Source organism: Bradyrhizobium sp. LTSP885, from assembly GCF_000938305.1.
In the GTDB taxonomy this organism is placed as follows: domain Bacteria; phylum Pseudomonadota; class Alphaproteobacteria; order Rhizobiales; family Xanthobacteraceae; genus Bradyrhizobium.
In genome coordinates, this window is the sequence record NZ_JYMT01000040.1 from 1 (window position 1) to 107,512 (window position 107,512).

The following is a 107,512-nucleotide window of genomic DNA, read 5'->3' on the forward strand; positions in this document are numbered from 1 at the left end:
TCGCGTCTTCGACGCGCCCCGGAATGACGAAGTCCTCACGCCGCCCCATCCCGGATCGGCGGCTGAAACGACAGTGCGGTATCCCAGGGAAAGAAGATCCAGGTGTCCTGCGACACCTCGGTGATGTAGGTGTCGACCAGCGGCCGCCCCTGCGGCTTGGCGTAGACGGTGGCGAAATGCGCATCGGGCAGCATCTCGCGAACCAGCTTGCCGGTTTTTCCGGTATCGACGAGGTCGTCGACGATCAGCAGCCCCTTGCCGGTGCCGCCGCCAAGCTTCGCGGTCTGCTCCGAAATGCCCTTGAGCACCTGCAGATCGCCCTGCTTGTCGTGGTCGTAGCTTGCGATGCAGACGGTGTCGATCACGCGCAAGCCGAGCTCGCGCGCCACGATCGCCGCCGGCACCAGCCCGCCGCGGGTGATCGCAATCACCGCATGAAACGGCCCCACTTCATTGAGCCGCCAGGTCAGTGCCCGGCAGTCCCGGTGGAATTGATCCCACGAGACCGGGAAGGGCCTGCCGGCCCGCTCCTGCGCGCTCGATTCCGAACTTTTCTCAACCATGCCGTATCAACCTATCGCCGGCTTGTTCTGCCCGGCATGCAGCTTCGCAAGCATCTCTTTCACCTCCGCCATCGCCGCGGCGAGCTTGTCCGGATCGCGCGACCGCACCACCAGATTGGTGTTCGGCTTCTGGTTCTCGTCCTGGAACGGATAGCTGCCGATGATGGTGTCGGGATGGGCTTCTGCGATCGTGCGCAGCGGGCCGCCGATGTCGCCTTCCCGCGCGTCGGCGCGCACTGTATCGGACAGCATGCGCACGCCGGATTTCAACGTCGGCGCCACGATGTCCATCATCGCCTGCATGATGGTGGGGATGCCGGCCATCACGACGACGTTGCCGAGCTTGAAGCCGGGCGCCAGGATGGTCGCGCTCTGGATCAGCTCGGCGCCATCGGGGACGCGGGCCATCCGCAACCGGGCCTCGTTCAGGTCCTGCTCGGTCCAGCGCTCCCTGAACCGCGCCACCACCTCCGGGTGATGGTGGATTTCGACCCCGAACGCCTTCGCCACGCTGTCGGCGGTGATGTCGTCATGGGTCGGCCCGATGCCGCCGGTGGTGAACACGTAGTTGTACCTATGCCGCAGCGCATCAAGGGCGGCGATGATATCGGCCTCCTCATCGGCGACGACGCGCACTTCCTTCAGGTCGATGCCGATATTGGTCAAATATTCGGCGATGAAGCCGATGTTTTTGTCCTTGGTCCGGCCGGACAGGATTTCGTCGCCGATCACCAAAATCCCCGCCGTGACAATCTCGCTCATGGTCTCATTCCCTAACTGATCCCCTGACATTGCCGACCCAACGCCTTGATGTCACGAGGTTTTGCTGCCGAATTAAGCAGGCCTCCGCCGGTTTTTCAGGCAGCGTCGACGAACATCCCTGGCAAATGCTGCAAGCCAATGCATATCGCGCTGGCCCGCCCCTTGCTACCACCACCTCAAGTCATGCACTGTGTGTCACATGGCTTCGAAGGACAGTCAGGATATATGGCAGTTGCGTTCGATGAAATGAACGGCCTCGGCGGCGACCTCCGCTCGGCCTACCAAGAGCTCTCCCGCTGGCTCAAAGAGACGCCGCCGGACGCGCTGGAATATCGCCGCCAGGAAGCGGAGCTGCTGTTCCGCCGGATCGGCATTACCTTCGCGGTCTATGGCGATTCCGAAGCCCAGGAACGGCTGATCCCCTTCGACGTCATCCCGCGCATCATATCGGCCAAGGAATGGACGCTGCTGGAAAAGGGCCTGAAGCAGCGCGTGCTCGCCCTCAACATGTTCCTCAAGGACATCTACCACGGCCGCGACATCCTGCGCGCCAACATCATCCCGGAAGACCTGATCTTCCAGAACCCGGTGTTCCGTCCGGAGATGAACGGCCAGGACGTGCCGCACGACATCTACGTCCACATCGCCGGCATCGACATCATCCGCACCGATCCGGACAACTTCATCGTGCTGGAGGACAATGCGCGCACGCCGTCCGGCGTGTCCTACATGCTGGAAAACCGCGAGATCATGATGCGGCTGTTTCCGGACCTGTTCGCGCGGCACCGCGTCGCGCCGGTCGAGCGCTATCCGGATGAGCTGTTGTCGGCGCTACGCTCGGTGGCGCCACACAGCGCGGCGGCGGAGCCGACGGTCGCGCTGATGACCCCCGGCATCTACAACTCGGCCTATTACGAGCACTCGTTCCTCGCCGACAAGCTCGGCATCGAGTTGGTCGAGGGCCGTGACCTCATCGTCAAGAACGACGAGGTGTTCATGCGCACCACCGAGGGTCTGAAACGGGTCGACGTGATCTACCGCCGCGTTGACGACGATTTCCTCGATCCCCTCACCTTCCGCCCGGACTCCGCGCTCGGCGTGCCTGGGCTGATGTCGGCCTATGCGGCCGGCAACGTCACGCTCGCCAATGCGGTCGGCACCGGCATCGCCGACGACAAGGCGATCTACTCCTACATGCCCGACATCGTGAAGTTCTACCTCAGCGAGGAGCCGATCCTCAAGAACGTGCAGACCTTCCGCTGCCGCGAGCCGCAGGATCTGTCCTACGTGCTCGACAATCTTGCCGACCTCGTCGTCAAGGAGGTGCACGGCTCCGGCGGCTACGGCATGCTGATCGGCCCGGCCGCCACCAAGGCGACCATCGAGGCATTCCGCGACAAGCTCAAGCGCGAGCCGGAAGGCTTTATTGCCCAGCCGACGCTGGCGCTGTCGACTTGCCCGACCTGCACCGCCAAGGGCCTCGCGCCGCGCCATGTCGACCTGCGGCCGTTCGTGCTGACCGGCAGCACCCACACCACCATCGTGCCGGGCGGGTTGACCCGCGTGGCGCTGAAGGAAGGATCGCTCGTGGTCAATTCGAGCCAGGGCGGCGGAACCAAGGACACCTGGATACTGAGTGAGTAATTGAGAGCATGCTGTCGCGCACCGCAGAAAACCTGTTCTGGCTGGCCCGCTATGTCGAGCGCGCCGAATATCTCGCGCGCACGATCGATGCGACGCTCCGGGTCACCGCACTGCCGGCGGCCTATATCGGCAAGACCAACGAGTGGGACTCCGCGCTCCTCACCGCCGGCGTCGGCGCCGCCTTTTACGAGCATTACGAGGAAGCCAACGAGCGCAACGTCGTCGAGTATCTGTCGTTCTCGGACGCAAATTCCTCCTCGATCAAGAACTGTATCGAGGCGGCCCGGCTCAATTCCCGCTCGGTGCGCACCGCGCTGACATCGGAGATGTGGGACACCATCAATTCGTCCTGGATCGAGCTGCAGGCGGTCTGGACCAAGGGCGGCACCGGAAACCGCGAGGAACTGGCAAAATTCCTGCGCTTCGTGCAGGAGACCTCGCTACGCTTCGACGGCTCAGCCTACCGGACCATGCTGCGTAACGACGCCTACTGGTTCTCGCGGCTCGGCGTGCATCTCGAGCGCGCCGACAACACCGCGCGTATTCTCGACGTGAAATACCACGTGCTGCTGCCCGAGGAGGAGCATGTCGGCGGCCCGCTGGATTACTACCAGTGGACCTCGATCCTGCGCTCGGTCTCGGCGCTGACAGCCTATCACTGGGTCTACCGGGAAACCCTGAAACCCTGGCTGATCGCCGACCTGCTGATCCTGAACGACACGCTGCCGCGGTCGCTGGCAAGCTGCTACAGCAATCTGGTGCGCAATCTGGACCAGATCGGCGTCGCCTATGGCCGCCAGGGCGCCGCCCAGCGCCACGCCCGCGGCATCAGGAACCGGCTTGAGCACAGCCACATGGACGATATCTTCCAGCACGGCGTGCACGAATTCATCCAGGAATTCCTTGCGGATAACTCGCGGCTGGGCGAAATCGTGACCAAGCAATATCTGGTTTGACGGGTTCGATACGGCAAGAAGACGCCCAGAATCTCTTCCGGCCGGGCTTGACCCGGCCATCCACGCCTTGCTTAGAGGGGCGAGAAGGAAGAAAGACGTGGATGCCCGGCATGAGGCTGGGCATGACGATCCCGACCTCCTGGTTCAACCATGCGCCTGCGGATTGCCCATACCACCACCTATCGCTACGAGCCCGCGGCCACGGGTGTGATCCAGATTCTGCGGATGACGCCGGGCAGCCATGACGGGCAGTATGTCGCGGACTGGCAGATCGACGTCTCGACCGATTCCCGGCTCGACACCCATGAGGACGCCTTCGGCAATTTCACCCACGTGCTGACGCATGGCGCGATCGGCGACCTCACCATCCATTGCGAAGGCCTGGTCGAGACCCATGACACCGGCGGCGTGCTGCGCGGCACCGACGAGCGGTTCCCGCCGACCCTGTTCCTGCGGTCCACGCCGCTGACCGACGTCAATCCGGCGATGGCAAGTTTTGTGCGCGAGATGCGTAGCGAGGCCGACGGCGACGTGCTCGGCTTTCTGCATGCGCTGATGGTGCAGATCTACGAGCACATGACCTTCGATGAGGATCCGACAACCAGCGGCACCTCGGCCGCCGAGGCGTTCGCACTGAAGCGCGGCGTCTGCCAGGACTACGCCCACATCTTCATCGCCTGCGCGCGGGCCGGCGGCGTGCCGGCGCGGTTCGTCTCCGGGCACTTCCTGCGCTCCGACGGCATGGTCAACCAGCAGGCCGGCCACGCCTGGGCGGAAGCCCATGTGCCCGGCCTCGGCTGGGTCGGCTTCGACGCCGCCAACGGCATCTGTGTCACCGACGCCCATGCCCGCGTTGCGATCGGCCTCGACTATCTCGGCGCCGCCCCGGTCCGCGGCACCCGCTATGGTGGCGGCACGGAAACGCTGTCGGTCGCGGTCAAGGTCGACCAGGCCGGACGTCCGGGACAGTGGCAGAGCCAGACGCAGTCGTAACGTCGTAGGATGGGTAGAGCGCAGCGAAACCCATCGCCTTCGTGCCATGCGTCGAGATGGTGGGTTTCGCTTCGCTCTACCCACCCTACGCAGCTGTCGCTTCAAACCCGACCCAGCGAGACAAGCCATGGCAACCGTAAAACTGCTTTCAGACGAAGAACTCTCGGCGGAGGCGCGCGCCGTCTTCGACGATATCCGCACGACGCGGAAGTCGGACTTCGTCAACAATTTCTGGCGCGCGCTCGCACATGATCCGAAGACCCTGCGTCGAACCTGGGAGAGCATCAAGGACGTAATGGCACCGGGCGCGCTCGATCCAAAGATCAAGGAAATGCTCTACGTTGCGGTCTCGGTGGCCCATGGCTGCAGCTACTGCATTCACTCGCACACCGCGGGCGCCCGCGCGAAGGGCATGACCGAGGCCGAATATCGGGAAATGCTGGCGATCGTCGGCATGGCGGCCGAGACGAACCGGCTGGTCACCGCGTTGGGCGTCCCCGTGGACGAGGCATTCCTCGTCGATGCACAGGCGGGATCAACGCAGCAATTGTGACCGCCCTGCTCCGAGGCTGCGACACACGCCGTTCGCCGGGGAATTTGGGTTGGATGCGACCTCGAAATTGGCTACTAGTTCTGCGCCGAGAAACTCGGGCCGTTGGGGACTGGAAATGACCTATTGCTGCGGAATTCTGGTGCGCGACGGCCTCGTCATGATCGCCGACACCCGCACCAATGCCGGCCTCGACAATGTCTCGACCTTCCGCAAGCTGCACATCTTCGCAAAGCCCGGCGAACGGATCATGGCGATCGCGAGCGCCGGCAATCTGGCCGTCAGCCAGTCGGTGCTATCGACCCTGACCGAGGGCATGGAGGATCCGCACACCGGCGAGGTCGAGACGCTGATGAACGCGCCGACCATGTTCCAGGCCGCCCAACGGATCGGCCGTGCTATCCGCTCCGTGCACGCCACCGAGGGTGAGGCGCTGAGATCGGAAGATGTGAGCTTCGACGTCTCGTTCCTGTTCGGCGGTCAGATCAAGGGGTCGCGGATGCGGCTGTTCATGGTCTACACCGCCGGCAACTTCATCGAATGCACCACCGATACGCCCTATTTGCAGATCGGCGAGCACAAATACGGCAAGCCGGTGCTCGATCGCGCCATGCATTACGACGTCGAGCTCTACGAGGCGCTCAAGACAGGGCTGATCTCGATGGATTCGACCATGCGCTCCAATCTCGGCGTCGGCCTGCCGATCGACGTGCTGGTGGTGCGCAGCGATGCCTGCGAGGCCGACCTCAACCATCGCATCGAGGCCGGTGAGCCCTATTTCCACGACCTGCGGTCGCGCTGGTCGGCGGCGCTGCGCGCCGCGCACAACAATATTCCGCGACCGCCCTACAAGAACGAAACCGAAGCAAAAGCCAAAAAAGAGGAAACCAGATGACTGCCACCAACAAGATCGCCGTCGTCACCGGTGCCGGCACCGGCGTCGGACGCGCGGCATCGCTCGCTTTGATGAACACAGGCTTCACCGTCGTGCTGGTCGGACGCCGCAAGGAGATGCTGGAAGAGACCAGCAAGCTCGGCCCCGCCGGCAAGAGCCTTTGCGTCTCCGCCGACATGGCCAATCCGGCTTCGATCGCGGCGCTGTTCGACACGGTGAAGTCCACCTACGGCCGGCTCGACGTGCTGTTCAACAACGCCGGCATGGGTGCGCCGCCGCTGAAATTCGAGGATTTGTCGCTCGAGCAGTGGCAGGCCGTGGTGAACACCAACCTCACCGCACCGTTCCTGTGCACCCAGCACGCCTTCCGCATCATGAAGGATCAGACGCCGCGCGGCGGCCGCATCATCAACAACGGCTCGATCTCGGCGCATGCGCCGCGGCCGTTCTCGGCCGCCTATACCTCGACCAAGCACGCTATCACCGGCCTCACCAAGGCCAGCAATCTCGACGGCCGCATGTATGATATTGCGGTCGGCCAGGTCGACATCGGCAACGCCGCGACCCCGATGACCGATCGCATGGTCAACGGCCCCGGCGTGTTGCAGCCCGACGGCACCTCAAAGCAGGAACCGCGCATGGACGCCAAGGCGGTCGGCGACGCGGTCGCCTACATGGCGGGCCTGCCGCTCGACGCCAACGTGCTGTTCATGACCGTCATGGCCAGCAAGATGCCGTTCGTGGGACGGGGCTGATCTTCCCCTTCTCACCGCCCGCGGCGGGGCTATAGCGGGGCACGCTGAAAAATATCGAAAACAACCCCATGCAAAGTAGCGGGGCTGCCGGCGTTTGACACGGCAACTTGACATGTCGGGCAACTCAGCGGTATTCTTCCATTATTCCGAAATCATGCAAGCGCCCCTCGCCCCGGGGCTACCACCGTCATTGCGAGGAGCGCAACGACGAAGCAATCCACCTGTCCCCGAGTTGTGACGTGGATTGCTTCGCTTCGCTCGCAATGACGGGAGTTACTACTCCAGCTTCTCGACATCCCGCAGCGTCGGGAACAGCTTCATCCAGAGCAGCGCGACCGCAATCGTGCCGACGCCGCCGAGCACGGCGGCCGGCATGGCGCCGAACAGCGCTGCGGTGACGCCGCTTTCGAACTGGCCGAGCTGGTTCGACGCGTTGATGAACAGGAAATTCACCGCACCGACGCGGCCGCGCATCGCGTCGGGTGTGGCCAGTTGCACCAGCGAGAAGCGGATCACGACGCTGATCGTATCGGCGGCGCCCAACACCGCGAGCGCCAGCACCGACAGCCACATCCAGTGCGACAGCGCGAACACCACCGTCGCGACACCGAACACGATCACCGCCTGGAACATCCGCATTCCCACGCGGCGGCTGATGGTATGCCGCGCCAGCACCATCGTCATCAGCAGCGCGCCGACCGCGGGCGCGGCACGCAGGATGCCGAGGCCGAGCGGGCCGGTCACCAGAATGTCGCGGGCATAGATCGGCAACAACGCAGTGACGCCGCCGAACAGCACCGCGAACAGATCGAGCGAGATGGTGCCGAGGATCGCCGGATTGCTGCGCACGAAGGTGACACCGGCGTAGAGGTCATCCGACGACGCCGACTCTTTCACCGCCGCCTGCTGCAGCCGGCCGATGCCGCCGGTCAGGATCATGCCGAACAGCCAGAACACGACCATGATGGCGTAGGGCATGCTCGGCGTGAACGCGAACGCAAAGCCGCCGAGCGCAGGGCCAGTGATGGTCGCGATCTGGCCGGCGCCGCTCGCGACCGCGGTCGCCCGCTGCAGCGAGCCCTGCGGCGCGATCAGCGGCAGCAACGCCGCGGTCGCCGGGCTCTCGAACGCGCCGGCGATGCCCAGCACGAAGGTCGCGGCGAAGATCTGCAGCTCCGAGATGGTGCCGGCGAAGGTGCTCACCGCGAGGAACAGCGCGGCCAGTGCTTCCAGAATCTGGCAGGCCTGCACCACGCGCTTGCGATCGAAGCGGTCGGCGGTGTGGCCGGCAACGAACACCAGCAGCGCCGTCGGCAGGAACTGGACCAGCCCGACCATGCCGAGCTCAAAGGCGCTGCCGGTCAAATCGTAGATCTGCCAGCCGATCGCGACCGCGCCGATCTGGCTCGAGAAGCGCGACAGGCTGCGCGACGACAGGAAGAACAGGAACGGTCTGTGGGCGAGGAGATCGCGGGCGCCGACCGGCATGACGGAAGACATCACGGAGCCGTGGCCGACCGCCCGCAACTTGTCAATGGCGCCTCAAGCAACGCGTGACAGCATTGCGCTGCGCGAAGCCCCTGCCCATAATCCCGCGACGGGTTTTCGGGGGCGTGATGCTGCAATTACAATCGGCGTTCGGCGTGGTGGCGCTCCTGGTGATCGCCTGGGCGTTAGGTGAGAATCGCCGCGCGGTGTCGCTGCGGCAGGCCGCGATCGGGCTGGCCGCAACCGTCGTCACCGCGCTGGTGCTGATCAAGGTGCCGCTGGTGAGCACAGCCTTCGGCGCGATCAACGACGCCGTCGGCACCATTGCCGCCGCGACGCGCGCCGGCACCGCCTTCGTGTTCGGCTATGTCGGCGGTGGGCCGCCGCCGTTCGATCCGAAGGCGCCGGGTGCGGATTTCATCCTCGCCTTCCAGGCGCTGCCGATTGTACTCGTCATGAGCGTGCTGACGACGCTGCTATTCTATTGGCGCGTGCTGCCACCGGCGGTGCGCGGGATGGCGTGGCTTTTGGAACGCACGCTCGGCGTCGGCGGCGCGGTCGGGCTCTCGACCGCGGCCAACATCTTCCTCGGCATGGTGGAAGCGCCGCTGTTCATCCGCCCCTATCTGCCGCAGCTCACGCGCAGTGAATTGTTTCTGGTGATGACAGGCGGCATGGCCGGTATCGCCGGCACCGTGCTGGTGCTCTACGCCACGCTTCTTGCACCGCTGATATCAAATGCGGCCGCGCATTTCGTCATCGCCTCGGTGCTCGGCGCGCCGGCCGCGATCCTGATCAGCCTGATCATGGTGCCGGAGACGGCCGAGCGGCGCACCGGCGGATCGCTCGAGGACCCAGACGTTCAGGTGTCCTCGACCATGGATGCGATCGTCAAGGGCACCGCGGCCGGCGTCGAGCTCCTGATCAACATCATCGCGATGCTGCTGGTGCTGGTCGCGCTGGTCTATCTCGTCAACGCTATCATCGGCCTGCTGCCGGAGATCGGCGGCGCAAAAATCTCGCTGCAGCGGCTGCTCGGTTATGTGATGGCGCCGGTGTGCTGGCTGATGGGCCTGCCATGGTCGCAGGCGGTCACGGCGGGAAGCCTGATGGGCACCAAGACCGTGCTGAATGAGCTGATCGCCTATGTCGATCTGTCGAAGCTCGGCACCGATGCGCTCGATCCGCGCTCGCGGTTGATCATGCTCTACGCGATGTGCGGATTTGCCAACTTCGCCAGCCTCGGCATCATGATCGGCGGCCTCGGCATTATGGCGCCCGAGCGGCGCGAGGAGATCAACGCGCTCGGGCTGAAGTCGATCGTCTCAGGCACGCTGACGACGTGCCTGATGGGCGCGATCGTGGGGGTTTTGACTTAGGTCGTCATTGCGAGGGCGATCACCCATCTGATCCTCACCAGCAAGAAGGGCATGAGCGCGCGCCAACTTGGCCGCTATGTGGACTTTGGTTCGGTCAAGACAGCTTGGCTGATGGCTCCCAGCGCCAATATGCCGTCGGCGCAGTGCACACGAATTCGATTGAAGGTTTCTGGAGCATCTTCAAGCGCGGGATCATCGGCAAATTCCACAACGTGAGTAAGAAATACCTGCATCTTTACGTTGCGGAGTTCCAATTCCGGTACAATAATCGCTTCAACGACGACATTTTCGGAACGGCGATTGAGGGGTGCTAGCATCGTCCGTTCCTCCAAATATTGCGCAAAAACGGTCCCGCAATCACAGACAGACCGGCAGCCGAAAATAAAACGATGGCCGCTACAAATTTATCAAAGAGAGTAAGGATGATCTGGGGTCTTTCGCTCCATAGCTGGGAAGACTTGATGCGCGTAGCGCTCCTTATTGTCGGAGTGTCGGGATTAATCGCAGGACTGGCCACATGGTTCGTCGTAAAATTGCAAAGGGCTGAAATTGCGCAATCCACAATCGAATTAGAGGAATACAAAAGCGACGCCTCTATAAAAGTTGAGGAGGCGCGAAAAGAAGGCATTGAAGCTGGGAAAGTCGCGGGCGATGCGCTAGTTCGCGCCGCAGAATTAGAAAAAGAGGCTGCTACAGCGCGACTAGAAACCGAAAAAATTAAATCGGTGGTGCAGTGGCGCACATTTTCCGCATCCCAAAATGCCGACATGGAAGTAGTGCTGTCGGCCAAACCTGGATCAATAAATCTTCGCTGGATGGACGGTGACCCAGAGGCGATGTTTTTGGCCATACAGCTTTCGCAAGTTCTGCAAAGAGCCCGCTGGTCAGTAGCTCCCGGTGCGGTCAAACCGGCCAATGGGATCATATTTGGATTGCTGCTCCCGCCTGAGGCGGGAGACGATGCTGAAACACTACGCAAGGCGCTTATAGCTGCAAAATTATCTTTCTCCGCTGTGCCAGCTCCCGCAGAAGGAGTCAGTTTCAATATTTCAGTTATTGCTGGGGCGCCCTTCCTATACATCGGCTCCCGAATGCCTGTAGTACCGTAGGTGCTCACAATCGGTACAAAAAACGCAAAGATCAGAACGCCGCCCTGTCTCAGCCCCCGTAGGGGCTTTGGCCCACATCCGTCAAGTCCGGGTACATCTTCATTGCGAGGAGCGCAGCGACGAAGCAATCCATAGCGCCGCAAGTGGAGGAATGGATTGCTTCGCTTCGCTCGCAATGACGGCGAAGTGGCCCCAGAATGACGGCGAGACCTACGCCTTCAACTCCACCGTCTTGAACTCCGCCGGCAGGATCACCTCCAGCAATTCGACGTCGTCGGAGTAATCGAGGATCATGTGCCGGATGCGCGGCGGCTGGGTCCAGGCGCTGCCTTGCTTCATCAGCGTCTCACCCTCGCCTTCCATATAGGTCTTCACCCAGCCCTTGAGCACGTAGACCATCTGGAATTCGACGTCGTGAAAATGCAGCTTTGACACCTCTTCCGGATTGCATGGTCCCTGTAGCCGGATCACATGCGCCTGTGCCAGACCGTGCGACGCCGCTGATATGCCGAGGTCGCGGTATTTGGCGTAGGTGCGCAGGCCGTCGGCCTTGAAATCCTCTTCGCGGTGATGGCTGATCGCGATGCGCTGCTTCGGCCGCGCCTTTGATGCGGCCTTAGGTGCCGCTTTCACTGCAGTCTTCTTGGCCGCGGAGACGCGGCCCTTGGACTTGATGGTCTTGCGCGCGGCGGATTTGGCGGTGCTCTTGAGCCCGGTCCATTTCTTCTTCACCGCGGTCTTGGCTGCTGATCTTGATGCCGTCTTTTGCTTGGCCATTATTTGCCTCCCGTTTCTTGACCGGGAAAAGCTATCACAAATCACGCATCGTAGGGTGGGCAAAGGCGCGCTTGCGCCGTGCCCACCATCCAGTGTCGTGCTTGCGATGGTGAGCACGCCTGCGCTTTGCCCACCCTACGAAGCCGATGCGTCAATGCAACCGGAAGACGCCGTCGACGGCGCGCAGCTCAGCGGGCTTGATCAGCTTGGAATGCGCCACCGTCACCGAGAACAGCGGGCCATCCAGTCTGTCCCGCCAGAAGGCAAGGAAGTCCTTGAGCGCCGGAAATTTCGGAAACAGGTCGTAGTTCTGCCAGACATAGGTCTGCAACAACGAGGGATGATCCGGCATCCGATAGAGGATTTGCGCCGTCGTCAGCCCGTACCCGAGCAACTGCTTCTTGAAGTCCTCCGAAGCAACCCCACCAACCCGCGAGACCATGCCAACCTCCTGTGACGGAGCGCATGTGCACGTGGTGGCTGGCCTGCCGGAGCCACCCCGGCGAAAGATGCACTCACATGAGAGAAATGTGACGCACGCGACTGCCCCATCACAAGCCTAAATGTTTAACGAGTTGTTGAAATTTCTCGCGTTAGCAGCAGCTTACCGCATGTGCTAATAGGGGGCGCGCAGCGCCTCGGTGCGCATTAAGCATGACCCTCAATGCTGGCAGCCGCACCATCCGAGTGCCAAATTTTCTGCTAGAAGCCCTTGCCCGCCGCCAAGGCTTGGCCTATCTCCTGCTCAGCCCATCTGGCACTCGCCGGATTGGACTGCCAATACTCCAAAATTCAACAACAGCTGTATATGCTTAGGAGGACTGCATGAAATTCCGTCCGCTTCACGACCGCGTCGTGGTCAAGCGCATCGACGCCGAAGAGAAGACCGCTGGCGGCATCATCATTCCGGACAGTGCCAAGGAAAAGCCCTCGCAGGGCGAAATCATCGCCGTCGGCCCGGGCGGCCGCGACGAAGCTGGCAAGCTGATCCCGATCGACCTCAAGGTCGGCGACCGCGTCCTGTTCGGCAAATGGTCTGGCACCGAGGTCAAGATCGACAATGAAGACCTGTTGATCATGAAGGAAAGCGACATCATGGGCGTGCTCGACGTCCCCGCAGCCGCCAAGAAGAAGGCCGCTTAAGTCAACGCGCACACGCTCACCCTGAGGAGCGCCTGCCGGCGCCTCTCTAGGGGTGAGAAACCAAGATCAACTCAGGGAAAACAAACATGTCATCTAAAGAAGTCAAATTCGGCGTAGATGCGCGCGACAAGATGCTGCGCGGCGTCGATATCCTCGCCAACGCGGTGAAGGTCACCCTCGGCCCCAAGGGCCGCAACGTCGTGCTCGAGAAGTCGTTCGGCGCTCCCCGCATCACCAAGGACGGCGTCACCGTCGCCAAGGAGATCGAGCTCGAGGACAAGTTCGAGAACATGGGCGCGCAGATGGTGCGCGAAGTCGCCTCCAAGTCCGCTGACGCGGCTGGCGACGGCACCACCACCGCCACCGTGCTGGCGGCTGCGATCGTCCGTGAAGGCGCCAAGTCGGTTGCCGCCGGCATGAACCCGATGGACCTGAAGCGCGGTATCGACCTGGCTGTGGAAGCCGTGGTCGCCGACCTCGTCAAGAACTCCAAGAAGGTCACCTCGAACGACGAGATCGCCCAGGTCGGCACCATCTCGGCCAACGGCGACGCCGAAATCGGCAAGTTCCTCTCCGACGCCATGAAGAAGGTCGGCAACGAGGGCGTCATCACGGTCGAGGAAGCCAAGTCGCTCGAGACCGAACTCGACGTCGTCGAGGGCATGCAGTTCGACCGCGGCTACATCTCGCCCTACTTCGTCACCAACGCCGACAAGATGCGCGTCGAGTTCGACGATGCCTACATCCTGATCAACGAGAAGAAGCTCTCCTCGCTGAACGAGCTGCTGCCGCTGCTCGAGGCCGTGGTGCAGACCGGCAAGCCGCTGATCATCGTCGCTGAAGACGTCGAAGGCGAGGCCCTGGCCACGCTGGTCGTCAACCGCCTCCGTGGCGGCCTGAAGGTCGCTGCCGTCAAGGCTCCGGGCTTCGGCGATCGCCGCAAGGCCATGCTGCAGGACATCGCGATCCTGACCGGCGGCCAGGCGATCTCGGAAGATCTCGGCATCAAGCTCGAGAACGTCACGCTCGCCATGCTCGGTCGCGCCAAGAAGGTGATGATCGACAAGGAGAACACCACGATCGTCAACGGTGCCGGCAAGAAGTCCGACATCGACGCCCGTGTCGCCCAGATCAAGGCGCAGATCGAGGAGACCACCTCGGACTACGACCGTGAGAAGCTGCAGGAGCGTCTCGCCAAGCTCGCGGGCGGCGTCGCGGTGATCCGCGTCGGCGGCGCGACCGAAGTCGAGGTGAAGGAGCGCAAGGATCGCGTTGATGACGCGATGCATGCGACCCGCGCGGCTGTCGAGGAAGGCATCGTCCCGGGCGGCGGCGTCGCCCTGCTCCGTGCCTCCGAGCAGCTCAAGGGCCTGCGCACCAAGAACGACGACCAGAAGACCGGCGTCGAGATCGTGCGCAAGGCGCTGTCGGCTCCGGCTCGCCAGATCGCGATCAACGCCGGTGAAGACGGATCGGTCATCGTCGGCAAGATCCTGGAGAACAAGTCGTACAATTACGGCTTCGACTCCCAGACCGGCGAATATGTCGATCTCGTCAAGAAGGGCATCATCGACCCGACCAAGGTCGTGCGCACCGCGATCCAGAACGCAGCCTCCGTGGCGGCGCTGCTGATCACCACCGAGGCGATGGTCGCCGAGCTGCCGAAGAAGAACTCCGGCGGCCCCGCGATGCCTCCGGGCGGCGGCATGGGCGGCATGGACTTCTAAGTCCACGCCACCAGGCAACCTACCAAAATGCAAAACCCCGGCAGCGATGCCGGGGTTTTTGTTTGGGAGGACGTAGTTGATCTCCCCCACGAACCCGCAATAACATCCTTCGTCATTCCGGGGCGGCGCGCAGCGCCGAGCCCGGAATCCATAACCACGACTGCCAGGATGGCCTACTACGTCTATCTCCTTGCGAGCAGGAAACACGGCACACTCTATCTGGGTGTGACAAGTGACATCGTGCGTCGTGTCCATGAGCATCGGACGAAAGCCGCTCCAGGCTTCACGTCACGATACGGCATCGACAAGTTGGTCTGGTTCGAAATCTACGAAATCACTGCTATCGCACGCGAGAAAGAGCTGAAGAAATGGCGGCGCGATTGGAAAATACGGTTGATCGAGGAGCAGAACCCTGGATGGGTTGATCTCTTTCCGGGGATATCCAACTGATGCTCGTGGTTATGGATTCCGGGCTCGCGCTGCGCGCGCCCCGGAATGACAAACAGAGAAATTCTCGCCTCATCAGCCGCGCGAAAGATCCTGGAAGCAGGCGCGTACCCAATCGATGGTGACGCGCGCGGCCGCGTCGCGCTTGAGGTGGTTCTGAACCAGGAGCCAGGCATCGCGCCGCTTCGGCAGCAGCGTGGCGCGCAAGCGGCGATCGGTCAGCAACTCCCCGCAACTATGTTCCGGCAGCACGCCTGCGGCGTGATGCGACTGGATCAGCGTGCGGATGACCCGGACGTTGTCGGTCACGCAACGCGCGCGGATTTTTCTCGCGCGCAGGAACTGCGCTTCGGGAATGGCACCGAGTTCGTCCGGATACGCGCACGTCACCGGCTCGCCCTCTCCCGCTGCGACCGGTTCGAAGAAATAGAGCCTGACGTCGGCAAGTTTCGAGATCGTGAAGTCACCCTTGTCAGGCTTGCGCAGCCGGATCGCGAGGTCAGCCTCCCAGCGCGAGAATTTGACGTTCTCGCTCGAGGTCAGGAATTGCAGCGTGACGCCGGGATGCGCGCGCAGGAAGTCGGCCGCGCGCGGCGCCAACACTTCCTCGGCGACCGCGCTGGTTGAGGCGATGCGCAACCGGCCCACCGGGCCGGGCAGGCTTTCGCCGATGCGATCGATCTCATCGGCATGGACAGCCATCGCCTGGACATGCGCCAGCACCATCTCGCATTGCGTTGTCGGCTTGCGGATGCCGTCGGCGGCCTCGAACAGGCGCAGGCCGAGCGAACGCTCGATGCGCGCCAGCCTGCGGCCGACCGTGGTCTCGTCGATGCGCAGCCGCGCGCTGGCGCCCGCATAGGTGCCCTCGTCCCTGACCGCCGCGATGATGCGAAGATCGTCCCAGTTCATGCGGACAGGTTACAACGCGCTTTGACCGCCTGCAATAACGCAGCCAATGGTTGCGATATCCCTGCATAACGGCAGGCATCGCCGCAGCTATATCTGTCCGACACGCTTCGGGAGAATTGAAGACCATGACAACAGCCAAAACCCTGCTGCAGCTAGCCGGCGCCGACCTCACCCCGCCTCGCCTTGGTGACGCCTGCCTGGTGCTGATCGACATCCAGAACGAATATCTTGCAGGGCCGCTCGCGCTGCCCGGCGCCGAGGCGGCAGTAGCGCGCGCAACCGCGCTGCTTGCCCGCGCCCGCGAGAGTGGCGCCGCGATTTTCCACATTGCGCATCGGGGCAAGCCCGGAAGCCTGTTCGACCGCACCGCCGATCGCGGCGCGATCGTCGCACCACTCACACCGCGGCCGGGCGAGCCGGTGATCGAGAAGGAATTGCCGAACGCATTCGCCGGCACCGATCTGTTGGCGCAGCTTGCCGCGACCGGGCGCAAGGAGCTCGTGCTCGCCGGCTTCATGACGCATATGTGCGTCAGCTCGACCGCGCGCGCCGCGCTCGATCTCGGTTTCCGCACCACCGTCGATGCCGACAGCTGCGCCACCCGCGACCTGCCGGACGGACACGGCGGAACGCTCTCGGCCAAAATCATTCACGACGTCGCCTTGGCCGAACTGTCGGACCGCTTCGCGATCATCGCCCGCGGTGACGCGCTCGCCTGAGGCTCAGGGAAAGCACCGGTCCTCCGCGACGGAACGCAGGGAATGCCGGGGTCGCCTATTGAAACGCGACCTCGGCGAAGCTGCGCAGCTTGCGCGAATGCAGGCGCTCGGATTCCTGCTGCTTGAGCCGTTCGAGCGCCTTCAGACCGATCTCGAGATGCTGGCCGACGCGCTGCCGGTAGAACTCGCTGGCCATGCCCGCAAGCTTGATCTCGCCGTGCAGCGGCTTGTCGGAGACGCACAGCAGGGTGCCGTAGGGCACGCGGAAGCGATAGCCGTTGGCGGCAATCGCCGCCGACTCCATGTCGAGTGCAACGGCGCGCGATTGCGACATGCGCCTGATGACCTGTGGGCCGCTGATCTCCCAATTGCGGTTGTCGACGCTTGCGACCGTCCCGGTGCGCATCAGCCGCTTGAGCTCGAAGCCGGACAGTCCGGTGACCTCGTCGACGGCTTCCTCGAGCGCGACCTGCATCTCGGCCAGCGCCGGGATCGGCACCCACAGCGGCAGCTCGCGATCGAGCACGTGATCCTCGCGGACGTAACCATGGGCCAGCACGTAGTCGCCAAGGCGCTGCGTATTCCTTAAGCCGGCGCAATGCCCGATCATCAGCCAGGCGTGCGGCCGCAGTACCGCGACGTGGTCGGTGATGTTCCGCGCGTTCGACGGACCGATCCCGATGTTGATCAGGGTGATGCCGCGGTAGCCGGGCTCGACGAGATGAAACGCCGGCATCTGCGGCACGCGGATCGGCGCTACGCCGATCGTGCCGCCGCCAAGCCGCGCGTTCTCTGTGATCACGTTGCCGGGCGCCACGAAGGCCTCCGGGCCGATCTCCCCCGATGCGAGTCGCTGCTGGCACATTTGCGCGAAGGCATCGACATAGAACTGGTAGTTTGTGAAGATCACAAAGTTCTGGAAATGCTCGGGATCGGTGCCGGTGTAGTGATAGAGCCGGCGCAGGGAGTAATCGACCCGCGCTGCGCGAAACAAGGCCAGCGGCTCCGGAGCCCCCGGCGCCAGCTCGAACGTACCGTCGGCGATCGCATCGTCCATGGCGGCAAGATTTGGCGTATCGAACACGTCGCGCAGCGACCGCGTGAACGCCGAACTGTCCGCGATGGTCAAGGCTGCCTCGATGTTGATATCGCGCCGGTAGGCGAAATGGATCGGGATCGGCTCGTTCGACTCGCCGATCTCGACCGGCACGCCGTGGTTCTTGATCAACAGCCCGATCTGCTCAGTGAGATAGGTCCGAAACAGGTCCGGCCGGGTGACGCTGGTCTCATGCACGCCCGGCCCCGCGACGAACCCATAGGCAAGACGCGAATCGAGCCGCGCATGCGACGACGTCGTGATGCGCACCAGCGGATAATGCGCCCGCACCCGCGTCGCGATCGCTGCGCCATTGACATAGGCTTCAAAGCGATCGCGGAGGAACTGGGTGTTCCGCTCGTAGATCTCTTCGAGACGACCGACGGCCGCACCAGCATCGACGAACGCTTCCGTTGCGAAGGCTGGCGGAGTTTCAAAAAGCATTGCGGGCCCCATTCGCTTCGCGCCGGATTGACCGGGACTCGTCCCGTCAATTGCGGTCGCAGTATAGCAACCCTGGCCGCGAGTTCCAGACATGCACGGGATCGCACCACCGCGACTGGCGTTCGATCCGTCGCACTGCGATCAGCATCGATCGTGACGCAGCCCTGATTCGCGGCTTATATAGGAAGCGAATCGGACCAGCGGCCATGAGCGCACAAGACGCCATCGACTTCATATCGGACGACATCGCCGAAGTCGGCACCCTGATGCGATCGCTGTCCGGCCGCTACGAGGGCATCTTCGACAATCTGCGCGGCGCCTATGGCGTCGTGCTCGAGCGAGCTGACGGCATCGCTGAGGCGGCCCGCGATGCCACGGCCCTGGCCGACGCCGCGGCGGCCGGATTTCGCCGCGACATTCCGAACCAGCCGGCGATGGCCTGCAGCAGTGGCTGCGCCGCCTGTTGTCATCTGTACGTCCAGGTGCCGCCTGGAACAGCCGCCGTGATGGTCGAGCATATCGCCGCACATTTCACGCCCGCCGATCGCGAGACGTTGCGCGAGAAGTTGAAAGCGGCTGCCGCCGCAGCGCGCGAGGCGCCCGACCCGACCAAGCTGCGCCTGCGCTGCCCGCTGCTCGGCGGCGACGATCGCTGCTCTGTCTATGAGGTGCGCCCGCTGTCCTGCCGCGCCTTCACGTCGCGATCAGTGACACGCTGCCACGAGGTCGTATTCGGCGAAACGCCCGCCGGCACCGGCGTCGAACAGAACGCCGCGCATTTCCGCGTCCATATGGAAGCGACGTTTGCGCTCGAACAGGCGGCGCGACAGCGCGGACTGCCGGATCAGCAGAAGGGGCTGGCACAGGCCCTGCTGGACGAGATGGATGCCTTTGACTTGAAGAAGGCGACGGGGCCGGACGCCGGCTGAGCGCGTGCTTACTGAACCCTCGCCAGCACCGCGAGGCGGCGGATGCCCTTGTTGCGGTAGGCGTTGAGGAACGCGTAATAGTCCTTGAACGAGACGCAGCCGTTGGAGTCGCCGTTCGGACCCAGCATGAAAGTGTGCGCGAGCAGGCCGGAGCGGTTGAAGATCTTGCCCTCGCCGCCGATCGGATTGAGCCGCAGCGCCGGCACGCCGTGGAACAGCGCTTCGCGCGGCTTCAGCTCGTAAATGTGCGGCGGCGTCACGCCGACCATCCTGAGATTCGACGACCGCGGATCGTCGAGCCTGGAGCCGAGACCGGAATGCGCTTCGAGCCTTGTGCCGTCGGGCAGGTACACGGTACTGGCGGAAATGTCATACACCGCGGTCTGGCGATCGTAGGGCGGCGAGCCGCCCAGCATCGGGCTCTGGTCGAGCGTCGAAGAAATGCTGCCGGTGACGTTGGCATCGGCGGAGGCGAACGAGAGCAGCGAGCCGTTGGACTCATGCTTGCCCCACAGCTTCTCGACCATGGTCTGCCGCTCGTTCGATGCGATCGACAATACCGCGGCCTTGGCGCGCGCGGCCATGTCACGCATCGTGACTCCGCCGGATTTTGCGGCCGGCTTCGCCTCGGCGGCCTTGGTCTCGGGAGACTTGGTCTCAGGAGACTTGGTCTCGACCGCCGCGGTCGGCGGCGTATTGAGCGCGACCTGCAGATTGGCCGCGGCTTCCTTCTTGGCGGCCTCGGCCGATTTCGGCGCGGGAAGCGGCTTCGACACTTCGGCAAGCCGCTGTGCGGCTGCGGGCTTCGGTGCTTCAGCGATCTTCGATGTGGTGGCCGGCTTGACCACATCGGTCTGCGGCGCGGCCTCGGCTACGACGCTCGGCGCCACGCCGTCCGGCGCGGCTGCAGCAAACCTTTCGTTAAACATAAGCGAAGGTGCTGTGGCCTCGGACTTCGCGACCTCGGCCTTCCCGGGAGCCGATGGCGGCGGCGTCAGCGACGCGAACACCTCATTGAACGAGGGCGGCGCGGGCCGCGCGGCGACTGCGACAGGCCGCTTGGCCACCGGCGCATCGAACGCCGCGCTGCCGACCGACGGATAGACGCTCGCCGCGAAGATGTTGGCGTAAACGGTCCAGGCGCAGACTAGCACCAGGCCTGCAACCGCGGCGCTGCCGAGGAAATGCTGAGGGAGAATCTTCCGGGAGGAATTCTTGCGGCTCGGGGCCCCAAGAACATACGCACTCGTACTCGTCGTCATACGCCCGCTCGAAACAGTTCCACTTAAGTCCCTCGCTCGACTTCGCACCGAATGACGTTTTCGGCTCAGGGTCTCGCAGGGGCGCGGACGGGCATTAAGGCGGCTTTTAGTTAAATGCGACTTAACCGGATGCGATCCCCTGCAACGCCGGAAGTGCCTGCGGCATTGGGCTTTTTTAAGATCACATTGGAACCTGAAAACGGATTATTTGTCTCATCATGGGACATTCGGGCAGGCCATTAAAGATGGGGCCGGCGCCGATGAAGAGGCGAAGAATTTCATTGCAGATCACCCCGTAATTATCAGGGATTTTTGCAAGAAATTGCCTCCGCCCCTACTCCAGTTCCGGTGGCGGTGAGCGGTCCAACACCTCGCCCTTCGGTCCTTCCAGCACATCGAGCGCGTAGGTCTCGATGATCAAGGGACCGCGCATGCGTTTGGCCTCGCTGACGGTCTCGATGCGCGCGAAGGTGTCGCGCATTGACGTTGGCACGCTTTGCCCGACCTCGTGCACGTACAACAGCTTGCCGGACAACTGCGCTGGGCTCGGCTCCGGCATGTTGATCCAGCGGATGCGCTGCTCCTGCTGCGCGACGCAGGTGCCCTTGGGGAGATAGAACGCGAGCCAGCCGGTGGTGCCGTAATCGGGCGCCAGCACGCAGGTCGCGCCGGTGCGGACGCGCGCCGCTTCGATCTCATCGGCGAGTTCGCGCCAGCCGACGCCGACGCTGCGCACGGTGGCATCGCGCCGGTAGCCCGAGAGCACGCCGGTGTTGGCCTGCACGATCAGCAGCGCGAACAGCACGACGCCAACGGGCGCGGCCCAGCGCCGACAAAAATCGACGGTGCGCTGCTCGCGCGGCGCCCATTGCACCTGGATCGCGGCGACCGCAGCCGCGACGGCAAAGGCCGGATAGACCGGTGCGAACCAGTTGGCCTCGACGCGGGCATGCAGCGCATGCCAGGTGAAATAGGCGACGATGGTCCAGAACAGCGTGTTGACCAGCACCCGCGCGCCCATCGCGCCGGCAAGGCGCCGATAGAGCGCGTAGAGGCCCATCACGCCGAGGATGAAGACCAGCGGCGTCGCGAATGCGAACTGGGTCGGGATCAGTTCAGCGATGAAGGCCGGCCGGAAATCCTCGATCCGGGCGCGGCCCATCTGCTTGATGAAGGAGACCCATTGGTGATCCGCGTTCCAGCGGATGACCGGCGCGAACATCGCGAGCGCGACCACGCCGCCGAGATAGAGCCAGGGCGACAGCAACCAGCGCCGCAGCTTCGGCACCGTTACAAGCCAGATCAGGATCGCGGGGCCGAAGAACAGCGCGGTGTATTTCGACAGCAGCGCCGCGCCCGCGCTGGCGCCGACCGCGAGCCACCAGGCGCCGCGGCCGCTCTCCAGCACCTTGGCGAGCGAGAACAGCAGGAAGCTCGCCGCGACCAGAAGCGGCGCATCCGGCGTCACGATCAGCGTGCCGACTGCCGCCATCAGCGTGACGTTGAGCAGGATCGCAGCACTCGCGGCGACCCGGCGGCCACCGAACAGGATCGCGGCCGACTGGTAGATCGCCCAGCTCATCGGCAGCGCAAGCAGGATCGACACCAGCCGCACGCCAAACGGCGTGTCGCCCGCGATCATCGTGCCGAGCCGGATGACGATCGCCACCATCGGCGGATGGTCGTAATAGCCGCCGGCGAGCGCCTTCGACCACATCCAGTAGTAGGCTTCGTCGAAGGTCAGCGGCGTCCAGGCCGCGGCCGCAAGCCGCAGCGCGACCAGCGCGCAAACCGCGAGGCCGGTGTTGAGGGCGAGCCGCGCCTCGTTCGGATTCATACCGAAATCATCGCCTGCGCCAGACGAACAGCCCGGACATCGCGTAGTTCCAGACCACGCCCATCAATGCACCGGCAGCACCCGCCAGCCACCAGATCGGCTCCTGGTCGTAGACCGAGAATGCAACGCCGACATTGGCCATCAGCCCGACACTGCACACGAGATAGAACAGCAGCAGGCCGCGCACGATCGCAAGGCCCTTCAGCCGCTGGTCGCGGTAGGTCAGGAAGTTGTTGAGGATGAAGTTGCTGGTCATGGCGACGATCGCGCCATAGGCCTGCGCTTCCGGGAACGACACGCCGAACATTTCCAGCGCGATGAACAGCACGGCAAAATGCACCAGCAGGCCGATCGCACCGACCATCGCGAACAGCAGGAAGCGCAGCGAGATCACGTCATGTGTCAGCTTCGCCAGCACGAGGCCGAGGAAGTCGAACGCGACCATGGAATCGAGCTTGCTCTCGCCATGCTGGCGGGCGCCGAAAGTGTAGGGAATCTCGACCGCGCGCAGCTTGCCCTGCGCGGTCGCGACCACGTCGAGCAGGATCTTGAAGCCCTGCGTCGACAGCTGCGGCGCAAGCTGTTCGAAGCGGTCGCGGCGGATCATGAAGAAGCCGCTCATGGGATCGGCGATCTCAACTTTCAGCGCCCGCCGCGCGATCTCGGTGGCGACGGCGCTGGCGCCGGCACGCTGCTTGTTGAAGCCCTCGGTCTTGTAGCCCTCGATATAGCGGCTGCCGACCACGAGCTCGGCCTCGCCGCTCTGCAGCAGCGCGACCATTTTCGGAAGCTGGGTCTCGTCATGCTGGAGGTCGGCGTCGATCACGGCGGCATAGGGCGCGCTCGAGGCCAGGATGCCCTCGATGCAGGCGCCCGACAGGCCGCGCCGGCCGACGCGGCGGATGCAGCGCACGCGGGAATCCTGCCGCGCCAGGCCGCGCACCACGTCCCAGGTTCCGTCGGGCGAATTGTCGTCGACGAAGATGACTTCCCAAGGCACGTCCTTCAGTGTCGCGTCCAGCCGCCGGTACAGCACCGTGACATTGTCGCGTTCGTTGAAGGTCGGGACGACGACCGAAAGTTGCGGCAAACCAGCGGCCTGCGACGGGGTTTCGGGGCCCGGCTTGATGGCGTCATTCATGAGCGCCAGCGTATAGCCGCAGCCTCCCGCGCTGCCAAGGCGGGCAAGCCGAAACAGCTCTCGGAAGGCGGGAAAACGGGGCAAAACACCCCAAAAATGCCAACGACCACGAACAAGGGGCGCGCGTACATCCGGCGCAGCCAACCATTCGTGGTCGTCCCGGCGCCGGAGCCCTTTAAAGCTGCAACGTCACCGTTAGAGACCAGATAGGAAGCCCTCAGGCGGTCCGCAAGGGGCTACCTGCTGATGGCGCTAATTGTTCGGGACTTCGCGGATCACCGGGCCTCGCGGCGCGGGGGCCGCGGGAGCAGCCTCCGCGGCGGGGGCCGCTTGCACCGTGGCTGATTTGGCCGGATTGCGGATCTGGCTCGGCGACGGTCCATAGATGAACGCCGCCGCCAGCACGATGGCCGCGACCACTGCGCCCAAAAAGCCTGCCGTCGATTGTGAATTCATGCCGGACCGTCCCCTTGCCTGTGCGCGGATTGATATCAAAAATCGGCCAGCCGCAACAGGATCTGGAGGCCTATTTGGCCGCGGCCCGGCGTCGGACGAAGGCGGTCACGATGTCCTTTTGCGCAAGCTCGATGGCGCGATTGGCGGTCGAAAGATGCGCGTCGGCCTCTTCCTTGGGAAACTGCAGCGACAGGAAGTCGATCAGCGACACCCGGAAATTCTGCCGCTCCGAGGCACAGGCGGAAGCGATCAACGAGGTGAACTCCTGGTCGGACTTCGCCTTGTTGGTGTCGCGGGGATATTCGCGGGCGAGGCAATTCCAGTAGTCGTCCCTGCCGCTGATCGCCAGCTTGTGTGCAGCGTCGACCTCATCGGCGACAGCGGCGGAGGACGTAATCATGAGGATGGCCGCAATCAGCATACGCATTTGGTTTCTCCCGTTTTGCGGCATCCTAGCGAAGACCGACGCCAACGATAAGCTCCCAGCCATGCAATTCTGGCAAACTGGCCAATCACGATTATTTTGACTACTCTCACCCTCGTTCCTTCCTCGCGATGAGTGCAGTCGTGACCAAAGCCCCCAACAAACCGACAACAACAGACGCAGGCAATATCCATATCGGCATCGGCGGCTGGACCTTCGAGCCGTGGCGCGGAGTGTTCTATCCAGAGAAGCTCACGCAGGCGAAAGAGCTCGCCTACGCGGCGTCGAAACTGACCTCGATCGAGATCAACGGTACCTATTACGGTTCGCAGAAGCCGGAGAGCTTTCGCAAATGGGCCGGCGAAGTGCCCGACGGCTTCATCTTCTCGCTGAAGGGCCCGCGTTTTGCCACCAACCGCCGCGTGCTGGCCGAGGCCGGCGATTCCGTGAAGCGATTCTATGATTCGGGCGTACTGGAACTGAAGGACCGGCTTGGGCCAGTGCTGTGGCAGTTCGCGCCGACCAAGAAGTTCGACGGCGCCGATTTCGGCAAGTTCCTCGAGTTGCTGCCGCGCAAACTCGACGGCCGCGCGCTACGCCATGTGGTCGAGGTCAGGCATGATAGTTTCTGCGTCCCCGAATTCGTCACGCTGCTGCGCGAATTCGAGACGCCCGTCGTGTACGCCGAGCACGGCAAATACCCGGCGATCGCCGACGTCGTCAGCGACTTCGTCTATGCGCGGCTGCAGAAGGGCAATGACGAGCTGAAGACCTGCTATCCGCCGAAGCAGCTCGATGCCTGGGCCAAGCGTTTTCGGGACTGGGCCGGCGGCGGCGAGCCGGACGACCTGCCGCGGGTCGACAAGACCAAGCCGAAGAAGGCGCCGCGCGACGTGTTCGCTTACGTGATTCACGAAGGCAAGATCCGCGCGCCGGCCGGTGCGATGGAATTGATCGAACGCGTGAAATAGGCGGGGCAGCGATGGCGAAGGCGAAAAAGCTGTTCACCATCGGCTACGAGCAGACGCCGTCGAAGGCGGTGCTCGACGAGCTGCAACAGGCCGGCGTCAAGCTGCTGGTCGACGTGCGCGCGATCGCGTCGTCGCGGCGGCCGGGTTTTTCCAAGAGCCAGCTCGCCGCCGGCCTCGATGAGCGCGGGATCGCCTACCTGCACCTGCGCGGCCTCGGCACGCCGAAGAACGGCCGCGAGGCGGCACGCAGCGGGCAATACGAGCTGCTGCACAAGATTTATTCGGCCCACCTGAAGACGACGCAGGCCCGGGAGGAGCTCGACGAGCTGTCGTCGCTGGTCAAGACATCCGGCCCGGTCTGCATCCTCTGCTACGAGCGCGACCATTCGCACTGCCACCGGCGATGGATCGCGGAGATCATCGAGGACCGCGACGGCGCAAGGATCGAGAATCTGGCGGCGCCGCAGGTCTAGAGCACTTTCAGTTCTGATTGAATCAGAACCGAAGCTCTAGATTCTTGCTTTGACGCGTTTTCTTGACGCGAACCGGTGTCCACTTCGCTCGAAAACGCTCTAGCTCCCGTCACCTGGCACGTTGAGCGTCCCCTCCATCATCTTCACGCAGCCACCGCCGACATGCACCGATGTGATGGCACCACTCTGCTTGCGCACCCGCGTCAGCAACAGGCTCGGCCGGCCCATGTCGACGCCCTGCCCGATCCGCAGACGCAATTCGCCATCACGCGCGGCATCGATATCGGCCAGCAGCGCCGCGCAGGCCGCGGTCGCGCTGCCTGTGGCTGGATCTTCGGAGATGCCGCTCGCGCCCGGATGGAACATACGCGCCTGCAGATCGAGCGGCTGTTCGTTCGCCGGAACGTCGCGGGTGTAAAAATAGATAACGTCACGCCCGATTCGCGGCAACGCCTCGGCGAACGCCGCAGCATCTGGCTTGGCGCGCCTCACCGCCTCGCGTGAGGCGATCTCAACCACCAGGAACGGCAAGCCGACCGAGACGACCTGCGGCGCATGACGGTCGGTCTTCACGTCGCTCACCGACAGCGAGAGCAAGGCTGCCGCCTCGGCCGCGCTCACCTCGTTCATTCGCTGCAGCGTCTGCGGCGCGGTCAGCTCGGCGCCGGTGACCTTGCCTTGGTCGGACAGTATCTCGACCGGCACGAGCCCTGCCTTCTCCTCGAACCTCAGCCGCGCCGGCGCCTTTGCCGCCTGCGTCGCCAGCACAAAGCCTGTGCCGACGTTCGGATGGCCCGCGAACGGAATTTCGGAGCGCACGGTGAAGATGCGAACCTGGGCGTCGTTGGCGGAATCCTGCGGCGGCAACACGAAGGTCGTCTCGGAATAGTTGAACTCGGTCGCGATCGCCTGCATCTGCGCCGTCGACAGCCCGCCGGCGTCGAGCACCACGGCGAGCGGATTGCCACCAAAGGCCCGGTCGGTGAATACGTCGACAGTGATGTAGCGCCGCTGCATTGGTCGTGTCCTCTTACCCAGGCCAGCCGTCATCGACCGGATCGCGGCCATCGTAACACGGCCGCAAGGACGCTCTTCAGAGCATTCGGTGCAATCGTGCGCGGGCTAGAATCGAAACAGCTCGCGCGGCAACGCGAGCACGCGCGCGCGTTCATCGGCATCGGTGACTAGCTCGTCGAGAAATTTCCGGTTCTTCGCGTAGCTCTGTTGCGCCTCGAACTGAGTATGCGGCCAGTCACTGCCCCACAACAGCCGCTCGACACCGTAGGCCGCACGCAGCAGCGGATAGGCCTGCTTCGCGAATGGCTCGCCGTCAGCACCGTTGCGATAGGGCGCCGATATCTTGACCCAGACTCTTCGCGACGCGCCGAGCTTGAGGACGGACTGGAAGCCCGGATCGCTGACGCCGGTTTTCGGATCCGGCAGCGCATAGTGATCGAGCACGACATTCACGCCGTGATCGAGGAGTTTCGGTGCGAACACCGCAAGATCGCTGGCGTTCCGCTGTACCTCGACCTGCCAGCCGAGCGCCTTGACCTGTGCAAGCAGCGCCTTCCACTCCGGCAGCGCCAGATCGGGAAGCGGCTGACCAACCAGATTGAGGCGGATGCCGACGATGCCTGCGCGATCGAGCGCATGAAGCTCATCGGGCGAAACACCGGGATCGACGACGGCAATGCCGCGCAGCCGGCCACTGGTCGCCTTCAAACATTCGACCAGATAGGAATTATCCGTGCCGAGGAAACTCGGCTGCACCAGCACGCCGTTGGTCATGCCGTTCTGGTCGAGCTGCTGCAGATAGAGATCGAGTGGCGCGTCGTAGTCCGGCGCATAGCGCCGGCCCGGTGCGAGCTTCAGCCCGCGGTGAAAGACGTGGGCGTGGGTATCGATCGATAGTCGCGGGCCCGTCACTTCAGCCATGACTCTGCTCAAGCCGGTCGCCGACAGAGCGGCGACAAATCCCGCAGCAAACCGGCGCCGCGTCATACCATATTTGTACGATGACATCTTCGTTCCTCATCATCACGCGTGCGTACCGACGGCGGCCTGCTCAAAAACCTTGCCGCGGGTCTCCGGCAGCATCAGCACGGCGAGCAACACCAGCGAATAGGCAAACGCAGCGTCGATCCCGATCGCCGGGCCGAGGCCGATGCGATCGCTGAGGAAGCCGACCAGGAACGGAAATGCCGCGGAGATGATGCGGCCGAAATTGTAACAGAAGCCGACGCCGGTGCCGCGCACGCCAGCCGGATAGAGCTCGCTGAACAGCGCGGCCATGCTGGCGGGGATGCCGGCCGAGAAGAAGCCCAGTGGAAAGCCGAGCACCAGCATCTGCCCGTCGGTCAGCGGCGCGAAGATATAGACTAGCACGGTTACGACGCAGGCCGCCGCAAATAACGCCGCGTTGGCGCGGCGCCCGAGCCGGTCGCTGATGATGCCTGAGACCACGCAGCCGCAGAAGAAGGCGACGATGATCACGGCAAGATAGGCGCTCGAGCCGAGCACCGAGAGATGCCGCACTTCGCGCAGATAAGTCGGCAGGAACGTCGTCAATGCCGCGTAGCCGCCATGGGCGCCGATGCCGAACAGGCCGCCGATCAGCGTGGCGCGCAGCACGTCGCGCTGGAAGATTCCCGCAAGCGTCGCGAAGAATGGCGGCGCAGCCTCGCGCGACGCTAAGCGCGGCGGCTCCTTCAGTCCGCGGCGGATGTAGAGGATGAGCAGCGCCGGCACCAGGCCCACCGCGAACAGGATCCGCCAGCCAATGTCTGATGGCGCGTAGGTGAACACCAGCGCCGAGAGCAGCACCGCAACGCCCCAACCGACCGCCCAGGCGCTCTGCACGGCGCCGAGCGCCTTGCCGCGATGCTCGGCGCGGATGATCTCGGCCATCAGCACCGCGCCGCAGGCCCATTCGGCGCCGAAGCCGATGCCCTGGATCGCCTTCAGGACGACGAGCTGGGTGTAGGTCATGGCAAAGGCGGAGGCGAAGGTCGCCAGCGCGAAGGTCGCGACCGTGATTTGCAATGCCTTCACCCGGCCGAAGCGATCGCCGAGTGCTCCGCCCATCCAACCGCCGAACGCACCGAAGAACAGGGTGACCGAGCCGAGCAGGCCAGCGTCCGCCTTGCTGATTCCGAACGCTGCGATCAGCGCCGGAATCGCGAGGCTGAACATCTGGACGTCGAGCGCATCGAGACCCCAGCCGCCAAAGCTTGCCCAGAACGTGCGCCGTTCGAGCGGCGAGCATTCGCTGTACCAGTTTGCCATTTTCTCTCCCCGTGATTTTTCTGTCGTTGATTTCTTATGGTGTGTTTGCCGCGCTCACCTGATCTCGGCGTGGTAGCGGAAGCGGTCGGCCGGCCCCCGCGAGCGGCGCCACTCGATCGGCCGCCGTTCGAGATCGAAGGCGAGGCGCTCGATCATGATCAGCGGCGCATTGGCCTCCAGCCGCAGCAAGCGGGATTGCATCTCGGTCGCGATCTCAACGGTGAGGATTTCGTCGGCCGAGACCACGATTTGGCCGCAGCTGTTCTCGTAGAGCGGATACAGCAGATCGCCGAATTCGGAGGTCGCGAGCGCAAGGATCGCCTCGAAGCGCGACTTCTGCAGCCAGATCTCCTCGGCCAGCAGCGGGACGTCGTCGATCAGGCGCAGGCGCGACAGGCTGATGACGGGCTCGCCGACGGCAATCCGTAGCGCCGACGCGACCGCCGAGGTCGCCGGCACGGACTTCCGCCGCAGGATGCGGCTCTGCGGCACGCGGCGCTCGCCGCTTTCGGACTGGAAGCGGAAGAAGCGGAACATCGAGGAGTTAAACCGCGCGCGGCGCACGAAGGTGCCGCGCCCCTGCTGGCGCTCCAGCGCGCCATCGCTGACGAGCTGATCGATCGCCTTGCGCACGGTACCGATCGCGACGCCGTAATGCGCGCCGAGCTCGGCCTCGGACGGGATCGGATCGCCCGGCCGCCATTCGTTGCGGTTGATGCGCGCCGCCAGATCGTCGCGGAGACGCTGGTAGCGCGGCAGGCGGTTGTCGACGGCTAAGTTCATCTAGTCATCTATATGAATTTAAGAATTCTCGTCAATCACTACTTAAATACCTCCGCTTAATGCCTACCCCAACTGCCAGACCGGCACCGGGTGCTCGTAGCCCCGCACCGGCACCTCGCCGCGCGAGACCGCGTCCTTGCCATCGTCACCGAGCGCATCGCGCACCGCCGACGAGATCAGAAATTGCGTGCCGAGATCCTTGTTGAGCGCTTCAAGCCGCGCGGCGAAATTCACGGTGTCGCCGATCACGGTGTATTCCTTGCGCCGGGGCGAGCCGATATTGCCGGCGACGACCTCGCCGACATGAATGCCGATGCCGATGCGCAGCGGCCAGCTCGATGCCACGTTGGCGTGCTCGTTGGCCGCAAGCATCTCGCGCGCGGCGGCGACCGCGTGATGCGCGGCATCGTCGGACTCGAAGGGCGCACCGAACAGCGCGAGAAAGCCGTCGCCGAGGAATTTGTTCACGATGCCGCCATGGCGATCGAGGATGTCCACCAGCACCGCGAAGGCGCCGTCGAGCCTGTCAACCACCTCCTGCGGCGAGCGCGTGCGCGCGCCGGCGGTGAAACTGCGAAAGTCGACGAACATCACGGCGACGCGGCGGATGTCGCTCTCCGTTGAGGTACCCTCTGCCATGAGCCGCTCGACCACCTGCGGCGAGACGTGCTGCCCGAACAGATTGGTGATGCGGTCGCGCGCGGTGGCTGCCGCGATGCTGGCCGCGAACTGCCGCCGCAACTGCGTGCCGACGGCGCCGGCGAGAACGCCGCAGATCAGGACGATCGTGCTGCGCGAGGCGTGATAGTAGATATTCGGCTCCGGCGCGCCGCTGCCCGCCGGATGGAAGAACACCGCCATGTAAAACAGTTCCGCCGCTGCAACGAAGCCGGTGAAGGTCGACAGCCAGAAATCGAGCCGCAGCGTCGAGAGGATGATGAAGACGAAATAGACCAGCGGTGCCACGAAGCCGAGTGCCTGCTCCGAGCCCATGCTGCGGATGTGCAGCGCCAGCACAGCAGTCGGCAGCGATGTCTCGACCAGCACACCGATGTAGCGCCGGATCACCGGCAGGTCGCGTCCCTGGCGCATATGCCGGCTGATCGCCCCGTGCACCCAGAGTTCAAACAGAATGAGCAACCCGGTGATGTAGACGAGGTAGACGGGACTGAGATTGCCGTGCCAGGCGCGGCTGACCACCTGCGGCGCGAAGAAATAGACGACCAGGCCGGTGGCTTCAAGCAGGGCTGCCGTGCCGATCAGCGCCTTGATGCGGAGCAGCTCTGTGCTCATCACCTGCTGCATCAGCGCGTGATGGAAGTCGGCGGAGACGCTCGAGTCGTGCTGCGTCGTGCCTCTGCTCCAGAATCCAGCCATTGCCCCTCGCCCCGGAATGACGTTGGCGTCCATCCTAACCTCAATCAAGCGTGCGGCGGAAGCGCGTCACGGCGATGGTCATGGCGAGCAGCATCAGGGCCGCCAGCGCGATCGTGTCGTATTGCAGATTCTGCATGCCCGCGCCCTTCAGCATGATGGCGCGGACGATGCGCACAAAATGGGTCAGCGGCAGGCCCTCGCCGATATATTGCGCCCAAACCGGCATGCCCGCGAACGGAAACATGAAGCCGGAGAGCAAGATGCTCGGCAGAAAGAACATCATCGAGAGCTGCATCGCCTGCAGCTGGTTCTGCACGATGGTCGAGAAGGTGTAGCCGATCGATAGATTGGTGGTGATGAACAGCGTGGTCAGCAGCGCCAGCAACAGGATGCTGCCAAGGATCGGCACGCCGAACAGCAGCACGCCGATGCCGATGATCAGCGTGGCCTGGATGAAACCGACCATCACGTAAGGAATGATCTTGCCGAACATCACCTCGACCGGCTTGATCGGCATCGAGAGCAGGCTCTCCATGGTGCCGCGCTCGATCTCCCGCGTCACCGAGAGCGCCGTGAAGATCAGCATGGTCATGGTCAAAATGGTCCCGACCAGGCCGGGCACGATATTGAGCCGCGAGTCCGCCGCCGGATTGTAGCGAGCATGGGCGCGGATCTCGAACGGCATTTCGGGGGGATCGCCGATATGAAGGTCGTGCGCCAGCGCCGATTGCACCAGAGGCCCGAGCGCGCCGAGCGCCGAGCCCGCAGCGACCGGATCAGTGGCGTCGGCCGCGACCAGGAGCGCCGGCTTGTCGCCGCGCCGCACCGCGCGCTCGAAGCCGCGCGGAATCTCGACGCCGAACAGCACCTTGCCGGATTGCAGCAGGTCGTCGAACTCCCCGACGGTATGGACCTCGCGAGTGAAGTGGAAATAGGCGGTGTTCTCCATCGCCTTCAGGATCGAGCGTCCGAGATCGGAATCCTCCTGCATCAGCACCGCGGTCGGCAGATTGCGCGGCGTGGTGTTGATGGCGTAGCCGAACAGCGTGAGCTGCATCACCGGCAGCATGATAATCATCGCGAACGAGACCCGGTCGCGGCGAAGCTGGATGAATTCCTTGATCAGCATCGCATAGCTGCGCCGCCAGAAACCGAACGCCGGCTCCCTCGTCTCTCGGGGTTGAATGGTCTCGGTCGTGCTCATCGAAAATTATCCGTGGAGCGCCCCATCAGGTCGATGAAGACGTCTTCGAGCGATGGTTCGCTGGCCTGCCAGTGCCACTTCGCGTCGCTGCGATAGGCCGCGACACTCGCCTCCAGCGCGGCCTTGTCGCGGCCGGAGACGTGCAGGCTGGTGCCGAACGGCGCCACCATGTCGATGCCGGGCTTGCCGTTCAGCTCGGTCTGCAATGCATTGAGGTCGGCGCCTGTTACCGTGTAGGTCGACAGCGCGGAGCTTGCGATCACCTCGTCCACCGTGCCGTGCACCAGGAGATGGCCGTAGGCGATATAAGCGATCTCGTGACAGCGCTCGGCCTCGTCCATGTAGTGGGTGGAGACCAGCACGGTGAGGCCCTCTGCGGCGAGCCCGTGGATCTCGTTCCAGAAATCGCGCCGCGCCTTCGGATCGACACCCGCGGTCGGCTCGTCCAGCAGCAGCAATTCCGGATTGGGCAACGTGCAGGCGCCGAGCGCGAGCCGCTGCTTCCAGCCGCCGGAGAGATTGCCGGCGAGTTGCTCCTCGCGGCCGTTGAGGCCGATCCGCGCGATCATGTCGCGCGCGGCGCCGCGCGCATCAGGCAGACCATAGACCCGCGCGACGAATTCGAGGTTCTCGCGCACCGAGAGATCCTGGTACAGGCTGAAGCGCTGGGTCATGTAGCCGACCTTGCGCTTGATCTTGTCGGCGTCGCGCCGGATGTCGTAGCCGAGACAGGTGCCCTCGCCGCTGTCTGGCGTCAGCAGGCCGCACAGCATGCGGATGGTCGTGGTCTTGCCGCTGCCGTTGGGGCCGAGGAAGCCGTAGATCGTGCCGCGCTTGACCTGCATCGACAAATCATGGACCACCTCGCGCCCGCTGAACGACTTCGAGAGGCCCTTCACATCGATGGCGATGCTGGGTGCGTTGGACTGCGCAATGGTCGCTGCGCCGTTCATCTGCGGTCCGCCACCGGCGTCCTGGCGTGGAGATAGACGCTGATCGGCTGTCCCACGCGCAGGGCATCGGGCCGGCTCGGCCGCGCCTGGATCAGATAGACCAGCTTGTTGCGCTCATCGAGGCTGTAGATGACAGGCGGGGTGTATTCGGCCGTGGTCGCGATGAAATAGATCTTTGCGGTGAGATCGGCAGCGCAATTGTCGCAGGTGACCCTCACCTCGTCGCCGATCGCAAGCTTCGGCAGCTCGGTCTCCGGCACGAAGAAGCGCAGCTTCATGTTGCCGGGCGGCATGATCGACAGTACCGGCCGCTGCGCCGCCACCATCTCGCCCTCGCGGAAATAGATCTGCTGGATCGCGCCCGCGATCGGCGCAAAACCCTTGCGCCGGTCGAGCCGGGTCTGCGAGGTGTTGACGCGGGCCTCCGCGACGCGCAGCGCCGAGACGGCAGAATCCAGATTGGCCTGGGTGCCGGCGCCGGTGCCCCGCAACGACGCCGCGCGCTCGTAGGTCTGCTGCGCATTCGCCAAGGTGGCGTTGTTCTGGTTGAGATCGGCCTTCTGCAGATCGTCGTCGACGGAATAAATGAGATCGCCAGGCTTGATCTCGTCGCCCTCGCGCACGTTCAGCTTGACGACGCGACCGGACTCGTCGGGACTGACGAAGATCATGTCGGCTTCGACCCAGCCTTGGAATCCGGGATCCCGCTTTTCCTTGCAGCCGGCGAGCGCTACCGCCAGCGCAAGCAGCGCCATCAGCTTCATCATGCGCGACGAGGTCATGTCGTCCTCCGTTCGCCGAAGATCAGGTCGAGATGAACCTTGAACATCGCGCCCCCGTCGAGCGGCGCGTGCCTGGCAAACAGGCTCTGCCAGATCACCGCGACGATCGCCGGCGCGACGACCAGCTGGGGGAATTGTGCGAGCTCCCGCTGCCGGATTTCGCCCCGTGTAATCGCGAGCTGGATCAGCGCGCGCATGCCGGCCAGTCCCTTCGACACCACCTCGCGGAAATAGAAATCGGCGATCGCGGGAAAACGCGGTCCTTCCGCGACAATCAGCCGGATGATGTCGCCACGCCGCGTCGCGACGATCTCGCGCATAAAGGTCTCGGCGAACCGCTCGACCGCGTCGCGCACCGGGCCGGTGATCGGGGGCGGCGCAGCCATGCGATCGATCAGGGGCACGAGCGCGGTGCGGATCAACTCCTCGAACATCGACTCCTTGTCCTTGAAGTGCAGGTAGAGCGTGCCCTTGGCGACGCCGGCCCGTTTCGCCACGTCGTCGAGCCGCGTCGCCGCAAAGCCGCGCGCGATGAACTCGTCCATCGCTGCTTCCACAATCGCCGCCCGCCGCTCCGCCGACTTCTCGGCACGGTTCGCCGCCCGCCTGGTGTCGGATGGCTTCGGCGAGACGAGTTTCGACGTCTTCGCGGCAGCAGCCCGAACAGTTGTCCGGCCCCCTGCGGGCGAGGTGCGGGTCGATTTTTCCATGCGCTTTGTCATGCCGATTTATGACTGACTAGTCAGTCATTGTCAATGTGATTAAGAACGAAACTCGCCTGGGTGCGGAATGTTCCAGTTGTTGTCGGCAGGCCGTCGGGGTGCCTGTCCACGCGTCCCTGCGGAACGTCAGCAGCTCAATCACGGTGTCGTCACCCGCGCATGCGCATGCGGGTGATCCAGTATTCCAGAGACAGTTGTGCTTGAGCCGATGGGCCGCGGCGTATTCGTGCTTCGCACGCCCCGGAATGACGATGGAGGGATAGCGACGCCATGCGTGCACCGGCTCGTGCCCGCCGCCCGCTAGCTGTGAAACTTCAGCCCGTCGACGATCTTGTCGACCACCTTGCGCTCGGCGCGGATGGCGAGGCCGACGAGGTTGAGATCTGCGCGCGCGACCGCCCTCACCACCTCGCGGTTGGCGGCATCATGCGTGGTCCTGAACATGTCCTCGGTGTAGAGCGCGGGGACCACGTTGCGCGCCAGCGCGCGTTCAAGCGCCCGCGACAGCGCAGCGCGGTCGGCGCCGTAGATCAGGATCGGCTGGCCGATCAGGGACAGGTATTTTGTGCCCGAGCCGTCCGCGTAATTCTCGCCGATGCATTCGGGAAAGGACGCCGCGATGCCGCCTGACAGAAAGGCCGCGACGTTGAGCTTCTGCCAGGCTTCCAGATCGGTGCGGATCACGACCGCGATCTTGGTGTCGAACTGCATGGTGCAAGTCTAGCGGCAGAGCGCCGCGCGACGCTACCCCTTGGCGTCGCAGGCCCAGGCGCGGATCACGCATTCCTTGCCGCCGAACTCGTAGCATTTCTTGGTCGCGGCGTTGAGCGAGCCCGAGATCTTCGGCGCCACGGCGTAGCCATGGGCGCCGCAGGGATTGGCCATGTCGACCGAGAGCGCGGCGCAGGCGCGCTTCATGGTCACGGCCGTGCAGTCGCCCTTGCACTGCTTCAGCGCGGCGGCACGCGCCGCCGCTTCCGCCGGGTAATCAAAGGCCTGGCCGTAGGCGCCGCATTTGCCGACCGCAAACGCGCCGGCGGCCCGAGCCTTACTGACAAAGCCTTCGGAAATGAAACGCGAGGCGCCGAGCAGCAATGTCAGGACAAGAACAATCAGCGCGCGGCGTTGCGCGGCGGCGGTCGAAACGATCAAGGCAGAATCCCCCAGAACCCGGTCGCGAATCTATCCGGGGGACGTTTCCAGATGGTGAATGAGATCCATCCACGCGTCGTCCCGGCGAAAGCCGGGACCCATAACCACTGAATTGAGTTTTGAGAGAAGCCGACGCCGCTTGTGCCCTTTTCCCTGGCCGCGGCGTATGGGTCCCGGCCTTCGCCGGGACGACAATTAGCCCCGCCGTGCCGCTTCCAGCGCCTGCGGGGTGTCGATGTCGAGGAAGGCGCCATGGCCTTCGACCGGGACTTCGGCGACCGCCTCGGCGTGCCTGGCGATCAGGTGGCGGGCGCCGATATCGCCGTCGAGCGTCATCAATTCCCGGAAGAAGCGCCGCGACCACAGCACCGGATTGCCGCGTTTGCCGTCGTTGACGGGCACTGTGATCAGATGACCGCGGTCGGGCTCAAAGGCCTCGATCAGGCGGTCGATCAACGCGGATGAAATCAGCGGCATGTCGCCGAGACAGACGATAGCGCCATCGGTCTTGTCCGAGACCGCCGCGATGCCCGCTTTCACCGAGCTGGCAAGCCCGCCGGCAAAATCCGGATTGCGCGCGAATTTCACCTTGAGGCCCTTCAGCGCCTGCTCGATGAGATCGGCCTGATGCCCGGTGACGACGATCACCTCCGAGGCCTTCGACGCCAGTACCTGCTCGGTGACTGTTCGCACCAGCTTCTTGCCGTCGAGTTCGGCGAGCAACTTGTTGGGGCCGCCCATCCGGGTCGAGCGCCCGGCGGCGAGCACGATCGCTGCGACGTTGCGGTTGCCCTCGATGTCGGGAACGGTGCGCGGCTGCGGCCTTGTCACGATCTCCATCAAGAGGCCGCCGACGCCCATGCCGGTGAGGTCTGACCGCGAGACCTTGATGCCGGCGAGCAGCCGCATCAGCACCCAGTCAAACCCGTTCTCGACCGGCGAGCGCGCGCAGCCCGGGGCGCCCAGCACCGGCACGCCGCCGGCGCTGCCGATCAAGAGCAAATTGCCGGGATCGACCGGCATGCCGAAATGCTCGATGGCGCCGCCGATCTCGGTGATGGCCGCCGGGATCACGTCGCGGCGGTCGGCGATCGCGGAGGCGCCGAACACGATGACCAGCTCGGCGCCAAGCGCGAGCAATTCCTTGATCGAGGCCGCCAGCACGGTCTCGTCATGCGGCACGCGGCGCTCGGCGATGATGACAGCTCCGGCCGGCGCCAGCCGCTCCGCGGTGACGCGCAGCGTCTTGTCGATCACCTTTGGCGCCAGTCCCGGCAACAATGTCGAGACCACGCCGACCTTCTTGATGGTGTAGGGCGCGATCCGCAGCGTGTCGCGGCCTGCGACCGCAACGGCGGCGTCGCGCAACTTCCCTTCCACGCCGAACGGGATCAGCTTGACGGTCGCGATCATCTCGCCTTCGACGACGGGCTTGAACGCTGCGAGCGTCGCAAAGGTGATGGCTTCGTCGACACCGTTGATGCGATCGACCGCGGCGCGATCGACGACGAGCACGCCGGGGCGCGCCGCAAACAGATTGGCGCGGCCGGTGAAGGCGCGCTCGACATTGACGCCCTCGCCCGCGACCGCCTGCGCGATGCTGGCGGCCGCGACGTCCTCCGAGACGTCGCCCTGCTCCAGCCGCACCACGACCACGTCCTTGACGCCAGCCTTGGTCAACGCCTCGACTTCCTCAGGGCCGATCGTGGTGCCCTTTTTGAGCACCAGCGCGCCCTGGCGGAGCGTGTGCACGGTGACGCCGCCAATCGCGTCGGCCGGACTGGCGGGACCGAACTTCATGCCGCTTCTTCTTTTTCTTTCGGAGGCAAACGCAATTGCGCGGTGATCTCGGCCATGATCGACACCGCAATCTCCGACGGTGACACCGCGCCGATATCGAGGCCGATCGGTGCGTGGATGCGCGCGATGTCGCTGTCCTTGGCGCCCAGCGCCCGCAGCCGCTCGCCGCGCTTGGCGTGGGTCTTCCGCGAGCCGAGCGCGCCGATATAGAAGCAGTCGCGGTCGAAGGCGTGCAGCAGCGCCGGGTCGTCGATCTTGGGATCGTGGGTCACCGCGACGAAGGCCGTGTAGTGATCGACATTGAGCGGCGGCAGCGCGACATCGGGCCATTCCGCGACCAGCGGCACGTCGGGAAAGCGCTCGGGGCTGGCAAACGCCGTGCGCGGATCGACCACCGTGACATCGTAGTCGAGCGAGCGCGCCAGCGGCGCCAGGGCCTGGCTGATATGGACCGCGCCGATGATCACGAGCTTTGCGGTCGGCGCGTAGACGTTGAGGAACAGCTTCCGGCCAGCCGCCTCGACATTGCCGCTCTTGCCCATCCGCAACTGCTTTGACAGCTCGGCGCGAAGCGGATCGGCGGCGATGTCGTTCGCCTTCACCAGGCGTTGCTCGCCATTTGCGGTGTCGGTGACGACGATGACCGGGCGGCGCGCGGCGCGCTCGGCGTTCAATTGTTTCAGGGTTTCGAGTTTCACGGCTAGCCGACCTTCTCGACGAAGACCCGGATGGTGCCGCCGCAGGACAGGCCGACATTCCAGGCGGTCTCGTCGGCGACGCCGAATTCGAGCATCTTGGACTGGCCGCTCGAAATCACGTCGAGCGCCTCGGTGACGACGGCGCCCTCGACGCAACCGCCGGAGACGCTCCCCAGGAAGGTGCCGTCGTCATTGATGACGAGGCTCGAGCCGGCCGGCCGTGGCGCCGAGCCCCAGGTCTCGACCACCGTGGCAAGCGCCACGCCATGGCCCTGGCTCTGCCAGGTCTCAGCGGCCTGAAGGATGTCTTCGTCACGGTTCAGCATTTAAGCCTCCCTCAGGCTACGGAACGGATCAGGCTGCGGTGGTGCACCGGCGGCGGGGACGACAGCGCCTCAATCAACCCCTTGATAGACGTCAAATTATGCACCGGGCGGAATTCGTCAACGTGGGGCAACATCATTTTGATGCCCTGCGCCTTGGCCTCGAAACCAGAGTAGCGCAGCAGCGGATTAAGCCAGATCAGGCGGCGGCAAGACCTATGCAGCCGGTCCATCTCGAAGGCCAGTTTGGCATCCGCCTCCCGTTCTAGTCCATCGGATATAAGGAGCACGATGGCGCCCTGCCCGAGCACGCGGCGGGCCCAGAGCTGGTTGAACGTATGCAGCGAGGTCGCGATCCGCGTTCCGCCGGCCCAATCCTCGACCGAGGACGAGCAGTGCGCCAGCGCTTCATCGGGATCACGCTGCCGCAACGCGCGTGTCACATTGGTCAGCCTTGTGCCGAACAGGAACACCGAGACGCGCTTGCGGGCATCGGTGATGGCATGCAGGAAGTGCAGGAACAGCCTTGTGTACTCGCTCATCGAGCCGGAGATGTCGAGCAGCGCCACGATCGGCGCCGGCTTCTCGATCCGGCCGAGCTTGCGGATATCGATGATCTCGCCGCCGGTGCGCAACGAGGCGCGCAGGGTGCGGCGCATGTCGAGCCGCAGCCCTCGCACTTCCGGCTGGTAGCGGCGGGTCCTGAGCTCGGCCTGCGGCAGCCGCATCATTGCGATCTCTCTGACGACCTCGGCGATCTCCGCCGCGGTCATCTGCGCAAAGTCCTTCTTCTGCAGCACCTCCTTGTCGGAGACCGAGAGTTTCAGCTCCTGCTCCTGGGCCTGCGGCCGCTCCTCGCGCATCGCGGGCTGCGCCATCGCCTCCTGGACCCGGCGCGAGGCCGGCGGCGGCTTCTTCTTGGCGTGATCGGGCAGCGGCACCGAATCCAGCATGCTCTTCCACTCCTCGGCGGCGCGGAAGAACAGATCAAAAGCCTGGCGGAAGATCAGTGCGTGCTCATGGCGCTTGACGAAGATCGACTCCAGCGTGGTGAACAGTTCGGCCCGGTTGCCGACCTCGATCAGCTGGATCGCATTGAGCGCGTCGATCACCGAGCCCGGGCCGACAGGAAGCCCGGCCGCCCGCAACGCGCGGGCAAAGCCGACCACGTTGTCGGCCATGTGGCCGGTCGGAGGCGCAAGGTGATTGATCGCCATCGTTTATAGCCCTGTCATTCCGGGGCACGCGAAGCGTGAACCCGGAATCCATTTTTCAACACCAACGCGGCCCGATGGATTCCGGGCTCGCGCCAAGGGCGCGCCCCGGAATGACGAACGTTGTTGTAACGGGCACGACCTACGTCTCGCTCGTCGCGTCCTTCAATGCCTTCTGCAAGCTTTCGCCCTGGAGCCGCGCGATATCGTCCTGGTACTTCAAGAGCGCGCCCAGCGTGTCGCCGACCACCTGCGGCGTCAGCGAGCGGGCGTCGAGCTCGGAGAGCGCGGTCGCCCAGTCGATGGTCTCGGCCACGCCCGGCGACTTGTAGAAATCCTGGTTGCGCAGCGCCTGCACGAAGCGCACGACCTGCTGCGACAATTTTGCGGAAATATCCGGCACCCGCGCCTTGACGATCGCCAGCTCGCGCTCCGCGGAGGGGTAATCCACCCAGTGATAGAGACAGCGGCGCTTCAGCGCATCGTGGATCTCGCGGGTGCGGTTGGAGGTGATGATCACGATTGGCGGCGCCGGCGCCTTCACGGTGCCAAGCTCGGGGATCGTCACCTGGAAGTCGCTGAGGATTTCCAGCAGATACGCCTCAAACGCCTCGTCGGCGCGGTCGAGCTCGTCGATCAAGAGCACCGGCGGCCCGGCAACGTCAGGCTCGAGCGCCTGCAACAGCGGCCGCTTGATCAGGAAACGTTCGGCGAAAATATCGCTGGCAAGCTGGTCGCGATCGGTATCGCCGGAGGCTTCCGCCAGCCGGATCGCGATCATCTGCGCGGCGCTGCTCCACTCATAGACGGCAGAGGCGACGTCGAGGCCCTCATAGCATTGCAGCCGGATCAGCTTGCGCCCGAGCGCCGCCGACAAGACTTTTGCGATCTCGGTCTTGCCGACGCCGGCCTCGCCCTCCAGAAACAGCGGACGCCCCATGCGCAGCGCCAGATACGTCACCGTCGCCAGTGACCGCTCCGCGAGATAGCCGCGCGAGGTCAACAGCTCCAGCATGGCATCGACGGAAGTGGGTAACGCCGATGCACTCATTGGATAGCCGATCTTGAAGCAGGAGTTCGCAAATTGACGCCGATCAGCCCTTGGATCAGCCTTTGGCCGTCGCCGCTTCCACGGCCCTGCGCGCCAGGACGCCGATCAGATGCGCACGATATTCGGCGCTGCCGTGCAGGTCGCTGTTCAGGCCGTCGGCCGGAACGGTCAGCCCGTCGAGCACCTTGTGCGAGAACCGCTTCTTCAGCGCCTCCTCGAACGAGGTCACCCGGAACACGCCGTCGGAGCCCGCGCCGGTCACCGCGACGCGGACATCAGACGGACGCTTGGCCACGAACACGCCGACCAACGCATAACGCGAGGCCTGGTTGCGGAATTTCACATAGGCCGCCTTCTTCGGCAGCGGGAACATCACTTTGGTGATGATCTCGTCAGCCTCGAGCGCTGTCGTGAACAGGCCCTGGAAGTATTCCTCGGCCTTCAGGCGGCGCTTGTTGGTGACGATGGTGGCGTCCAGCGCCAGCACCGCGGCCGGATAGTCCGCGGTCGGATCATTGTTGGCGAGCGAGCCGCCGATGGTGCCGCGATGACGTACGGCGGGATCGCCGATCATGCCGGCCAGCTCGGCAAGCGCCGGGATCGCCTCGCCGACGATGGCGGAGTTGGCGACCTCGGCATGCTTGGCGGTGGCGCCGATCACCAGCGAGCGGCCCTTCATCTCGATGCCGTTGAGGCCTTCGATGTGGGAGAGGTCGACCAGATGCGGCGGGCTTGCCAGCCGCTGCTTCATGACCGGCACCAGCGTGTGGCCGCCGGCGATCAGCTTGGCGTCCTCGTTCTTCACCAGAAGATTGGCGGCCTGCCGCACGGTCTCCGGACGGTGATATTTGAATTCGTACATTGAAGTATCCTGGGAATGTCCTGATCGCTGGAGCGCGATGAAATGGTTAGGCGAGGTCCGACTCTAAGCGAGGTCCGACTTGGCCATCGCCTTGGCGCCGGCCGAGATCGAAGCGACGATGTTCTGATAGCCGGTGCAGCGGCACAAATTGCCTTCCAGCTCCTCGCGGATCACCTCGTCGGAGAGCTCGTGGCCCTTGCGATGGACCAAATCGACCGCGGTCATGATCATGCCTGGCGTGCAGAAGCCGCACTGCAGGCCGTGATGCTCGCGGAACGCCTCCTGCATCGGATGCAGCGGCGCACCATCGGCAGCCAGCCCTTCGATGGTCCTGACCTCGTGACCGTCGGCCATCACCGCAAGCGTGGTGCAGGACTTCACTGCCTTGCCGTCGAGGTGCACGACGCAGGCGCCGCACTGCGAGGTGTCGCAGCCGACATGCGTACCCGTCAGCCGCAGGTTTTCGCGCAGAAACTGAACCAGAAGGGTACGGGGGTCGACGTTGGCGTTCACGGGGTTGCCGTTCACGATCATTGAAATCTTGGCCATCAGCACTCTCTTATCTGCACTGCCGCATATCGGCAGAACAGGCGGTTTAAAATCGTTCCAGACGGCATAATATGGGCCGGCCCGGCAATGAGCAACCTTTCGAGCCACTCATCCAGGACATGGCCGGATACGGCACGGGCCGTGGCAGGGCTAACCCTGCACCGGCTCTACCCCTGCACAGCCTTGGCGAAATTGGCAAAGAATTCGTCGGCGAGTTTCTTGGCGCTGCCGTTGATCAGGCGCTGGCCGAGCTGGGCGAGCTTGCCGCCGATCTGCGCCTCCACGTTGTAGCTCAACAGCGTGCCGCCGTCCTTGTCTGACAGCCCGACGGTGGCGCCGCCCTTGGCGAAGCCGGCGACCCCGCCCTCGCCCTCGCCGGAGATCCTGTAGCCATTGGGCGGATCGAGATCGCTCAACGTGACCTTGCCCTTGAAGCGGGCCGAGACCGGCCCGACCTTCATCTTGGCGGTGGCGCGGAAGCCGTGGTCGTCGGTCTTCTCCAGTTCCTCGCAGCCGGGAATGCAGGCCTTCAGCACCTCGGGGTCGTTGAGCTTGTCCCAGACGGCCTGGCGCGCCGCCGCAAGCTGCACTTCGCCGTTCATTGTCATGGCCATGAGGGACCTCCAAACATCGCTAAACCTGCATCCCCAAGTAAAGCAGCTGATGCGCAAAGGAAAGGCCACCTTCGGAGGATGAGCGATGCATATTCGCAACCGCAGCAAGACCGCTGCCCGGTTCACGAAATCGCGCAATCGGCCATGTGGGTGAAAATGGCGACAAACCGTCTGTTGGCATTGGCATCGCCGCGCCGGAATGGTTAGGTCGCGCGACATGAGCACAGCCCTCTCTCCCCTGCTTGCGCCGATGCTGTCGAGCGCCGCGATGCGCGCGGTGTGCGACGACGCCGCCACGCTGCAGAACATGCTGGATTTCGAGGCAGCACTGGCCCGCGCCGAGGCCGCCTGCGGCGTGATCCCTGCCTCTGCCGCGGGGCCGATCGGCGCCGCCTGCAGGGCCGAATCATTCGACCGCGCGGACCTGGCGGAGGCCGCCACCCGGTCGGGCAATCTGGCAATCCCCCTGGTCAAGGCGTTGACCGCCGATGTCGCGAAGGCCGATGCCGACGCCGCCCGCTACGTGCATTGGGGCGCCACCAGCCAGGACGTGATCGACACTGCGACCATGCTGACAATGCGCGCCGGGATCGACGCGCTGCTTGCCGATACCGATCGCGCTGTCACGGGCTTTGCCAAGCTCGCGCGTGCGCACCGCGACACCGCGGTGGTGGCGCGCACCTGGCTGCAGCACGCGCTGCCGATGCCGTTCGGATTGAAGCTCGCCGAATATGCCGCGGCATTGCATCGCTCGCGCAAGCGATTGCATCGCCTGCGCCGCGAGACGCTCGCACTGCAATTCGGCGGTGCTGCCGGAACGCTGGCCGCGCTCGGCGATAACGGACTCGCCGTTGCCGAGCAGCTCGCCAAAGAGCTGGACCTGCCGCTGCCCGATGCTCCCTGGCACACCCATCGCGACCGGATCGCTGAGGCGGCGTCGGTGTTTGCAATCCTTGCCGGCAGTTGCGGCAAGATCGCGCGCGACGTCTCGCTGATGATGCAGACCGATGTTGGCGAAGCCTTCGAGCCGGCAGGCGTCGGCCGCGGCGGCTCGTCCACCATGCCGCACAAGCGCAATCCGGTGGCGGCGGCGAGCGCGCTTGGCGCCGCGACCATGGCGCCCAATCTCGCCGCGACGATCTTTGCCGCACAGATACAGGACCACGAGCGCAGCGCCGGCCCCTGGCACGCGGAATGGCCGACGCTGCCGACCCTGATGCTGGTCACCTCGGGCGCGCTCACCGCCATCGTCGATCTCGCCGAGGGGCTGGAGGTCGATGTGGCGCGCATGCGCGTCAATCTCGACGCCACCGGCGGGCTGATCATGGCCGAGGCCGTGACGATGGCGCTGGCTGAGAAGATCGGCAAGAGCGGCGCGCATCATTTGATCGAGGCCGCCAGCAAGACCGCTGTCGCCGGGAAGAAGCACCTGCGCAACGTGCTGAGCGCGGATGCAAAGGTCACCGCGCATCTCGACGCCAAGAGAATCGCAGAACTGTTCGAGCCGATGGCCTATCAGGGCGCTTCGCAAGCGCTGATCGACCGGCTACTCGCCTCCCTCAACGAGACATAATCGACCGGAGTATTGTTCGATGCCAATGATCGACGCCGACGGGTGCCTGCTCAACGTCCAGGTGGAGGGCCGCGACGGCGGACCGACGCTGATGCTGTCGAATTCGCTCGGCTGCACCCTGCAAATGTGGGAGCCGCAGATGCGCGCGCTCACGCAGGTCTTCCGCGTCATCCGCTACGACCGCCGCGGCCATGGCAAATCCGGCGTGCCGCCCGGTCCCTATTCGATGGAGCGGTTCGGCCGCGACGTGCTCGCGATCCTCGACGACCTCAACATCGAGAAGACACACTGGTGCGGCCTGTCGATGGGCGGCATGGTCGGGCAATGGCTCGGCACCAACGCACCTGAGCGGTTCGGCAAGCTGATCCTCGCCAACACCGCCTGCTACTATCCCGATCCGACCAACTGGCTGAACCGCATCAAGGCGGTGAAGGAAGGCGGCATCGCCGCCGTCGCCGACACCGTGATCGCAGGCTGGCTCACGGCGGATTTCCGTGAGCACGAGCCGCAGATCGCAGCCAACATGAAGGCGATGCTGCTGGCCTCCCCTGTGCAGGGCTATCTCGCCTGCTGCGAGGCGCTCTCCACACTCGACCAGCGCGCGCTGCTGCCCCAGATCAAGAGCCCGACATTGGTGATCGCGGGACGGCAGGACATGGCGACGCCGGTGTCGGCGGCGGAGATGATCCGCAGCGGCATTCCCGGCGCCAGCATGACGCTGCTCGACGCCGCGCACATTTCCAACATCGAGCAGTCGCACGCCTTCACCGACGCCGTGGTCGGCTTCCTGACGCAACGCTAACCCGAACAGCGTCGTAGCCCGGATGGAGCGAAGCGAAATCCGGGCTACGATTCCCTCAGCGTAGCGCGACGTGAAGCTGTACTCCCGCCTGCTTCTGCAGGTAGCCGATCACACCGAACAAATTTTTGGCTTGTGGGTTGCCGCGAGGACCGAACATGCGGATCAGACTCTTCGGCGGCGTGGCGGTCGCCGCCGCGAGCTTTTCGAAGCCGACTGTTGCCTTGATGTAATCGCGAAGGATCGTCTTTCCCGTCTCCACATCGCCCGACAGCATGGCATCGACGCCCTCACGCAGAAGCGCCTCGGCGAACTTCCGATCGTTCTTGACCTGCCCTTGCACAAGCTCCTTGAAGCTCTTGGTCCTTGCCATCATCCGTCTCCATTCAACGCCGTTGGCGCGCCTTGTTCTTGTAATCCCGCCAATAGATCAGGGCCTCATCGATATCCCGCTGCTGACGCCGCTTCGTTCCGCCCGTCAGCAAGATCACGAGCGTGTCGCCGTCCCGGCCAAAGTAGATGCGGTATCCCGGCCCAAAGTCGAGGCGATATTCCAGCACGCCGGCGCCGACAGATTTGACGTTGGACAGGTTACCCTGCTCCATGCGGGCGATCGCGCGAGCCACTTTGGCCCGGGCGATGGGCTCGACATCCGCAAACCAATCCGCGAAAGGTTGGCGACCATCGTCGGCGACGTAATAGCGAATTTCGAGCACGCCATTCAGGTAACACAAGTGTTACCTGAATGCAAGCCGAAGATCGGCCGCCGCGGCACGACACCGAGTGGAAGGAAAACTTCATGGACGACAATCATCGCCGCGACGACGGCATGGCGCAGCGCCGCGAGGTGCTGGGCGATGAATGGGTCGACAAGTCGATCAAGAACCGCAACGCGTTCAACACCGACTTCCAGGACCTGATCACGCGCTATGCGTGGGGCGAGATCTGGACGCGGCCGCATTTCGATCACCGCACGCGGCGCGTGCTTGTGATCGGCACCATGGTCGCGCTCGGCCAGTGGGACGAATTCCGCCTGCATGTGCGCGCGGCGCTTACTGAAGGCGGCTTCACGCCGGACGACGTCAAGGAAATCCTGCTGCAGCAGGCGATCTATTGCGGCGTCCCGGCGGCCAACCACGCCGTCAAGGAAGCCGGCGCGATCGTTGCCGAGCTAGGGCTGCTGAAGGGATAGCTCGCCGGCCGGTGCGTCTGCTTCGACAACCGGCGCTGTGACGGCAGGCTTCTTGGCAGCAGGCTTGGCCGGCTGCTCGACCAGCATCACGATCGCGGTGCCGAGCAGCATCAAGAGCTCGGCGGCGTGCATGCGCAACGCCTGGATCTCGCCGACCTTCGAGGCCATCAGCATGCTGGCAAAGCTGATCACGCTGCCGAAGCACAGCGCTACGGCGAGTGCTTCGTCACAGCCGCCGCCGCTCTTCCGCGCCGACGGACGGGCCATCATGGCGAGGAAGACCGCGAAGAACGCCACCACCGTGATCCGCGCCAGCGCGAGCAGCCAGGCGAGCCGAACGGTCGCGATCTTGGAAAGCTGCAGATAGTCGCTGGCGTACAGCGCGATCGCCACGCTCGGCCGCTCATAAAGCCCGTGGATCGGCGACACCATGATGTTCAAGGCGATGATGGTCCAGACCGGAATGAAATAGGCCGCGAGCAGCGCGCCGTTGAATGAACTGATCCGCCAATTGCTGGACATGACGCTTCCCACGCTGCCGCGGCCCTCGGAGCGGGCAGCGGTTAACGGGGAGCTAACGCCGTTCAACTGCCTGGGGCAATTTAAACCCTTTGTTTACCTTAACGGCCTGGGCATTGGTTGGGGACGGTCGTTACGCTGCCAAAACGAGCCAAAAAGAAGGGCCCCGCCTTGCGGCGAGACCCTTCTGTCTCGGCTACGCTGATCTCGTATCCGAACTAGCGATCCTTCTCCGGCTTTTGGCCCTGACGGCTCGGATCCTGCTGCTGCTGGCCGGGCTTTTGGCCGCCGCCCTGCTGCTGCTGATCGGGCTTCTGACCGGGCTTCTGGTTCTGCTGGCCCGGGTTCTGGTTCTGATTGCTCATTCGGGTATCTCCCTTGTTGAACACAGTGAGGAGATAACCGGGAGATCGGCACTTGGTTCGATGGGAACCTTGGGCGCTTCGGCGGTCAAACTGCGGCAGCGCCCACCGCAAGGGTGACGTCTGGAACCTGACGGCATCGCCGGCGGAAGCGGCGCAATGGTGCGGTGCGGTCGCAAGCCATCACAAAGATAATCCGCGCGGCATCGCACTGCCCGGAACGCAGGCACCCTGCCCGCAACAACGTCATATCGGCCGCGTCATCATCCGGAACCGGCCAAACAACTCGTGTACAGCCACCTTGGTTGCAGTCGGTCGCTGTTGCCGCCTTCAGTTCCCGCTGTTAGAAATCCACCCGACAGTCGGTCAGGGCTACCGGGGGCCTCGCCGCGTTTCTTGTCTCTAACAGCGGCAGTGCATGGATTATTTCGCGCAGCAACTGATCAACGGCCTCGTGCTCGGTTCGATCTACGGCCTGATCGCCATCGGCTACACGATGGTCTACGGCATCGTCGGCATGATCAACTTCGCCCATGGCGACATCTTCATGATCGGCGGCTTCATCGCCCTGATCACGTTCCTCATCCTGGTGTCGCTCGGCCTCACCGCGATCCCGGTGATCCTGCTGATCGTGCTGCTGGTCTCGATGGCGATCACGGCGCTTTATGGCTGGACCATCGAGCGGATCGCCTACCGGCCCTTGCGGCATTCGTTCCGCCTCGCACCGATGCTGTCGGCGATCGGCATGTCGTTCGTGCTGACCAACTTCTCGCAGGTGTCGCAGGGCGCGCGGGTCAAGCCGGTGCCGCCGATCATCACCGGCGGCTACACGCTGCACGAGGGAGCGTCGGGTTTTGCGGTGCAGCTCTCCAACATCCAGATCGTCGTCGTCATCACCACGGTGGTGCTGCTCGCGATGTTCACCTGGATCGTGTCGCGCACCCGGCTCGGCCGCGACATGCGCGCCTGCGAGCAGGACCAGACCATGGCCTCGCTGCTCGGCGTCGACGTCGACCGCACCATCTCGATGACCTTCGTGATCGGGGCAGCCCTGGCCGCCGTCGCCGGCATGATGTACCTGCTCTATTACGGCCTGGTCGATTTCTTCATGGGCTTCGTCGCCGGCATCAAGGCCTTCACCGCGGCCGTGCTCGGCGGCATCGGCTCGCTGCCCGGCGCGATGCTCGGCGGGCTCTCGATCGGCCTGATCGAGACGATGTGGTCGGCCTACTTCTCCGTCGAGTACAAGGACGTCGCCGCGTTCTCGATCCTGATCGTGGTGCTGATCTTCATGCCGACCGGCCTGCTCGGCCGTCCCACAGTCGAAAAAGTCTGACGGGCAGCCCTCAGTGAGCGTCACCCCAGCAGCCACCTCGCACGCCTCGCAGCCCTCCGGCGCCGCCTTCATCTTCAAGAAAGCCCTGATCAGCGCGGTGGTCGCGCTGGTGCTGTTCTCGCTGATGATCGGCGTGCGCACCGAAGCCGGCAATCAGGGCGGCCTGATCTACTGGACGCGGTTCGGCGATCTCGCCGCCATGGTCGGCGTCGTGTTCGGCGGCAGCATCATCGTCGAATTGCTGCGGCAATGGTGGGGTCCGGTCGGCACCATCAGGGTCGTTCCGCCGCAGGTGCAGGCCACGATGGCGTTTGCGGGACGCTGGCTCGCGACGGCGTTGCTGGTCTTCACCTTCCTCGTCCCCGTGATCTTCTACGACCAGCGCTACATTCTCGACCTCGGGATCCTGGTGCTGACCTATGTGATGCTGGGCTGGGGCTTGAACGTCGTGGTCGGGCTCGCCGGTCTGCTCGACCTCGGCTACGTCGCCTTCTACGCCGTCGGCGCCTATTCCTATGCGCTGCTCGCCACCTATTTCGACCTGTCGTTCTGGGTCTGCCTGCCGCTCGCGGGCATCCTAGCGGCGTTCTGGGGCGTGCTGCTCGGCTTCCCCGTGCTGCGACTGCGCGGCGACTATCTGGCGATCGTGACACTCGCCTTCGGCGAGATCATCCGCCTCGTCATCATCAACTGGCAGAGCCTGACCGGCGGCCCCAACGGCGTGTCCGGCATCCCTCGCCCGACGCTGTTCGGCATCCCGCTCGACAACAGCGACAACGGGCTTGCCGCCAAGCTCGGCATCGAGTTCTCGCCGACCCACCGCATCGTCTTCCTGTTCTATCTGATCCTGGCGATGGCGCTGCTCACCAACTGGGTGACGATCCGGCTGCGCCGGCTGCCGATTGGCCGCGCCTGGGAGGCGCTGCGCGAGGACGAGGTGGCCTGCCGCGCGCTCGGCATCAACACCACCACGACCAAGCTGACGGCGTTTGCGACCGGCGCGATGTTCGGCGGCCTCGCCGGGGCGTTCTTCGCCACCCGGCAGGGCTTCATCAGCCCGGAATCCTTCACCTTCCAGGAATCGGCGCTGGTGCTCGCGATCGTCGTGCTCGGCGGCATGGGCTCGCAGCTCGGCGTTGCGCTGGCGGCACTTGCCATGATCGGCGGCTTCGAGCTGTTCCGCGGCTTCGATCAATACCGCATGCTGGTGTTCGGCATGGCAATGGTGTTCCTGATGATCTGGCGACCGCGCGGGCTGATCGGCCATCGCGCGCCGACCGTGTTCCTGGAGCGCAGCCAGGCGATCTCGTCCGACCTCGTCAAGGAGGGCCACGGATGAGCGACAACCATATCCTCACCGTCGATCATCTGATGATGCGCTTCGGCGGCATCGTCGCCGTCAACGATCTTTCCTTTGCCGCCGAACGCGGCAAGATCACCGCGCTGATCGGACCGAACGGCGCCGGCAAGACCACGGTGTTCAACTGCATCACCGGCTTCTACCGCCCGAGCGGCGGCGCCATCCGCCTGACCCATGACGACGGCCGCACCATCCAGCTCGAACGCCTCAACGATTTCCGGATCGCCAAGCGGGCCAAGGTCGCGCGCACCTTTCAGAACATCCGGCTGTTTCCCGGCATGACCGCGCTGGAAAACCTGATGGTCGCGCAGCACAACGCGCTGATGCGCGCCTCCGGCCTGACCTTCCTCGGCCTGATCGGCGTGCCGTCATGGCGGAGTGCCGAACGGGCCGCGATCGATCTGGCGCGGGCCTGGCTGACGCGCGTCGGCCTGCTCGATCGCGCCGACGATGCCGCCGGCAATTTGCCCTATGGCGACCAGCGCCGCCTCGAGATCGCCCGCGCGATGTGCACCGAGCCGGCGCTGCTCTGTCTCGACGAACCGGCCGCCGGCCTCAACGCGCGGGAGAGCGGCGCGCTCAACGAATTGCTGCTCTCGATCCGCGCCGACCAGGGCACCTCGATCCTGCTGATCGAGCACGACATGTCGGTCGTGATGGAGATTTCCGACCACGTCGTGGTGATGGATTACGGCGTCAAGATCGCGGAAGGCACGCCACAGGCGGTGCGCGACGATCCCAAGGTGATCGCCGCCTATCTCGGCGCCGACGAGGAAGAGGCGATCGCCGTGATGGAGAGCGCCACGTGAGCGCCGCCCAGGCAACAACACCCCTGCTCGCGGTACGCGGCCTGCGCGCGGCCTATGGCAAGATCGAGGCGCTGAAGGGCGTCGACGTCGAGATCAATGCCGGCGAGATCGTGGCGCTGATCGGGGCCAATGGCGCCGGCAAGTCGACGCTGATGATGACGATCTTCGGCAAGCCGCGCGCCCGCGCCGGCAAGATCGAATTCGACGGCCGCGACATCACCGGCGAGCCGACCCATGAGATCGCGCGGATGCGCATCGCGCAGTCGCCGGAAGGACGGCGGATCTTCCCACGGATGAGCGTCGCCGAAAACCTGCAGATGGGCGCGGATGCGACCGAATCCAGCGAGGCCGAACGCGAGGCCGGGCTGGAGCGCGTGCTTGCGCTGTTCCCGCGCCTGAAGGAGCGCATCGCGCAGCGGGGCGGCACGCTGTCGGGCGGCGAGCAGCAGATGCTGGCGATCGGCCGGGCCCTGATGAGCCGGCCGCGCCTGTTGATGCTGGATGAACCGTCGCTCGGCCTGGCGCCGCTGATCGCCAAGCAGATCTTCGAGGCCATCCGCACGCTGAACCGGCAGGACGGCCTGACCGTGCTGATCGTCGAGCAGAACGCCAACCATGCGCTGAAGCTCGCCCATCGCGGCTATGTCATGGTCAACGGCCTGATCACGCTGGCCGGAACGGGTGCCGAGTTGCTGCAGCGCCCGGAAATCCGTGCCGCCTATCTGGAGGGCGGCCGGCGCAGCTAGCCTTGATTCCGACGCCCCCCTACGGCGGGTGAGGCGTCGATTTGTCTGAAAATTGCCGGTGACTTCGCCGCGAAATCAGCCGAGAATGGCGCCGGTTATTGTACCCGGCCCAGCCCGGGTTCTTCCCCAAGAGGCAACGACCACGAGGACTTGTCATGAAATCACTAAAGATCATCGGCCTGGCATTGGGCGCTTCGTTCGCATTATCGGCGAGCGCGTTCGCACAGGACATCACCATCGCAGTGGCCGGCCCGATGACGGGCGGCGAATCCGCCTTCGGCCGGCAGATGCAGAACGGCGCCGAGCAGGCCGTCGCCGACATCAACGCGGCCGGCGGCGTTCTCGGCAAGAAGCTCGCGCTGCAATCCAACGACGACGCCTGCGATCCCAAGCAGGCGCGCTCGATCGCGGAAAAGATCGGCAGCGCGAAGATTCCGTTCGTCGCCGGTCACTTCTGCTCGTCGTCCTCGATCCCGGCGTCGGAGGCTTACGCGGACAGCAACGTCCTGCAGATCACGCCGGCTTCGACCAACCCGCTGTTCACCGAGCGCAATCTCTGGAACGTGGCGCGCGTCTGTGGCCGTGACGACCAGCAGGGCATCATCGCCGCCAACTACATCGCGAAGGCCTTCAAGGGCAAGAACATCGCGATCCTGAACGACAAGACCACCTATGGCAAAGGCCTCGCCGACGAGACCAAGAAATCGCTCAACAAGGCCGGTATCACCGAGAAGGTCAACGAGTCCTACAACAAGGGCGACAAGGACTTCAACGCGATCGTCTCGCGCCTGAAGAACGAGAAGATCGACCTCGTCTATGTCGGCGGCTACCATCAGGAATCCGGCCTGATCTTGCGCCAGATGCGTGATCAGGGCCTGCAGGCCGTGCTGATGGCGGGCGACGCCTTGAACGACAAGGAGTTCGCCTCGATCGCCGGTCCCGCCGCCGAAGGCACGCTGTTCACCTTCGGACCCGACCCGCGCAACAAGCCGACCGCCAAGGCGATCGTCGAGAAGTTCAAGGCCAAGAGCATCGATCCCGAAGGCTACACGCTCTACACCTACGCGGCGATCCAGGTCTGGACCCAGGCCGCCGCCAAGGCCGGCACCACCGACGCCAAGAAGGTGATGGCCACCATCAAGGCCGGCGACTGGGACACCGTGCTCGGCAAGATGGGCTTCGACGCCAAGGGCGACATCAAGGCGATCGACTATGTCGTCTACAAGTGGGACGCCAAGGGCAACTACACCCAGATCGACCAGAAAGGCTCCTGACGCATAAGGGCTCCTGACCCGTCAGGATAGCTGTTGAGTCGAAACGCCCCGGTTCGCCGGGGCGTTTTTTCTTTGTCGTTTGCGTGCAAGATCGATCGCATATGATCTGGGCAGCTTCCGATTGAAGTTTAGTCTTGCCTGGTTTCCGAGCGCACAATATCGTTTGACAGTCCAACGCGACGATGCGGGAGAGCTCGAAGCGAAAACAGACACAATGTTTTCGTGTTCGGCGCCGACGGAGCAACCGCCCCGGAAACTCTCAGGCACAAGGACCGTGTCGTCAGGACGATCTGGAGAGAGACGCTGTATTACGATACGGCGTCCACCGAAGGGGATATCCGTTATCGCGCCATGCATTGAGCAATGGCTCCAGCGGATCAAGCTCTCAGGTACCGAGACAGATGGGGCGCCTCCACCGGTTTTCGCCGGTGTCGGGGCGACTCTAGCGTCCGGGAGCCTGTTTAAGACATGCCCATCATTGCACTTGTCGGCGCCGCCCTCACCGGTGCAACGACCATCCGTGCGACGCGGGCGCGCGATTTATCAACGCCACCTGAAGTCCGTTCAGCGTTCACCCGAGGAAAATGATGTCAGCCACTCCGCGCGCCAAAAACGCCCCGATGTCCTTGAAGACCGCATTCCGCGGGCTGCTTGTCGCCACCGCACTGGCGTGGCCGACCTTGTCATCAGCCAAAACCATCAGGGCGGTGATGCACTCGGACCTGCGGGCGCTCGATCCGATCGTCTCGTCGGCCTACATCACGCGCGACCACGGCTATATGGTCTACGACACGCTGGTGGCGATGGACTCCAGCTTCACGATCCGGCCTCAAATGGCGGACTGGAAGATATCCGACGACAAACTGACTTACACCTTCACGCTGCGCGACGGTCTGAAGTGGCACGACGGCACGCCAGTCACTGCGGACGACTGTGTTGCTTCAGTGAAGCGTTGGGCTGCCGTCGACGGCATGGGCCAGAAGCTGATGGACTTCACCGCCAGCCTGGAGGCCACCAATGCCAGGACCATCACGCTGAAGCTCAAAGAGCCCTATGGCCTGGTGCTTGACGCGCTCGGCAAGCCGTCCACGCTTGTGCCTTTCATGATGCCGAAACGCCTTGCCGAAACACCGTCGGACCGGGCGATCGCCGAGCAGATCGGCTCGGGTCCGTTCAAGTTCATCCAGTCGGAGTTCCAGCCCGGCGTCAAAGCCGTCTACGAGAAGAACAAGGACTATGTGCCGCGCGCCGAGCCGCCAAGCTGGACCTCGGGCGGCAAGGTGGTGAAGGTCGATCGCGTCGAGTGGATTACGATGCCCGACGTTCAGACCGCAACCAGCGCGCTTCAGTCCGGGGACATCGATTTCCTGGAACGACCGTCGTTCGACATGCTGCCGATCCTGCAAGCCGACAAGGATTTGACGTCGCGCCCTCTCAGCGGCCTCGGCTTCCAGACCATCGGACGGATGAATTTCCTTTATCCGCCATTCGACAACGTCAAGGTGCGCCGGGCCGCCATGATGGCGTTGAATCAGAAAGACATCCTCGACACCATGATCGGGGATCCGAAGCTCTACAGGATTTGCGGTGCGGTCTTCGGCTGCGACACGCCGCTGGCCTCCGACCTCGGATCGGACTCTCTCGTCAAGGGCAACGGCATGGCGGAGGCCAAGAAGCTGCTGGCCGAATCCGGTTATGACGGCACGCCCGTCGTGATGCTGGCACCGACCGATGTGGTGACGCTCAAGACGCAGCCCATCGTCGCGGCGCAGTTGCTGCGTCAGGCCGGTTTCCAGGTGACGGTCCAGTCGATGGACTGGCAGACGGAAAACGTTGTGCTCGCAAGCCAGAAGCCGCCGAAGGACGGCGGCTGGAACATGTTCTTCACCAACTGGGGCATCGCCGACATCATGAACCCCGTCGTGAGTGCGCCCTTGAACAACAGGGGTCGCAAGGGCGGCTGGGTCGGCTGGCCGGACGACGCGCAGCTGGAGACGCTTCGCGATGGCTTCGCGCGCGCCGCCTCGCCGGACGCGCAGAAGACAATCGCGGCCGAGATTCAGGCCCGCGCGCTCGACCAGGTGACTTACATTCCTCTCGGACAGTATTTTGCGCCGAGTGTCTGGCACAAGGAGCTCACTGGCATGCTCGATGGTCCGGCCACGCCGCTGTTCTGGAACGTCGATAAGTCAGAGTAATCCCAACCCACATGATCCCCGGTCGATGCGGGCGACTATCGGGTGCAGGCCGAGGTCTCCGTCGTGCGATGCAAATGGAAACCGTCAAGGATGTCGGGATGCAATCTGACGTCTTGTGTTCCGGCTTTCCGACGTAACGAGGTTTGATGCGATGTCTTTTGATGCCATGTACGATGTGATCGTTGTCGGCGGCGGCTCTGCCGGCGCCGCCATTGCCGCCCGGTTGTCCGAGGATAAAACCCGGCGCGTGTTGCTGCTGGAAGCAGGCCTCGACTGGCGTGCCGACGAAGCGCCCTGGGAAATCAGGACGCCCAATCCGATTCCGATCATTCACAAGCGGGAATTCCAGGAGAAATGGCAGTGGCCCAACCTCCTGACCCGCCGCATCGCAGGGCAGGAGCCGCGCTTCTACTGGCGCGGCAAGGGGCTGGGCGGCAGCTCGATGATGAACGGCCAGATCGCCATTCGCGGCGTCGCGGACGCCTTCGACGAATGGGCCGCGCTCGGCTGCACCGGCTGGTCTGCGCGCGAGATCATGCCGCTTTTCTCTGACATCGAGGACGATCAGGAATTTGGCGACACCGAGGGACATGGACGCGGCGGCCCGCTGCCGGTCTATCGCGCGCCGCCCGAAAAATGGGGGCCGATCGATCGCGGCCTGCGCGATGCCGCGCTCGCCAGCGGCTATCCATGGTGCGCTGATGTCAATGGCCCCGATGGCGAAGGCGTCGCCTGCTATCCGATCAACAGCCGCGACAGCCGTCGTATCACCACCAACGAAGGCTATCTCGAGCCGGCGCGTGGTCGCGCCAATCTGGAGATCCGTGGCAAGGCGCTGGTCGACCGGGTCGTGATCCGCGACGGCAAGGCCACGGCTGTCCGTGTGCACATCGACGGCCAGGGCACCCGCGAGATCGCCGCGCGTGAGATCGTGCTGTGCGGCGGCGCCATCCACAGCCCGGCGATCCTGCTGCGATCGGGCATTGGCCCCGCGGACGAGCTGCAAGCCATGGGGATCGCGGTCGAGCGTGACCTGCCGGTCGGCCGCCATTTCTTCGATCATCCGCTGTTTCGCATGACGATCCAGTTGCACGAGAATCTGCGGCCCACCGATCCGGATACGCGTCACACCAATTGCTGCGTGACCTATTCGTCCGGTTTGGCCGACGGCGGCAAGCGCGATATGATTATGATCGCCTTCAACCATCGCGGCATCGGAAATTCCGGAGCGATCGGCGCTGGCCTGTTCAACGCCTATTCGCGCGGCCAGCTGAGATTGGCTTCGCCCGATCCGACCATCGATCCCATCGTCGAGGAGAACATGCTGGCCGATCCGCGCGACATGCTGCGCATGACCGATGCGGTGAAGCGGTTCGCCGTGCTGGCTACGCAGCCGGCGCTGGCCGGCATATCGGACTGGATCCGCCTTGGAGATACCGAACTGACCCTGCCGGCCGCCGCGGCCTTGCCGACAGCCGAGCTCGAAGCGGTGCTGCGACGGGAGACCGGCGATATCCAGCATGCGGCGGGCAGCTGCCGCATGGCCGGCGTCAACGATCCCGCGGGCGTAGTCAATCCCGACGGCACGGTGAAGGGGATCGGCGGCCTGCGGGTTGCCGACGCGTCGATCATGCCGTCCGATTGCCGGGCCAATACTCACTTGACAACGGTTGTGATCGGCGAAGCGATTGCCCGGATGATGAGGTCTTAGACGACGCTATCAGCGCGCCGGCTAGACTAGTCTAGCCCGCCGCAACTGCTGCATTCTCGCGCGACACCATCCCGCGCGCGGCTTCGATCGCGCACGCCAACTGGTTCGGCCGGAACGGCTTCTGCAGGCAGACGACGTCGGCAAGCTGCAGCGACCCCGGCAGGAAATCGAGCGCCGTCATTCCGGAGATGGCGACGACAGGAAGATCGGGGACCCGCGCGCGCAACGCCATGATGACGTCGATCCCGTTCTTGCCGTCCAGGAAGATGTCGACAATCGCAAGGTCGAAGGATGAGGCTGCGAATGCCGCCAATGCCTCCGGGGCGTTCGACGCCTCGACGACCTCGAAACGCTGGACGCGCAGCAGGATTGCGATCATCGCCCGGACGTCCGCCTGGTCATCAATCACGAGAATACGGGACATGACGGCTTTCCTCCAGCTTGGCTCTGAGCGAACAGAACCGCGCTTTAACCCTTTGTTTTGACGCGTTGCCGCCTGCTCGAAAACGCAATGGAGCTTTGGCGGTCAGGCTAGGGTCGACAATCGGGAATCAAACGCTATTGCCGTGAATTATCCGATTGGCCGGTAAAGGGGGCGTTACCTCGGTTGCTGCGCCTGTCGCGGCTGCTATACCGGGCCGGACAGAGCGTTTTCGAGCGAAGTGGATACCGGTTCGCGTGAGGAAAACGCGTCAAAACAAGGGTATGCAGGCCCGGGCGGAACCTATCGTGAAAAACCTTCTCACCGACATTGCCGGCGTCAGCGTCGGCCACGCCGACGACGCCGCGATCGCCTCTGGCGTCACCGCCATCATCTTCGACAAGCGGGCGGTGGCCTCGATCGATGTCCGCGGCGGCGGTCCCGGCACCCGCGAGGAAGCTCTGCTTGCGCCGCAGAGCGCCATGGAGGCGATCGATGCCATCACACTCTCAGGCGGCTCCGCGCTCGGGCTCGACGCCGCCGGCGGCGTGCAGGCCTGGCTCGCCGAGCGCGGCCGCGGCTTTCGTGTCCGTGACGCGGTGGTCCCAATCGTGCCCGGCGCGATCTGCTTTGACCTGCTCAACGGCGGCAACAAGGCGTGGGGACGCTTTCCGCCCTATCGCGATCTCGGCTATGCGGCGGCGGATGCGGCCGCAGGCGATTTCCACCTGGGCAGCGTCGGCGCCGGGATGGGCGCGACCACGGCCGGCCTGAAAGGCGGCCTCGGATCGGCGTCGGCGCAAACCGATGACGGTGTGATGGTCGCAGCGCTTGCCGTCGTCAACGCGGTCGGCAGCGTCACCGTCGGCACCGGCCCCTGGTTCTGGGCCGCGCCGTTCGAGGTCGGCAGCGAATTCGGCGGGCGCGGCCTGCCACCGTCATTCACGCCTGACATGCTGAAGATCCGTCTGAAGGGTGGCCCGCAGGCGACGGCCGCCGAGAACACCACGCTGGTCGTGGTCGTGACCGATGCCCAACTGACCAAACCGCAGGCCAAGCGGCTGGCTATGATCGCGCAGACCGGCATGGCGCGCGCGATCTATCCGGTGCACGCGCCGACCGACGGCGATGTGGTGTTTGCGGCGGCGACCGGCGCAAAACCGATCGACCCGCAGTTCGGCCTGACCACGCTCGGCGCGGTGGCGGCCAACACGGTGGCCCGCGCGATCGCACGCGGCGTCTATGCCGCGACCGCCCTGCCCTTCCCCGGCGCGCTGCCGAGCTGGCAGGACCGGTTCGGTTAGAACGCTGAGCTGAAGTTGAATGGCAACCGCGACGGCATTGCGCTCCCTCGCCCCGTTCTTACGGGGAGAGGGTTGGGGTGAGGGGCTGCTGCCGCAATCGCGGTGAGAGACGGACTCGCGGAGAGTCCCCCTCACCCGCAATGCATCGTGCGATGCGTCATAGCCGAGGCCTTGCCTCGGCGTTCTTGAGAACGGCCGCCGAGGGCGGCCTATGCCTCTCCCCGCACGCGGGGAGAGGCGAAGGAAAGCCGCCTGCGCGATCAACCTACGCGGTAAGCGCCACCGATGACGAGGCCTGTGCGGCGATGGCCTGCGACTGGCGCTGGATCAGCTGCTCGATGAAATTGTACGACGAGGTCGCGTTGCTGGAGGTGGACGCCGAGGCCGCCGCCGACGTCATCGACACCTTCGAACCGTCGGCGTAGGTCATCGTGGTCGTGGTCGAGCCGTCGCTGTTGGTCACCGTGGTGCTGGTGGTGCCATCGGTCGAGCTCGATCCACCGGAGCCGCTGGAGCCCGAGCCGCCGCTGGAGCCGGTGCCGTCGGTCGAACTATCGGCCATGTGGTGATGGTGGCCGCCGCCCTTGTGGCCCTGCAGCGCCTTCGACATCTCGTCAAGGCTCACCGAACCGTCGCCATTGGTGTCGAGCTTCGAGAAAACGTCGTCGGCCTGTGCGGTGTTGGTGCCGCCGGCGCCAAGCGCACTCTCGAATTCCGATTTGGAGATCGAGCCGTCACCGTTGGCGTCGATCTGCGAGAACAGGTCCTGCAGCGCGCTCGAGGAACTGGTTGAGGTCGTGCCGGTCGAGCTGGCGGAACTGGTCGAACCGCTCGTGCTGGCCGAGGCTGTGGTCTGCGACTGGCTTTGCGCTGACAGCAGCGCGCTCATCATCTCCGGCGAGATCTGCGGGCAGCCGCTGGCAGATCCGGCACTCGTGCTGCTGGCGGTCGAACTCGATGCGATCGTCGAGGCATCGAACAGGCCGCTGCTCTGGCTGGAACTCGTCGACGACGCCGATGACGACGACGATGCCGTCGGTGACGACGACTTCGACGAGGTCAGCAGGCTCAAAATGTCCAGGGCCGACGACGCGGCGCCAAGGGCAAACAACATGGCAGTACTCCACACAACGCCGCGCGCGGCGGCTCGAACCCCATGCCAGTACTCTGAGCAAGCGACGTGCCATGGCAAAAACTCAATAAAATCGGGCATTTCCCGCAACGGAGGTAGTTCGGAACACCCGGCAAGAGCTGCCGCCGCGGCAGATTTTTCCGCCCACAGTTCCGAGATCCCCCTCGCATTGCCCGCTACGTATCCGCATGTTAGGCGGGGCCATCACACGGCCCTCGAAGCCTTCAGGGAAAGCGCATATGTCCCAGTCATTCGCTCCGCGTCCCCTCGTCATCGCGCCGTCGATCCTGGCGTCGGATTTCTCCAGGCTTGGCGAGGAGGTCCGCGCCGTCGACCAGGCCGGCGCCGACTGGCTTCATCTCGACGTGATGGATGGGCATTTCGTTCCCAACATCTCTTATGGCCCCGACGTCATCAAGGCGATGCGGCCGCACACCAAGAAGATCTTCGACGCGCATCTGATGATCTCGCCGTGCGATCCGTATCTCGAAGCCTTCGCCAAGGCGGGCTGCGACCACATCACGGTGCATGCCGAGGCGGGCCCGCATCTGCATCGCTCGCTGCAGGCGATCCGCGCGCTCGGCAAGAAAGCCGGCGTCTCGCTCAATCCGGGAACCCCGCCAAGCGCGATCGAGTACGTGCTCGACCTGGTCGACCTCGTGCTCGTGATGTCCGTCAATCCCGGCTTCGGCGGCCAGGCCTTCATCCGCTCGGCGCTCGGCAAGGTCAGCGACGTCAGGGCGATGACCGCCGGACGCCCGATCGACATCGAGGTCGATGGCGGTGTCGCGCCCGATGTCGCGGGCCAGCTCGCCGCCGCCGGCGCCAACGCCTTTGTTGCCGGCTCAGCGGTGTTCAAGGGCGGCACCGTCGAGGCCTACAAGACCAACATCGCGGCCATCCGCAACGCCGCCGCGCAGGCGCGCGGAGAAGCGATCTAGCTAGCGCGCGGACGCATTAGCACGCAGCCAAATTCGGATTGATGCACCAATCAATCGAAGCCTTCGGCTGCTTATTGCATGCATTCCAGATCACGGGTGGCTGACAATATCTACGAGCTTCGCGACGGCAGCGGCATCGGTGTGTTTACGCCGCAATTCGGCGCGCGCCGCGGCTACTATGCGGGCATCTCGCAGAAGCTGTGAAATCATTTCGCTTTTGCGGAATTGGATCGCTTCTGTCAGGCAATAGCGCGCACGTCTGCCTGAAGGTGCGGCGCACACCAACCTGCTGCGCTGCGGCATGCACAACATTCGTGCGGGCAACGTGTTCATACGGTCTTCACAGACTCATCCAAAACGATGCACAACAATCTCAAAATATATTGAGGGAGGCGCATCGTGACGATGGCCATTGTTTGGACAGGTTTACCTTTGTGGATTGGCTTGAACGTAGCGTTCGTCGCGCGGCGCATGTATGTGACATCGCCCGAGCGGGCCAATGCGGCGCGCCGCGTCACATGCGCTTACCTGCGCCGCGTCTGACGGCAATCCGCGGCGCGCGAGCCGTCGCTTGATCAGAACAATCCTGGTGGCGTGACGGCGGCCTCGTCGGCCGGCCGGTCCGCCGCTTTAGCGTCGTCGCCCGCCCCCGCCGGCGACGCCAGACGCGAGGGCCGCACCACGGTCACGGTGCACGGCGCTTCCGACGCGATCCTGGCCGAGACGCTGCCGAGCAGCGAGCGCATCATCGAGTTCTGCCGCGCGCCGATGATGATGTGGTCGACGAGATTGACCGCGGCAAATTCGAGGATAGCGGCGGCGGGATCGATCGCCTCCAGCACGTGCACGGTGAGCCTGGACTCGTCGAGCTGGAACGGCCGCGCCCAATGCTGGAGCGCCACCAGGCGGTCAACATGCTTGTTCTGGCCCTGCTCGTCGAGCGTCCGGTCGAGCGCCAGGAGATTCAGCTTCAACACGCTCAAGCAGGCCAGCCGGGCCGAGGGCAAGGTCGAGAGCGCCTGCTCGGCCGCGACGCGGATGGCCTCGTTCAGCGCGCCGGACCCCTCGGTGGTATCCAGCGCGACCGCGACGATCGGGCTCGACGCGAGCTGGGCCTCGACATCCGACTTTGGCTGCGGCTGCATCGTGCCGAGATTGAAGCGGCGGTGCCAGACGGTCCTGAGCGGATCGCGCTTGATGCGCTGCGATCGCGCCGTCAACTTCACCTTTTCAGGATGGGCGAGGTCGAAGGCAAGCTGGGCAGCGGTCGGATAGCGCGCAGCCGGGTCGATCTCCAGGCAGCGCAGCACGATCTCCTGCAGCCATGGCGGATAGTCGCCCCGAAGCTTGCGCGGCGGCGTGGGATCGCGCCACAGCCGCCGGCGCATGCCGCGCAAGGTCTCGGTCTCGCCGAACGGCCGCACACCCGTGGTGAAAAAATATAGCAGCACGCCGAGCGAGAACAGGTCACTGCGCGGATCGTCGCGGACGCCGAGCAGGCGCTCCGGTGCCATGTAGGGCGCGGTGCCGTAAGGCAGGCGAAACTCCTCCTGCAGGAGATCGGGCAGGTGGTTGTGGTGCGACAGGCCGAAATCGATCAGCACCGCCTCGCCACGCTCGCGGAACATGATGCTGCTCGGCTTGATGTCGTGGTGGATGACGTTCTGCCGGTGCAGATTGGCGAGCGCGGACGCAACCTTGCCGGCGATCGCCCTCGCCTCCTCGTAACCCAGCGGCAGATCGCCGAGCCGCTTGTAGAGCGTTTGGCCGCCAATGCGCTCCATCACCACATAGGCCTGCCGCTCGAAATCGCCGGTGCCGAAACAGGCCGGCACGTGCGGTCCGGACAGCCGCGGCAGGATCATCTGTTCCATCTCGAAGCTGACGATCGCCGCCGGATCCTCGCCCTCCGCCGTCAGCGGCACCTTCATCAGCAGGGCCACATCGATGCCGGGATGGGTCACGCTCCACAGCGTCGCCATGCCGCCGCGGTGGACGCATTCGCCGACGGCAAAACCATCGATCTCAGCGCCCGGCTGCATCGCTTGGACGACCACGGATCACCTGCCGATCAACAGGCGATCGGCCAACCAGCGCGGCAGGCCGCTCACCCTGATCCGCGTCGCCGCGGCGTCGACGTCGTAGGGCACGCGCAGATAGGTGATGGCGCGGCTCACCGTATCGAACATCGCAAAGGACGCGGCGGGATCGCCGTCGCGCGGCTGCCCGACCGAGCCGAGCACCGCAAGCCAGCGCCGCCCCGTCAGCAGTTGCACCTCGATATCGGCGGTCGGAACGAAGCTCGTCATCTTCGCGGCCGACGACAGCGAGTAGAGGCCGGGCCGGTGGATATGGCCGCAGAACGTGACGTGCTGCTCGGTCGCCATCATGCTGCGCGCGGCGTCCGAGGAATCGCGGACATAGCGCCAGCCTTCCGGATCCGACGCCTCCGAATGCACGTAAAGGCGGTTGTCCTCCTCGCGCATGATCGGCAAACCAGCAAGGAACGCGCGCTGCTCCGCGCCGAGCCGGCCGCGGGTCCAGTCGATCGCCGCCTGCGCATCCGAATTCATGCTGTCGCTGGGCACACCGATCGCATTGTCATGGTTGCCGCGCACCGCGATCGCGCCCTTGGCCACGAGGTCGGTCACCGTATCGACGGCCCATTCCGGATCGGCGCCGTAGCCGACGATGTCGCCGAGGCAGATCAGCCGCTCGGCGCCACGCGCGCGCGCAGCCTCGAGGCAGGCGGCAAAGGCCTGCCGGTTGGCGTGAATATCGGCAAACAGCGCAAGGCGCATGGTCGTCCGCGTTCCCAGTCCCAGCCGATATCAAGCACACGCAACCCCTGGCTCGCAATCGGGCCAAAGGCATCAGTCGATGATGGAATATCGGAAGAGAAAGCTGGCGCTAGTGCTTGCGCGGCGCTTCCAGGCCCTTCAGCAGCAGGCTGATCAGGGCTTCGATCCGCGACGGGCATTCCGGCTTGGCCCATTCCTCGGCATGCGCCGGGTGGTGGTAGCGGACGGTCGCATCGAACACGGCGCGTGCCGTTGCCTTGACGTCGTCGATCGCGAACACGCCCTGAGCGACACCGTCGGACAGGACCTTCGCGAGCAGGTCGACCTGCTTGTCCTTGTAGGCCTCCACCACCTCGCGGGCGTCCTGCGCCAGCGCCAGATAGGTCGCAAACATCTCAGGATCGTCGCAGACTTTCTTCTGCTTGATCGCAAACATCGTGCGCAGCCATCGCTCGAGCCGCTCCGGCGCCGGGCCTGAGGCCGCCGCGAGCTTGCACAGCGGCTCATTGGCCCGGTCGAGCCAACGCTTGGCGACGGCATCGCGCAGCGAGGCCTTGCTGGGGAAATGGCGGTAGACGCTGCCGTGGCTGACATCCAACGCACGGGCAACGTCGACGACGGTGGCCTTGGCGAGCCCGAAGCGCCTCAAAACATCCTCGGTTGCTTCGAGGATCCGCTCGGGCGTCAAAACCACCGTCTCGTTCATGCGTTTACCGTCTGGTTATCGCTGTCCTGGCCGCGGGAGAATTTGGCGGCCTGGGCGGCCAAATGGCGGGCGACGCGAACGTTGAGCCACTGTTGAATCTGGGAGGTCAAATGGATGATTTCGATAGTCATGGGGGTAGTCCTTAGAGGTAGTCATTGAAGTTTAGGCCGAGCCGCCGGCCAAACGCCGAACACCACGTGACACCCTAGCCCCGGCGTCATCGTGAATATACCATCGCGCTGACAGATTTCAATATCTGTCAGACGATTATTTTTAATCCACCGGTCGGCAAAATGAGCTCGGGCTGCCCTGGGACCTCGGGAACCCGAGAACCAGCCCGCGCTTGTGAACCAGTTCGGGCCTATTCGGCGTCCTTGGGCGGCATCCGGGGCGGCGGCAGCGGCGTGAAAACCGATCCTTGTGCCCCCGCCGGCGGGGGCCTGAACTCGCCGGTCGTGGAATCGCCGCCTGAGGTCTCCAGAATCGTCTTCGGCGTGACGTACTCCCTGACGAGGTCCAGGATGGTCCCCTCGCCTCCGCCAAAATCCGCAGCCCGGCCGCCTTGCGCATGCCCGGCCTTGATCTCGTTCTCCGCGGTGTGGGTCTGCTCGGCCAGCGCGTCGGTGTAGGGAACGCGGAAGGCACGGGGAACGGCGCTTGGCCGATTGTCGTCGTCGAGTTCCTCGACCCAGAGATAGATCGCGCCAGGGTCGCCCTCCAGCGAATGCGGTTCGACGATCCGCGCCTGCAGAAGCTTGAAGGCCGCAGGCAGCCGGTCCGTTGTGGCCCAGCCGAGCAGCCCGCGCATACCGCCGAAGCTGACGACATAGAAGGTGCTGGTCACGATGATTGCGATCGCCTTCACCGACCAATGCAGCCGCGCATAGACCAATACGATCAACAACAGCGCACCGATCACTGCATAGGCGACCGCGAGCGTGAGGATGACCGACTGCAAGCTACTCACGGTGCATCCTCACCCCTGTCTTCGGGTCGAGATCGGCACCGTTGGCGCGGACATTGCGAAACGTCTCGAGCAGCGATTTCGGCCGCTGGTCGACGTTGATCACCTTGCCCTCGGAATCGAGGCGAAACCGCACCGCGGTCTTCTCGTCGCCGGTGTGAGTGACGGTCAGCTTGTTGTCGAAGATCACCTGCGCCGTCGGATTGAGCTTCTGCACCTTCACATTCGCCTCGACCGGCTCGCCGGTCGTCGCCTGGAAATGCGAGATGTTGACGGTGTATTCGCCGGGGACGATGCCACGCACCGTGACGATCTCCTCGCGGATCGGCGACTGAATCTTCTTGCCGTTGACCACGATGAAGTCGTTGGCGCCGCCGCGATCGTCGCGGTCGAGTGTCAGGAACCCGGCCTCGCGATGCCGGTACCAGGCAATGTTGCCGGCGGGGTCCTGCACGAACAGGTCGAGATCGTCAGGATGATTGTCCGGCCAGTCCATCGTGATGATGAATTCGGCCTTGGACTCGATCTTGCCGTCCTTGGCATCCGGCGACACCGAAAGCAGCGCCAGGAAGAACAGGAACGAGATCACCTGCAGCGCCTTGAACAGCATCACGCCGAGCGGATCGAATGACTCCTCGCGCGGATAGAGGCCGAAATCATCCATCATGACGGCGTTCCAAAGCCGGCGTAACATGCGTCTCGGTCAGCATGACGGCATCGGAAAAGACCCGCTGGGTCGCGGAATCGAGCATGTAGTACTGGATCCTGACCAGGATCGATCCGATCAGACCCGCCAGCGTCGTGTACATCGCGACCGCCATGCCGTCGCTCATCAGCCCCATCGATGATTTCATCGCGACCTTGTCGGCGGCATCGAGCGTCGCGATTGGCGCCAGCATGATGATGAAGCCGATAATGGTGCCGAGCAGCCCGAGCTTCATCAGCGTGTCGGAGACGAAGGCGCCAAAGCCGTTGGAACCGCGCAGACGGTCCGCCAGTGTCCGGAGCAGCAGCGTCTGGTCGATCCGGGCGCCGGCCTGCGCCTTGGCCTTCTGGATCAGGCTGCGGATGTGATCGCTGACCAGTCCGCCGGGCAGGCTCTGCGCATCGGTGGCAAGCGCCTTGGCGCCGTCGGGCGCTGCCAGGATCGCGCGACAGCCCCGAGCCTCCTCTCCCTCCCGCGCGATCGCCCGCGTCCGCCAGAAGCAATGCGCACAAGTGACGATGTAGAGAACGGCGATCACGCTCGAAATGTAGGTGCGGTCGGAACTGACCATCAGACGGACCAGCCCGTAGCGCCAGAGCAGGAACACGGCAAAGATCGAGATGCCGGTGAAGATCATCCAGAGCAGCAGGACGCTGCGTTCCGACGTGTCCGTGCCTGACGATGCGGCCGCGGCTCCGCTCCTGGCACTCATGCTGCGTGAACTCCCTGCGAGACTGCCTCGCCAGAACAGAAGACCAGAGCCGGCAGGCGCCGTCCAAAGACATCTGCCCAAGCATCATCGGGCAAATTTCCCGACCTGCTGGCATCGCCCGGCTTGCAATTGGCGGGGAATGGCGCTGCTGTTACGCTTAGCCACAGATTGCGGAGTGGATCGCATGCGCCTCGTGCTTCAACTGGTCGCCCGCCTGCTCGTTATCGTCGCCTTGTGCCTGGGAGCGGCCACGATCTGGGCCACGATCGATGCCTATCGCAGCGTCGATCGCGCCACGTCCGCATCCGCCGAGCGAGTCTCGCAAGCGCTCGAAGCGCTCTACTGGCGTGAATTGCTGTTGCGCAGCAATCGCATGCGCGAGCAATTGCTGCCGTCGCCCGACTGGCGCACCATCGAGACGATGGGGCTGATCTCGCCCGGGATCTGCGTCCAGTTCGAGCCCGCGGGCGCGTTCGAGAGGCCACTGTGCGGCCAGAGCAAGGGGATCGGCAGGGCGCCGCCGCGCTGGTTTGGCGCCATCGTGCAGACCGTGCTCGGCAATCATGCAACCGTGACGCAGCCGATCAGCACCCGCGCCGCAACCGCGGGAACCGTGCTCGCCAACCCCGATCCGGATGCCGCGATCGCGCTGGCCTGGCAGCACATCCTTGATAACATCCACGTCGCGCTGCTGATGGCGTTGGCGATCGCGCTGCTGGCCTCATTGGCCATCGCGCATACACTGGCGCCGGCACGCTCGATCGTCGCGGCGCTGCAGCGCATGGCTGATGGCCAATACCGGACACCATTGCCGCGGATCCGCTCGATGGAACTGGCGATGATCGGACAGGCGGTAAGCGATCTCGGCGAGCGCCTCGCGCAGGCCCAGGAGGAACGCGCCGTGCTGACCCGGCGCCTGCTCGAAATCCGCAACGACGAGCGGCGCGCGCTGGCCCGCGAGCTGCACGATGAGTTCGGACAAAACTTGACCGCGGTCCTGGCCTTCGCCACCACGATCGAGGCGAGCAGTACGCAAAACAAGCAAGACAAGACCAACGCAAGCGAAATCGCGCAGGATGCCCGCATGATCTCGCAGGCGACGCGCCATATCATGACCTGCCTGCGCGGCACGCTAAGCCGGCTGCGCCATCCGCCGGCCGAGGAGCTCGGGCTGGAGGCGAGCCTCGTCGACCTCGTCGACAGCTGGCGATCGCAGGCCACGACGCAGCCGCTGATCCAGCTCGACCTGCACGGCGATCTCGCCGATATCAGCGGCAAAGTCGCTGCCACCGCCTACCGCGTCGCGCAGGAATGCCTGACCAACGCGTTGCGCCACAGCGACGCCCGCGAGATCGTGCTGCGGATCGAGCGGCGAGCTGGACCGGAGAATACGCTGCTGATCCGCGTCGAGGACGATGGCGGCGGCGATGCGGCCAAGGTGGCGCGGTCGGCGGGCTTCGGCCTCACCGGCGTCAGCGAACGCGTGGCAGCCCTTGGCGGCTCACTGTCGATCGCACGCGCAAGCCGCGGCCTCAGCGTCGCCGCCACCATCCCGCTCGCCGCGTGATGACCACGTCGAAGACCAGAGATATCTCGATCCTGCTGGTTGACGACCATCCCGTCGTCCGGCAGGGCTACCGGCGCGTGCTGGAACATCAGGACGATTTCCGCGTGGTTGCGGAAGCCGACAACGCGGCGAACGCGTATCGCGCGTTCAAGTCGCACGAGCCCGACGTCGTGATCATGGATATCTCGATGCCGGGAGCAAGCGGCCTGGAGGCGATCCGCAACATCCGCGCGCGCAGCCCCGACGCCCACATCCTGGTCTTCAGCATGCACAGCGAAGCCGCGCAGGTGAAGGCCGCGTTCGGCGCCGGCGCCAGCGGCTTCGTCACCAAGGGCAGCGAACCGGCGGCGCTGATCGATGCGATCCGCATCGTGGCCCGCGGCGAGCACGCGATGAGCGACGATATCGCCCGGGTGCTGGCGATGGACAGCCTGGTGCCGACGCAATCGGTGCTCGATCAGCTCGGCGAGCGGGAGATCGAGATCCTCCGCCAGCTCGCGGCCGGCAGCACCAAGGAGCAGATCGCGGACAATCTCAACCTCAGCACCAAGACCGTGCAGAACTACCACTACCTCATCAAGGCCAAGACCGGCATGCGAACCGACGCGCAGCTCGTCCGCTTGGCCGTCGAATGCGGGCTGGCCAATTTGTAGGGACTTTGCTCCCTCGCCCCGCCCTTCGCGGGGAGAGGATTGGGTGAGAGGCTGTCTCCGCGCACACGGTGATAGATGGATTCGCGGAGACTCCCCCTCACCCGGAACGCATCTGACGATGCGTCATAGCCGAGGCGTCGCCTCGGCGTTCTTAAAGACGGCCGCCAAAGGCGGCCTATGCCTCTCCCCGCACGCGGGGCGAGGTAAAGCGGAGTCTGCCGCCCAACTGGATTTTGGCCCCTCGAAACGCCCCCGTTTTCCCCTCCCAAGAGCCCCGTAGAGGTGGCCTCCCCGGGCCCGATTTGCTATAGCGCGGCGTAAAAACAAATCGGCCGGACGCCCTGTCGCGCCCCGCCCACCTGCTCCGGAGTTTTCGATGATCCCCCGCTATACCCGCCCGGAAATGGCCTCCATCTGGGAGCCGCAGACGCGTTTCAAGATCTGGTTCGAGATCGAGGCGCATGCCGCCGACGCGCAGGCCGAACTCGGCGTGATCCCCAAGGAGGCCGCGAAGACGATCTGGGCCAAGGCCAAGGACGCCACCTTCGATGTCGCGCGGATCGACGAGATCGAGCGCGAGACCAAGCACGACGTGATCGCCTTCACCACCCATCTGGCCGAGATCATCGGCCCCGAGGCGCGGTTCGTGCACCAGGGCATGACGTCGTCGGACGTGCTCGACACCTGCCTCAACGTCCAGCTCAAGCGCGCCGCCGACCTGTTGCTCGCCGACCTCGATCGTGTGCTGGCAGCGTTGAAGACGCGCGCCTTCGAGCACAGGATGACGCCGACCATCGGCCGCTCCCACGGCATCCATGCCGAGCCGGTCACGTTCGGCCTGAAGCTCGCCTATGCCTATGCCGAATTCAGCCGCGCCCGCGCCCGCCTGGTCGCCGCGCGTGACGAGATCTCGACCTGCGCGATCTCGGGCGCGGTCGGCACCTTCGCCCAGATCGACCCGCGGGTCGAAGAGCACGTCGCCAAGGCGATGGGCCTGCGGCCGGAGCCGATCTCGACGCAAGTCATTCCGCGCGACCGCCATGCGATGTATTTTGCGACGCTCGGCGTGATCGCCGCCTCGGTCGAGCGGCTGGCGGTGGAGATTCGCCATCTGCAGCGCACCGAGGTGCTGGAGGCGGAAGAATTCTTCTCCGAGGGCCAGAAGGGATCGTCGGCGATGCCGCACAAGCGCAACCCGGTGCTGTCGGAGAATCTCTCGGGCCTCGCGCGCATGGTGCGCGCCTATGTGACGCCGGCGCTGGAGAATGTCGTGCTCTGGCATGAGCGCGACATCTCGCACTCCTCGGCCGAGCGGATGATGGGCCCCGATGCCACCGTGACGCTCGACTTCGCGCTTAACCGTCTCGCCGGCCTGATCGAGAAGCTGCTGGTTTACCCTGCCAACATGCAGAAGAATCTCGACCGCCTCGGCGGCCTGGTGCATTCGCAGCGCGTGCTGATGGCGCTGACGCAAAAGGGCGCCAGCCGCGAGGACGCCTACAAATACGTACAGCGCAACGCGATGCCGGTGTGGCGCGGCGAAGGCGACTTCCAGACGCTGCTGAAGCAGGACGCCGACGTGAAGACGTATCTCACCGACGCCGAGATCGAGGAGCGGTTCGACCTCGGCTATCACCTCAAGCACGTCGACACGATCTTCACGCGGGTGTTCGGGGAAGCGTAATCGTAGGGCGGGTTAGCCGAAGGCGTAACCCGCCATTCCCAGACACACCGCGGCGGGTTACGCTACGCTAACCCGCCCTACGAATTAACAACAACAAGGGACCCTGCCCATGCCCATCGTCAATCGCGTCGCCGCCCTCTCGGATGAAATGGCCGCCTGGCGCCATGATTTCCACGAGAACCCCGAACTGCTCTACGACGTCCACCGCACCGCCGGCATCGTCGCCGACCGCCTGCGCGAGTTCGGCTGCGACGAGGTGGTGACCGGCATCGGGCGCACCGGCGTGGTCGGTGTGATCCGCGGCCGCAAGAGCAATTCGGGCAAGACTATCGGCCTGCGTGCCGACATGGATGCGCTGCCGATGCAGGAGACCTCGGGCGTGGCCTACGCCTCCAAGGTCCCAGGCAAAATGCATGCCTGCGGCCATGACGGCCACACCGCGATGCTGCTGGGCGCGGCGAAATATCTCACCGAGACCCGCAATTTCGACGGCACCGCTATCGTCATCTTCCAGCCCGCCGAAGAAGGCGGTGGCGGCGGCAAGGCGATGGTCGACGACGGCCTGATGACCCGCTGGGGCATCCAGGAGGTCTACGGCCTGCACAACATGCCGGGCCTGCCTGAGGGCCATTTCGCCACCAAGCCGGGAGCGCTGCTCGCCTCGGCGGACTCGCTGGAGATCACGGTCCACGGCAAGGGCGGCCATGCCGGTGCCGGTCCGCACCGCGCGGTCGACAGCGTGTTGATCGGGTCGCAGATCGTCAACGCCCTGCAGTCGATCGTCGCGCGCAATGTCGATCCGCTGAAGTCGGCCGTGATCTCGATCACGAAGTTCAATGCCGGCACCGCCTTCAACGTCATTCCGGAGATCGCGCATCTCGCGGGCACCGTGCGCACGCTCGATCCGGAGATCCGCGATCTCGTCGAACGCCGCATCGGCGAAGTCGCCGACAGCGTTGCCCGCGCCTATGGCGGATCGGCCGAGACCAAATATAACCGGATGTATCCGGTGACGATGAACCATGCGCGCGAGGCCGGCGTCGCCGCGGACGTGGCGCGCGATGTGGTCGGCAACGACCGCGTCGACGACCGCACCACGCCGCTGATGGGCGCTGAAGACTTTTCGTTCATGCTGGAAGCCCGCCCCGGCGCCTTCGTGTTTCTTGGCATGGGCGACGGCAACGAATGCCATCACCCGGGCTACATCTTCAACGATAACATTCTGGGCCACGGCGCATCCTACTGGGTGCGGCTGGTCGAGAAGACGATGCCGGCGGGCTAGAGCTCCTTTGGTGACCCGGCCGCGATCAATTCGCGGCCGGCGTCGGCACTTTCTGAATCATCACCACTGCGGTGCCGCTATTGTACTCCCGGTAGATCAAGTCGTAGATCCCCGGCAGGCTGAGTGTGCTGTTGTTGACGTAGAGGAACACCTCGCCGCTGGCCCGCGGTACGAACGTCGTGGTCCACACACCGCCGCCCGGCCCTTTGAGTTGCAGCAGATGCTCCTCGAAGCCGGGGCCGCCGACCCGAAGGATGGTCGCAGACCAGTTCGACCAGATCAGGCGCTTGAACGGCCAGCCGAAGAACTGATGCACCGAATGGATGCCGCGGTAGCCGTTGGGATCCGGTTTGATCCCGTCGTCCTCCCATGTCTTGTCGACCTTCAGCGTGATGCTGTATTTCTCGCCCTGCACGACACGCAATCCCGTCGCGTTGCAGGCCTTGGCGGTGTTCATCCGTGCTGGCGCCACCACCACGCCCTCGACGGCAATGCCCCCGGTTCCCTTGCACACCAATCCAAGCGTGTTGGCGGTGCCGAAGGCGAGCCACCAGAACAGCCACCACATGATGAGCGTTGGCAGGGTCCAGTGCGTCAGCAGATAGAACGCCGCCCTGTACCAGCCACGCCGTCGCAGTCTGTAGACGAACGCGCGCCACCCGGTGAGCGCGGGATAATCCAGCGGCGAATGCCAGGCGATGCGCGCAACGTCGCGGACCTTTCGCTGCAGTCCGGCGCCCGCATACATGAAAGCCAGAATTGCGATCGCGCCGATCAGCACGAATCCCGGCCCGTTGCGGAACGCCACGAACCACGGATCGAGGAAACCCGGCAGGAACGAGGCACCTGTGTTGACGATCGGATTGACAAACCCGCCGACGGTGTCGGCGCCGAAGCCCGGCACGTAGATCACGAAATAGGGAATGAAGGCGACGAAGGCGGTGGCTAACGCCGTCAGGAAATAGACCACGCGCCGCAGCCAGACCCAATTCCAGACATCGTCCTGGACATGCGAGCGCGGATATCCCTGATCGGGCGGCTGGTAGGCTCCCACATGTGCCGTGCCGGCGTCATCGACCCATTTGTAGATCGCGGGAACGACCACCGGCGCATAGCGATCGGTGCCGTCGACGATGCGGTCGAACACCGAATGATGGAGGGTTGGCGTCGGCACCGGCGACACCACCCGCGGCATGCTCGGATGCAGATCGTCGAGAATTTCGGTTTGCGGATCCTGCGAGTGATGCAACAGCCGCCAGATGCGGCACGCATCGCTGCGGACCGACAGCTTATAGGACGGATCGAGGTAGATTTCGAGCACGTTGCGCGGCTTGTAGCGGTAGTAGCCCGCCAGCCCCTTGCGGGAGTCGTTGAGCTTGTCCGTCGGATCGATCAGCGGATCGACCGTAATCTCTCGCTGCCGGTCGAGGGTGCGCAGACCGTAGGGCTCGGCGCGGTCCAGCATCCAGTCCAGCGTGACGTAGGACAGTCCGTTCTGCGGGTAGCCGCCGCCGATATCCGCGTGGACGCCGGTGAACCACACCTGGCTGATGCGTTCGCGATCGGCGAGCGGCAGGTCGGTGCGCAGATGCGGCAACAGATCGGCCAATTGTGCCGCCGCGGGCCGCGGGTCGTAATTGATGTCGAACAGCCAGCTCTTCTTCTTGCGCCCCGGGACGTCGGCGGTGCCGCGGACATAGCGCTCGTCCCAGATCACCGGATGAAACGCGTCGCGTTCCTCTTCAAGTGCCAGCGCGTGACAGGCGCGATGAATCTTGGCGCTCATGAAGTGGTCCGGCATCGACAGCGGCCAGACCCAGTAATCGATCGCGCGCGTCATCTCCTGGATCGGCCCGCCATAGGCGTCCACCGTGTCCCAGATCCCGACGAAGCGGATGCTCTCGACCGGTGTGGCGGGAAGCGTCGCGACGCGCTGCCCCCACAGCCCGCGCCAGGTGCGAATGCAGAAATCCCGCACGCTCCGCAGGTCGATGTGACAACGGCCAAGCGCCTTGAGGATGCCGCCGTCGAAGCGCCGCCGATAGGCGCGATAGGCGTCCGCGGCGAAGCGCGCCAGATCTGCCTCGTTGTTGTTGTAGGGAACGACGCCCTGCGAGGCGATCAGGCCTGCGACGATGCGGATGGTGAAGGCGCCGCGGCTGAAGCCGAAGCAATAAATCTGATCGCCCGCCTGGTAATTGCGGCAGCAGAAACTGTAGATCGCGATCACGTTGCGCTTCAGTCCGAAGCCGAAGATGCCGCCAAGCGCTGCGAACAGCTTGAACGACGACGTTCCCACGCCGTCATCGTAGAACGCGATCTGGCTGGTCGGGTCGCGAAGATCGAGGAGCTGAAAGAGCCGCCAGACGTTGGTCTTCAAGACCTTTGCAGAACTGTTTCCCGTCCCGTCGGACAGCAGAACAATATTCTTTGGCATGGATGCTTCCGCCTGAAAAATCGCAAAAGCAGGATGCTTGCCTGAAATTGCTTCGGAGGCAAGGTACAATCAGAAAGGGAACTGGGTGAAAACGGCCGCAGGCGGCGCGGCCAGTCCGCAAGCGATCTTAAGTCGCGCGGTCGGCCTGCCCCGCGCCCACCATGCGCGCGGCAACGCGGTCGCGCCTGACAAAATGATGGAAGGCCGCGGCGGCGAGATGCAGCACGATCAGCGCCAGCAGCACATAGGCGAAAAAGATATGGCGATCCTCATAGGCCCCGGCTGCCGCCTTGTCGGACGAGGTGATCTGCGGCACGTGGAACAGGCCGAAGAAGCTGGAATAGTCAGGCGTCCGGGCGCCGGAATGCGCCCAACCCAGCACCGCCACCAGGATGGTGACGGCATAGAGCGCGCCATGGCTGACGCGGGCGGCGACCCGTTGCCAGGATGATAAGTCCGACGGCAGGTCCGGCGTCGGATTGACGCCCCGCCACAGCAGCCGGAGCACGGTGAGCAGCAGCACCAGATAGCCGATATCGGCGTGGATCGAGCGATAGAAGAACCGATCCGGCCGCGCCGGAAAATGGTTCATCCACCAGCCATAGGCGATCATGCCGATGATGGCTGCGCCCAGCACCCAATGGAACGCGCGAGCGAGCGAGCCCCAGCTCGCGGCGGTATTACGGATCATGGTCGTTTGGCCCCCTGCGGCGTGTCTCGGATTTGCACGTTAAAGCAATAGCTTGCCTTGATAGTGACAGGTATCGATCAAGGCCATTTAAAATTCCGCAATGTCGCCGCCTTGTGTGGCCCAAGGTCACGCGGAGGCCAAAAACAACTGAATGGTAACCCTGGTTCGGATAGAATTTGCGCGTGTCAGCCCCACCCACCATCCTCATTTTCGACTCCGGCCTCGGCGGCCTCACGGTGCTGCGCGAGGTGGTCCGGGCGCGGCCCGAGGCGCGCTACGTCTATGTCGCCGACGACGCCTTCTTTCCCTACGGCCACCACAGCGAGGACGAGATCATCGCCCGCGTGGTGCCGCTGGTCGGCGAGCTGATCGAGGCCCATGCACCCGACCTCGTCGTGATCGCCTGCAACACCGCCTCCACGCTTGTGATGTCGCATTTGCGTGACGCTTACAGGCTGCCCTTTGTCGGCACCGTACCCGCGATCAAGCCGGCCTGCGCCGCCTCGAAGACCCGGCGGGTCTCGGTGCTCGGCACCAGGGGCACCGTGAAGCGGGAATACACCCGCAAGCTGATCTCTGACTTTGCCCAAGGCTGCGAGGTCACGCTGGTCGGTTCCGGCGAGCTCGCCTCGCTGGCGGAAGCCGCCCTGAGCGGACAGACCGTGCGCGACGAGGATATCGCAGCCGAGCTCGCGCCCTGCTTCGTAGGCCAGGGCGCCGACGACCCCGCCCGCACCGACACTGTGGTGCTCGCCTGCACGCATTATCCGCTGCTGCTGGACCGGCTGACAAAGCTGGCGCCCTGGCCGGTCGACTGGATCGATCCAGCGCCCGCGATCGCCCGCCGCGTCTCCGACCTGCTCGGTCCGATCTGCCGCGAGAGCGACACGGCCGGCGCCGAGATGATCTTCACCTCGAAGCGCCCGCATCGCCTGACGCAGGCGCTGACACCGTTCTTCGGCGGCCGCGTCCCGGCCTGAGCCTGCGGCTTCCCCCGGCGCGGTCCAGCGGCTCCGGCTCTCGCGTTGTCAGCCCTCGCCTAAAGAAGCATGCCGCCAATGCGTCGACGTGACATCGGCTTGGAACGATTGTGCTCCAACCCCGTTTGCTGGAGGTAATCTGGAGGTGTGATGGCTGGCGGCAAACAGAAACAAGATCTCTATGAGAGTGAGCGCAATTTCCGCCTGCTCGTAGAGGGCATCACCGACTACGCCATCTATCTGCTGGATCCGGAAGGTCACATCACCAACTGGAACAAAGGGGCTGAGCGCATCAAGGGCTACAAGGCCAGGGAAATCCTGGGTCAGCATTTTTCGACGTTTTACACGCCCGAGGACCGCGCCGCCGGCCTGCCGAAACGGGCACTGGAAACCGCCCGAAGGGAGAAGCATTTTATCGCCGAGGGCTGGCGCGTCCGAAAGGACGGCTCGCGGTTTTTTGCCTCTGTCGTCATCGACCCGATCTACGAGAAGCGCAAGCTGATCGGCTTTGCCAAGATCACGCGCGACATCACCGAACGCCAAAACGCGCTGACCGATCTTTCGAAAAGCGAAAACCAGTTCAAGACGCTGGTCGAAGGCGTCACCGATTACGCCCTCTACATGCTTGATCCGACCGGCATCGTATCGAACTGGAATGCAGGCGGCGTGCGCATCAAGGGCTATTCCGCCGAGGACATCGTCGGCCAGCATTTCTCGCGCTTTTACACCCCCCTCGACCAGGCGGCGGGAAAGCCCGCCAGGGCGCTGCGAATTGCGCAGGACACCGGCCGTTACGAGGAGGAAGGCTGGCGGGTCCGCAAGGACGGCTCGTTCTTCTGGGCCAGTGTCGTCATCGACCCCATCCGCAACGACGCCGGCGAGCTGATTGCCTTTGCCAAGATCACCCGCGACATCAGTGAACGGAAAGAAGCGCAGGAAAAGCTCGCAGTGATGCAGCGGCAACTCGCCGAATCCCAAAAGTTCGACGCGCTCGGCCAGCTCACGGGTGGCATTGCCCATGACTTCAACAACATCCTGATGATCATTTCCGGAAGTCTCAACGCGATACGGAAGGAGATCACCGGGGAGAAGGCGCTCAAGGCGCTGCAATCGATTGAGGGCGCCTCGCAACGCGCGGCATCGCTGACCAGCCAGCTGCTCACCTTCGCCCGGCGGCAGAGCCTTCAACCGCAATCCATTTCATTGTCCGAGCGGATCGACGTGCTCCGCGACATGCTGAAGAGCGGACTGGGGAGTTCCGTGATCCTCACATTCGAGATCACGGACGATATCTGGAACATCGAGGTCGATCCGAACGAGTTCGAGACTGCGCTCGTGAACCTCGTCATCAACGCTCGCGATGCGATGCCTGATGGCGGTACGGTGACGATCAGTGCGAAAAACGTTCCGGACAAGGCGGAGGTGGCCATATCCGTGCGAGATACCGGTGTGGGAATTCCTGACGACATCGCCGCGAAAGTCTTCGATCCGTTCTTCACCACCAAGGCGGTCGGCAAAGGCACCGGCCTTGGCCTGTCCCAGGTGCATGGTTTTGCGCATCAGGCTGGAGGAAGTGTGGCGCTCAAGAGCGCCTTGGGCGAAGGCACCACCATTACCATCTGGCTGCCGAAAGCAGCCGCGCAACTCACAATCGATCAGGAGCCATCGCTATCGAAGGGACGCGGAACCGTCCTGCTTGTCGAGGACAATCCCGAGGTCGCGGTCGTCAGCACCGGTTTGCTCGAACAGCTCGGCTACCGCGTACGCTGGGCTGCCGACGCGCCAGCCGCCTTGGCGGAGCTGGAAACGAACGGCATCGACATCGTCTTCAGTGACGTCGTGATGCCTGGCAAGATGGATGGGGTCGGATTGGCCAAAGCCATCCGCGAGAAAGACCCTGAAATGCCGATCCTGCTCGTGACCGGTTACAGCGCCTCGACAAAGGACGTCGGCTCGCAGTTTGCGATCCTGCGCAAGCCCTATCAATTGCACGAACTGAGCCGCGAGCTGCAGAAACTGGCTTGAGGCGCAGTTTAACGGCCGGATGCAGATATTTCCAGATGCGGGGAACGTTGGTTCACACCGCAAGTTTTCTTGGTGGAGACGGAATCTTCGCAACGAGCGGGACAGTCACCATCGCGACCAAGGCGGCGTAATGCCCGCCCAAGTCGCGGTCTGTATCCTCCCATCGCAGACGAAACACAATGATCAGCCGCAAGCCCACCTATTTTCGCAATTCGCTGGATTTGAGAGACAAAGTGCAAGTCAAGATCCTGCGCAAGCGCCTCAAGCTGTCGGACGAACAGTTCGCTGGTATCGTTCGGAAGTCTGGAAATTCGATCTCAGCCATCACCAAGGAGGCCGCTCGCGCGACTCCCGCAGGCCCTGGCGAACTGTCAACGGCCTGTCACGCGGCGGCCCAGAAGGAACTTCCGCTTTCTCCGGCTGTTTAGAGTCCCGTTCCGGGCAGGAACCGAACGAAGGGAAAGTGAATGGAACGCCGCCGCGTAAAGCACGCGCAGCCGCTTGGAGTGCGACTGACGGAGCAAGCAAGAGAGCTGCGCGAGCGAGCAAAGGGACTTGCTCCCAGTATCGAGCGAGACGCCATGCTCCGAAAGGCGCGGCTCGATGAGGCTGCAGCAAATATGACGGAATGGCTGACATCGCCGGGAGTGAAATCTCCGGCCTAAGGGCGTCCTCGCGGCTCGTTCTGCCTCAAAGCGTCGGCTGGATAGCCGGTCCACGATCGCAGCAGCCGTTCCAGCGTCGCTCCCAGCGCAAATCCCACCACCACGTCGCTCGCCCAATGCGCGAGAACCGCAATGCGCGTCAGCGAGAGGCCGACCGCGAGCGCTCGGATCGCCCGGCGGGGACCGGCCGGCAATGTCCCGGCCGCGGAGGCGAGCGCGCCCATGTGGAACGCGTGGCCGGAGGGAAACGCGTCCTCGCGCTTGCCGGAGAACGAGATGCCGTGCACGTGCCCGATCACGGTCCGGCGATCCGGGCGGGTCTGGTCGAACAGGACTTTCATCCCGTGCGGCAGCAGCGACACCGCTGCCGTCACCAGCACCGCATGATTGCCGGCGCGCTGCAGCGCTTCACTGCGGCCGCGCGAGGCAAGCCAGCCGGCGGCGGCGAGAACGAGAAGCACCTTTTCATCGGCGCCCCAGGTCATTGCGCGGGCGATTTGCTCCGGAGCAGGCGCGGTATTGCGGGCAATGGTGTTCGCGATCGCGACATCCGCCCGGGTCGGCCGGATCGTAACCGGAAAGACTGCTCCGCGGCGGGGGCGGCTTGCTCGAATTTGGGCTGCGGTGCGCATGGCTCTCCAGATCGGACATCAGGTTGATTTCCAACGCGCCAGCCGCCGCGCGGGTCCAATCGCGCCAGAACGGAAAACCCTGCGTCGCTCGCGCCCCGCTCCGTTGTTCGGCAGCCGCGTCCGGGCCTGCTCCTTTTCGCCGTCACGGTGTGCTGCTAGTTTCCCCTCACCTTCACCGCGGGAGAATTGCCTTTGACATCCGCACCATTGACGCCGCTCAACCGCCTGCGCCAGCAGTGGCGCGAGAAGCGCCCGACCTTCGGCGCGATCGCGACCATTCCGAGCATTCAGACGGTGCAGATCATGGCGCAATCGCTCGACTGGATCATCGTCGACCTCGAGCACGGCCCGATCGACCTCGGCACCGCACATGCGATGATCGTGGCGACGTCAGGCACCCCGTGCGTGCCGATGGTGCGGATCGCGGCCAACGAGCCGTGGCTTGCCAAGGCGCCGATGGACATCGGTGCGCTCGGCATCAATTTTCCGATGATCTGCAACGCTGCGGATGCCGCGAAAGCGGTGCGCAGCGTGCGCTATCCGCCGAAGGGCGACCGGCTCTGGGGGCCGTTCCACGCCCCGTTCCGCTGGGGCGTCTCGATGGCGGACTACATGGCGACCGCCGACGACGACATGATCTGCATGATCACGATCGAGCATGTCGAGGCCGTGAACCGCATCGACGAGATCATGGCGACACCAGGCATCGACCTCGCCGTGATCGGCCCCGGCGATCTCGCCACCTCGATCAACAAGCGCGGCCTGCCCGACGATCCCGACGTGGTCGCGCTGATGCAGCGCGCCGAAGACGGCATCATGCGAAGCGGCGTGCCGATCGGCGGCGTCGCGCGTACCGCGGACCAAGCCAATGCGATGATCGACCGCGGCTACCTCGCGCTCGCGCTCGGTTTCGACTGGTCGCTGTTCCAGCGCGGGATTGCCGCAGCGTTTGCCGGGATCAAGCGCTGAAGCACGCGTAGCCCGCATGAGCATTTGCGATATGCGGGACCAAACAATAAACCCGGATATCGCGGAGCCAGCCATCGGGCGCGCATTCGCGCGACCCGTTGGCTCTACGCTTACTTGTGAGGCTGATCGGTTTTCTTGTCGGCGTTATTCACCTGATCGGATTCATCTTTGGCCGTGTCGGTTTTCTCAGCCGTTTTGCCGGACATATTGCCGGGGTTGTAGTGGTATTTGCCGGGCTGCTTTTCACCCGGCTCCTGCTCGACTGGATTCGTCTTGTTCGTCATTGGAGACTCCTCTGCGGACCCAACGGCACGCAGCGGCAGGAGTTCCTGCCGCGGGGAAATGGAAGCGGGTGCTCAAAAGGCGGGAGAACGAACGAGTGCAGCCTTGGTCGGGAGCGCGATGCAACGGCAACGCGCTCCCGCATGTCGGGGCGCCCTGCAATCAGGCGGCTTCGTCTCTTTCAGCGTCCAGATTGATAACGGCTTTCGCCAGTTTGGTCAGCGCGGCGTCGGTCGCACGTTCCTCATCAAGAGTTTTTTGCAGCAGCTTGACCGACTTGGTGTAGCCGAGTTCTTCGGCCCAGGTGCGGAGCGTACCGTAGCGGGCCATTTCGTAGTGCTCGACGGCCTGCGCGGCGGCGAGCAATCCGGCGTCATGGGCAGGCATGTCCTCGTACTCATCCATGACTTCCTGGCCTTCCTTTGCGATGCCGACGATCGCCTCACACGTCTTGCCCTGAGGCTTCCTGTCGATCTCGGCGAACACTTGCTCCAGGCGAACGATCTGACCTTCGGTCTCGCCGCGGTGCTTTTTGAAAGCTGCTTTCAGTCCGCCATGCTGGGCGGCCTTCGCCATTTTTGGCAGATTCGTGAGAATCTTCTTCTCCGCGAAATAGACATCCTTGAGGGTGTCGTGAAACAGGTCTTCGAGCTTCTTCATCTTCGCCATGGTCGTCTCCGCGGTAAGGTTGATTGCATGGAGCAACCGCACGCTTCCGACTAAGTTCCTGCTCAAGCGCGGGTCGGACAAAGTGTCTCAACGCCAACGCGCCTCGTCCTCTCGGCGACGAGCTACGTTTGCCGAGAGCAGGCCTTTCTTCATCAGCCGGGAATGGTCGTGCTGTTAGGCTGGTCAGGCTGGGTTGGCGCGTCGGGGCTCTCGCTCTCTGCGTTCAACTCGACCTCGGCCGCATGCCAGAATTCGGCATCCTTGCCGTCGGGCCGCCCGGCCTCTTCCCAGAGCCGGTGCGCGTAATTCCGGATTTGCTCTTCGCTCGCCATTCTCGTTTCCTCCCTGAAGCACGGTCCTGCCCTGGGGGATGGGGGACTCGAGGCAGGGACCGTGCAGGCCAGGTCTTGGAAGACCCCGACCCGCCAATTAACCCGCCGCGGCGATGAAGTTTCCTAAGCTGGAAGCGGTAAAATGCCGACTCGGAATGGCAAGAGGAACTGCAGTGCCGATTGCTCGTTGATTGGGCTCACTTTCCAAGAGGAGCCCTATCAATGAAAAAGTTTGCAGCAGGAATTGCCTTCGCGTCCATCCTGTCCACCGCCGCCTATGCCGCGACGACAAGCATGTCGGCGTCCCCGTCGGAAAGCTGGACCGTGACCAACTACTACAAGCAGTCGGTGTACGACCCGAAGGAAAGCAAGATCGGCGACGTCGATGACGTGCTCGTCAACAAGCAAGGCCAGGTGACCGGTCTCGTCATCGGCGTCGGCGGATTTCTCGGCGCGGGCGAGAAGGATGTCATCGTGCCGTTCACCGCCGTGAAGACCCAGAAGAAGAACGACAAGTGGTGGCTCACGCTCGACGAGACCAAGGATAATCTGAAGAGCGCGCCCGGATTCAGCTACGACAAGGCAAGCACCGCGTGGGTGCCTGAGAAGAAGTAAGACGAGTCGACCAACCGCACGGCAGTTTGTCGTGGCGGTTGACGCGAGCTGCGAGCGCCGCAGACCTTGGCTCACGATAGCCGGGTCTGGGCCGAACGTAAATCGAAGAAGCACGTCGCGATCATCCCGCTACAGGCCGGGTTACGACCCCGGCATCAACTGTCGATCGCTGACAGGTCAATTTAGTACACTGGACTGCCCCCCCCCCTGGAATGAGACGCGGTAATTCCAAGTGGCCCAAGTTGGGATTGCCCTGTTTTGCTTCCATTAACTTTCCGAGGTGGTCAATATTGACCATCAACTCGTCACCGGACGCGCCAGACTACCTCATCACCGCCCCGCCCTTTGGCTCTTATCGGTGATGAGAACGCCCGGCTGGCGCTCTCGCCTTTCTCTTGTGGAAAGGAGCGCGTCATGGAAACGCGGCGCCGCTTCAAGCAATCCGAACCTCTCGAAAATCGCCTCATCAATGAGGCTGAGCGTTTGCGCAAGCAAGCCAGGGAAACACTGCCCGGCACTGAACGGGAGCGGCTGATCCGAAAAGCACGACAGGCCGAGACCGCCTCGCATATGAGCGAATGGTTGAGGTTTCCCGGGCTGCAAGCGCCTAAATAGATGATCGAGTACCGCGCCTACATCATAGGTTCTGGCGACCTTATCCTGAGGCGTCTTGACTTTGAGTGCCCGAACGACGATGCAGCCAATGCGCGCGCCAAGTCCCTGGTCAACGGGCACGGCGTTGAGCTATGGCAAGGCACTCGCAAGGTTGGTCGGTTCGAGCACAAGCCCGAAAAAGCCAGCGGCCCGATGACTCACAAAATTCCCGGCGGACGGATGAATCCGAAACTCGCAAGGTGAGGATGCGCCCATGGCAGCCGACCGCGTTCTGAAAATCGCCATCATCGGGCTCGGCGTCTTTTCGGTGATCCTGGCGTCCCGGATCATCTTCAACATCTAGAGGCCGCCTCAGTTGGCGGCTCGCTTCCGTTATGCGCGCGCGTAGCGCTGAGTTGCCCGACGGCGCAAGGCCTGCCGCGAAAAATATTTCGGTTTATCGAAACACCAACTCACTGTATAGATATCCCCGTCCCGCCCGATGAGAGGGGCGTGCGCACGTCACGAACGCGCGGCGGGATGCGGTGGACGCGGATTGCGCAACAGACGAGTGCGCATGACGTGGACGGCGAAATCGTGCAGGCCTGACGCCCTAGTGGCAGGTGTCCTGTCCGCAAGAGACCAAGGTCTCTCGCGGACGGCGGTGACAAGCAAGTCTGGTCTCGCCGGGGAGAGCACGTATAAGCCGTAACCCATCGCGCAGGGAAAGCCGGGTTGTTTCCGGTTACACCTGTGGTCCTACTCCCGTGCTTTTTGTTGCACGGGACCCATGGGTGCGATCGGCACCCGGCTTTCCCTGCGCCCTCTTCAATGAGTGGCGAAGATGAACGGACATCCTCGGACACGATTGCGTGCCGCGAGATCATCGGCGCATGCGTTGAACCTCCTAAGGTCTGAGGTTGACCAACTGTTCGCGCCATGGCGGCACTGCTAAGCTTCCGCCGCCAGGGAGAACAAACAGATGCTCAAGAAAATCGTGCTCGGACTGACCGTGATCGCCTTCGCCGTAAACCGGTATCAAGCGGACGCCGCTGCAGAAGGTCGATTTCCCGCAGGGCTACACCACCGTGACCGCAATCGCCGAGGTTCCGGCCGGGGGCGCGTCGGGCCGTCACAGCCATCCGGGCATTGAGACCGGCTACGTGCTCGAGGGCGAGCTTGAACTCTTGATCGACGGCAAGCCGCCCATGAAGCTGAAAGCGGGCGATTCCTACCAGATTCCGGAGGGGGCCGTGCACGACGCCAAGGCTTCCGGCGACAAGGCCATGAAGGTGCTCGGGGTCTACATCGTCAAGGCCGGCGAGCCGCTGGCAAAGCCGGCGCCATGACGAAACCAATTCGGGCTGAACCAATTGGCCGCATGACGGTTGGGTTCGTGCTAACAGGGGCTGGCGAACGGTCAATCTGGCGCGCCGGCCGCATGATTTTATTGTCGATTGCAGGGATTTGAGCGGAACGGATGCGCGGTAAATGCCGGAAGTTATCGCTGCCGCGCCGTCTCGTCGCTGATCTCATGCATGCGTCGGCCCGCGTGCCGTTCGTCTCCCTGATCCGTCCCTTGAACGTCCAGGGGATCATCGAGGCCCGTGCCCAGGCCGCGCACCCGCCGGGCTGGGCCGCCATCTTCGTCAAGGCATTCGCCCTGGTTGCCAGGGACGAGCCCGTGCTGCGCACGCTCTATGTCAAATGGCCGTGGCCGGCGCTCTACGAATTGCCGCGCAGCGTCGGCATGGTGGCGATTGCCCGTGACGTCGATGGCGAGGACGGCGTGCTGTTCGAGCGCATCAGTGCGCCGGACGCCATGACGCTTGCCGACATCGATGCGTCGATCCGGCGCGCCAAGACCGCGCCGCTGAAGGATATTCCCTCGTTCCGCAAGACATTGTGCGTGGCCCGCCTGCCGCTACCGCTGCGCCGGCTGGCCTGGGCGATCGGGATGAATTTTGGCCGGCAGCGCGCCAATTTCTGCGGCAGCTTCGGCGTGACCTCGGTCGCGGCCTATGGCCCCGGCGAACTGCATGCATTGAGCCCGGGGCCCTTCGTGTTGAGCTACGGCGTGATCAAGCCGGACCAGACCGTCGATGTCGTGCTGCGCTGGGACCATCTGATCTGCGACGCCGCCCTGATCGCCAAAGCGCTGACCCGGCTGGAACAGGTGCTGAACAACGAGATATCAGCCGAATTGCGCGCGATTCTGCCGCAAACCGAGCCTCGGCCGGTCCTGTCCGTCGTAAAGCGGCCTTGATGCGTCGAAATGGCCGGTTTTGATGCCAAATCGGCCAAAAAAGCCGGTCGTTTCGTTTGACAGGACGGCGCTTTCTCCCTAGAACCCCGCTTGCTCGCGGGCCGGTTTCGGCCCGCGATGCGTTTCGCGACCCGTGGTTTTCCTCGAGCTTCGAGGCGGACCTGTCGGCATCGGCCTCATCGCCGGTGCACAGGAGGGCGCGTTTCCTCAAAACCTGAAACCTGAAAGAGGACGCGATGACAAAGCGCAGTGAGGCGAAGTACAAGATCGATCGCCGTATGGGCCAGAATATCTGGGGCCGCCCGAAGAGCCCGGTGAACCGCCGCGAATACGGCCCCGGCCAGCACGGCCAGCGCCGCAAGGGCAAGCTCTCCGACTTCGGCGTGCAGCTCCGCGCCAAGCAGAAGCTCAAGGGTTACTACGCCAACATTTCCGAGCGCCAGTTCCACGGCATCTATGTCGAGGCCGGCCGCATGAAGGGCGACACCGGCGAGAACCTGATCGGCCTCCTGGAGCGCCGTCTCGACACCGTGGTCTATCGCTCCAAGTTCGTCGCCACGATGTTCGCCGCGCGCCAGTTCATCAACCACGGCCACGTCAAGGTGAACGGCCGCAAGGTCAACATCGGCAGCTACAAGCTGAAGATCGGCGACGCCATCGAGGTCAAGGAATCCTCCAAGCAGCTGACGCCGGTGCTGGAAGCCGCCCAGCTGCCCGAGCGCGACGTGCCCGATTTCCTCGAGGTCGATCACGGCAAGATGACCGCGAAGTTCGTCCGCGTCCCGGCGCTGACCGACGTGCCGTTCCCGGTGCAGATGGAGCCGCATCTGATCGTCGAATTCTATTCGCGCTGATCATTGCAGCATTGCGAGATATCAAGGGCCCCGGTTTTGCCGGGGCCTTTTTGTTTGGCTAAAGTCACCGCGCGCCCAGCCCGAGAGACCCATCATGTTTTACACTCCTGCCCTGCCCGATCCGAAAGCCCCGCCCGTCCGCATCAATTTGCTGTCGGACACGCAGACCAAACCGACGCCGGCGATGCGCGAGGCGATGGCGCGCGCGGAGGTCGGCGACGAGCAGGTCGGCGACGATCCGACCACCAATCTGCTCAACGCCCGCGTCGCCGAGTTGCTCGGCAAGGAAGCCGCCGTGTTCATGCCGTCGGGCACGATGTGCAATGTCGCCGCGACCCTGGCCTACTGCCGCCCCGGCGACGAGATCCTGGCGCATGCAACCGCGCATATCATCGCGCGCGAGGGCGGCGCCCATGCAGCGCTCGGCGGCTTCCAGATCACGCCACTGCCAGGCGACGACGGGCAGTTCACGCCGGAGACCTTCCGCGCCGCGCTGCATCCGCGCACCCGCTATCAGCCGCCGCAGGTCCTGGTCAGCGTGGAGCAGACCGCCAATATCGGCGGCGGCACGATCTGGAACAAGGCCGCGCTGGATGAGATCGTGACAACGGCCAAGGCCCATGGCCTTGCCACCCACATGGACGGCGCGCGGCTCTTGAACGCCACCGTCGCATCAGGCATTTCGCCGCGCGACATGACGGCGGGCTGGGATTCCGCCTGGATCGACTTCTCCAAGGGGCTGGGCGCCCCGATCGGCGGCGCCATCGCCGGCACCCGCGCCTTTATCGACGACGTCTGGCGCTGGAAGCAGCGGCTCGGCGGCTCGATGCGACAGTCGGGCGTCGCCGCCGCCGCCTGCGTTTACGCGCTCGACCATCACGTCGACCGCCTTGCGGACGACCATGCCAATGCGCGCGCGCTGGCGCGCGGGCTGTCGCAGATCGACGGCATCGAGGTTCAGGCGCCCGAGACCAACCTGGTCTTCTTCAGGCCCGATGGCGCCGGCGTGCCCGGCGACAGGATGGTCGCCGAGCTGCGCAAGCGCGGCGTGATGCTGGCGATGATGGACGGCCGCATCAGGGCCTGCACCCATCTCGACGTGACGGCCGCGATGATCGAGGAGACGATCGGCCACGTCAGGGAGATCGTGCGCGGGGCCTAGATTCCCGTAGCCCGGATGGAGCGAAGCGTAATCCGGGGAAATCCCACCGAGGGCACGAACCCCGGATTTCGCTGCGCTCCATCCGGGCTACGAAATGACCGAATGGGCGCTCAGCGCCCCATCGCCCGGTAGATCAGCGTCTTCAATTCCTGCTGGATCCGGCCGCGCTGCGACGGTGTCTGCACCAGAAGAATCCCGAGCAGATCATCCTCGGGATCGATAAAGAAGAAGGTGCCGCCGACGCCGTCCCAACGATACTCGCCAAGCGGCCAGGAGGTGCCTTCCGGCACCGAGGTGCGGACCGCGAAGCTGAGGCCGTAACCCGAATTCGGACCGGGGTAGTAGTTCTGATCACGCGCAATCCCGGTTTCGGGACCGATATGGTCCGACGCCATCAGCGCGATGGTGTCCGGCTTCAGATAGCGCCGGCCCTCATAGAGGCCACCGTTCAAAAGCATCTGCGCGAAGCGCGCATAGTCGCCGACGGTGCCGACCATCCCGCCGCCACCGGATTGCAATTTCAGCGGCTTCCTGGGATCGCGCACCTGCGTGACCTGACCGATCGCGCGGTCATTCGGCATCGGTTCGGCAATGCGCGGCCATTTCGTGGGATCGGCGACGTAGAACGCGGTGTCGTTCATTCCGAGCGGACCGAGCAGCCGCTCCTTCTCGAATTGAAACAGCGATTTCCCAGTGATCACCTCGATCACACGGCCGAGAATGTCGATGCCGTGGCCGTAATCCCATAGCGTGCCGGGCTGTTCCGCGAGCGGCAGTGTGGTGACCTTCGCCGCAAATTCGGCATTGGTGAGATCGTCGCTGTGGGAGAGATGGGCATCGGCGTAGACCTTGTTCACCTCACCGCCGCCATAATAGCCATAGGGCAGCCCGGCGGTTTGGCGCATCAGATCCTCGACCATGATGGGCCGCTTCAGCGGCTCCAGCGCCAGCGCGACCTTGCCGTCCTCGCCGTGTTTCTCGACGCCGACCTTCATGTCGGCGAACGCCGGGATGTATTTCGAGACCGGGTCGTCCAGGCGGAGCTTGCCCTCCTCGACCAGCATCATCGCCATGACAGCGGTGATCGGCTTCGACATCGAATAGAGACGGAAGATGGTGTCCGCGCTCATCGAGAGTTCGGTTGCGACATCGCGAACGCCGAAATTCTCGTAATAGACCGGCTTGCCGTGCTGCTGCAGCAACAGGATCGCACCGGGAATCTTGCCGGTCGCGATCTCGTTCCTGATGTAATCGGAGACTTTCGCCAATCCTTCCGGCGAAAGATCATGCGCGGCACGCTCCTCGCCTGCTTTCGCACCGATCGCGCCGAACAGCAGGACCAGCGCCGCGGCGAAGGCGCGGCGCCCGAACGGATCAATTCTCCATCGCTTCATAGATCAACTGCTTCAACTTCACCTGGATGGGCTGGCGCTGGCTCGGTGTTTGCTCCATCAGGATGAAGAACATGTCCTGCTTGCGGTCAATCACGTAATAGCAGCCGCTTGCGCCGTCCCACTTCAGTTCGCCGAGGTCACCGGGCGGCGGCGGCTTCGCGTTGCCGGGATCGGTGCGGACCGCAATGCCGAGCCCGAAGCCGAAGCCGTCGCCGGGGAAATAGAAGCTGTCGCGCTCGACCCCCGATCCCGGGCCGACGCGGTCGGTCGCCAATTCCTTGAAAGTCTCGGGCTTCAAGATGGTCTTGCCCTCGAAGGTACCACCATTGAGCAGCATCTGGGCGAAGCGCGAATAGTCGGCCATGGTCGAGACCATGCCACCGCTGGCCGATTCCCACTTCTTGACCTTGGTCGGATCGTTGACCCGACCGACACGGAAATCGCTGTCGGTCGGCAGCGGCTCGGCCATCAGCTTCTGCTTCTCGGGATCGGTGACGAAGAAGCCGGTGTCCGTCATGCCGAGCGGATCGAGCAGATTCTTGCGCTCGATCGTCGAAAGCTTCTCACCGGTCGTGACTTCCATTATCCGCGCCAGAATGTCGGTGGAGTGGCCGTACTGCCAGAGCCCGCCGGGCTGATTGTGCAACGGCAGCTTGGCGATGCGCTCGGCAAATTCGGCGAGGTCGAAATCGCCGCCATAGATGTTGGCCTCGCGATAGGCCTTGCGCACCAGGCTGTCGCCATAGAAGCCGTAGGTCACGCCCGACGTATGCGTCATCAAATCGAGAATCGTCATTGGCCGCTTCGGCGGCACCAGTTCGAGCGTCTTGGTGCCGTCCTCGGCCTTCTTCTCGACGCCGACCTTCACATCGGCGAAGGACGGAATGTATTTCGAAACGGGATCATCGAGCTTGTACTTGCCCTCCTCGAGCAGCTGCATCGACGCGACGGCGCTGATCGACTTGCTCATCGAGGCGAGGCGGAAGATGGTCTTGTCAGTGATCGGCGCCTTGCTGACCACGTCCTGCACGCCAAAGGATTCGTGGTAGACTGGCTTGCCGTGCTGCTGGATCAGAACGATCGCCCCGGCGATCTTGCCGGTCGCCACCTGGTCCTTGAAGAATTCCGAGATCCTGGCGAGCTTGTCCTGGTTGAAATGCGCGCCCGCCGGAATTTCGTAGGTACCCTCAGTGTGAGTGAGCGCCGGCGATGCCGCCAGCAACGCCGCGCCGGCCACAGCCCCGCACAACAATCGAAATGAATTCATCAATCCCTCCCGGACATCACGAGGAAGTGTAGCGGCAGCGCCATCAGGCACAAGGGCTGCCAAAGGCATCCAATGCCTCCTGATGCAATTCGGCGCTGGGGGCGGAAAAGCAGCAGAAAATGACCTGACCGATCGCAGGCGTTGCCGTTAGAGCCTCGACGACCGTCCTGACCGCAATTGCAGCCGCGCGATCTGCGGGGAAACGATAGATGCCGGTGGAGATCGCAGGGAAGGCAACCGACGCGAGCCCGTGCTTTTCGCAAAGCTCCATGGAGCGGTGATAGCAGGACGCAAGCAGATCGTCCTCGCCGAGCTTGCCGCCATTCCATACGGGGCCGACCGTGTGGATCACGTACTTGGCAGGCAGTCGATAGCCTTTGGTGATCTTGGCGTTGCCGGTCTTGCAACCGTGAAGCATACGACATTCGGCCACCAGATCCGGTCCTGCGGCACGGTGGATCGCGCCGTCCACCCCTCCGCCGCCCAGAAGCGACGAATTGGCGGCGTTGACGATTACGTCAACGCGCAGGGTCGTGATGTCGGCAACGATGACGTCAAGCCGCGCCTGGCCGATCTGGCGCGCCGTCAAGGTCAGGCCGTGGCGTCGACCGGAACGCCCTTGTCAGCGAACAGCTGCTGCAACTCACCGGCCTGGAACATCTCGCGGATGATGTCGCAACCGCCGACGAACTCGCCCTTCACATAGAGCTGCGGAATCGTCGGCCAGTTCGAAAAGGTCTTGATGCCGTTGCGCAGCTCGGCCGATTCGAGAACGTTGAGGCCCTTATAGCCGACACCGATGTGGTCGAGGATCTGCACGACCTGACCGGAAAACCCGCATTGCGGGAATTGCGGCGTGCCCTTCATGAACAGCACGACGTCGTTCGACTTCACTTCGTTGTCGATAAATTGCTCGATGCTCATTTTCGCTTCCTTGTGGGGCGGCGCTCTCAAGCCTTACGGGCCGGCCCGCCCTGTCTAACCCATGACCTGTCATATATGTACCCCAAACCATTGTGCATCCAAAGCAAAATGGCCGGAAATCAGGCATGCGGCAGACGCCGGACGCGCCCCCAAGAGCGCGGCTCGTAGTCTGATGGCGCCAATATCATCGCCGGGGAGGCTTTTTTCCCGTAACGGAGCCCCCATCTAGGACGAACTATCCGTCGGGAACCAGTCCGCTGAACCAACGTTCTCCCCAAGAACCGGAGACCATCGTGACGAAGCCAGCCTCCGCCGCGGCCGCCATTGCCAACGCTCCCCTGTCGCTGTTTTCCGAATCCGGGTCTTTGGCCCAGCGGCTGGTGGATTCCTACCTTGCGGTCCGCGACGAGACCGAGCGCCGGGTCGCGCCGCTGTCGCCGGAAGACCAGTTGATCCAGTCGATGCCGGATGCGAGCCCCGCGAAGTGGCACCGCGCCCATACCACCTGGTTCTTCGAGCAGTTTCTGCTCGGCGAGCACGTCGACGGCTACGCCCCGTTCCACCCCGACTATGCCTATCTCTTCAATTCCTATTACGTCAGCGCCGGTCCGCGGCACGCCCGCCACCAGCGCGGCCATCTGACCCGCCCGACGGCCGACGAAGTCACCGCCTACCGCCGCCATGTCGACGCCGAGGTGGTCAAATTCTTCCAGAGCGCGGGAGAGGAAAAACTTCACGAGCTTGTGCCGCTCGTCGAGGTCGGCCTCAATCATGAGCAGCAGCATCAGGAGCTGATGTTCACCGATATCCTGCACGCCTTCGCGCAAAACCCGATCCCGCCGGCCTACGATCCGGCGTGGCGCTTCCCGGCATCTCATCGCGGCGGCGAACAATGGCTCACGCTGAACGAAGGCATCCACTCTGTCGGGCACGCCGACGACAGCTTCCATTTCGACAACGAGAAGCCCGCGCATCGCGCCCTGGTCGGCCCGGTCAAACTTGCGAAGAATCTCGTTACCAATGCCGAATGGCTGGCCTTCATGAAGGACGGCGGTTATTCGACCGCGACGCTGTGGCTGATGGATGGCTTTGCCGCCGCCAGCAACGAGGGCTGGCAGGCGCCCGGCCATTGGCGCGAGGTCGACGGCGAATGGAAGATCATGACGCTGGGCGGCCTGCAGCCGATCGATCCGTCGGCCCCCGTGTGCCATGTCAGCTATTATGAAGCCGACGCCTTTGCCCGCTGGGCCGGCAAGCATCTGCCGACCGAGATGGAATGGGAGGTTGCGGCCCGCGCCGGCCAGCTCAACGATGCCTACGGCGTCGTCTGGCAATGGACCCGCAGCTCCTACTCGCCCTATCCCGGTTACCGCGCGATTCCGGGCGCGCTCGGCGAGTACAACGGCAAGTTCATGGTCAACCAGCTGGTGCTGCGCGGCTCCTCGCTGGCGACGCCGGCCGGTCACAGCCGTGTCACCTATCGCAATTTCTTCTATCCGTTCCACCGCTGGCAATTCACGGGGTTACGCCTCGCCGATTACGCCTGATTGATCCCTGTCGACATCAATAGCGCGCCGGAAAGCGCGTTCAGGAGAGTAACATGAATGTGCATGCCGCCGCTTTGGCCAAAGCGTATCCGTTCGACGAAGCGACCTCGGTGTTCGCCGGCGACGTGATCGGCGATCTCGCCCGTCACCCAAAACGGCTGTCGCCAAAATATTTCTACGACGCTGCGGGCTCGGAGCTGTTCGAGCAGATCACGGTGCTACCGGAGTATTATCCGACGCGGACCGAGCTCGGCATCCTGCGCGATCGCGGTGACGAAATCGCCGCGATCATCCCGGACGGAGCTGCCTTGGTCGAATTTGGCGCCGGCGCGACCACCAAGGTGCGGCTGCTGCTCGAGCACTGCGAATTTGGCGCCTATGTGCCGGTCGATATCTCCGGCGATTTCCTCAAAGCCCAGGCCGACGGCCTGCGCAAGGATTTCCCCGATCTCGGCATTTATCCGGTCGCCGCTGATTTCACCACGCCATTCGCCCTGCCCGAAGCCGTCGCCGGCATGCCGAAAGTCGGCTTCTTTCCAGGCTCGACGCTCGGCAATTTCGAGCCGCAAGAGGCGGCCGCCTTCCTGCGCAGTGCGCGCAAGATCCTGGGAGATGGCGCGCAGATGATCATCGGCGTCGACCTCGAAAAGGACGAGCGCGTGCTGTACGACGCCTACAATGATGCGTCCGGCGTCACGGCGCGCTTCAATCTCAATGTGCTGGTTCGTATCAACCGCGAGCTCGGCGGCAATTTCGACCTCTCGGGATTCACCCACCGCTCGATCTACAACCGCGATCGGCATCGCATCGAGATGCACCTGATCAGCCGCAAGGCGCAGACCGTGCGCATCCTCGGCAACAGCTTCGCGTTCCGCCCCGGCGAGAGCATCCACACCGAGAACAGCTACAAATACTCGCTCGAACGCTTCACCGCGCTGGCGCGCAGCTCCGGCTGGCAGGTGCGGGAAAGCTGGACCGATCCGGCGGGGATGTTCTCGGTGCATGCGCTGACGGCAGAGTAAGGCCGGACCGGCGAGATCGGAAAACGGTCATGGGCAAGCGAGCGCTGCAGATCACGACAGCCGTGCTTGCCCTGGTGCCGACCGTGACCGGCGTGATCACCATGCTGGGCGTGAGCGATCCGCTTTACGCATCGGCGGGCGTTCCAGCGCTACCGGTGCTGGACAGCAATCTCCGCTTCTTCGGCGGAGTGTGGCTTGGCCTCGGCCTTTCGCTGCTCTGGCTGACTCCGCGCATCGAAAGTCAGACCGTCATGTTCCGCGTGATCTGGGGAGCCATCTTCCTGGGAGGCGTCGGCAGATTGCTCTCGATCCTGGTTGTCGGCTCGCCGCCAATTCCGTTCGTGGGTTTCACCGCGCTCGAGCTGATCGGCGCTCCGCTGTTCGTGTACTGGCAGCATCGGGTGGCGACGGCCGGACGCACGTGAGGCGGATCGTGGGAACTACTCCTCCGCTGGCGACCGCAGCGAAATCGATTCCCATGCGGCGACGACAATCATGATCGCGGTCGTGACGATCGACAGTAGCAGGGGCGACATCTCGCTTGCAAAATAGGCTGTGACCGCGAGCGCAACGATGCCGACGCCATGCGAGAGCTGCAGGAAGTTGCGGATCACGTGCTTGAACAGGATGGTCCCGACCAGGAACAGCAAGGGACCGCCGATCGAACTCACGATCGTCTTGAGATCGGAATGGCCGGCCGGATGCTTCAGCACCAATTCGTCGGCGACCGCTGTCAGGATGATCCCGCCGATGATCGGCATGTGCAGATAGGTATAGGCGATCCGCGCCACGCGCCCGGATTCGGCCGATTTCGAGATCATCTCGGCGCCGGCCTCGGCGCCCTTGTGGAAATAGATCCACCACATCGCGATGGAGCCGACCAGGGCCGACAAGAACGCGGCCACATTCTCGGGCGTCCAGGTCAGGTCGGCGAAGGTCGCGCCGTCGACGACGATGGCCTCGCCGAGCGCGATGATGATGAAGCCTGCGCAGCGCTCGGCCATGTGCCCGCCCTCGACCGACCAGGCCTGCATCGAGGAAAACCCGAGCTTCGGCGTCCAGAACCGCAGCGCCGGCGCGGCATATTCGATCGTCACCGCTGCGATCCAAAGCCAGAGGCGGGTTTGCCCCTCGGCCAAGCCGCCTGATATCCAGAGCACGGCCGAACAGGATAGCCAGGCCAGGATCCGGATCGCGTTGTGGCGGACCGCCGTGCGGTGGGGCGGCGTCGCCAGCAGCCAGAACAGGGTCCGCCCGACCTGCATGACCGCATAGGTCACGGCAAACCACAGCCCCCGCCCGTCGAACGCCGTCGGGATCGAGGTCGACAGCACGAGCCCGCCCAGCATCAGCACGAACAGCAGGAGCCGAACCGGCGTCAGATCGGGGTTGAGCCAGTTGGTGACCCAGGTGGTGTAGACCCACACCCACCACACCGCGAGGAACAGCAGCGTGACCTGCACCGCTCCCAGCGGAGTGAAATGGTTCAGCAGCGTGTGCGACAGCTGCGTGACGGCGAAGACGAAGACGAGATCGAACAGCAGCTCGGCATTGGTGACGCGGCTGTGCTGGTCCGGCACGATGACCCGAAACATCGCGCCGCGCGGATTGTCTGCCATCGATCAGGCCACGCCCGGTTGCCGGGCCTAGGCTTCCGGCACGCCGGTCTGCAGGGCCAGCGCATGCAGCACGCCGCCCATCTGGCCCTTCAGCGACTGATAGACGATCTGGTGCTGCTGGACGCGGGATTTGCCGCGGAAGGAGGCGGAAATGACCGTCGCCGCATAGTGGTCGCCGTCGCCGGCCAGATCGCGGATCGTCACCTCGGCATCCGGGATCGCTGCCTTGATCATCGATTCGATATCGCGGGCGTCCATCGGCATCCCAATTCACCTCCATCAGGTCGCTTCGAATCGGAGCGGCTTACGCCGACTTCGTATCAGGGCGGCTCGCGCCGACTTCGTACCAGGGCGGCTCGCGCCGCCATCGAATCACGGCCGGCTCGCGCGGCCGTGACGGCAAAACCTAGCGCCTGCGGTCTTCTAGGTCATCCCGGCAGATACTATATGCCCATTCCCAGCGATTTAAACCTGCATCAATCGGTCACAAGCCATCACGCCGAAATGACCACAAAAGGCGCAGAACAACCATGAAGCTCCCCGGTCCCGACCATCCGATCACCATCACAGCCAATCCCAAGCGCATCCGCGTCACCGCCGATGGCGTCGTCATCGCCGAGACGACCCATGCGCTGACCTTGAAGGAAGCGAGCTATCCGGCCGTGCAATATCTGCCGCGCCAGGACGCCAACATGGCGCTTCTGGCCCGCACCGAGCGGACCACGCATTGCCCCTACAAGGGCGACGCGAGCTATTACAGCATCAAGGCCAACGGCAAGACGCTGGATAACGCGATCTGGACCTATGAAACACCGTTCCCGGCCATGACCGAGATCACGGGCCATCTGGCGTTCTATCCGGACAAGGTGAAGATCGAGGAAGTGGCGTAAGGCCAAGCACTCGTCATTCCGGGGCGCGAAGCGAACCCGGAATCTCGAGATTCCGGGTTCGATGCTGACGCATCGCCCGGGAATGACGGCGTTGTTTGGCGCATCGCATCGTCACGCCCTGAATATCGTCAGCCCAAGGATCAGCAGCACCAGGAAGATCACGACAAAGACGTAGAACAGGAAGCGCGCGATGTCGGCGGAGGCTGCTGAAATGCCGGTGAAGCCGAGCAAGCCCGCGATGATCGATACAACGAGAAAGATCAACGCCCATTTCAGAATTGTCATCGCTTGCTCCTCAAAGCCGCGCGCGCCCGCGCGTCCGCCAGTCGTCTAGATAACGCCCGCGGGTAACGCCCGCCCCCGACCCCAGTTCCAGAAATGAAACAGATACGCAGAGATGACCGACCTCGACACCACGGAATCGAGGCAATTGGGCCTTGCTGAATCCGGTTCCCAATTGCAACATCCGGCCACGCAACCGGCCGGGGACATCATGAAATCGATTGCTCACGTGGCTCCGGCCACGGTCGACATCCACGCAACACCGAAGGCGCGTTCGCGCAACGTGTCGCTGGACCGCGCGCGGACGTTCCTGACGCTGGTCGTGCTGCTGCACCACGCGGTGATCCCCTACACCTATTTCGGGCACACCGATCCGACGTCCTGGATCGGCTTCGATTGCGTCGTGCTCGCCACCGACAGCTTCTTCATGGCGATGTTCTTCTTTCTATCGGGGCTGTTCGTGTGGCCGGGGCTCGGCCACAAGCCGTGGCTGATTTTCCTGCGCGACCGGCTGCTACGGCTCGGCCTGCCGTTTGCGATCTGCGCCGTCACGGTGATCCCGCTGGCCTATTACGCGATCGCGTTGCGCGCGACGCCGGGACTGACCTTCTCCGAATTCTGGTGGAAAACCGTGACCGTCGGGCCGTGGCCGAGTGGCCCGGTCTGGTTCGTCTGGGTCTTGATGTGCTTCGACGTGACCGCGAGCCTGCTCTACCGGGTGTCGTCGAAGTTGCTCGATCCGATCAACCGGCTGTCGCTGAAGGGATTTGAACGTCCTTCGAAATTCTGGCTGTTCCTCGTTGTGGCCAGCGCCATCGTCTACATTCCGATGCTCGTCTATTATGGCCAGAATTACTGGTTCGAGTTCGGACCGTTTTCGGTGCAGGCAAGCCGCGTGCTGCTCTATGCTGCATACTTCTTCATCGGTGCGGGCATTGGCGTGGCAAACTTCGAGGACGGCCTGCTCAGCGCACACGGGCGGCTGACCGAGCGCCGCTGGTTCTGGACGACCATCACGCTGATTCCCTATGCCTTGATGTGGGTCATGATCTACATCAAGCGCGAGATCATCGGTAACCCCGATCCGCTGCCGTCCTGGTATCTGGCGATCTATGGTGCCTTCTTCGTGCTGTTCAGCGCCTCGATCCTGTTCGCGATCCTGGCCTACTTCCTGCAATCCAAGTCGCCGGGCCCCACCCTGCTCGACCGCATGCAGGGAGATGCCTATGGCATATTCCTGGTGCACTATCCGATCGTGCTGTGGCTGCAATACTGGCTGTTCGACTTCGAGCTGCCGGCGATTGCAAAGGCCGCGATCGCGTTCTTTGCCACGGTGGTCCTGAGCTGGGCCGTCACGGCGGCGCTGCGCAAGATCCCCGGCGCGAAGCACGTGCTGTAGTCTGCGCGGCGATGCCGCGGACATCCGTTACGCTTCGCTGCTCCAGCCGCGCCACCCGGAGCGGCCACCGAAGCCCGGCCGACAATATGCCGGCAACCTGACTTTGGTCACATGCCGGCAGGCGATTCTGGGCTATGCTGGCCGGATTGATTGATCTCGTGGAGGCTGAGATGAACGACCCTTCAATTGGCTGGATCGCCGCAATCATCGTCGGCGGACTGGCCGGCTGGCTTGCCGAGATGTTCATGAAGACCGGCACCGGCATTCTGATGAACATCATCCTCGGCATCGTCGGCGCCGCGCTCGCCAACTTCCTGCTGGGTCTGCTTGGCGTATCGCTCGGCGGAGGCTGGATCGGCTATCTCGTGACCGGCTTTATCGGCGCCTGCGTCATCATTTTCGCATGGCGCGCCATTCGCGGCGGAAGATAGCGGTCGGCTTCCCTTCGTGGCGCAGCGCCTGATCCTGTCGGATCAGGCGGCGGCGCCGCGCATATAGTTCGGCAGCCAGTGTTCGAAGGCGCGAGACAGGTCGTCGACCGCGACCTGGGGCTCGCCGGCGACCGCGATCGCATCACCACCGGTGGTGCCGATGCGCGCGCAGGGCACGCCCGCGCCCTTCATCTTCGCCAGCACGAGCCCGGCGTCCGCCGCCGGTACGGTGACGATGTAGCGCGCCTGGTCCTCGCCGAACCAATAGGCATGCGGCACGATCGAAGATGGCGCCGCCAGAAGTTGCGCGCCAATGCCGCTTGCGATCGCCATCTCGGCGAGCGCGATCAGCAGACCGCCATCGGAGACGTCATGGACCGCGGTCGCGGTGCCGGCGCGGATCATGCCGCGGATGACGTCGCCATTGCGCTTCTCGGCGGCGAGATCGACCGGCGGCGGAGCGCCCTCCTCGCGGCCGCAGATGTCGCGCAAGTAAACCGACTGGCCGAGCCAGCCTTGCGTATCGCCGACCAGCAGAATCGCCTCGCCGCCTGCCTTGAACGCCAGCGTCGCCGACTTGGAGAAATCGTCGAGCACGCCGACGCCGCCGATCGAGGGCGTCGGCAGGATGCCGCGGCCGTTGGTCTCGTTGTAGAGCGAGACGTTGCCGGAGACGACCGGGAAGTCCAGCGCGATGCAGGCTTCCGCAATACCCTTCAGGCAGCCGACGAACTGGCCCATGATCTCGGGCCTTTCTGGATTGCCAAAATTGAGATTGTCGGTGATCGCAAGCGGCCGGCCGCCGACCGCGGTGATGTTGCGCCAGGCTTCCGCCACCGCCTGCTTGCCGCCCTCGAACGGATCGGCCTCGCAATAGCGCGGCGTGACGTCGACGGTGAGCGCAAGGCCCTTCGGCCCATCCTCGATGCGAACGACCGCGGCATCGCCGCCGGGCCGCTGCACGGTATTGCCGAGGATGACGTGGTCGTACTGCTCCCACACCCAGCGCTTCGAGCCGAGTTCGGGCGTGCCGATCAGCTTTTCCAGCGCCTGTGCAATGCCGAGCGGCGGCTTCACGTCCTGGGCGCGGATCACGGCTTGCGCGTTGGAGGCGACATGCGGCCGGTCGTAGAGCGGCGCCTCGTCGCCGAGCTCCTTGATCGGCAGGTCGGCCATCACGTCGCCGCCATGCTTGACGACGAAGCGCTTGGTCGGCGTGGTGTAGCCGACGATCGCGAAATCGAGCCCCCATTTGCGGAAGATCGCCTCGGCCTCCTTCTCCTTCTCGGGCTTGAGCACCATGAGCATGCGCTCCTGGCTCTCCGAGAGCATCATCTCGTAGGCGCTCATGCCGGTCTCGCGGGTCGGCACCGCGTCGAGGTTAAGGTCGACGCCGAGGTCGCCCTTGGCGCCCATCTCGACTGCCGAGCAGGTCAGGCCCGCGGCGCCCATGTCCTGGATCGCGACCACGCAATCGGCGGCCATGATCTCGAGGCAGGCTTCGAGCAGCAGCTTCTCAGCGAAGGGATCGCCGACCTGCACGGTCGGGCGCTTCTCTTCGGACGCATCGTCGAATTCGGCCGAGGCCATCGAGGCGCCATGGATGCCGTCGCGGCCGGTCTTGGAGCCGAGATAGACGATCGGCATGTTCACGCCGGACGCCGCCGCATAGAAGATCTTGTCGGTGTCGGCGAGGCCCACCGCCATCGCATTGACCAGGATATTGCCGTCATAGCGGGTGTGGAAGCGCACCTGGCCGCCGACCGTCGGGACGCCGAAGGAATTGCCGTAGCCGCCGACGCCGGCCACCACGCCGGACATCAGATGCCGGGTCTTGGAATGCTCCGGCGCGCCAAAGCTCAGCGCGTTGAGGCAGGCGATCGGCCGCGCGCCCATGGTGAAGACGTCGCGCAAGATGCCGCCGACGCCGGTGGTCGCGCCCTGGTAGGGCTCGATGTAGCTCGGATGGTTGTGGCTCTCCATCTTGAAGACCACCGCCTGGCCGTCGCCGATATCGATCACGCCGGCATTCTCGCCCGGGCCCTGGATCACCCAGGGCGCCTTGGTCGGCAGCCCCTTGAGGTGGATGCGCGAGGATTTGTACGAGCAGTGCTCGTTCCACATCGCCGAGAAGATCCCGAGCTCCGTGAAGGTCGGGACCCGCCCGATCAGCTTCAGGATGCGCTCATACTCGTCCGGCTTCAGCCCGTGGGCAGCGACGAGTTCGGGGGTGATCTGGGGCTCGTTCTTGGACGCGTTCTTGGGCTCGTTCATGGGACCCTTAATAGGTAGATCGAACGGGGGCGAAAAGGCCTTTTAGGCGGCATTTCCGGCCTGTCCAGAGCTTTGCGGCAGCTGGCCGCGGGCATGGCATTTGCACAACGGGGATAGATCGGATTTAAGGACCGAAACCCCTGAATTGAAGGCCCTGACGTCGTGAACGACCTGTCCCAAACTGCATCCCTCGACAATTACGGTATTCACATCGAAACCGAGGGCGAATTCGCCGGCTGGCGCACCTGGCGGCGCGACAATTTCGAGACCCATTCCGGGCCCTTCTACCACCAGGTCGACGAGAATGGCCGGGTCAGATGCGCCTTCCGGGTGGCCAAGAAGCACCTCAACGGCTCCGGCAATGTCCATGGCGGCTGCTTCATGACGTTTGCGGACTACTGCCTGTTCGCGCTCGCAAAGTCCGAGCTGCAGGGGTCCGGCGTCACCGTGGGATTCTCGTGTGAATTCCTCGACGCAGCCCGCGAAGGCGAGCTGGTCGAATGCGACGGCGAGGTGACGCGTGCCGGCGGGTCGCTGATCTTCCTGCGCGGCACGCTCCGTGCTGATACGCGGATACTGCTCACCTTCTCCGGCACCATCAAGCGGGTGAAACGGAAGGCGGTTGACGCCTCCGCGTCGTAGCGATCATTTTGCGTCAGCAGGAATTTTGCGGGATGGGTGACGTCGCCAAACGCGCACTCGACCGATTGCGAAACCGGTAGCGTGGTCAAGCCGACAACTGCTTCTCGGCGATCGAAAGCCACTCGGCCTGGGCGTTCCTCAGATATCTCGGCGCGCGCCGCATCTGGATCAGCAATTCGTTGAACACCATGCGCGCCTCGGAGGTCCGGCCGACCAGCTGCAGCAACAAGCCGTAGCGGACCCGTGCCTCCGCACCGGGAAAATACTGCGAGACCGCGTGATATTCCTCCAGCGCTTCGTCGACCCGGCCGATCTCGGCGAGCGCGCGGGCATAGAGCAGATGCCCCTCGGCAGATTCGAAATCCGGCCAGCGCTCGCGCAAGGCATCGAGCGTTGCCAACGCATCGGCGGCGCGCTTACGGTCGAACTGGGCCTGCGCCTTGGCGAGCGCATAGGCCGGATTGTCGCCCAGCGGCAGCCGCATGATATGGTCGTAATGGTGCTCGGCCTCGTCGAAGCGGCCGACAGTCTGGCACTCGGCGGCAAGCGCCGCGCGGTTGGCGATCGTATCCGACGTCGCGAGCCGGTCGGACAATTCGCGATACTGCTTCTCCGGATCGAACCGATTGGCGACGCGCTTGCGTGCCAGCGCGGCGCCCGGGCCGCCCCACCATTCCGGGATCAGCTCGACGACGATGTAGGCAAGCGCGCCGATCAGCGGCACCATCAGGATGATGAAGGCCCAGGGCTGCAGGCGCCCGGTGCGCGATGCGTGATAGATCAGCGAGATGTCGAGCAGCAGAACGACCAATGCGACGGGCATAGCGAATTCCAGCGATGCGAACCGATCATTTCAAATCGTTTCCGTGATATCGCGTCAGATGCGCCAAGACAATCCCCGGTTGTTAGGCCGGCTGTCTCAGCGTGAAGAGTTCGTGAAAGCGCAAAGCAGTAACGTGGGGTTGGTGTCGGACAGAACCCGGCAGGTTCAAGGCGGCAAGGGTCGCCTGTATCAGGAGAGCTACTTCTGGTCGTCCGCCAGCAGTCCGGTATTTCGCGACATCGCGCCCGACGAGTTGCTGCAGCACATCCGGCGCGAACTCGTTGGCGCCGGGTGCAGCCTCGAAAACGCTATGATCGTCAGGCCGCTTTTTCCAGGTGCTGGACGAGACCCGCGAACAGGCCACGGCCGTCGGTGCAGCCCATGATCTCTTCGACGTGATTTTCCGGATGCGGCATCATGCCGAGCACGTTGCCGCGCTCGTTGACGATGCCGGCGATCGAATGCGCGGCACCGTTAAAGTTGGAGCTCTCGTCGACCACGCCTTCGGCCGAGCAATAGCGATAGAGCACTCGCCCCTCGCCTTCGAGACGCGTCAGCGTTTCCTCATCCGCCTCGTAATTGCCCTCGCCATGGGCGACCGGCACGCGGATTACCTGGCCGGCATTGTAGCCGCGGGTGAACGGCGTGTCGGAGCGCTCGACCTTCATGTGCACGTCGCGGCAAACGAATTTGAGCTGCGCATTGCGCATGAGAACGCCGGGCAGCAGGCCGGACTCGCACAGGATCTGGAAACCGTTGCAGACGCCGAGCACGAGGCCGCCTTTGGCCGCGTGGTCGCGCACCGCGTCCATCACAGGCGCCCGCGCTGCGATCGCGCCGCAGCGCAGATAGTCGCCATAGGAGAAGCCGCCCGGCACCACCACGAGATCGGTGCCTTTGGGCAGCGCCGTGTCGGCGTGCCAGACCATCGCGGTCTCGTTGCCGGAAGCAAGCTTCAATGCGCGCGCCATGTCGCGCTCGCGATTGATGCCGGGGAAAACGAGGACGGCTGATTTCATGGGATCACCGGATCTTGGGCGCTAGAACAAGCATGAATTTTGCGTAATTGTCATTGCTGGCCTTCTCGTCGTGCGCCGAACTGATCAGGCTGGCGGAGGCTTGCTTCCCGAACAGCAGGCCATTGACCTGATACTCGCTGACACCGTCGGGCGTCACCGTCAGGCGCCTGGCCCGAAACATTCGCGGCGCTGCCGTGCCCTTGTCACCATCAACGCCGAGAATGGTGATCCGCTGCCCTGGCGTCCGCTGCTGCAACGCCTTGACGATCTGGTCCTGGCTCTCGCGGAACTGCTGCAAGGTCATCGGATTGTCGGCGGCATACAACCGATAGCTGACCTTCGAACCCGCACTGCAGTTCGCTTGTTCGCAGTGGAAAATGTGCATGTCGGCGCCGCGGCGTTCGTAACGCCACCCCTTAACCGCAACCAGCGGCGACTGCGTCGCGGACGGTGGCGCCGGTAGCGATTGAGCCGAAGCACCGCCGACACCGGCAGCCGCCAGCAGGGCAAGCAACAACGATCGGACGGAAGCGCGGTTGCTGCCGGGAAAAGCGGGAGCGGCTGTTATCATTTGGCTCGCTCGATCAGCTCAGAACTTCCACCCGGTAATTCTCGATCACGGTATTCGCCAAGAGCTTATCGGCGGCCGCCTTCAGCGCGGCTTCCGCCTTGGCCTTGTCGGTGTCGGCCAGTTCGATGTCGAACACCTTGCCCTGGCGGACGCTGGCGACGCCATCGACGCCGAGCGATTTCAGAGCACCCTCGATCGCCTTGCCTTGCGGATCGAGGATGCCCGACTTCAGTGTAACGGTCACACGTGCCTTCACGTCAGCCTCTTTTAGCTCTTCACCAGCACCGGGCCGGTGCCGGCCGGCCGCTCGTTTTCCATGAGAATGCCGAGCCGCTTCGCCACTTCGGTATAGGCTTCAAGAAGCCCACCGAGATCCCTGCGGAAACGGTCCTTGTCGAGCTTCTCGTTCGACTTGATATCCCACAGACGGCAGGAGTCCGGCGAGATCTCGTCGGCGACGATGATCCGCATCATCTCGTTCTCGAACAGGCGACCGCATTCCATCTTGAAGTCGACGAGGCGGATGCCGATGCCCAAGAACAATCCGGTCAGGAAGTCGTTGACGCGGATGGCGAGCGCCATGATGTCGTCGATTTCCTGCGGCGTGGCCCAGCCGAACGCGGTGATGTGCTCTTCCGATACCATGGGGTCGTTGAGCTGGTCGTTCTTGTAATAGAACTCGATGATCGAGCGCGGCAGCTGGGTGCCTTCCTCGATGCCGAGGCGCTGCGACAGCGATCCGGCGGCGACGTTCCGCACCACCACCTCGAGCGGCACGATCTCGACCTCGCGAATCAGCTGCTCGCGCATGTTGAGGCGGCGGATGAAGTGGGTCGGCACCCCGATGTCGTTGAGGTGCTGAAACAGGTACTCCGAAATCCGGTTGTTGAGGACGCCCTTGCCCTCGATCACCTGATGTTTCTGCTTGTTGAACGCGGTCGCATCGTCCTTGAAGTGCTGGATCAGGGTTCCCGGCTCCGGACCTTCGTAAAGCACCTTGGCCTTGCCTTCATAAATGCGGCGTCGACGGCTCATTGGGATGTACCGTGTTTTGTTGAAATCCATGAATCTGGGTGCTCCGGATGACTTTGGGTTGCGACCCACGACGGAGCTGCCGCGGAGGCCTGGAACCTGATACTCCAACCGGAAACAGAACAAGAACCGAGCCTTCAGGCAACCTATCCGATTGGCCCATCGAGCACAATCGATACGGCCTCATGGGGGGCACTTATCCGCGCCCTATCGTAAAGGGCCGATTCCGTGTGTTTTGCCTGCGGCTTAACGGCTCGTTGTGTTGCCGATTCTTGCCCCCTATCTAGGCAGGCATCGGGGCTGCCGCAACGGCGCGGCGGCCCTCTATTCAGCAGGGGATCGGAACTTCAGGCCATGACCACATTCGACAAGCGCGAGGAAGGTTTCGAGAAGAAATTCGCCCTCGACGAGGAGCAGAAATTCAAGGCCGAAGCCCGCCGCAACAAGCTGCTTGGCCTATGGGCCGCCGAGAAGCTCCGCATGTCAGGCGATGCCGCCAACGCCTACGCCAAGGACGTGGTCGCCGCCGACTTCGAGGAAGCCGGCGACAATGACGTCCTGCACAAGGTGTTGAAGGATCTCACCGCCAAGGGCCAGGCCGTCACCGAACGCGAAATCCGCGCCAAGATGGACGAACTGCTCGCCCAGGCCGTGGCCCAGGTCAAGGCGGGGACGTAACGCCTGGCGAATGGGGTGTAGCAAATGGCGAATAGCGGCATTCGATTCGTTATTTCGCCATTCGCGTCTTTGAAAATTCACGACGAATGACCTCGAGCAGGCGGCGCGACGCTGCGCTCAGGAAACCGCCGCGCCGTGTCACCGCGACGACATCGTGACTGGCGGTCAGATCGCCGACGCGAATCGTCGCGATGGCGGACGAGCGGATCTCCTCCGCCGCATGGCTCTGCGCCAGCAGCGCGATCCCGAGCCCGGCTTCGACAAGACGTTTCTGCGCGGTGAGGCTGTCGACCGGCGTCCAGTCAACCTCACCCATCCCCTGCGTCAGGAACAGCGCAAACACATGCGAAGCCGCGATCTCGCGGCGTCCCGGTACCTCCGGAAAGGCAATCCAACGCTCCGCCCGCAGATCGGCAAGCTTGCCGACACGGCGCCCGGCCTGCGGATGATCCGGCGCGCAGACCACCTGAAGCGGCTCGGCAAACAGCCTTTCGCAATCCAGATCGTGTGAACCATCGCTATTGTAGCGCAGGCCGATCGTCGCCTCGCCGCGCCGGATCAGGTCGCTGACCTCGCCGCTGGTCGCGGTGCGCAGCGTCAGTTGCACATCGGGATACTGGCGCGCAAAGCGCTTCAGCACCCTGGAGAGCTGCGCTCCGGCGAGCGTCCCCGTCACTGCAAGCGCAACCGGCCCGGAATTGTCGCGCGACAGTGCCCGCACCGCGTTTTCGGCGTCCTGCGCCGCCGCCACCGCGCGTTCGGCATAGGGCACCATCACCCGCCCCGCGTCGCTCAGCCTGGTCTTGCCCGCGATCCGCTCGAACAAGGGCACGCCGAGCTCCTGCTCCAGCAGCGCGATCCGTCGCGAGATCGCCGGCTGCGAGCGGTGCAGCGCCTTCGCGGCGTTCGAGATACCGCCGCGCCGGTGCACGACCAGGAACGTATTGAGCGCGTCGCTGTCCATCCCGGACCTCATGCATAAAGCTGATGGTATCGAGAGGAATAACAAATTTGTCTGATGGATGAAACCACCCTATCGCTCACGCACACGAATCCGAGACACACAGGAGCTTCACATGCGCACCCAGGCAGACAAGGCGGCACGGTTTCGCGAGTTGCATCGGCGATCCGGCGCCTTCATCATTCCCAATCCATGGGACGCCGGAACGGCGAAGCTGCTCGCTGCCATGGGCTACGAGGCACTCGCAACCACCAGCCTCGGACTCGCCAACACGCTGGGCCGCGCGACCGTCAGCCTCGATGCCATCATCGAGAATTGCCGGGTGATCGCTGACGCCACCGACCTGCCGGTCAACGCCGATCTGGAGAATTGCGGCGCTGATGATCCGAAGACGGCGGCGAAGGCGATCGCGCGCGCGGCGGAAGCCGGCGCCGTCGGCGGCTCGATCGAGGATTCGACCGGCAATCCGCAGCATCCGATCTACGATTTCTCGCTCGCGGTCGAGCGGGTTCAGGCGGCGGTCGAGGCCACGCGCGCGTTGCCGTTCCCGTTCATGCTGACGGCGCGGGCGGAGAATTTTCTGTGGGGACGTAAGGATCTCGATGACACCATCAAGCGATTGCAGGCCTTTGAAGCCGCCGGCGCCGACGTGTTGTATTCGCCCGGTCTGTACGACATCGACACCATCCGCACGGTGGTGTCGTCGATCGACAAGCCGTTCAACCTGGTGATGGGCTTTGCCGACCCGACCTTGACGGTCGATCAGCTGTCCGCCGCCGGCGTCAAGCGCATCAGCGTCGGCGGTGCGATGGAGCGTCACGCACTGGCCGCGTTCCTGCGCAGCGCCCGCGAGATGAAGGATCGCGGTGCCTTCACCTTTGTCCGCGACATGGCGCCGGTGAAGGAGGTGCGTGAAGCGTTCAGGTAGCCCGCCTCCCGACGTCATTCCGGGGCGTGCAAAGCACGAACCCGGAATCTCGAGATTCCGGATCGTCGCTGCGCGCCGTCCGGAATGACGTCGGAAAAACTCACTCTTCCTTGAAACCATATTCCGGCACGTTGCCGCTCGCGCCGTAATATTTGAAGGGAAGGAATTTGCCCGACATCGTAATCTTGACGCGATCGCCCTTGGGATTGGCGACGCGCTCCATCGTCATGTCGAAGTCGATCGCCGACATGATGCCGTCGCCGAACTCTTCCTCGATCAGCGCCTTCCACGCCGGGCTGTTGACCATCACCATTTCGTAGAAGCGATAGATCAAAGGATCGGTCGGCGGCATCGGCGTGCCGGTGCCGCGCATCGGCACCTCGTTGAGCATCGCGGTCTCGGATTTCGACAGGCCGAACAGCTCCTGCGCATTGGCGGCCTGCGGTTTCGTCAGCTTCATCTGGCCGAGGATGGCGCCTGTGATCAGCACTTCGGAATAGCCGCCGATCTGCTCGCAGATGTGCTTCCAGCTCCAGCCCTTCTCGCGCTTGATGTCGAGCAGCTTTTCGGTGAGGTCTTCGCGTTTCATGTCATGGTCTCCTCTCTTCGTCATGCCCGGGCTTGTCCCGGGCATCCACGTTTTTGGTTGGCTCAGCTAGA

General features: G+C 64.0%; 118 protein-coding genes, 1 pseudogene and 2 riboswitches. Of the genes and pseudogenes, 54 read left to right on the forward strand and 65 right to left on the reverse strand.

The genetic code is table 11. From position 1 onward, the window contains the following. Positions 1 to 35: 35 nt before the first annotated feature. Positions 36 to 563: a xanthine phosphoribosyltransferase gene (gene gpt, locus UP09_RS27170; protein WP_044541421.1), complete on the reverse strand. Its 528-nt coding sequence runs from the start codon at positions 561 to 563 to the stop codon at positions 36 to 38. 6 nt (positions 564 to 569) lie between these two features. Next, entirely contained in the window at positions 570 to 1,325 is a 756-nt protein-coding gene (locus tag UP09_RS27175) for a competence/damage-inducible protein A (protein WP_044541422.1), read from the reverse strand. 225 nt (positions 1,326 to 1,550) lie between these two features. Here UP09_RS27175 and UP09_RS27180 point away from each other — a divergent pair, with 225 nt between their 5' ends. The 6 genes from UP09_RS27180 (at position 1,551) to UP09_RS27205 (ending at position 7,118) form a co-directional block, all read left to right on the forward strand. Next, positions 1,551 to 2,969: a circularly permuted type 2 ATP-grasp protein gene (locus tag UP09_RS27180; protein ID WP_044541423.1), complete on the forward strand. Its 1,419-nt coding sequence runs from the start codon at positions 1,551 to 1,553 to the stop codon at positions 2,967 to 2,969. 8 nt (positions 2,970 to 2,977) lie between these two features. After that, positions 2,978 to 3,925 (forward strand): alpha-E domain-containing protein, encoded by a 948-nt coding sequence (locus tag UP09_RS27185; protein ID WP_044541424.1) that lies wholly within the window; start codon positions 2,978 to 2,980, stop codon positions 3,923 to 3,925. A 150-nt stretch (positions 3,926 to 4,075) separates the two neighbouring features. Continuing rightward, positions 4,076 to 4,918, forward strand: coding sequence for a transglutaminase family protein (locus UP09_RS27190; protein ID WP_044541425.1), 843 nt, complete (start codon positions 4,076 to 4,078; stop codon positions 4,916 to 4,918). 127 nt (positions 4,919 to 5,045) lie between these two features. Next, the gene (locus UP09_RS27195; RefSeq protein ID WP_044541426.1) at positions 5,046 to 5,471 is read left to right on the forward strand and encodes a carboxymuconolactone decarboxylase family protein; all 426 of its coding nucleotides are present in this window, start codon (positions 5,046 to 5,048) and stop codon (positions 5,469 to 5,471) included. A 115-nt stretch (positions 5,472 to 5,586) separates the two neighbouring features. Further along, on the forward strand, positions 5,587 to 6,363 hold the full coding sequence (locus UP09_RS27200; RefSeq protein ID WP_044541427.1) for a proteasome-type protease: 777 nt from the start codon (positions 5,587 to 5,589) through the stop codon (positions 6,361 to 6,363). Continuing rightward, positions 6,360 to 7,118: an SDR family oxidoreductase gene (locus tag UP09_RS27205; RefSeq protein WP_044541428.1), complete on the forward strand. Its 759-nt coding sequence runs from the start codon at positions 6,360 to 6,362 to the stop codon at positions 7,116 to 7,118. Before UP09_RS27200 ends, UP09_RS27205 begins: the two co-directional genes overlap by 4 nt. A gap of 276 nt (positions 7,119 to 7,394) precedes the next feature. Here the strand turns inward: UP09_RS27205 and UP09_RS27210 are convergent, their stop codons facing one another. Further along, a complete protein-coding gene (locus UP09_RS27210; RefSeq protein WP_044541639.1) occupies positions 7,395 to 8,618 on the reverse strand; it encodes an MFS transporter in 1,224 nt (407 codons plus the stop codon). Between the two features lie 116 nt (positions 8,619 to 8,734). On the opposite strand from UP09_RS27210, the gene UP09_RS27215 reads away from it, so the two are divergent. From UP09_RS27215 to UP09_RS27225, 3 genes are all read left to right on the forward strand, one after another. Next, complete coding sequence (locus UP09_RS27215; RefSeq protein ID WP_044541429.1) at positions 8,735 to 9,985, forward strand: NupC/NupG family nucleoside CNT transporter; 1,251 nt, start codon at positions 8,735 to 8,737, stop codon at positions 9,983 to 9,985. A gap of 143 nt (positions 9,986 to 10,128) precedes the next feature. Beyond that, positions 10,129 to 10,299, forward strand: a complete 171-nt coding sequence (locus UP09_RS38630) for a transposase (protein ID WP_502689092.1) — start codon at positions 10,129 to 10,131, stop codon at positions 10,297 to 10,299. Positions 10,300 to 10,407: 108 nt separating this feature from the next. After that, a complete protein-coding gene (locus UP09_RS27225) occupies positions 10,408 to 11,094 on the forward strand; it encodes a hypothetical protein (protein ID WP_044541431.1) in 687 nt (228 codons plus the stop codon). Positions 11,095 to 11,304: 210 nt separating this feature from the next. Here UP09_RS27225 and UP09_RS27230 read toward each other — a convergent pair whose 3' ends face one another. Continuing rightward, positions 11,305 to 11,871, reverse strand: a complete 567-nt coding sequence (locus UP09_RS27230; RefSeq protein ID WP_044541432.1) for a cupin domain-containing protein — start codon at positions 11,869 to 11,871, stop codon at positions 11,305 to 11,307. Between the two features lie 151 nt (positions 11,872 to 12,022). Next, on the reverse strand, positions 12,023 to 12,313 hold the full coding sequence (locus UP09_RS27235; protein WP_044541433.1) for an usg protein: 291 nt from the start codon (positions 12,311 to 12,313) through the stop codon (positions 12,023 to 12,025). Between the two features lie 383 nt (positions 12,314 to 12,696). Here UP09_RS27235 and UP09_RS27240 point away from each other — a divergent pair, with 383 nt between their 5' ends. From UP09_RS27240 to UP09_RS27250, 3 genes are all read left to right on the forward strand, one after another. Next, positions 12,697 to 13,014: a co-chaperone GroES gene (locus UP09_RS27240; RefSeq protein WP_044541434.1), complete on the forward strand. Its 318-nt coding sequence runs from the start codon at positions 12,697 to 12,699 to the stop codon at positions 13,012 to 13,014. A gap of 86 nt (positions 13,015 to 13,100) precedes the next feature. After that, positions 13,101 to 14,741, forward strand: coding sequence for a chaperonin GroEL (groL, locus tag UP09_RS27245; RefSeq protein ID WP_044541435.1), 1,641 nt, complete (start codon positions 13,101 to 13,103; stop codon positions 14,739 to 14,741). Between the two features lie 168 nt (positions 14,742 to 14,909). Then, positions 14,910 to 15,191 carry a GIY-YIG nuclease family protein gene (locus UP09_RS27250; RefSeq protein ID WP_044541640.1) on the forward strand — a complete coding sequence of 94 codons (282 nt, stop codon included), beginning with the start codon at positions 14,910 to 14,912 and terminating at the stop codon, positions 15,189 to 15,191. A gap of 72 nt (positions 15,192 to 15,263) precedes the next feature. Here UP09_RS27250 and UP09_RS27255 read toward each other — a convergent pair whose 3' ends face one another. Beyond that, positions 15,264 to 16,100, reverse strand: a complete 837-nt coding sequence (locus tag UP09_RS27255) for a LysR family transcriptional regulator (protein ID WP_044541436.1) — start codon at positions 16,098 to 16,100, stop codon at positions 15,264 to 15,266. A gap of 125 nt (positions 16,101 to 16,225) precedes the next feature. Between UP09_RS27255 and UP09_RS27260 the strand changes: the two genes are divergently transcribed. After that, positions 16,226 to 16,819: a cysteine hydrolase family protein gene (locus UP09_RS27260; RefSeq protein ID WP_044541437.1), complete on the forward strand. Its 594-nt coding sequence runs from the start codon at positions 16,226 to 16,228 to the stop codon at positions 16,817 to 16,819. 55 nt (positions 16,820 to 16,874) lie between these two features. Here the strand turns inward: UP09_RS27260 and UP09_RS27265 are convergent, their stop codons facing one another. After that, positions 16,875 to 18,359, reverse strand: coding sequence for an AMP nucleosidase (locus UP09_RS27265; RefSeq protein WP_044541438.1), 1,485 nt, complete (start codon positions 18,357 to 18,359; stop codon positions 16,875 to 16,877). Positions 18,360 to 18,565: 206 nt separating this feature from the next. On the opposite strand from UP09_RS27265, the gene UP09_RS27270 reads away from it, so the two are divergent. Next, positions 18,566 to 19,288 (forward strand): YkgJ family cysteine cluster protein, encoded by a 723-nt coding sequence (locus UP09_RS27270; RefSeq protein ID WP_044541439.1) that lies wholly within the window; start codon positions 18,566 to 18,568, stop codon positions 19,286 to 19,288. Positions 19,289 to 19,296: 8 nt separating this feature from the next. Here UP09_RS27270 and UP09_RS27275 read toward each other — a convergent pair whose 3' ends face one another. The 5 genes from UP09_RS27275 to UP09_RS27295 all read right to left on the reverse strand — a co-directional run bounded on the left by UP09_RS27275 (position 19,297) and on the right by UP09_RS27295 (position 24,411). Continuing rightward, positions 19,297 to 20,550: a tlde1 domain-containing protein gene (locus UP09_RS27275; RefSeq protein ID WP_082070308.1), complete on the reverse strand. Its 1,254-nt coding sequence runs from the start codon at positions 20,548 to 20,550 to the stop codon at positions 19,297 to 19,299. Between the two features lie 334 nt (positions 20,551 to 20,884). Further along, positions 20,885 to 22,387, reverse strand: a complete 1,503-nt coding sequence (locus tag UP09_RS27280) for a glycosyltransferase family 39 protein (RefSeq protein WP_044541440.1) — start codon at positions 22,385 to 22,387, stop codon at positions 20,885 to 20,887. Positions 22,388 to 22,394: 7 nt separating this feature from the next. Continuing rightward, positions 22,395 to 23,528, reverse strand: coding sequence for a glycosyltransferase family 2 protein (locus tag UP09_RS27285; protein WP_044541642.1), 1,134 nt, complete (start codon positions 23,526 to 23,528; stop codon positions 22,395 to 22,397). Between the two features lie 252 nt (positions 23,529 to 23,780). After that, positions 23,781 to 23,984, reverse strand: coding sequence for a hypothetical protein (locus tag UP09_RS27290; protein WP_044541441.1), 204 nt, complete (start codon positions 23,982 to 23,984; stop codon positions 23,781 to 23,783). Positions 23,985 to 24,054: 70 nt separating this feature from the next. Continuing rightward, a complete protein-coding gene (locus UP09_RS27295; protein ID WP_044541442.1) occupies positions 24,055 to 24,411 on the reverse strand; it encodes a hypothetical protein in 357 nt (118 codons plus the stop codon). Between the two features lie 128 nt (positions 24,412 to 24,539). On the opposite strand from UP09_RS27295, the gene UP09_RS27300 reads away from it, so the two are divergent. Next, positions 24,540 to 25,379 carry a DUF72 domain-containing protein gene (locus UP09_RS27300; RefSeq protein ID WP_044541443.1) on the forward strand — a complete coding sequence of 280 codons (840 nt, stop codon included), beginning with the start codon at positions 24,540 to 24,542 and terminating at the stop codon, positions 25,377 to 25,379. An 11-nt stretch (positions 25,380 to 25,390) separates the two neighbouring features. Then, entirely contained in the window at positions 25,391 to 25,852 is a 462-nt protein-coding gene (locus UP09_RS27305; RefSeq protein WP_044541444.1) for a DUF488 domain-containing protein, read from the forward strand. Between the two features lie 99 nt (positions 25,853 to 25,951). On the opposite strand, the gene UP09_RS27310 is transcribed toward UP09_RS27305, so the two are convergent. The 9 genes from UP09_RS27310 to UP09_RS27350 all read right to left on the reverse strand — a co-directional run bounded on the left by UP09_RS27310 (position 25,952) and on the right by UP09_RS27350 (position 34,796). Further along, entirely contained in the window at positions 25,952 to 26,869 is a 918-nt protein-coding gene (locus UP09_RS27310; protein WP_044541445.1) for a PhzF family phenazine biosynthesis protein, read from the reverse strand. A 105-nt stretch (positions 26,870 to 26,974) separates the two neighbouring features. After that, positions 26,975 to 27,790, reverse strand: coding sequence for an amidohydrolase family protein (locus UP09_RS27315; protein WP_349643933.1), 816 nt, complete (start codon positions 27,788 to 27,790; stop codon positions 26,975 to 26,977). Between the two features lie 102 nt (positions 27,791 to 27,892). Further along, positions 27,893 to 29,140: an MFS transporter gene (locus UP09_RS27320; RefSeq protein WP_044541447.1), complete on the reverse strand. Its 1,248-nt coding sequence runs from the start codon at positions 29,138 to 29,140 to the stop codon at positions 27,893 to 27,895. 54 nt (positions 29,141 to 29,194) lie between these two features. Beyond that, entirely contained in the window at positions 29,195 to 29,923 is a 729-nt protein-coding gene (locus tag UP09_RS27325) for a GntR family transcriptional regulator (protein ID WP_044541448.1), read from the reverse strand. A 63-nt stretch (positions 29,924 to 29,986) separates the two neighbouring features. Continuing rightward, a complete protein-coding gene (locus tag UP09_RS27330) occupies positions 29,987 to 31,300 on the reverse strand; it encodes an adenylate/guanylate cyclase domain-containing protein (protein WP_044541449.1) in 1,314 nt (437 codons plus the stop codon). Between the two features lie 40 nt (positions 31,301 to 31,340). Next, a complete protein-coding gene (locus UP09_RS27335) occupies positions 31,341 to 32,504 on the reverse strand; it encodes an ABC transporter permease (RefSeq protein ID WP_044541450.1) in 1,164 nt (387 codons plus the stop codon). After that, positions 32,501 to 33,457: an ABC transporter ATP-binding protein gene (locus UP09_RS27340; RefSeq protein WP_082070309.1), complete on the reverse strand. Its 957-nt coding sequence runs from the start codon at positions 33,455 to 33,457 to the stop codon at positions 32,501 to 32,503. Before UP09_RS27340 ends, UP09_RS27335 begins: the two co-directional genes overlap by 4 nt. Then, entirely contained in the window at positions 33,454 to 34,239 is a 786-nt protein-coding gene (locus UP09_RS27345) for an HlyD family secretion protein (RefSeq protein WP_044541451.1), read from the reverse strand. Before UP09_RS27345 ends, UP09_RS27340 begins: the two co-directional genes overlap by 4 nt. Continuing rightward, the gene (locus tag UP09_RS27350) at positions 34,236 to 34,796 is read right to left on the reverse strand and encodes a TetR/AcrR family transcriptional regulator (RefSeq protein WP_245302250.1); all 561 of its coding nucleotides are present in this window, start codon (positions 34,794 to 34,796) and stop codon (positions 34,236 to 34,238) included. The genes UP09_RS27345 and UP09_RS27350 overlap by 4 nt, the downstream gene beginning before the upstream one ends. Here UP09_RS27350 and UP09_RS38635 point away from each other — a divergent pair. Continuing rightward, a complete protein-coding gene (locus tag UP09_RS38635) occupies positions 34,771 to 34,977 on the forward strand; it encodes a hypothetical protein (RefSeq protein WP_245302251.1) in 207 nt (68 codons plus the stop codon). The genes UP09_RS27350 and UP09_RS38635 overlap by 26 nt on opposite strands. 284 nt (positions 34,978 to 35,261) lie before the next feature. Here the strand turns inward: UP09_RS38635 and UP09_RS27355 are convergent, their stop codons facing one another. From UP09_RS27355 to UP09_RS27400, 10 genes are all read right to left on the reverse strand, one after another. Continuing rightward, the gene (locus tag UP09_RS27355) at positions 35,262 to 35,672 is read right to left on the reverse strand and encodes a DUF2000 family protein (protein ID WP_044541452.1); all 411 of its coding nucleotides are present in this window, start codon (positions 35,670 to 35,672) and stop codon (positions 35,262 to 35,264) included. Between the two features lie 33 nt (positions 35,673 to 35,705). Then, a complete protein-coding gene (locus tag UP09_RS27360) occupies positions 35,706 to 36,056 on the reverse strand; it encodes a DUF4189 domain-containing protein (RefSeq protein ID WP_502689093.1) in 351 nt (116 codons plus the stop codon). Positions 36,057 to 36,308: 252 nt separating this feature from the next. Next, positions 36,309 to 37,913 (reverse strand): NTP transferase domain-containing protein, encoded by a 1,605-nt coding sequence (locus UP09_RS27365; protein ID WP_044541454.1) that lies wholly within the window; start codon positions 37,911 to 37,913, stop codon positions 36,309 to 36,311. Next, positions 37,910 to 38,611, reverse strand: a complete 702-nt coding sequence (locus UP09_RS27370; RefSeq protein WP_044541455.1) for an XdhC family protein — start codon at positions 38,609 to 38,611, stop codon at positions 37,910 to 37,912. Before UP09_RS27370 ends, UP09_RS27365 begins: the two co-directional genes overlap by 4 nt. 2 nt (positions 38,612 to 38,613) lie before the next feature. After that, the gene (locus tag UP09_RS27375; RefSeq protein WP_044541456.1) at positions 38,614 to 38,937 is read right to left on the reverse strand and encodes an XdhC family protein; all 324 of its coding nucleotides are present in this window, start codon (positions 38,935 to 38,937) and stop codon (positions 38,614 to 38,616) included. Positions 38,938 to 38,948: 11 nt separating this feature from the next. Next, positions 38,949 to 40,151, reverse strand: coding sequence for a vWA domain-containing protein (locus tag UP09_RS27380; protein WP_044541457.1), 1,203 nt, complete (start codon positions 40,149 to 40,151; stop codon positions 38,949 to 38,951). Between the two features lie 139 nt (positions 40,152 to 40,290). Next, positions 40,291 to 41,199 carry an AAA family ATPase gene (locus tag UP09_RS27385; protein ID WP_044541458.1) on the reverse strand — a complete coding sequence of 303 codons (909 nt, stop codon included), beginning with the start codon at positions 41,197 to 41,199 and terminating at the stop codon, positions 40,291 to 40,293. A 55-nt stretch (positions 41,200 to 41,254) separates the two neighbouring features. Then, positions 41,255 to 42,061, reverse strand: coding sequence for an FAD binding domain-containing protein (locus UP09_RS27390; RefSeq protein ID WP_044541459.1), 807 nt, complete (start codon positions 42,059 to 42,061; stop codon positions 41,255 to 41,257). A gap of 63 nt (positions 42,062 to 42,124) precedes the next feature. Next, positions 42,125 to 42,610: a (2Fe-2S)-binding protein gene (locus UP09_RS27395; protein WP_044541460.1), complete on the reverse strand. Its 486-nt coding sequence runs from the start codon at positions 42,608 to 42,610 to the stop codon at positions 42,125 to 42,127. A 167-nt stretch (positions 42,611 to 42,777) separates the two neighbouring features. Next, positions 42,778 to 43,224 (reverse strand): SRPBCC family protein, encoded by a 447-nt coding sequence (locus tag UP09_RS27400; RefSeq protein ID WP_044541461.1) that lies wholly within the window; start codon positions 43,222 to 43,224, stop codon positions 42,778 to 42,780. 217 nt (positions 43,225 to 43,441) lie between these two features. On the opposite strand from UP09_RS27400, the gene UP09_RS27405 reads away from it, so the two are divergent. Continuing rightward, on the forward strand, positions 43,442 to 44,797 hold the full coding sequence (locus UP09_RS27405) for a 3-carboxy-cis,cis-muconate cycloisomerase (protein WP_044541462.1): 1,356 nt from the start codon (positions 43,442 to 43,444) through the stop codon (positions 44,795 to 44,797). Positions 44,798 to 44,816: 19 nt separating this feature from the next. Beyond that, complete coding sequence (gene pcaD / locus UP09_RS27410) at positions 44,817 to 45,599, forward strand: 3-oxoadipate enol-lactonase (RefSeq protein WP_044541463.1); 783 nt, start codon at positions 44,817 to 44,819, stop codon at positions 45,597 to 45,599. Between the two features lie 55 nt (positions 45,600 to 45,654). Here pcaD and UP09_RS27415 read toward each other — a convergent pair whose 3' ends face one another. Together UP09_RS27415 and UP09_RS27420 are read right to left on the reverse strand one after the other, a co-directional pair. Then, positions 45,655 to 45,969, reverse strand: coding sequence for a hypothetical protein (locus UP09_RS27415; protein ID WP_044541645.1), 315 nt, complete (start codon positions 45,967 to 45,969; stop codon positions 45,655 to 45,657). 13 nt (positions 45,970 to 45,982) lie between these two features. Continuing rightward, entirely contained in the window at positions 45,983 to 46,330 is a 348-nt protein-coding gene (locus tag UP09_RS27420) for a type II toxin-antitoxin system RelE/ParE family toxin (RefSeq protein ID WP_245302241.1), read from the reverse strand. A gap of 65 nt (positions 46,331 to 46,395) precedes the next feature. Here UP09_RS27420 and UP09_RS27425 point away from each other — a divergent pair, with 65 nt between their 5' ends. Next, a complete protein-coding gene (locus tag UP09_RS27425) occupies positions 46,396 to 46,788 on the forward strand; it encodes a carboxymuconolactone decarboxylase family protein (protein ID WP_044541647.1) in 393 nt (130 codons plus the stop codon). On the opposite strand, the gene UP09_RS27430 is transcribed toward UP09_RS27425, so the two are convergent. Continuing rightward, positions 46,768 to 47,310, reverse strand: coding sequence for a hypothetical protein (locus UP09_RS27430; protein ID WP_044541464.1), 543 nt, complete (start codon positions 47,308 to 47,310; stop codon positions 46,768 to 46,770). The genes UP09_RS27425 and UP09_RS27430 overlap by 21 nt on opposite strands. A 215-nt stretch (positions 47,311 to 47,525) precedes the next feature. Further along, positions 47,526 to 47,672, reverse strand: coding sequence for a hypothetical protein (locus UP09_RS38215; protein ID WP_197082749.1), 147 nt, complete (start codon positions 47,670 to 47,672; stop codon positions 47,526 to 47,528). A 415-nt stretch (positions 47,673 to 48,087) separates the two neighbouring features. Between UP09_RS38215 and UP09_RS27435 the strand changes: the two genes are divergently transcribed. The 7 genes from UP09_RS27435 (at position 48,088) to UP09_RS27465 (ending at position 57,103) form a co-directional block, all read left to right on the forward strand. Then, positions 48,088 to 49,005 carry an ABC transporter permease subunit gene (locus tag UP09_RS27435; RefSeq protein ID WP_044541465.1) on the forward strand — a complete coding sequence of 306 codons (918 nt, stop codon included), beginning with the start codon at positions 48,088 to 48,090 and terminating at the stop codon, positions 49,003 to 49,005. A 13-nt stretch (positions 49,006 to 49,018) separates the two neighbouring features. After that, positions 49,019 to 50,344 carry a high-affinity branched-chain amino acid ABC transporter permease LivM gene (livM, locus tag UP09_RS27440; protein ID WP_044541466.1) on the forward strand — a complete coding sequence of 442 codons (1,326 nt, stop codon included), beginning with the start codon at positions 49,019 to 49,021 and terminating at the stop codon, positions 50,342 to 50,344. Continuing rightward, positions 50,341 to 51,174, forward strand: a complete 834-nt coding sequence (locus tag UP09_RS27445) for an ABC transporter ATP-binding protein (protein WP_044541467.1) — start codon at positions 50,341 to 50,343, stop codon at positions 51,172 to 51,174. Before livM ends, UP09_RS27445 begins: the two co-directional genes overlap by 4 nt. After that, on the forward strand, positions 51,171 to 51,920 hold the full coding sequence (locus UP09_RS27450) for an ABC transporter ATP-binding protein (RefSeq protein ID WP_044541469.1): 750 nt from the start codon (positions 51,171 to 51,173) through the stop codon (positions 51,918 to 51,920). Before UP09_RS27445 ends, UP09_RS27450 begins: the two co-directional genes overlap by 4 nt. A 155-nt stretch (positions 51,921 to 52,075) precedes the next feature. Then, positions 52,076 to 53,194 (forward strand): branched-chain amino acid ABC transporter substrate-binding protein, encoded by a 1,119-nt coding sequence (locus tag UP09_RS27455; protein WP_044541470.1) that lies wholly within the window; start codon positions 52,076 to 52,078, stop codon positions 53,192 to 53,194. 175 nt (positions 53,195 to 53,369) lie between these two features. Further along, positions 53,370 to 53,479: riboswitch (glycine riboswitch) on the forward strand. A 3-nt stretch (positions 53,480 to 53,482) separates the two neighbouring features. Then, positions 53,483 to 53,597, forward strand: a riboswitch (glycine riboswitch). A gap of 184 nt (positions 53,598 to 53,781) precedes the next feature. Continuing rightward, positions 53,782 to 55,392: an ABC transporter substrate-binding protein gene (locus UP09_RS27460; protein ID WP_044541471.1), complete on the forward strand. Its 1,611-nt coding sequence runs from the start codon at positions 53,782 to 53,784 to the stop codon at positions 55,390 to 55,392. A gap of 166 nt (positions 55,393 to 55,558) precedes the next feature. Next, on the forward strand, positions 55,559 to 57,103 hold the full coding sequence (locus UP09_RS27465; protein WP_044541472.1) for a GMC family oxidoreductase: 1,545 nt from the start codon (positions 55,559 to 55,561) through the stop codon (positions 57,101 to 57,103). A gap of 31 nt (positions 57,104 to 57,134) precedes the next feature. Here UP09_RS27465 and UP09_RS27470 read toward each other — a convergent pair whose 3' ends face one another. Next, entirely contained in the window at positions 57,135 to 57,527 is a 393-nt protein-coding gene (locus UP09_RS27470; protein ID WP_044541473.1) for a response regulator, read from the reverse strand. 305 nt (positions 57,528 to 57,832) lie between these two features. Here UP09_RS27470 and UP09_RS27475 point away from each other — a divergent pair, with 305 nt between their 5' ends. Continuing rightward, positions 57,833 to 58,828, forward strand: a complete 996-nt coding sequence (locus UP09_RS27475) for a P1 family peptidase (protein WP_044541648.1) — start codon at positions 57,833 to 57,835, stop codon at positions 58,826 to 58,828. Positions 58,829 to 59,093: 265 nt separating this feature from the next. Here the strand turns inward: UP09_RS27475 and UP09_RS27480 are convergent, their stop codons facing one another. After that, a complete protein-coding gene (locus tag UP09_RS27480) occupies positions 59,094 to 59,942 on the reverse strand; it encodes an EF-hand domain-containing protein (RefSeq protein WP_044541474.1) in 849 nt (282 codons plus the stop codon). Positions 59,943 to 60,199: 257 nt separating this feature from the next. On the opposite strand from UP09_RS27480, the gene rpe reads away from it, so the two are divergent. Both rpe and UP09_RS37785 read left to right on the forward strand, forming a co-directional pair. Beyond that, a complete protein-coding gene (gene rpe / locus UP09_RS27485; protein ID WP_044541475.1) occupies positions 60,200 to 60,901 on the forward strand; it encodes a ribulose-phosphate 3-epimerase in 702 nt (233 codons plus the stop codon). Positions 60,902 to 61,300: 399 nt separating this feature from the next. Beyond that, a complete protein-coding gene (locus tag UP09_RS37785; protein ID WP_156164803.1) occupies positions 61,301 to 61,444 on the forward strand; it encodes a hypothetical protein in 144 nt (47 codons plus the stop codon). 32 nt (positions 61,445 to 61,476) lie between these two features. Here the strand turns inward: UP09_RS37785 and UP09_RS27490 are convergent, their stop codons facing one another. The 7 genes from UP09_RS27490 to UP09_RS27515 all read right to left on the reverse strand — a co-directional run bounded on the left by UP09_RS27490 (position 61,477) and on the right by UP09_RS27515 (position 66,790). Further along, a complete protein-coding gene (locus tag UP09_RS27490) occupies positions 61,477 to 62,943 on the reverse strand; it encodes a serine/threonine protein kinase (protein WP_044541476.1) in 1,467 nt (488 codons plus the stop codon). An 18-nt stretch (positions 62,944 to 62,961) separates the two neighbouring features. Further along, positions 62,962 to 63,702 (reverse strand): metallophosphoesterase family protein, encoded by a 741-nt coding sequence (locus tag UP09_RS27495; RefSeq protein WP_044541477.1) that lies wholly within the window; start codon positions 63,700 to 63,702, stop codon positions 62,962 to 62,964. Positions 63,703 to 63,811: 109 nt separating this feature from the next. After that, positions 63,812 to 64,408: a TetR/AcrR family transcriptional regulator gene (locus tag UP09_RS27500; RefSeq protein WP_044541478.1), complete on the reverse strand. Its 597-nt coding sequence runs from the start codon at positions 64,406 to 64,408 to the stop codon at positions 63,812 to 63,814. Next, the gene (locus UP09_RS38765; protein ID WP_283806022.1) at positions 64,405 to 64,539 is read right to left on the reverse strand and encodes a hypothetical protein; all 135 of its coding nucleotides are present in this window, start codon (positions 64,537 to 64,539) and stop codon (positions 64,405 to 64,407) included. The genes UP09_RS27500 and UP09_RS38765 overlap by 4 nt, the downstream gene beginning before the upstream one ends. Positions 64,540 to 64,769: 230 nt before the next feature. Next, positions 64,770 to 65,375 (reverse strand): hypothetical protein, encoded by a 606-nt coding sequence (locus UP09_RS27505; protein WP_044541479.1) that lies wholly within the window; start codon positions 65,373 to 65,375, stop codon positions 64,770 to 64,772. Then, complete coding sequence (locus tag UP09_RS27510) at positions 65,368 to 66,039, reverse strand: DUF2135 domain-containing protein (protein ID WP_044541480.1); 672 nt, start codon at positions 66,037 to 66,039, stop codon at positions 65,368 to 65,370. Before UP09_RS27510 ends, UP09_RS27505 begins: the two co-directional genes overlap by 8 nt. Beyond that, positions 66,029 to 66,790, reverse strand: a complete 762-nt coding sequence (locus UP09_RS27515; protein ID WP_044541481.1) for a MotA/TolQ/ExbB proton channel family protein — start codon at positions 66,788 to 66,790, stop codon at positions 66,029 to 66,031. The genes UP09_RS27510 and UP09_RS27515 overlap by 11 nt, the downstream gene beginning before the upstream one ends. A gap of 184 nt (positions 66,791 to 66,974) precedes the next feature. Here UP09_RS27515 and UP09_RS27520 point away from each other — a divergent pair, with 184 nt between their 5' ends. From UP09_RS27520 to UP09_RS27535, 4 genes are all read left to right on the forward strand, one after another. Continuing rightward, positions 66,975 to 68,357 (forward strand): sensor histidine kinase, encoded by a 1,383-nt coding sequence (locus UP09_RS27520; RefSeq protein WP_044541482.1) that lies wholly within the window; start codon positions 66,975 to 66,977, stop codon positions 68,355 to 68,357. Beyond that, a complete protein-coding gene (locus UP09_RS27525; RefSeq protein ID WP_044541483.1) occupies positions 68,357 to 69,010 on the forward strand; it encodes a response regulator in 654 nt (217 codons plus the stop codon). Before UP09_RS27520 ends, UP09_RS27525 begins: the two co-directional genes overlap by 1 nt. Before the next feature lie 376 nt (positions 69,011 to 69,386). Next, on the forward strand, positions 69,387 to 70,694 hold the full coding sequence (gene purB, locus UP09_RS27530; protein ID WP_044541484.1) for an adenylosuccinate lyase: 1,308 nt from the start codon (positions 69,387 to 69,389) through the stop codon (positions 70,692 to 70,694). Positions 70,695 to 70,803: 109 nt separating this feature from the next. Beyond that, positions 70,804 to 71,976 carry a M20 aminoacylase family protein gene (locus tag UP09_RS27535; RefSeq protein WP_044541485.1) on the forward strand — a complete coding sequence of 391 codons (1,173 nt, stop codon included), beginning with the start codon at positions 70,804 to 70,806 and terminating at the stop codon, positions 71,974 to 71,976. A 25-nt stretch (positions 71,977 to 72,001) separates the two neighbouring features. Here UP09_RS27535 and UP09_RS27540 read toward each other — a convergent pair whose 3' ends face one another. Both UP09_RS27540 and UP09_RS27545 read right to left on the reverse strand, forming a co-directional pair. Beyond that, positions 72,002 to 74,413, reverse strand: coding sequence for a T6SS phospholipase effector Tle1-like catalytic domain-containing protein (locus UP09_RS27540; protein WP_082070310.1), 2,412 nt, complete (start codon positions 74,411 to 74,413; stop codon positions 72,002 to 72,004). 127 nt (positions 74,414 to 74,540) lie between these two features. Beyond that, positions 74,541 to 75,104, reverse strand: coding sequence for a cytochrome b (locus UP09_RS27545; RefSeq protein ID WP_044541486.1), 564 nt, complete (start codon positions 75,102 to 75,104; stop codon positions 74,541 to 74,543). A gap of 182 nt (positions 75,105 to 75,286) precedes the next feature. Here UP09_RS27545 and murI point away from each other — a divergent pair, with 182 nt between their 5' ends. The 3 genes from murI (at position 75,287) to UP09_RS37790 (ending at position 78,537) form a co-directional block, all read left to right on the forward strand. Then, the gene (murI, locus tag UP09_RS27550) at positions 75,287 to 76,084 is read left to right on the forward strand and encodes a glutamate racemase (RefSeq protein ID WP_044541650.1); all 798 of its coding nucleotides are present in this window, start codon (positions 75,287 to 75,289) and stop codon (positions 76,082 to 76,084) included. Positions 76,085 to 76,234: 150 nt separating this feature from the next. Beyond that, complete coding sequence (locus UP09_RS27555) at positions 76,235 to 78,109, forward strand: hybrid sensor histidine kinase/response regulator (protein ID WP_082070311.1); 1,875 nt, start codon at positions 76,235 to 76,237, stop codon at positions 78,107 to 78,109. A gap of 179 nt (positions 78,110 to 78,288) precedes the next feature. Beyond that, a complete protein-coding gene (locus tag UP09_RS37790) occupies positions 78,289 to 78,537 on the forward strand; it encodes a DUF3606 domain-containing protein (RefSeq protein ID WP_044541487.1) in 249 nt (82 codons plus the stop codon). Positions 78,538 to 78,770: 233 nt separating this feature from the next. On the opposite strand, the gene UP09_RS27565 is transcribed toward UP09_RS37790, so the two are convergent. Further along, on the reverse strand, positions 78,771 to 79,406 hold the full coding sequence (locus UP09_RS27565; RefSeq protein ID WP_044541488.1) for a phosphatase PAP2 family protein: 636 nt from the start codon (positions 79,404 to 79,406) through the stop codon (positions 78,771 to 78,773). Positions 79,407 to 79,598: 192 nt separating this feature from the next. On the opposite strand from UP09_RS27565, the gene UP09_RS27570 reads away from it, so the two are divergent. Then, positions 79,599 to 80,375 carry an HpcH/HpaI aldolase family protein gene (locus tag UP09_RS27570; RefSeq protein WP_044541489.1) on the forward strand — a complete coding sequence of 259 codons (777 nt, stop codon included), beginning with the start codon at positions 79,599 to 79,601 and terminating at the stop codon, positions 80,373 to 80,375. Between the two features lie 110 nt (positions 80,376 to 80,485). Here the strand turns inward: UP09_RS27570 and UP09_RS38220 are convergent, their stop codons facing one another. From UP09_RS38220 to UP09_RS27580, 3 genes are all read right to left on the reverse strand, one after another. Continuing rightward, entirely contained in the window at positions 80,486 to 80,659 is a 174-nt protein-coding gene (locus UP09_RS38220) for a hypothetical protein (RefSeq protein WP_197082750.1), read from the reverse strand. Between the two features lie 160 nt (positions 80,660 to 80,819). Continuing rightward, positions 80,820 to 81,326, reverse strand: coding sequence for a YciE/YciF ferroxidase family protein (locus tag UP09_RS27575; protein WP_044541652.1), 507 nt, complete (start codon positions 81,324 to 81,326; stop codon positions 80,820 to 80,822). Between the two features lie 152 nt (positions 81,327 to 81,478). Further along, positions 81,479 to 81,658 (reverse strand): DUF2934 domain-containing protein, encoded by a 180-nt coding sequence (locus UP09_RS27580; protein WP_044541490.1) that lies wholly within the window; start codon positions 81,656 to 81,658, stop codon positions 81,479 to 81,481. Positions 81,659 to 81,880: 222 nt separating this feature from the next. On the opposite strand from UP09_RS27580, the gene UP09_RS27585 reads away from it, so the two are divergent. The 7 genes and pseudogenes from UP09_RS27585 to UP09_RS27615 all read left to right on the forward strand — a co-directional run bounded on the left by UP09_RS27585 (position 81,881) and on the right by UP09_RS27615 (position 87,149). Beyond that, on the forward strand, positions 81,881 to 82,273 hold the full coding sequence (locus tag UP09_RS27585) for a PRC-barrel domain-containing protein (protein WP_044541491.1): 393 nt from the start codon (positions 81,881 to 81,883) through the stop codon (positions 82,271 to 82,273). A 414-nt stretch (positions 82,274 to 82,687) separates the two neighbouring features. Further along, positions 82,688 to 82,888, forward strand: coding sequence for a hypothetical protein (locus UP09_RS37145; protein ID WP_082070324.1), 201 nt, complete (start codon positions 82,688 to 82,690; stop codon positions 82,886 to 82,888). Continuing rightward, positions 82,889 to 83,131, forward strand: a complete 243-nt coding sequence (locus UP09_RS27595; protein WP_044541493.1) for a hypothetical protein — start codon at positions 82,889 to 82,891, stop codon at positions 83,129 to 83,131. It abuts the gene before it with no gap. 718 nt (positions 83,132 to 83,849) lie between these two features. Next, positions 83,850 to 84,216 (forward strand): annotated as a pseudogene (locus UP09_RS27600) (cupin domain-containing protein). Positions 84,217 to 84,347: 131 nt separating this feature from the next. Beyond that, positions 84,348 to 85,133, forward strand: a complete 786-nt coding sequence (locus UP09_RS27605; protein WP_044541494.1) for a hypothetical protein — start codon at positions 84,348 to 84,350, stop codon at positions 85,131 to 85,133. A 236-nt stretch (positions 85,134 to 85,369) separates the two neighbouring features. Then, positions 85,370 to 85,987 carry a 30S ribosomal protein S4 gene (rpsD, locus tag UP09_RS27610; RefSeq protein WP_044541495.1) on the forward strand — a complete coding sequence of 206 codons (618 nt, stop codon included), beginning with the start codon at positions 85,370 to 85,372 and terminating at the stop codon, positions 85,985 to 85,987. A 94-nt stretch (positions 85,988 to 86,081) separates the two neighbouring features. Further along, positions 86,082 to 87,149, forward strand: a complete 1,068-nt coding sequence (locus UP09_RS27615; protein WP_044541496.1) for a threonine aldolase family protein — start codon at positions 86,082 to 86,084, stop codon at positions 87,147 to 87,149. Between the two features lie 110 nt (positions 87,150 to 87,259). On the opposite strand, the gene UP09_RS27620 is transcribed toward UP09_RS27615, so the two are convergent. Genes UP09_RS27620 through grxD form a run of 4 tightly spaced genes read right to left on the reverse strand, consistent with a single transcriptional unit; the run spans position 87,260 to position 90,734 of the window. After that, positions 87,260 to 88,543: a serine hydrolase domain-containing protein gene (locus UP09_RS27620; protein ID WP_044541497.1), complete on the reverse strand. Its 1,284-nt coding sequence runs from the start codon at positions 88,541 to 88,543 to the stop codon at positions 87,260 to 87,262. Continuing rightward, positions 88,524 to 89,810, reverse strand: a complete 1,287-nt coding sequence (locus tag UP09_RS27625) for a serine hydrolase domain-containing protein (RefSeq protein ID WP_082070314.1) — start codon at positions 89,808 to 89,810, stop codon at positions 88,524 to 88,526. Before UP09_RS27625 ends, UP09_RS27620 begins: the two co-directional genes overlap by 20 nt. Before the next feature lie 43 nt (positions 89,811 to 89,853). Further along, positions 89,854 to 90,399, reverse strand: a complete 546-nt coding sequence (locus UP09_RS27630; RefSeq protein ID WP_502689089.1) for an O-acetyl-ADP-ribose deacetylase — start codon at positions 90,397 to 90,399, stop codon at positions 89,854 to 89,856. Between the two features lie 2 nt (positions 90,400 to 90,401). Beyond that, positions 90,402 to 90,734, reverse strand: a complete 333-nt coding sequence (gene grxD / locus UP09_RS27635) for a Grx4 family monothiol glutaredoxin (RefSeq protein WP_044541499.1) — start codon at positions 90,732 to 90,734, stop codon at positions 90,402 to 90,404. Between the two features lie 293 nt (positions 90,735 to 91,027). On the opposite strand from grxD, the gene egtB reads away from it, so the two are divergent. Genes egtB through UP09_RS27650 form a run of 3 tightly spaced genes read left to right on the forward strand, consistent with a single transcriptional unit; the run spans position 91,028 to position 93,728 of the window. After that, entirely contained in the window at positions 91,028 to 92,281 is a 1,254-nt protein-coding gene (egtB, locus tag UP09_RS27640; RefSeq protein WP_082070315.1) for an ergothioneine biosynthesis protein EgtB, read from the forward strand. Between the two features lie 53 nt (positions 92,282 to 92,334). Then, positions 92,335 to 93,303: an L-histidine N(alpha)-methyltransferase gene (gene egtD, locus UP09_RS27645; RefSeq protein WP_044541501.1), complete on the forward strand. Its 969-nt coding sequence runs from the start codon at positions 92,335 to 92,337 to the stop codon at positions 93,301 to 93,303. A 29-nt stretch (positions 93,304 to 93,332) separates the two neighbouring features. Further along, entirely contained in the window at positions 93,333 to 93,728 is a 396-nt protein-coding gene (locus UP09_RS27650) for a DUF4345 domain-containing protein (RefSeq protein WP_044541502.1), read from the forward strand. Positions 93,729 to 93,743: 15 nt separating this feature from the next. Here the strand turns inward: UP09_RS27650 and UP09_RS27655 are convergent, their stop codons facing one another. Both UP09_RS27655 and UP09_RS27660 read right to left on the reverse strand, forming a co-directional pair. Beyond that, positions 93,744 to 94,922 carry a low temperature requirement protein A gene (locus tag UP09_RS27655; RefSeq protein WP_044541504.1) on the reverse strand — a complete coding sequence of 393 codons (1,179 nt, stop codon included), beginning with the start codon at positions 94,920 to 94,922 and terminating at the stop codon, positions 93,744 to 93,746. A gap of 27 nt (positions 94,923 to 94,949) precedes the next feature. Further along, positions 94,950 to 95,186 carry a BolA family protein gene (locus UP09_RS27660; protein ID WP_044541505.1) on the reverse strand — a complete coding sequence of 79 codons (237 nt, stop codon included), beginning with the start codon at positions 95,184 to 95,186 and terminating at the stop codon, positions 94,950 to 94,952. Positions 95,187 to 95,452: 266 nt separating this feature from the next. On the opposite strand from UP09_RS27660, the gene UP09_RS27665 reads away from it, so the two are divergent. Further along, on the forward strand, positions 95,453 to 95,812 hold the full coding sequence (locus UP09_RS27665) for a DUF427 domain-containing protein (RefSeq protein WP_044541506.1): 360 nt from the start codon (positions 95,453 to 95,455) through the stop codon (positions 95,810 to 95,812). Positions 95,813 to 95,923: 111 nt separating this feature from the next. On the opposite strand, the gene UP09_RS37150 is transcribed toward UP09_RS27665, so the two are convergent. Then, positions 95,924 to 96,097: a DUF1328 domain-containing protein gene (locus tag UP09_RS37150; protein WP_044541507.1), complete on the reverse strand. Its 174-nt coding sequence runs from the start codon at positions 96,095 to 96,097 to the stop codon at positions 95,924 to 95,926. A 208-nt stretch (positions 96,098 to 96,305) separates the two neighbouring features. Between UP09_RS37150 and UP09_RS27675 the strand changes: the two genes are divergently transcribed. Next, a complete protein-coding gene (locus UP09_RS27675) occupies positions 96,306 to 97,493 on the forward strand; it encodes an acyltransferase family protein (protein ID WP_044541654.1) in 1,188 nt (395 codons plus the stop codon). Between the two features lie 170 nt (positions 97,494 to 97,663). Then, positions 97,664 to 97,924: a GlsB/YeaQ/YmgE family stress response membrane protein gene (locus UP09_RS27680; protein WP_044541655.1), complete on the forward strand. Its 261-nt coding sequence runs from the start codon at positions 97,664 to 97,666 to the stop codon at positions 97,922 to 97,924. Positions 97,925 to 97,966: 42 nt separating this feature from the next. Here UP09_RS27680 and purL read toward each other — a convergent pair whose 3' ends face one another. After that, a complete protein-coding gene (gene purL / locus UP09_RS27685) occupies positions 97,967 to 100,198 on the reverse strand; it encodes a phosphoribosylformylglycinamidine synthase subunit PurL (RefSeq protein ID WP_044541508.1) in 2,232 nt (743 codons plus the stop codon). A gap of 162 nt (positions 100,199 to 100,360) precedes the next feature. Here purL and UP09_RS27690 point away from each other — a divergent pair, with 162 nt between their 5' ends. Beyond that, positions 100,361 to 100,840, forward strand: a complete 480-nt coding sequence (locus UP09_RS27690) for a PaaI family thioesterase (protein ID WP_044541509.1) — start codon at positions 100,361 to 100,363, stop codon at positions 100,838 to 100,840. 85 nt (positions 100,841 to 100,925) lie between these two features. Here UP09_RS27690 and UP09_RS27695 read toward each other — a convergent pair whose 3' ends face one another. From UP09_RS27695 to purC, 5 genes are all read right to left on the reverse strand, one after another. Next, positions 100,926 to 101,663, reverse strand: a complete 738-nt coding sequence (locus tag UP09_RS27695) for a tetratricopeptide repeat protein (protein ID WP_044541510.1) — start codon at positions 101,661 to 101,663, stop codon at positions 100,926 to 100,928. A 317-nt stretch (positions 101,664 to 101,980) separates the two neighbouring features. Further along, positions 101,981 to 102,682 (reverse strand): phosphoribosylformylglycinamidine synthase subunit PurQ, encoded by a 702-nt coding sequence (purQ, locus tag UP09_RS27700; RefSeq protein WP_044541511.1) that lies wholly within the window; start codon positions 102,680 to 102,682, stop codon positions 101,981 to 101,983. Positions 102,683 to 102,686: 4 nt separating this feature from the next. Beyond that, positions 102,687 to 103,196, reverse strand: a complete 510-nt coding sequence (locus UP09_RS27705) for a hypothetical protein (protein ID WP_245302244.1) — start codon at positions 103,194 to 103,196, stop codon at positions 102,687 to 102,689. Positions 103,197 to 103,266: 70 nt separating this feature from the next. Beyond that, positions 103,267 to 103,509, reverse strand: coding sequence for a phosphoribosylformylglycinamidine synthase subunit PurS (gene purS, locus UP09_RS27710; protein WP_044541512.1), 243 nt, complete (start codon positions 103,507 to 103,509; stop codon positions 103,267 to 103,269). Positions 103,510 to 103,520: 11 nt separating this feature from the next. Further along, on the reverse strand, positions 103,521 to 104,288 hold the full coding sequence (purC, locus tag UP09_RS27715; protein WP_197082751.1) for a phosphoribosylaminoimidazolesuccinocarboxamide synthase: 768 nt from the start codon (positions 104,286 to 104,288) through the stop codon (positions 103,521 to 103,523). Between the two features lie 351 nt (positions 104,289 to 104,639). Between purC and UP09_RS27720 the strand changes: the two genes are divergently transcribed. Beyond that, a complete protein-coding gene (locus UP09_RS27720) occupies positions 104,640 to 104,963 on the forward strand; it encodes a DUF1476 domain-containing protein (RefSeq protein ID WP_044541514.1) in 324 nt (107 codons plus the stop codon). Between the two features lie 49 nt (positions 104,964 to 105,012). Here UP09_RS27720 and UP09_RS27725 read toward each other — a convergent pair whose 3' ends face one another. Continuing rightward, complete coding sequence (locus UP09_RS27725; RefSeq protein ID WP_044541515.1) at positions 105,013 to 105,927, reverse strand: LysR family transcriptional regulator; 915 nt, start codon at positions 105,925 to 105,927, stop codon at positions 105,013 to 105,015. A 112-nt stretch (positions 105,928 to 106,039) separates the two neighbouring features. Here UP09_RS27725 and UP09_RS27730 point away from each other — a divergent pair, with 112 nt between their 5' ends. Further along, positions 106,040 to 106,852 carry an isocitrate lyase/PEP mutase family protein gene (locus tag UP09_RS27730; protein WP_044541516.1) on the forward strand — a complete coding sequence of 271 codons (813 nt, stop codon included), beginning with the start codon at positions 106,040 to 106,042 and terminating at the stop codon, positions 106,850 to 106,852. Between the two features lie 100 nt (positions 106,853 to 106,952). Here the strand turns inward: UP09_RS27730 and cynS are convergent, their stop codons facing one another. Then, complete coding sequence (gene cynS / locus UP09_RS27735) at positions 106,953 to 107,441, reverse strand: cyanase (protein WP_044541517.1); 489 nt, start codon at positions 107,439 to 107,441, stop codon at positions 106,953 to 106,955. Positions 107,442 to 107,512: the final 71 nt, after the last annotated feature.

Excerpts from the sequence above, each read along its gene's own strand:
- gpt (WP_044541421.1), bottom strand. The coding sequence starts at position 563 with ATGGTTGAGAAAAGTTCGGAATCGAGCGCGCAGGAGCGGGCCGGCAGG.
- UP09_RS27175 (WP_044541422.1), bottom strand. The coding sequence starts at position 1,325 with ATGAGCGAGATTGTCACGGCGGGGATTTTGGTGATCGGCGACGAAATC.
- UP09_RS27180 (WP_044541423.1), top strand. The coding sequence starts at position 1,551 with ATGGCAGTTGCGTTCGATGAAATGAACGGCCTCGGCGGCGACCTCCGC.
- UP09_RS27185 (WP_044541424.1), top strand. The coding sequence starts at position 2,978 with ATGCTGTCGCGCACCGCAGAAAACCTGTTCTGGCTGGCCCGCTATGTC.
- UP09_RS27190 (WP_044541425.1), top strand. The coding sequence starts at position 4,076 with ATGCGCCTGCGGATTGCCCATACCACCACCTATCGCTACGAGCCCGCG.
- UP09_RS27195 (WP_044541426.1), top strand. The coding sequence starts at position 5,046 with ATGGCAACCGTAAAACTGCTTTCAGACGAAGAACTCTCGGCGGAGGCG.
- UP09_RS27200 (WP_044541427.1), top strand. The coding sequence starts at position 5,587 with ATGACCTATTGCTGCGGAATTCTGGTGCGCGACGGCCTCGTCATGATC.
- UP09_RS27205 (WP_044541428.1), top strand. The coding sequence starts at position 6,360 with ATGACTGCCACCAACAAGATCGCCGTCGTCACCGGTGCCGGCACCGGC.
- UP09_RS27210 (WP_044541639.1), bottom strand. The coding sequence starts at position 8,618 with ATGTCTTCCGTCATGCCGGTCGGCGCCCGCGATCTCCTCGCCCACAGA.
- UP09_RS27215 (WP_044541429.1), top strand. The coding sequence starts at position 8,735 with ATGCTGCAATTACAATCGGCGTTCGGCGTGGTGGCGCTCCTGGTGATC.
- UP09_RS27225 (WP_044541431.1), top strand. The coding sequence starts at position 10,408 with ATGATCTGGGGTCTTTCGCTCCATAGCTGGGAAGACTTGATGCGCGTA.
- UP09_RS27230 (WP_044541432.1), bottom strand. The coding sequence starts at position 11,871 with ATGGCCAAGCAAAAGACGGCATCAAGATCAGCAGCCAAGACCGCGGTG.
- UP09_RS27235 (WP_044541433.1), bottom strand. The coding sequence starts at position 12,313 with ATGGTCTCGCGGGTTGGTGGGGTTGCTTCGGAGGACTTCAAGAAGCAG.
- UP09_RS27240 (WP_044541434.1), top strand. The coding sequence starts at position 12,697 with ATGAAATTCCGTCCGCTTCACGACCGCGTCGTGGTCAAGCGCATCGAC.
- groL (WP_044541435.1), top strand. The coding sequence starts at position 13,101 with ATGTCATCTAAAGAAGTCAAATTCGGCGTAGATGCGCGCGACAAGATG.
- UP09_RS27250 (WP_044541640.1), top strand. The coding sequence starts at position 14,910 with ATGGCCTACTACGTCTATCTCCTTGCGAGCAGGAAACACGGCACACTC.
- UP09_RS27255 (WP_044541436.1), bottom strand. The coding sequence starts at position 16,100 with ATGAACTGGGACGATCTTCGCATCATCGCGGCGGTCAGGGACGAGGGC.
- UP09_RS27260 (WP_044541437.1), top strand. The coding sequence starts at position 16,226 with ATGACAACAGCCAAAACCCTGCTGCAGCTAGCCGGCGCCGACCTCACC.
- UP09_RS27265 (WP_044541438.1), bottom strand. The coding sequence starts at position 18,359 with ATGCTTTTTGAAACTCCGCCAGCCTTCGCAACGGAAGCGTTCGTCGAT.
- UP09_RS27270 (WP_044541439.1), top strand. The coding sequence starts at position 18,566 with ATGAGCGCACAAGACGCCATCGACTTCATATCGGACGACATCGCCGAA.
- UP09_RS27275 (WP_082070308.1), bottom strand. The coding sequence starts at position 20,550 with ATGACGACGAGTACGAGTGCGTATGTTCTTGGGGCCCCGAGCCGCAAG.
- UP09_RS27280 (WP_044541440.1), bottom strand. The coding sequence starts at position 22,387 with ATGAATCCGAACGAGGCGCGGCTCGCCCTCAACACCGGCCTCGCGGTT.
- UP09_RS27285 (WP_044541642.1), bottom strand. The coding sequence starts at position 23,528 with ATGAATGACGCCATCAAGCCGGGCCCCGAAACCCCGTCGCAGGCCGCT.
- UP09_RS27290 (WP_044541441.1), bottom strand. The coding sequence starts at position 23,984 with ATGAATTCACAATCGACGGCAGGCTTTTTGGGCGCAGTGGTCGCGGCC.
- UP09_RS27295 (WP_044541442.1), bottom strand. The coding sequence starts at position 24,411 with ATGCGTATGCTGATTGCGGCCATCCTCATGATTACGTCCTCCGCCGCT.
- UP09_RS27300 (WP_044541443.1), top strand. The coding sequence starts at position 24,540 with ATGAGTGCAGTCGTGACCAAAGCCCCCAACAAACCGACAACAACAGAC.
- UP09_RS27305 (WP_044541444.1), top strand. The coding sequence starts at position 25,391 with ATGGCGAAGGCGAAAAAGCTGTTCACCATCGGCTACGAGCAGACGCCG.
- UP09_RS27310 (WP_044541445.1), bottom strand. The coding sequence starts at position 26,869 with ATGCAGCGGCGCTACATCACTGTCGACGTATTCACCGACCGGGCCTTT.
- UP09_RS27315 (WP_349643933.1), bottom strand. The coding sequence starts at position 27,790 with ATGGCTGAAGTGACGGGCCCGCGACTATCGATCGATACCCACGCCCAC.
- UP09_RS27320 (WP_044541447.1), bottom strand. The coding sequence starts at position 29,140 with ATGGCAAACTGGTACAGCGAATGCTCGCCGCTCGAACGGCGCACGTTC.
- UP09_RS27325 (WP_044541448.1), bottom strand. The coding sequence starts at position 29,923 with ATGAACTTAGCCGTCGACAACCGCCTGCCGCGCTACCAGCGTCTCCGC.
- UP09_RS27330 (WP_044541449.1), bottom strand. The coding sequence starts at position 31,300 with ATGGCTGGATTCTGGAGCAGAGGCACGACGCAGCACGACTCGAGCGTC.
- UP09_RS27335 (WP_044541450.1), bottom strand. The coding sequence starts at position 32,504 with ATGAGCACGACCGAGACCATTCAACCCCGAGAGACGAGGGAGCCGGCG.
- UP09_RS27340 (WP_082070309.1), bottom strand. The coding sequence starts at position 33,457 with ATGAACGGCGCAGCGACCATTGCGCAGTCCAACGCACCCAGCATCGCC.
- UP09_RS27345 (WP_044541451.1), bottom strand. The coding sequence starts at position 34,239 with ATGACCTCGTCGCGCATGATGAAGCTGATGGCGCTGCTTGCGCTGGCG.
- UP09_RS38635 (WP_245302251.1), top strand. The coding sequence starts at position 34,771 with ATGAACTCGTCCATCGCTGCTTCCACAATCGCCGCCCGCCGCTCCGCC.
- UP09_RS27355 (WP_044541452.1), bottom strand. The coding sequence starts at position 35,672 with ATGCAGTTCGACACCAAGATCGCGGTCGTGATCCGCACCGATCTGGAA.
- UP09_RS27365 (WP_044541454.1), bottom strand. The coding sequence starts at position 37,913 with ATGAAGTTCGGTCCCGCCAGTCCGGCCGACGCGATTGGCGGCGTCACC.
- UP09_RS27375 (WP_044541456.1), bottom strand. The coding sequence starts at position 38,937 with ATGCTGAACCGTGACGAAGACATCCTTCAGGCCGCTGAGACCTGGCAG.
- UP09_RS27380 (WP_044541457.1), bottom strand. The coding sequence starts at position 40,151 with ATGGCGATCAATCACCTTGCGCCTCCGACCGGCCACATGGCCGACAAC.
- UP09_RS27385 (WP_044541458.1), bottom strand. The coding sequence starts at position 41,199 with ATGAGTGCATCGGCGTTACCCACTTCCGTCGATGCCATGCTGGAGCTG.
- UP09_RS27390 (WP_044541459.1), bottom strand. The coding sequence starts at position 42,061 with ATGTACGAATTCAAATATCACCGTCCGGAGACCGTGCGGCAGGCCGCC.
- UP09_RS27395 (WP_044541460.1), bottom strand. The coding sequence starts at position 42,610 with ATGGCCAAGATTTCAATGATCGTGAACGGCAACCCCGTGAACGCCAAC.
- UP09_RS27400 (WP_044541461.1), bottom strand. The coding sequence starts at position 43,224 with ATGGCCATGACAATGAACGGCGAAGTGCAGCTTGCGGCGGCGCGCCAG.
- UP09_RS27405 (WP_044541462.1), top strand. The coding sequence starts at position 43,442 with ATGAGCACAGCCCTCTCTCCCCTGCTTGCGCCGATGCTGTCGAGCGCC.
- pcaD (WP_044541463.1), top strand. The coding sequence starts at position 44,817 with ATGCCAATGATCGACGCCGACGGGTGCCTGCTCAACGTCCAGGTGGAG.
- UP09_RS27415 (WP_044541645.1), bottom strand. The coding sequence starts at position 45,969 with ATGGCAAGGACCAAGAGCTTCAAGGAGCTTGTGCAAGGGCAGGTCAAG.
- UP09_RS27425 (WP_044541647.1), top strand. The coding sequence starts at position 46,396 with ATGGACGACAATCATCGCCGCGACGACGGCATGGCGCAGCGCCGCGAG.
- UP09_RS27430 (WP_044541464.1), bottom strand. The coding sequence starts at position 47,310 with ATGTCCAGCAATTGGCGGATCAGTTCATTCAACGGCGCGCTGCTCGCG.
- UP09_RS38215 (WP_197082749.1), bottom strand. The coding sequence starts at position 47,672 with ATGAGCAATCAGAACCAGAACCCGGGCCAGCAGAACCAGAAGCCCGGT.
- UP09_RS27435 (WP_044541465.1), top strand. The coding sequence starts at position 48,088 with ATGGATTATTTCGCGCAGCAACTGATCAACGGCCTCGTGCTCGGTTCG.
- UP09_RS27445 (WP_044541467.1), top strand. The coding sequence starts at position 50,341 with ATGAGCGACAACCATATCCTCACCGTCGATCATCTGATGATGCGCTTC.
- UP09_RS27455 (WP_044541470.1), top strand. The coding sequence starts at position 52,076 with ATGAAATCACTAAAGATCATCGGCCTGGCATTGGGCGCTTCGTTCGCA.
- UP09_RS27460 (WP_044541471.1), top strand. The coding sequence starts at position 53,782 with ATGTCAGCCACTCCGCGCGCCAAAAACGCCCCGATGTCCTTGAAGACC.
- UP09_RS27465 (WP_044541472.1), top strand. The coding sequence starts at position 55,559 with ATGTACGATGTGATCGTTGTCGGCGGCGGCTCTGCCGGCGCCGCCATT.
- UP09_RS27470 (WP_044541473.1), bottom strand. The coding sequence starts at position 57,527 with ATGTCCCGTATTCTCGTGATTGATGACCAGGCGGACGTCCGGGCGATG.
- UP09_RS27480 (WP_044541474.1), bottom strand. The coding sequence starts at position 59,942 with ATGTTGTTTGCCCTTGGCGCCGCGTCGTCGGCCCTGGACATTTTGAGC.
- rpe (WP_044541475.1), top strand. The coding sequence starts at position 60,200 with ATGTCCCAGTCATTCGCTCCGCGTCCCCTCGTCATCGCGCCGTCGATC.
- UP09_RS27490 (WP_044541476.1), bottom strand. The coding sequence starts at position 62,943 with ATGCAGCCGGGCGCTGAGATCGATGGTTTTGCCGTCGGCGAATGCGTC.
- UP09_RS27495 (WP_044541477.1), bottom strand. The coding sequence starts at position 63,702 with ATGCGCCTTGCGCTGTTTGCCGATATTCACGCCAACCGGCAGGCCTTT.
- UP09_RS27500 (WP_044541478.1), bottom strand. The coding sequence starts at position 64,408 with ATGAACGAGACGGTGGTTTTGACGCCCGAGCGGATCCTCGAAGCAACC.
- UP09_RS38765 (WP_283806022.1), bottom strand. The coding sequence starts at position 64,539 with ATGACTATCGAAATCATCCATTTGACCTCCCAGATTCAACAGTGGCTC.
- UP09_RS27510 (WP_044541480.1), bottom strand. The coding sequence starts at position 66,039 with ATGATGGATGATTTCGGCCTCTATCCGCGCGAGGAGTCATTCGATCCG.
- UP09_RS27515 (WP_044541481.1), bottom strand. The coding sequence starts at position 66,790 with ATGAGTGCCAGGAGCGGAGCCGCGGCCGCATCGTCAGGCACGGACACG.
- UP09_RS27520 (WP_044541482.1), top strand. The coding sequence starts at position 66,975 with ATGCGCCTCGTGCTTCAACTGGTCGCCCGCCTGCTCGTTATCGTCGCC.
- UP09_RS27525 (WP_044541483.1), top strand. The coding sequence starts at position 68,357 with ATGACCACGTCGAAGACCAGAGATATCTCGATCCTGCTGGTTGACGAC.
- purB (WP_044541484.1), top strand. The coding sequence starts at position 69,387 with ATGATCCCCCGCTATACCCGCCCGGAAATGGCCTCCATCTGGGAGCCG.
- UP09_RS27535 (WP_044541485.1), top strand. The coding sequence starts at position 70,804 with ATGCCCATCGTCAATCGCGTCGCCGCCCTCTCGGATGAAATGGCCGCC.
- UP09_RS27540 (WP_082070310.1), bottom strand. The coding sequence starts at position 74,413 with ATGCCAAAGAATATTGTTCTGCTGTCCGACGGGACGGGAAACAGTTCT.
- UP09_RS27545 (WP_044541486.1), bottom strand. The coding sequence starts at position 75,104 with ATGATCCGTAATACCGCCGCGAGCTGGGGCTCGCTCGCTCGCGCGTTC.
- UP09_RS27555 (WP_082070311.1), top strand. The coding sequence starts at position 76,235 with ATGGCTGGCGGCAAACAGAAACAAGATCTCTATGAGAGTGAGCGCAAT.
- UP09_RS37790 (WP_044541487.1), top strand. The coding sequence starts at position 78,289 with ATGATCAGCCGCAAGCCCACCTATTTTCGCAATTCGCTGGATTTGAGA.
- UP09_RS27565 (WP_044541488.1), bottom strand. The coding sequence starts at position 79,406 with ATGCGCACCGCAGCCCAAATTCGAGCAAGCCGCCCCCGCCGCGGAGCA.
- UP09_RS38220 (WP_197082750.1), bottom strand. The coding sequence starts at position 80,659 with ATGACGAACAAGACGAATCCAGTCGAGCAGGAGCCGGGTGAAAAGCAG.
- UP09_RS27575 (WP_044541652.1), bottom strand. The coding sequence starts at position 81,326 with ATGGCGAAGATGAAGAAGCTCGAAGACCTGTTTCACGACACCCTCAAG.
- UP09_RS27580 (WP_044541490.1), bottom strand. The coding sequence starts at position 81,658 with ATGGCGAGCGAAGAGCAAATCCGGAATTACGCGCACCGGCTCTGGGAA.
- UP09_RS27585 (WP_044541491.1), top strand. The coding sequence starts at position 81,881 with ATGAAAAAGTTTGCAGCAGGAATTGCCTTCGCGTCCATCCTGTCCACC.
- UP09_RS37145 (WP_082070324.1), top strand. The coding sequence starts at position 82,688 with ATGGAAACGCGGCGCCGCTTCAAGCAATCCGAACCTCTCGAAAATCGC.
- UP09_RS27595 (WP_044541493.1), top strand. The coding sequence starts at position 82,889 with ATGATCGAGTACCGCGCCTACATCATAGGTTCTGGCGACCTTATCCTG.
- UP09_RS27605 (WP_044541494.1), top strand. The coding sequence starts at position 84,348 with ATGCGCGGTAAATGCCGGAAGTTATCGCTGCCGCGCCGTCTCGTCGCT.
- rpsD (WP_044541495.1), top strand. The coding sequence starts at position 85,370 with ATGACAAAGCGCAGTGAGGCGAAGTACAAGATCGATCGCCGTATGGGC.
- UP09_RS27615 (WP_044541496.1), top strand. The coding sequence starts at position 86,082 with ATGTTTTACACTCCTGCCCTGCCCGATCCGAAAGCCCCGCCCGTCCGC.
- UP09_RS27620 (WP_044541497.1), bottom strand. The coding sequence starts at position 88,543 with ATGAAGCGATGGAGAATTGATCCGTTCGGGCGCCGCGCCTTCGCCGCG.
- UP09_RS27625 (WP_082070314.1), bottom strand. The coding sequence starts at position 89,810 with ATGAATTCATTTCGATTGTTGTGCGGGGCTGTGGCCGGCGCGGCGTTG.
- grxD (WP_044541499.1), bottom strand. The coding sequence starts at position 90,734 with ATGAGCATCGAGCAATTTATCGACAACGAAGTGAAGTCGAACGACGTC.
- egtD (WP_044541501.1), top strand. The coding sequence starts at position 92,335 with ATGAATGTGCATGCCGCCGCTTTGGCCAAAGCGTATCCGTTCGACGAA.
- UP09_RS27650 (WP_044541502.1), top strand. The coding sequence starts at position 93,333 with ATGGGCAAGCGAGCGCTGCAGATCACGACAGCCGTGCTTGCCCTGGTG.
- UP09_RS27655 (WP_044541504.1), bottom strand. The coding sequence starts at position 94,922 with ATGGCAGACAATCCGCGCGGCGCGATGTTTCGGGTCATCGTGCCGGAC.
- UP09_RS27660 (WP_044541505.1), bottom strand. The coding sequence starts at position 95,186 with ATGCCGATGGACGCCCGCGATATCGAATCGATGATCAAGGCAGCGATC.
- UP09_RS27665 (WP_044541506.1), top strand. The coding sequence starts at position 95,453 with ATGAAGCTCCCCGGTCCCGACCATCCGATCACCATCACAGCCAATCCC.
- UP09_RS37150 (WP_044541507.1), bottom strand. The coding sequence starts at position 96,097 with ATGACAATTCTGAAATGGGCGTTGATCTTTCTCGTTGTATCGATCATC.
- UP09_RS27675 (WP_044541654.1), top strand. The coding sequence starts at position 96,306 with ATGAAATCGATTGCTCACGTGGCTCCGGCCACGGTCGACATCCACGCA.
- UP09_RS27680 (WP_044541655.1), top strand. The coding sequence starts at position 97,664 with ATGAACGACCCTTCAATTGGCTGGATCGCCGCAATCATCGTCGGCGGA.
- purL (WP_044541508.1), bottom strand. The coding sequence starts at position 100,198 with ATGAACGAGCCCAAGAACGCGTCCAAGAACGAGCCCCAGATCACCCCC.
- UP09_RS27695 (WP_044541510.1), bottom strand. The coding sequence starts at position 101,663 with ATGCCCGTCGCATTGGTCGTTCTGCTGCTCGACATCTCGCTGATCTAT.
- purQ (WP_044541511.1), bottom strand. The coding sequence starts at position 102,682 with ATGAAATCAGCCGTCCTCGTTTTCCCCGGCATCAATCGCGAGCGCGAC.
- purC (WP_197082751.1), bottom strand. The coding sequence starts at position 104,288 with ATGAGCCGTCGACGCCGCATTTATGAAGGCAAGGCCAAGGTGCTTTAC.
- UP09_RS27720 (WP_044541514.1), top strand. The coding sequence starts at position 104,640 with ATGACCACATTCGACAAGCGCGAGGAAGGTTTCGAGAAGAAATTCGCC.
- UP09_RS27725 (WP_044541515.1), bottom strand. The coding sequence starts at position 105,927 with ATGGACAGCGACGCGCTCAATACGTTCCTGGTCGTGCACCGGCGCGGC.
- UP09_RS27730 (WP_044541516.1), top strand. The coding sequence starts at position 106,040 with ATGCGCACCCAGGCAGACAAGGCGGCACGGTTTCGCGAGTTGCATCGG.
- cynS (WP_044541517.1), bottom strand. The coding sequence starts at position 107,441 with ATGAAACGCGAAGACCTCACCGAAAAGCTGCTCGACATCAAGCGCGAG.